The organism is Formosa algae, from assembly GCF_001439665.1.
GTDB classification, from domain to species: Bacteria; Bacteroidota; Bacteroidia; order Flavobacteriales; family Flavobacteriaceae; genus Formosa; species Formosa algae.
The window spans coordinates 1-115,343 of the sequence record NZ_LMAK01000063.1; the positions used below are offsets into that span (position 1 = coordinate 1).

A 115,343-nucleotide genomic window follows, 5' to 3' on the forward strand; every position below is an offset into this window, starting at 1 on the left:
AAATTATATAAAATATTACAAGTTTAAAATAGAGATTAAAATCGAAAATCACCTGAGATAAAAACAGTATGTATTTATGTTTTTAGGTGTATGGCTTTTGAAAATAAATTAGGCAGTTAAGACGTAATTCTGGAGCTCTTATACCTATCAATAATAAGTAATAGGATTTAAAGTGGCTGCAATATGCTATAATAATCTTAATTGGCATAAAAAAAGTGCAATACAAATTGATGAATTTTAGAATGTCTCTCATCAAAGTAATGTTAAATACGATTTCATTTTCATACATATTTTATAACTTTAATAACTGAAGCGGTTTAATAAGCTATTAAAGAATCGCTATTTAAAAAGGATAAAATGCATGAGAAATTATATAGTTATTGGAGGGTCTTCTGGAATTGGTGAACAAATTGTAAATGTACTCGAGGCGGAAGGTTCCAACGTTAATGCAACTTACCATACTCAGGCTGCTCAAGATCGGGAGCACGTAAAGTACATAAGTTTTGATGCCATAACAGATACTCTAGACTTAGATGATTTGCCAAGTGAAATTCATGGTTTAGCATATTGTCCCGGAAGTATTAATTTAAAACCGTTTCATCGTTTTAAAGAAGAAGATTTTGTAAACGATTTTAAACTTCAGGTTACAGGAGCAATTAAAGTGATACAAGATCTTTTGCCTAGATTAAAAGCAAGCGGAGATGCCTCTTTGGTATTGTTTTCTACAGTAGCTGTACAACAAGGTTTTAGTTTTCATTCGCAAGTCTCTATATCTAAAGGCGCTATCGAGGGATTAACCAGAGCTTTAGCTGCAGAATTAGCACCAACCATTAGGGTTAATGCGATTGCACCTTCTCTTACAGATACTAAATTGGCCGGTCGTTTATTAAGCACTCCAGAAAAAAAAGAGAATCAATCTAAAATGAATCCATTAAAAAAAGTAGGAGACCCTTTAGATATTGCTAAAACAGCTCAGTTTTTATTATCGCCAAATTCATCTTGGATTACAGGACAAATTCTTCATGTAGATGGAGGTGTTTCGGCCATAAAATAGTTGAATTTACCTCCAATTAATTTTAATAAATCGTTCGTTTTTAGTGAACGATTTTGGGGTGTGTTCTAGTATTTCTATACGTAAAGCATCTAGTAATACATCTTTAGAAAATGTGTGATGGGTTACTAAACTCACTTCTCTAATGGGTTTAGGTGCTGCAAAATGAATAACTTGTCCACCGTCATTTGTGTCTATGGCCATTTCTGGTACTAACGTAAATCCGCCGTAATGATCTACCATTTTTTTCAATGCTTCAATAGAGCCACTCTGGAATTGTATAGATTTATTGTTTTTATGTTGTCCGCATATATTCAGCACCTGATTTCTAAAACAATGTCCTTTTTCTAAAAGCCATATATTTTCCAATTGTTCTATTTCATGCACAGAAATACTGGACTTTTCTCCTTCAAAAAAATCTTTGTGTCCGTAAAATATAAAAGGCTCGTTGTATAGTTTTGTCTCTCTTATAAAAGGTTCGTTCAACGGCGTTACCAAAATACCAATATCTATTTCTTTTTTCTGAAGCGCGAGTATAATCTGGTCGCTTTCTAGTTCTTCAATTTTTAAAATGGTATGGGGATATTTTTTAGAGAATTCGCCAGAAATTAAAGGGATTAAATACGAAGAAATAGTTGGAATTACAGCCATACGGAATTCGCCTTCTAAATTGTCTAATTCAATATTTACCATATTTTTTAGTTCGCTTACTTCGCGTAAGATTTCTTTAGATTTTAAAATAAAGATTTCTCCTAAATCTGTCGGTTTTATGGGGAATTTACTCTTATCGAAAATTAAAAATCCGATTTCTTCCTCTAGTTTCTTCACCTGAATGGTTATTGTGGGTTGCGTTACAAAGCATTTTTCTGCAGCTGTAACAAAGTGTCTATAAGTGTCTAAGGCGATTACATACTGTAGTTGCTGTAAGGTCATTCTAGTGTCTGTATTAATTTTTACAATGCAAGTATATAAAGTATTAATTTGATTTATAAGTGCTTGTGATTGAATTTTACACCATCCTTATAAATAAAATTGATATAAAAATGATGAAAAAATTAGCAACGCTTTTTATGCTGTCTTTCGTTTGGATTGGGTTCTCTCAAACTAACGAAACAATAACAACAAATGGAGGAGTACCTGTTGGAGACAATCAAAACTCGAAAACTGTTGGCGAATATGGTCCAGTATTATTAGAAGATATTTATTTAGTTGAAAAATTAGCTGCTTTTGATAGAGAGCGTATACCAGAACGTGTGGTACACCCAAGAGGTGCTGGGGCTTCTGGATATTTTGAAGCGACTAAAGATATGTCTCCTTACACAAAAGCAGTATTGTTTTCTGATGCGGGAAAGAAAACAGATTTAGCAGTACGATTTTCTACTGTAATCCATGGTAAAGGATCGCCAGAAACAGCGAGAGATCCTAGAGGTTTTGCAGTAAAGTTTTATACAGAACAAGGGAATTATGATATAGTAGGTAACAATTTGCCAATTTTTTTTATTAGAGATGCTATTAAATTCCCTGATATGGTGCATTCTTTAAAACCTTCTCCTGTAACGAATAAACAAGATCCGAATCGTTTTTTCGATTTCTTCTCACATGTTCCAGAATCTACGCATATGATTACAAGATTGTACACCGATTTGGGGATTCCTAAAGGGTATCAATACATGAATGGTAGCAGTGTGCATGGTTATAAATGGATTAATGCAGCAGGAGAAGTAACTTATGTAAAATATTCGTGGGTGACTAAGCAAGGAGAACAAAATTTAACGGTTGAAGAAGCGTCAATTCAGCAAGGTAAAGACTGGCAACATGCAACCATGAGTTTGCGCAAAGATATAGCCGATAAAAACTTTCCGCAATGGGATTTGTATGTACAAATGATTAAACCAGAAGACATACATAGCTTCGATTTTTGGCCTTTAGATGCTACCAAAGATTGGCCAGCAGATCAGATTGAAAAGATTAAGATTGGGACAATGACCTTAAATCAGAATCCTGTGAATTATTTCGAGCAAGTAGAAAGTATTGCCTTTTCTCCAGGTGCTTTAATTCCGGGTGTAGAACCGTCTGAAGATAAATTGTTACAAGGTCGTTTATTCTCGTATTTCGATACGCAAAGACACCGTTTAGGTCCGAATTTTTTACAGTCAGAAATTAATAAGCCATTACAAGATCCTAAAAATTACAATTCAGATAGTTGGAGTAGTGCTGGAAATAAAAGATTTGATAATCCAGATGTAAACTATCAGCCAAGTAGTAAAGCGGCTTTAAAAGAAGATGCACAATACAAGCAGGTAGAAACTACACTTACTAATGTAACTATCACGCAAAAGAAGATTTCTAAAACAAATGATTTTGCTCAAGTAGGAGATTTTTATAGATCACTTACTAAAGTAGAACAAGATCATTTAATTAAAAACTTAGTTGGTGATTTGGGTCAGGTTACAGATAAAAATATTCAAAAAACCATGATTGGCTATTTCTATCAATCAGACAGAGATTACGGTATGCGTGTAGCAAAAGCCTTAGGTTTCTCTCAGAAAGATTTTATGAATTAATGCTTAAAAATATAAAAAAAGAGGATGTGTAACATGTCCTCTTTTTTAAACCTAATACACTATGAAATATATATTTATACTACTTATCCTTCTTGTTGGAACAACCAGTTACAGTCAGTCGGTTTTTGATGCGTCTAGAAGTGGCGATTTAGAAAATCTTAAGGCACTCTATGCTGCAAATCCTACAGTTGTCAATTCAGCCGATAGTAAAGGATTTACGCCTTTAATTTTAGCTGCATATAATAATCAAACAGCTATTGTAAGCTATTTATTAGAAAATGGTAGCGATGTAAATGCAAAAGATCTCTCAGGCAATACAGCTTTAATGGGTGTGTGTTTTAAAGGGAATCTAGCTATCGCCAAAATGCTTATCGATAATGGTGCTAATGTAAATCAGCAAAATTTTAATGAGGCTACAGCTTTAATTTATGCTAGTACGTTTGGCCATACAGCTATTGCTGAATATTTACTTAAAAATAAGGCAAATACAAGAATTACAGATAATAGAGGGAATACTGCATTAAAACATGCTGAAATGCAAGGAAATTCTGAAATCATTGCCCTTCTTAAATCATAATTGTTAATTATTTCAATGTTTTGAGTCATAAAACACTATATTTTAAATAAAAGATAAATTTATCCTTTGAAAAAAGCCCTTATGTAAGTAAAAAAGTAGGAAAATAGGCAGTATTTTTGCAAACTAAATCTGACAAATTAATTTAAAGCAAAAATAAATAATGAGAAAGCCCTTGTTGTTATCATCGCCTACTTTTCAATTTTTAATATGTGTTTTTGGTATAGTATTTAGCTCTCAAATGTTTGGTCAGAAGGAGATTAACGTTAAATATGTGTCTGGAGATTCATTTAAAATTGATGGTGTTTTAGATGAGCCTATGTGGCAAAATGCAATTCCTACAAGTAATTTTACCGAGTATTTTCCTACAGATAATAAGGAAACAGCCTATCAGACAGAAATAAGTATGCTTTATAACGAAGCGTATTTATATGTAGCGATTAAAGGATATGCTCCTGGAGAACAATATAAAACACCGTCTTATGAGCGTGATTATAGCATAAGTGGTGCAGATATTGTTAATTTAATGTTTGATACCTACAGCGACCGTACCAATGCCTTTTTATTTGGTATAAACCCATTTGGGGTATTGCGGGAAGGTATTATTTATGGTGGTGGTGTAGATGGGGATTTAGATTTAAATTGGCACACAAAATGGATTGGAGAATCTAAAATTTATGAGGGTTATTTTATTTCTGAAGTAAAAATCCCGATGTCGGCTTTTAAATTTAAAGAAGGTGTAGATAGATGGAAGTTCAATACAATGAGATCAGACACCCAATCTAACACCAAAAGTTCTTGGTCAAAAGTTCCGCAGAATCTGAATCAATTTAATCAAGGTTTTTTCGGCGATTTAATTTTTGAAAGACCACTAAAGCAAACCAAAAGTCCGATTTCTGTTATTCCTTATGTAACGCCTTCATTTAATAAAGATTATGTGAATAATGAAGAGTCTTTCGAGTTTAAAGCTGGTTTTGATGCTAAAATACCTGTTAAAAATAGTTTTATGTTAGACTTGACTGTGAATCCTGATTTCTCTAGTGAAGATGTTGCTGCAAGTCAGAATAATGTTACTCAATTTGAAATTAAACAAGATGAAACACGTCAGTTTTTTATAGATAATGGTGATTTATTTAATGGATTTGGAGACACAAATAATGCTCTTCCTTTTTATTCTAGACGTATTGGTGTAGATACCGATAATGACGGAAATACTGTTATTGTAGATGTTAATGCTGGAGCAAAATTTACTGGAAAAATAAATAATAAACTAAGAATTGGAGCTTTAGATGTGCAAACCGGAGGAGGTAAAGGCGACTATATTCCTGCAAATAATAATTTAATTGTTGCAGCAGAACATAAAATACTTAAAAAATCTAATGTGAGTGCATTTTTTGTAAACAGACAAGCAACTAATTACGACGATGTTTATGAAGGTGTGCCGGATTCTATAAGTAGAAAAACAAGATATAATCGTGTTGTTGGTTCAGATTTTAATTTCTTTTCTGAAGATAATACTATAGACGCTCTTGTATATGTGCATAAATCTTTTACTCCAGGGATATCTACTAATGCAATTTCTGCAGGAACAGATTTAAATGTTGAAAAAAGAAAATATTCTCTTGGTTTAACAACCCAGTATGTAGATGAAGGATTTCAGTCAGACCTTGGTTACACTAAACGTGTAGACATATTAAGAGCAAATCCTAATGCAAAATTTAGACTATATCCTGAAAATGGTACTATAAATACAATTGAATTTAGTGCGAGCAACAATTCATATTGGAGAGCTTCAGATGATTTATCTCCAAGGGAAATATATAATGCAGCATATGTAAAGTTTAATTTTACTAGTGGGGCCATGCTCTCTCTTACGGGAAACAATAGTTTTATTCGTTTAAGTAAGGCTTTTGATCCGGTAGGAACATCTGATGACGCTATTTCTTTGCCAATAGGCGATTATAATTATAATGATTTAGAATTAGGTTTTCAATCCGATAAAAGAAATGCTCTTTGGACAGAAGGTTCTGCGATGTATGGAGCTTTTTACAACGGTCATAAATTTACTGCAGATGTAACGTTTCAATACAGATTTCAGCCGTACTTTACATTAGAATTACAGGCACAATATGACGATATACAATTACCAGAACCCTACTCTACAGATCAATTATGGTATTTAGGGCCAACATTTAATTTTACATTCACTAAAAGTTTATTTTTCAAAACAGATATACAGTACAGTTCTCAAGCAGAAAGCTTTTTGTTGGTCTCTAGGTTGCAGTGGCGATATGCTCCGTTGTCTGATATATTTTTAACTTATAATGATGTGAAAACAACTTCGCCATACGAACCAGTACAAAAAGGAATTTATTTAAAAATTAATTATTGGTTCGATATTAATAGATAAGCCTCCTTACAATAATTACATTATAAATAGAAGACAAATAAAAATTTGTATATAGGTTATAAGGTTAACCATATCAAAATTAAAAACGAACATCACTGTTCGTTTTTTTTTGTTGTTTAAGTTTTAAAATAAATAAGATTTATTTTAAAAAATGTTGTCTATAACATGGCGTTTATTTGCTTTTGTTATTATAGGGTTAATCTTGTTTTTAATTTACAATTCGCTATAGAAACAGCGTAACAATATGTAGAATTCCTACGGTATTTGTAGGCTATAGTTAGGTTTGTTGAAGAAAAACCGTACATAATAGAAGGGAATTAAGATGTGGAATTAACAAAATTTATAAATTAATTTTAATAAAAGATTAACTTTACTTCATTATTTTGTTAATCTCGTTTTTTTTGTTAAAAACTTAAAAATTCGGTCTATAGACCTGTAATGATTTACTTAATTTAATGTGTAGCAGTTGCTGCATTGTAAATTCAACTACAATAGTAAATCGAAAGTTTATGCAAGAATATGGAGAATTAGCTTTGGCTCTAGTCGCAAAAAACAATATTGATATTGATTCGTCTGTTATTAATCAAGTACCGGAATCCAGTGCAAATATTATGCATTCTGAAGAGAAATCGGACGCTGTAATCTGGAAACAATTAAAGGAGGGGAATAAGTTGGCTTTGGGAGAACTATACGATAGATATGTAAACATATTATTTTCTTACGGTATGTATCATTCTAAAGATAGAGGCTATGTTATGGATTGTATTCACGATTTATTTGTAGACCTGTTTAAGTATAGAAATAACTTGTCTAAAACAGATAATGTAAAATATTATTTATTTAAGTCGCTTAAACGAAAAATCAATAAAAAATACAATAAAAAGAATGCTTCTGTGTCTTTAGACGAATTTGATTATGAGATTGATGCCATGACCAAAAAGCATTCAGATTCTTGCGAAAAAGATATCATAACTGAAGAGCATATTTCTGAACGTAATAAAAAGTTAAGAGATGCCATGAAAACGTTAAGTGATAAGCAACGCAAAGTTTTAGCACTTCGATTTGAGGAAGAAAAAACGTATGAAGAAATTTCTGAAATGATAGGCGTTTCTGTACAATCTGCAAGAACCTCAATTTACCGCGCAATTAAAGCTTTAAGAAAGTTGAATTTCTTTTTTCTATTCTAGAAATCAACCGCTTTTCCAATTAAAGTTAAAACTTTATGTCTATATAAAGTAAAAAAGTTACTATTAATAACAGAGGGAGTTTTTTAATATTACTAATACAGCATACAACACATTATGAAAGATAATGGATCTAATAAAGTCAAAATTTTACCTATAACTAATTTAGAGAAGGTGGCTTTAAAAAATAAAATATTTCATTCGGTCGATAAGCTCGATCAGAAAAAGAAACACAAAGGTTTAGCTATGGGGTTAGCGTTTTCGTTAGTGTTTTTGGCAGGGAGTTTTATTTATTTTTATAATGCGCCAACTACATCTATAACAGACATTGTAAATACAACAGAACAAATAGATTTTAGTAAATCTAACGAGGTTGTTTTAATCTTGGGTGATGGGGAAAACTTAAAAATAGGTGAAGACGAAAGTTCTATCAATTATTCAAATTCGGGGAGAACATTAACCATCGGAGACTCGAAAGAAATAGAACAAGAAACGTCTAGAAATAATAAAACATCGTACAATACGCTTATAATTCCTTACGGAAAACGTTCTAAAATTAATCTATCAGACGGAACTGTAGTATGGTTAAATTCAGGATCAAAACTTGTGTATCCTGTGGCATTTAATGGCGATAAAAGGGAGATTTATTTAGAGGGGGAAGCCATTTTTGATGTGGCTCACGATAAAAGTCATCCTTTTATAGTAAAGTCTAAAGACCAGGAAGTTGAGGTTTTAGGAACCGTTTTCGGTGTCACAAGCTACTCTGAAGAAGAAGCGGTTAATACTGTTTTAAAAAGTGGAAGTGTAATGATTAGTTATCACAACAATCCTAAAACGCAGAAATACTCAGATAAGATTAAAATTACACCGGGTACAAAAGCAACGTATAATAAAGCGACTCAAGGTATAGTTTCAGAAAAAGTAAATGTTAACAATTATTTTTCTTGGAGAGATGGAGTGTTGGTGTTTCAAAATAACGACTTAGAACATGTAACAAATAGAATTTCTAGATATTATAATATTGATATTGATATTAAAAATGAAGATTTAGCCAAAGAGAGTTTTTCTGGGTATTTAGATCTAAATGAAAATATAGAGAAGGTAATTCAAAATATAAGCGCAAGTACAAACATGAGTTATACAATTGAAAAAGATAAAATAATAATTAATTAATCCTAAATAGTTTTATGAAGTAAACAATTATTTGAATTAGTCTTAAAGGCCAGAAGATGCGCCAACATCCTCTGGCTTATTTTAAACACATTGCTGTAAAGTACAGCAACAATTAATAATCAAACCAAAAATATGAAAAAAAACTTAAACATAGGAATTCTAATGCTTATGAGAATATTTCTATTATTTATTAGTTTAGGACTCACAGCAGGTTACGCAAATCCGTTGCTGGGACAAACAAAAATCGATATTGATGTAAAAAGTATATCAATAGAAGAATTTTTTAAAGAAATTCAAGGCTCTAGTGATTACATTTTCTTTTATAAAGATGATGTTTTAAAGACCGGTAAAAAGGTCTCTTTAAAATTTACAGATGCTAATATTAATAAGGTGTTAGATAAAGCCTTTTCTAAAACCAACTTAAGCTATACTATAGAAGGAGAGCAAGTTGTAGTTAAAAACATGGGTAAAGAAGCAAACTTAGCGGTTGCAGAAGCTACTTTAAAAGTACAAGAACGAGAAGTTTCTGGTACGGTAACTGGTCCTGACGGACTGCCTTTGCCAGGAGTAAATATTCATATTAAAGGCACATCTGCAGGAACGCAAACCAATTTTGATGGGGAGTATACTTTAGCGGTTACAAACGAATCTGTTCTAGTTTTTTCTTTTATGGGAATGGTTTCACAGACTATTAAAGTTGGAGAAAAGCTTACCATTAATATTGTAATGGAAGAAGACGCTGCATCTTTAGAGGAAGTCGTTTTAGTAGGTTATGGCTCTCAAAAGAAAGAAGCTATCACTGGAGCTGTTGCTGTGGTTGATGGCGCAGAGTTAGAGCAGGCCCCAACATCTTCATTCGAGCAATCTCTACGTGGAAGTGTCGCTGGTATTCAGGCCTCTGCACTAGATGGTGCACCGGGTGCTAATACAGAAGTTAGAGTAAGAGGTATAGGATCTATAAACGCATCAAGCGAGCCTTTATATGTTATAGATGGTATTCCTGTTTCTGCCGGTAGCCAGTCTTTAAATGATAATGATGGTGCAAGTTCTAACGTCATGGCATCTATCAATCCAAATGATATTGAAAGTATAAGTATTCTAAAAGATGCTGCTTCTACAGCAATTTATGGCTCTAGAGGAGCTAACGGAGTTATTTTAATTAATACTAAGCAAGGTAAATCTGGTAAGGCAACCATACAATTAAAAACACTAACAGGTTTTAATTCTCAGGCTTCTAAAAATATTTTGAAACCATTAAATGCTGCACAATACAAAGAATTATATATTGAAGGTTATGTAAATCTAGGACTTACAACTGCTGAAGCACAAGCCCAAATGGATAATTTATATACACAACAAATAGATCCATCTACAGGAGAAGCAACAGATACCGATTGGTTAGATGCGATTACGCGTACAGGTATAACACAAAGTTACGATTTAAGTGTGCGAGGAGGTACAGATAAGGTGAAGTACTTTATGTCTGCCGGTTACATGGATCAAGAAAGTTATATTATAGGTTACGGTTTTAATAGATTTAGTACACGTGCTAATTTAGAGTATAAAGCAAGTGATTTTTTAACCATTTCAAACAACATATCTATTTCAGATATTACATCTAGTACAGCGCCAGATGCAGGATCTTGGAATAATCCGTTTAAATCTACTTTAGAGTTATCACCATTAATTCCTATTTACGATGAAGAAGGTGAATACAATGCAGAGCATGTGGCTTATTTCCCAATTGGGAGTAATCCTGTGGGGAGTTTAAGTGGAGATGATTTATGGGAGACAAAGACTAACAGAATTATTGATAATTTTGCAATATCGCTTAATCTTTTAGATAATTTAGTGTTTAGATCGCAATGGAATTTTGATATTCTTAGTATAAATGAGTCTACATATTATAACCGTCGCTATGGTTCTGGTTACGAAACCAATGGATATGCTTACGAAGGGAATGTGAGTCAAAAAACATGGGTAGGAACACAAACTTTAGACTATAATTTTTCTTTAGGTGAAAGTCATGACTTTAATGTTCTTGCGGGTTATGAAGCTCAGCAAACTATTAATGAATCATTTTCTGCTTCTGGAACAGATTTCCCAAACGACATTGTCAAAACATTAAGTACTGCGGCTTCAGAATTTGCAATTTCAGGAACAAAAAGTGAATATACGTTTAGTTCTATGTTTTTAAGAGCGAACTACGATTTCGACAATAAATACTTCTTATCTGCAAGTGTAAGAAATGATGGTTCTTCTCGATTTGGTGCAGATAATAGATATGGAACTTTTTATTCTGTAGGTGCAAGTTGGAACATTACAAAAGAAAATTTCTTAGACAATGCAACTTTTATCGATTTACTAAAATTAAGAAGTTCATACGGTTTAACGGGTAACGCTGCTATTGGTAACTTCGCTTCTTTAGGATTATATGGTTATGGAAACGATTATGATGGATCTCCAGGAGGAACACCTTCTCAGTTAGAAAATGCAGATTTAACCTGGGAAACACAAGAAAATTTCAACATTGGTTTAGACTTTGGATTATTTAAGAGAGTTAACGGTACGGTTGAATACTTTAAGAGAAAATCTTCAGATCTTATTTTAGATGTACCAATTTCTCCAACAACTGGTTTTACTGAATTGACACAAAATTTTGGGTCTATGAGTAATACTGGTTTAGAATTGACGCTAAACGTAAATATTATCGATAAAAAAGATTTAAGATGGAGTGTTGGTTTTAATGCCACCTTCTTGAAAAATGAAATTACACAACTAGATGATGATTATACAGATGGAGCGTTTAGAAGACAAGTTGGAGAAGATTTTCAATCTTATTATATGTACGGTTGGGCAGGTGTAAATCAGGAAACGGGAGATGTACAATATTATACAGATGCAACAGAAACGACTATAACAAATGATATAGGAGATGCAGAACGTTATTTAATAGGCAAGTCTGCAACACCAGATTTTTACGGTGGTTTTAATACATCTATATCTTATAAAGGGTTTAGTTTAAATGCCAATTTCATGTATTCTTCAGGAAATTATTTACATGATAGTAGAGCTGTAGGTTCTTTAGGAGATGGTCGATTAACACCAAGAAGTACCGCAACGTATTTATACGAGAATAGATGGGTTGAAGGAAAAACAGATGCTTTATTCCCGAAATTTCAATGGGGTGGGCAATCTGGTAGTAACCAAGCCAATGTTACAAGATGGCTTTACGATGGTAGTTACATTCGTTTAAAAGACTTAACGGTAGCCTATAGCTTGCCTTCTAAGGTGACATCTGTGCTACGTCTTAACACTGCAAGAGTGTATGCTAGAGGAACAAATATCTTGACATTTACAAAAGATAAAGATTTGTATATAGATCCTGAACAATCTATAAATGGACGTTATAATGGACTTACTCCAGCAATAAAAACCATATCGTTAGGATTAGATATTCAACTGTAAATTAAAAAAAGACTTATGAAAAATTATAATAAAATAATATTATTGATTATGATAGGACTTTTCTTATCATGTTCAGAATCATTTCTAGAAATCACACCTCAATCTTCAGTTTCTAGTGATGAAGCAATTACAAATTTGGAAGATCTTGAAGTGTCTGTTACGGGTGTTTACGACGAGATTTCAGGTGCATATTACTACGGTAGATACATGATAATGATACCAGATGTAATGGCCGATGATGTAAAACAAAACTTATCTGCCAACAGAATTGTAGATTTTGCAGAACACGTACAAAATGTAGACGATGCTCAAGCAAACGCATTATGGTCAGGTATGTATTTTGCTAATAATGCACTAAATAATATCATCAATTCAGATGTAGAAGTTACAGAATCTACTCAAGACGAAAAAGATCATATCATTGGTGAAGCTTACGCCTTAAGAGGTTTAGTGTATTTCGATTTGGTAAAACTTTTTGCACAACATTATACTTATACAGCAGATGCTAGTCATGCAGGAGTGCCAATTATATTGGATTTTGACCCTACGTTAGAGCCAACAAGAAATACGGTTAAAGAAGTTTACGACCAAGTTATTTCAGATATGACTATGGCTATATCGTTAATGGATGACACTTCTAGAAGTTCTAATTCTAATACACTTTCAGCAACATCTGTAAAAGCATTATTATCAAGAGTGTATTTATACAAAGAAGACTGGGCTAATGCAGAAGCTATGGCAACCGAAGTTATTAATTCAGGATACAGCCTAGTTAGCAATGCGAACTACCTAACAGTGTGGTCTGAAGATAATAGTACAGAATCTATATTTGAAATTGCAATGACCGAAACAGATAACGTTGGTGGGAATAGTATTGCAGGTTTATATCTTGCACCAGCAGTAGGTGGTTATGGCGATTATTTACCCTCTAACGATGTGGTGTCTTTGTATGAAGATGGCGATGCGAGGTTAGATGTATTTATAGACGATTTACTTTTAGCTGGAGATTATGCGCCATATAGAGTAAACAAATATCCAGAAGTTCTGGGTTACGATAATGTAAAAGTGATGCGTTTACCAGAATTGTATTTAATCAGAGCAGAAGCTAGAGCAGAACTTGGTACTGATATCTCTGGAGCTCAATCCGATTTAAATGTGGTACGTCAAAGAGCGCTTCCAACTGCTGAAGATGTGACGGCAACTGGAGAAGATCTTATGAATGAAATCATGCTTGAAAGACGATTAGAATTATGTTTTGAAGGACACAGACTTTGGGACTTAATGAGAAAAAAGGAAGATATAGTAAGAACCCAATGTACATCTAGCATTTGCGAGATTCCATACGGCGACGATACTAATATTTTACCAATACCTCAGGATGAAACAGATGTGAATCCTAATATAGAACAAAATCCAGGATACTAATTTAGTAGCCTACTGATACATACTCTTGTTGCACACATTATTAGACTCATGTTCTTTTCAATGTGTGTACAAGATTTATTTCGCACAAGTAATAGGTCTTAAACAGACAAATTAATTGTCTCTATTAACGTAATTTCAAACAGAAATAAATAAATACTTTGGAACAAAATCGTAGAAACTTAGTAAAACTATTGTCATTGAGTGCCTTTTTTCCAGGTCAAGTGGCAAGTGCGTTAACATCAATATTACAGTCTGTAGATGTTCACCCAAATCAGCTTACAGCAAATAATTTACTTACAGATCTTAAAGACGAGAAAATAGAAGCGCTTTATAAAAAAGCTTTGGTTATAGATGGTTTAATTATACCAAAAGGATGGAATGAAGATTCTTTTAAGGCTTTAAAGCAATCTGGATATTCAGGGTTTAGTACATCGTTACTTTCAGGTAGCTTAAAATCTGCTTTAAAAAATATTGGAGAATGGGACGAGCGTATTAAAAACAACTCCGATGTTCTAATAAAAGCCACGACTGCAGACGATTTTATTCGTGCTAAAAAAGAAAATAAAACAGCGGTATTATACGGATTTCAAAATGCCACGATGATGGAGAAATCTATCGATAATCTAGATACGTTATACAATGCTGGTACGCGATGGATTCAATTAACGTACAATCAAAGAAATTTGTTGGGAGATGGAAGTACAGAACGTACCGATTGCGGATTATCAGATTTTGGTATTGAAGCTGTAGAGCGTATGAATGAGCTTGGTATTATGATTGATTTATCGCACTGTGGATCTCAAACCACTTACGATGGTATTAAATTCAGTAAAACAGGTGCATGTTTTAATCATACCATGTGTGAAGCTTTACACAAAGGGCATCCGCGATCTAAAACAGACGATCAAATAAAGGCCATGGCCGATAAGGGTGGTATAATGGGTATAATTTGTTTGGGCTATATGATTGGTCCTGATTTAGGAACAAAAACAACCTTAGAAACTTATGTAGATCATATAGATCATGCAGTTAAAATTGCAGGGATAGATCATGTTGGTGTTGCAGCAGATTTTGCCATTCAAGGCCTTGAAGCTACAGGTGCAACTCGAGAAAATTGGTATGTACCAAGATTAACACGTTTTAAACCGTCTTATAATGTACAATGGCCACCATGGATTCCAGAATTAGATAAGCCAGACCGTTATTTACAAGTCGCAAAAGTCTTAGATAAAAGAGGATATAGCACCGGCGATATTGAAAAAATATTAGGACTGAATTGGTTGCGATACTTTAAAGAAACTTTAAAATCGTAATACCCATGTTTTAAATCGTACTACCTTTTCACTTAAACTACTCTAAACCTTTATGAAATATATCTGTTCTCTTTTATTTGTGTTATTAATCACTCAAAGTTGTAAGAAATCTTTAAATGAAAATAGTACAGCAGAAACAGTTGTTTACGACGTTGTATTTAGGGAGAGTTTAGCGGGGACTTATAAAAAGACTCAAACAGCAAAGGGGCAGTATTCATATTATTACACCTATACAGACAGAGGTCGTGGGCCGGAATATAACGAAGACATTACGCTCAATGCTAATAATTTTATTACCAATCAAACTGTAAAGGGCATCAATTACTCGAAAGTAGCAATAGATGAATCGTTTTCAAGTGCAGATGGTACGGCTAAAAGTGAGAATTTATTTGGAACGTCTACTGCTAGCTTTAACGGCGATCAATTGTATTTCCGTTTTGATGGTTCTCCAGCTATTTACGAAGTGCTTGCCCAATTGTTATTAAAATCTAAAACAGGCAAAATTGCACTTTACCCAAAAGGCGAAGCCGAACTCATTAAAAACATACCGTTAACCTTAGATAACGGAACCACTCTAGAGCTTTTAGTAATTAAGGGGTTAGATTTAAATGCAACTTACGTCTGGATGCAAGGCGATCAAATGGTTTGTAAAATTTCTGGTAACCTTCATATTGTTAGAAAGGATTTTAGTGACAGCCGACTTGAAATGAAAAAGCGTCAAGATGGTATTGAAGACGACAGTCTGATAGAAGTCGCAAAAGAACTAACGCATGAAGTAGATAAGGTTATCATTCAAAATGTAAATGTTTTTACAAAAAACGGTGAGTTACTTCCTAATCGGGATGTCGTTATAGAAAATAATACTATACAAGCCATTTATAAAACAGCTGAGCAGTCTGTAGATCAAGACGCGCTGTTAATTGATGGTACAGATAAAACCTTAATGCCAGGTATGTTTGATATGCATACGCATAACGATAAATTTAGAGGGTTACTTCATCTCGCAGGAGGTGTAACTTCGGTTAGAGATTTGGCAAATAATAAGCAACTTAAAACATTAGCAGATCAATTTGAAAATAATGAAATTATTGGTCCGCATATTGTAACCTATTGCGGTATTATAGATGGTCCTGGACCATTCGCGAATCAAAGAAATGTTGTAGAAACGTTAGAAGAGGGATTAGCAGAAATTCAAGATTACAAAAATTTAGGCTATCAGCAAATTAAATTATACAGCTCGATTAAGCCAGAATGGGTCACACCATTAACTAATAAAGCACATGACTTAGGTATGCGAGTAAGCGGGCATATTCCTGCTTTTATGGATGCGACTCAAGCAATAAACCAAGGGTATAACGAGATTCAGCATATTAATATGTTATTTCTTAATTTCCTTTCAGATACTATAGATACGCGTACGCCACTTCGGTTTACAATGCCAGCACAACATGGTGCAGATCTAGACTTAAAGTCAAAAAAATATACAGATTTTGTAACACTGCTGCGTGAAAAAAATATACTTATAGATCCTACTGCAGCTATTTTCGAAAATAAGTTTTTAGCTCAAGTTGGTCAGGTAAGTCCAACGTATAGCATGGTAGAAGATAGATTTCCTATTATCTATCAGCGTAGTTTTTATGCTGGAGGTCTACCTCAAGAAGGCGAGAAAATACAGCGTTATAATGCCAGTTTTAATAAAATGCTAGAGGTCATTGCAGACTTATATAATAAAGGAGTGCAAATTGTTCCGGGAACAGATGGCTTACCTGGGTTTTTATATCATCGTGAATTAGAACTGTATGTAAAAGCAGGTATACCGGTAAACGAAGTTCTAAAATTGGCGACTATAACATCTGCAGAAATTACTGGCGTTTCAGATTTATATGGTTCTATTGAGAAGGGTAAAAAAGCCGACCTAATCTTAATAGACGGTAATCCTTTGCAAGACATTAGTGATATACGTAAGGTAGAATGGACTATGACTGGGGGAAATTTGTTTTATGCTCAAGAATTGTATCAAGCTAAAGGGATAAAACACTTTAAATAATCTGTTTTTTCAAAAAAATAAAAATCAGCAATTAAATACTGTCTATAAAAGTATACACTGTTGCTTATTCATAATAGTAGTCTCAAACTAAATTAATTTCTAAGTTATGAAGTACATCTTCTTTGCGCTGTTTTCAAGCTGCATGCTTTCTGTGCATTCTCAAAAGTCAAGTTTTTTTAATAATAGTAGGACAATTCTTGGCATCCATAAGGAGCGCACAGCGTCTATGGGTATTGGAGATATCGATAAAGATGGCGATTTAGATATTGTTATTGCTAATGGAAGACATTGGCCAGGACAGAATCGTGTTTTTATAAATAACGGTCGCGGTATTTTTACAGTTTCTAAAGCTCTAGGTACAGAACAAGAAACCAGTTATTCTACAGAACTAGCCGATTTTGATGGCGATGGCGATTTAGATATCGCAGTTGGAAACGATATGGCGCCTAATTATATTTTTATAAACGACGGAAATGGCGATTTTACAAAAGGTGCTAGTTTTGGCGAAAAATACGGACATACAAGAAATATAGTTGTTGCAGATATAGACAGCGATGGTGATTTAGATATTTTAATTACCAACAGAGGAAGCCAAAATGAAATCTGTTTAAATAATGGAAAAGGCGAGTTTACTGAAGTTATTGGTTTTGGAAACCAAAAAGATTCTACTATAGATGTTGAGGTTGCAGATATGAACGGTGATGGGCATTTAGATTTAATTTTAGCAAACAGAGACGATCAGCCTAACTACGTGTATTTAAACGATGGGCATTTAAATTTCAATACAAAAATAGCATATGGTACGGGTAACGATGTTACGCGATCTGTAGCGGTTACAGATATAGATACAGATGGTTTCAAGGATATTATTACTGCAAATATAGGTGAGCCTAACGTGATTTATTTCGGAAGTAAAAAAGGAGCCTACGACCGTAAAGTGGTGTTCGATCCGAGTGCAGATAAATCGTATGCGTTGTCTATTGGCGACTTAAATGGAGATGGGAATACAGACATTGCCATAGGTAATGTAGGTGGTCCAAATACTGTGTTTATTAATTCTGGAGACGCTAAAACTTGGGAGAAAATAGAATTAAATAAGCAAGATTTTAGTACTTACGATATTCTGATGTACGATCTTAATGGTGATCATAAATTAGATATTATTGAAAGTAATTCAGACGAGTTAAACCTCTTTTATTTCAACAGATTCACACCTAAATTTCCTTGATTTCATGTGTGAAACCTCTCAATTAAAACAATAAAAAAATCCAAAATGATATATAATAAATCAAATTTTAAACTGAATAAAGCAAGTCATTTCTTAAAAATTGGTGTGTTGCTTTTAGTTACAGGATGTTCAACCGCTCCTTCAAAATGGGAGAATATTAATGAAGAAGGAACTTTTCTGGTGTATAGAAGGCAGTCTTTAATTGGGGAAGAATCGTATTCTATTACATCGACTAAAGACTCTATTTTAGTAAAATCTCTTCAGGGAGAAAATGAAAGAGGACGTATTACAGGTGTAGAAGCAGAGTTGCATTTAGATATGAATTTAGAACCTTCGTATTATCTAAACAGACGCTTAACGGACAAGGATACCATTGTTAATTTGGAAGTTAAAAAAACGACTGAAGGTATTTCGGTTTGGGAAAAAAACAGAGATTTTGTAGAGGCAAAAAATCAAGAATTTTTCCCTGTACATAGTAATATTCCTGCTGGTATAGAAATGATGTTATACCATTATTACTTTAAAAAAGGTGGTAAAGGCAGTCTTCCTATTTTACCAAGAGGAGAAATATCTATGAATTTTATTAAAAAAGATACAGCGCAAATTAAAGGCGAGAATGTCATTTTAGATCGCTATGTGGTAGAAGGTATAAACTGGGGAGGTAGAACCATTTGGGTAGATCAGTCTCAAAATTTAGTAGCTCTTGTAAAAGCCAATACCCAGATAAGAGAGTACATTAAAAAAGGTTATGAAGAAGCAAAACCTCTTTTTGTTCAAGGAAATGTTGAAGAACAAATGGCGGCTTTATCTAAATACACCACAGATTTAAAAGGCACTCAAGCGGAAGTGAAAGCTTTAGTAGGTGGAAATTTAGTAGATGGTTTAAGCGATGTGACTCAAGAAGACATGACGTTAATTATTACAGATGGACGCATTTCAAAAATTGGAAAACGATCTGAAGTAGCCATTCCAGAAGGTGCAGAAGTTATAGATGTTGCGGGTAAAACGTTAATTCCAGGCTTATGGGATATGCATGCACATTCTAATCAAGTGCAATGGGCACCAGCATATTTAGCCGGTGGAGTCACTACGATTCGTGATAATGGAAACGAGCTTGAGTTTGCAACATCATTTAGAGATGCTGTTGCTAAAGATGGTGCTCTAGGACCAGATATTTTATTAGCGGGAATGACGGATGGTGCCGGAATTCAAGGTAATGGAGTGGTAAGAGCACGAACAGAACAAGAGGCAAAAGAGGTTGCTAATATGTACTTTTCAAACGGATATAAACAAATAAAAATATACTCGTCTGTAAGTGAAGACTTAACTAAAGTTTTAGCAGAAGAAGGCCATAAACGCGGGATGACAATTACAGGTCATGTACCAAATGCAATTGGTAATGCTCGTGGCGCTATTGAAGCGGGAATGGATATGTTAAGTCACCGTTCTAGAATATTAACGGTTTTATTTCCAGGACAGGATGTAAAAGAATTAGGAAGTAATTATATTTTAAAGAATGACATTAGTCAAGATCAAATAGATGAAGCTACTGCGTTCCTTTTAGATCATAAAACAGTTTTAGATGTTACAATTGCTTTAGATGTTGCTAGAGCAATGCCAAAAGGAGATGTGCTTGAGAGTATAGAGCCTTTTTCAGATAGAATGGCTTACGAGTTGTTTGAAGGTAAACGATTTAGAAGTGGTTTGTCCCCAGCTCGTGCTAAAGATGCTAAAGCAGATTATATTAAAGCGATGGGTATTCTTGGGCAATTTCATAAGGCGGGAGTTCCAATTGTAGCCGGGACAGACAATATTGTACCGGTATTTGGCTTGTATTTAGAGATTGAAACGTATCAGAAATACGGAGATATGTCTCCTTTAGAAGCGCTAAAAACAGCTACAATTATTCCAGCAAAAGCTATGGGATTAGATAAGGAAACAGGAACTTTAGAGGTTGGTAAAGAAGGCGACATTGCCATCTTAGATAAAAACCCTTTAGAAAATATTAGTAACATTAGAACCGTAGAGGCTGTGGTAACTAACGGAAATTATTACAGAAGTAATCCGTTATGGGAAGCTGCAGATTTTATACCTAATAAGTAATTTACAGAATTAAAAAATACAAAGACATTAAACCCAAACAATGATGAGTAAAATATTAAATCTATTTTTTGTAGCCATGATAATGGTGAGTTGTGCAAAACAAGAATCTAAAGAAACACCAGAAGCAGATTATAACCCTGAAGCCAAGTTAGAAGCCTTAAATATTGTATTGCCAAGTCCGCCACAACCTGTAGCAAATTATGTAAACGGTGTTAGAACCGGTAACCTTATCTTTTTAGCAGGAAAAGGGCCTAAACATGTAGATGGTTCAGAAATTACAGGAAAATTAGGTCAGGATATAACTATAGATGAAGGTTATGCGGCTGCGCGATTAACTGCTATTAATCAATTGGCGGTACTAAAAACCATGCTAGGCGATTTAAGTAAAGTGAAGCGTGTTGTAAAAGTGTTAGGTTTGGTAAATTCAGATCCTAATTTTGTAGAACAGCCTAAAGTTATTAACGGGTTTTCAGATTTAATGGTAGATGTTTTTGGTGAAAGAGGGAAACATGCACGTGCTGCAATTGGAGTCGCTTCTTTACCGCGTGCACAGGCTGTAGAGATAGAATTGATAGTTGAGGTTTACGAATAAGATTTCAACATTACATCAAAACAAAAAGAATTTATAATGCTTAAAAATATAAAGAATTCGAGTCTAAAGTCAATATCGCTTTTAAAATGCGTTATGGTGTTATTAATGACGTGTGCGTTTACGCAATATAGTCATGCTCAGGAATTAAAATTAAAATATTTTGGTGGCGCGGGTTGGGAAATGTCTGACGGAAATGTAACTATTTTAGTCGATCCGTATATCTCTAGATTAAAATTAGGAGATAGCCCATCGAACAGTAAAGACGATACGCGAAAACCTTATTACCCTGAAGATGTGTATCAATCAGATACAGTAACTATAAATAAAGTCCTAAATAAAAAAGTAGATTATATTTTAGTGCATCACTCGCATTTAGATCATTTGGCCGATGTCCCTTATATTGCAAAAAAAACAGGTGCAATGGTTATTGCTACAGAAACCAGTTGTAAGATTTTAAAAGCATATGGCATTCCAGAGTCGCAGTTATTAAGAGTTAGAGGAGGAGAAGATTATCAATTTGATGCCTTTTCTGTACGTGTTATTCCATCGATTCATTCCGCTTTAAACGACAAGCATTATTACGACTCGCGAACGCATGACGAAGACATTGATTTACCATTAAAATTAGAAGATTTTATAGAAGGGAAATCTTTAATGTTTTTAGTTCGTTTTAAAGATCATAAGGTGCTTACTGCGGGATCTATGAATTTCTTAGAACGAGAAGTAGACGGATTAAAACCGGATGTAATATTGCCAGGTGTTAATTTTTCAAGACTAGAAATTTATAAATATACCGAGCGTTTAATGAAGTTAACTAATTACCCTAAAATCGTGATTCCAACGCATTGGGATAATTTTAGAGTGCCTTACGGATTTTCGCAAGACGATGCTATTGAGAAAAAAATTAAACCTTTTTTAGAAGAAATGAAGCAAGCGTCGCCAAATTCTAAAGTGATTGTACCTGTGCATTTAGAGACCATAACGATTAAATAAAATGAAGCTAGTATTTATTCAAACCGGAGGAACAATCGATAAAGATTATCCGCAAAAAACTAAAGGGTGGGCTTTTGAATTTGGCGAGCCCGCAACTACTCGGATTCTAGAAAAATTAAATCCGTCGTTTGAATATGAAATCATTACTGCCTTTCAGAAAGATAGTTTAGAGATAACTGATGAGGATCGATTGAATCTTGCTCAGTTAATTAATAGCCGCAGTGAACAAAAATTTATAATAACGCACGGCACAGATACCATGATAGAAACGGCTAAATGTCTTACGGAACACATAAAAGATAAATTAATTGTAATAACAGGAGCTATGCTTCCGGAGCGATTTTATAATTCTGATGCACCTATACAATTAGGGGCTGCAATTGCAGCAACTAGCTTATTAAAGACAGGAGTCTTTATTGCCATGCATGGTATTGTAAAGTCTAGTGCAACTATTAAAAGGAATTTAGATACCGGTCTGTATTATTAAAATGAAAAAATATCAATTGGAAAAGTTGATAATTAGATATAAACCACTCTGTTGCTTATTCTAGTGAATAAGGTCAGAAAACTTTCAATAGTATTGAATGTTGGTTTGTTTTGTTATGGGATATCATATTTAAAATATGATATCCCTTTTTTTATTCGTATTCAAAATATTTCAATTAAGTCTATTCAATTACGGAAAACCCGTAAGTGTAATCCTTTTCAAAGCTTTATCTTTGCCCCGAAATTTTAGAATAGATAGCATGGATAAAATCGGTTTAAAGAAGGGAGCGTGGATTAGAGTATTAATACTAATTCTTCCGTATTTAATCGTTGTAGGATTGTTTCAGTTTTTCGGAATGCTTTTGTCGGGTGTAGATGTTATGAATCCAGAATTTGAAAAAACAACTTTGCAGTATGTTGCTATAAAATGGTTCGATTTAATGGGGACGTTTTTATTGCTTTGGCTGTTTATGAAAAAATTAGATAATGAGCCCTTTATTAATCTTGGATTTCAAATAAAAAACAGACAAAAAGATATTCTAATTGGCTTAGGTGTTGGTTTAATAATTATGTCTTTTGGTTACGGGATTTTAGAGTTTTTTAAAGAAATATTTTTCGTAAAAATTAATTTCGATATTAAAGAAGCCTTAATTACAATATTGCTTTTTACGTTAGTTGCCATTGTTGAAGAAACACTTTTAAGAGGCTATATTTTAAGGAATTTAATGTATTCGTTTAATAATTATATAGCGCTAATGGTGTCTTCTGTATTATTTGCAGCCATGCATTTAGGAAATCCTAATATCGATCTCTTTGCATTGTTTAATTTGTTTTTAGCAGGTATTCTTTTAGGGTTGTCTTACATTCACACAAAGAACTTGTGGTTTCCTATAGCATTGCATTTAAGTTGGAATTTGTTTCAATCTTTTTTAGGTTTCAATGTTAGCGGATTAGACGCCTATTCAATATTAGAGTTCAAAATTATTGATCCTAATCAGTTTAACGGTGGTGCGTTTGGTTTTGAAGGGTCTTACTTATCAATCTTAGCCCAAATTATTACCATAGTTGGTATAGCAATTTATTTTGAAAAACATCCAACTAAAAAAATAGACTTATCCTAAGGTTTTAAGAAAATCATTACACTATAAAGCAATATAATTATAATAAATGCGATTTATATGGTAGTGTTTTTCAGGAGTTTTCCATATGTCGTAAAGCGTTGAATAAATGTATGAGTTTTCATTAAAATCGATAGACTTTATTACTTTTGCAAATTCAATAATTTCAGGGTTAAAAATGATGTTTTTTATATTAAAAAGTTAAAATTTAAAGTATAAGTGGGTACATTCAAACAAGGCAGATATTCAGGGTATTTAAGACCCATTTCGTATGCAATAGATTTGTGTATTATAAATGGATTGGCTTTGATGTTTTTCTTTAAGCATGTTAATGTTAATCCTGTGTTGTTTATAACAGTGATGTCTTCTTCATGGATTATCTTGTCTTTATATTCTAATTTTTATGAAGTATATCGATTTACCAGGGCGGTAACCATAATGTCTTTATTGGTAAAACAAGCGCTATTATTCACATTAATAATTTTTGCATACTTTGGTTATAGGCATAATTTAGATGTAGATAGTGGTATTGTATTAAAGTATGTAGGACTTGCGTTTTTACTTATTTGTATAGCAAAATTTACTATATATTATTTGCTACAGAAATACCGTGCTTCTTTTGGTGGGAATGTTAGAAATACTGTTATTATTGGTAAAAATAGACAGACTAATGCTCTGGAAACTTTCTTTAAAAACAATCCTGAGTATGGGTATTCCCTCAAAAAAATATTTAATCTTAGAGATAAAAGTCAGAACTCACTCGACGAATGTTTAAGATTTATTAAAGAAACTAAAATTGATGAAATTTACTGTTCTATTACCGAATTATCTAATAGTCAGATTTTGCAAGTTGTGAGTTTTGCAGATAATAACTTAAAAATCTTAAAGTTCTTACCAGACAATAAAGAAATTTATTCTAAAAAACTGAAATACGAATATTACGATTTTATTCCTATTTTGTCGCTACGTGATATTCCTTTACAAGAAGATGTTAATCAATTCTTTAAAAGGCTGTTCGATATTGTTTTTTCTGTTTTAATCATTGTATTTGTGCTTTCATGGTTAACTCCAGTTTTGGCTATTATTATTAAATTAGAATCTAAAGGACCTGTGTTTTTTAAGCAGTCTAGAAATGGTTTTAATTACAAAGAATTTAAGTGCTTTAAATTCCGTTCTATGATGCCTAATACAGATGCCCATCTAAACCAAGCTACAAAAGGTGATCTAAGAGTAACTAAAGTTGGAAAGTTTATTAGGAAAACAAGTATAGACGAATTGCCTCAGTTTTATAATGTGTTTTTCGGAGATATGTCTGTTGTTGGACCACGACCACATATGGTTAGCCATACACATATGTATGCCAAGCGAATTGATAAATTCATGGTGCGCCATTTTGTAAAACCTGGTATTACCGGTTTGGCGCAAGTAAGCGGATTTAGAGGTGAAGTAGAGACCGATAAAGACATTATAAATCGAGTGAAATACGACATCTTTTATGTTGAAAACTGGTCGATTCTTTTAGATCTTAAAATTGTGTTTCAAACCATGTTAAATGCTGTAAAAGGAGAAGATAAAGCGTACTAAATGAATGAGATGTCTAAACCTTTAGTTTCCGTAGTAACGCCTGTTTATAATGCAGAGAAGTTTATTGCACATACTATCCAAAGTGTCTTATCTCAAACATATTCTAATTGGGAACTTATTCTTGTAGATGATGGTTCTACAGATCAATCATTAGACATTATTTCAGACTTTCAAAAAGCACATAGTAATATTTTACTATTTAAAAATCCTGAAAATTCTGGCGCAGCCATTACTAGAAATAGAGGTATGGCAGAAGCTAAAGGAAAATATATAGCCTTTTTAGATGCAGATGATTATTGGTTTACTAATAAGCTTGAAATCCAAATCGGACTCATGGAAACTAGGCAGCTAGATGTTTGTTTTTCAAGTTATAATCTAATGGATGCTAACGGAAAAAATTTAGGTAAACAAGTAAAGGCTTTAAATGAATTAACATATAGTAAGCTTCTAAAATGTAACTATGTTGGTAATTTAACAGGAGTGTACAATGCTGAAAGTCTAGGGAAAATTTATACTAAAAACTTAAGAAAAAGACAAGATTGGTTATTGTGGTTAGCTGCTGTTAAGAGCACCAAACAGCCCGTTATTGGAATACAGGAACCATTAGCAAATTACAGATTACAACCAGATTCTATGTCGGCTAACAAACTTGGACTAATCAAATACAATTATTTGGTTTATAAAACGGGACTCAATTTTTCTACAGTAAAATCTGTCTATTGTATGGCTCTCTTTTTGTATGAATATCTTTTTGTGAAGTCTAAAAATACTATTGACTTACCAAAGACTTAAACTGTTTTAACTTACCACTTTTAGAGCGTTTTAAAGCGTCATGTTTTTCAAAAGTAATAATTAAACCATCTTCTAAATAGCGCTTCATTTCTGAAATAATAGCCTGTTGTTTAGTTTCAGAAATTTCAGATTTTCCAACAAAATCTATTTTAAATTCAGACCTGGTTTTTTGAGTTATAATAAACTCTTTTACATTACCATCATCTTCAATTATAGCTTTCGTGATATAATAAAAAGTAAGTCCGGCAGCACGCGTTCCGCTTGGTAAAATGGCCATGTCGTTGGTTCTGCCTACTAATTTTTCTAAAACCGGTTTTTGTAATGTACTTGTTTTAGATAGTATGCCAATGTCTCCTAAATTGTATCTTATAAATGGGTGTGCTGTGTTGTATAATGATGTAATGACCACACGGCCTTCTTCGCCATTAGGTACGGGTTGATTCTTCTCGTTCAAAATTTCCACAAACAAGGTGTCGCTGTTTACTTGCCAAACATCGTCTGGATTTTGAAAGGCGATTAAATCCAATTCAGAAGCGCCATATTCGTTAATCACTGGAACTCCAAACTGCTGTTCTAAAAGTTTTTTATCGTCCGGAAATAGCATTTCAGAAGTTACCACACAACATTTTAAAGTAGGGCAAATCGTTTTTAATATTAGGCCTTTATCTTTTAAATATTTGGCAAATTGTACAATAGCGCTGGTGTAACCATTAATGTAATCAAATGGTTTGCTTTTAAAAAGGTCTAAATAGTTTGCTAAAGCGGTATCGCTTAAATCGAAAATAGAGAACCGGTAACGATTACTTAATTTGTCTTTAAAGCGTTCTTTGTAATACCCTATTTTATCTAACGGAATACCGTAAAACCGAGCTTGTAACGAGCTGTTAAAATCTATACCATACCATCCAAATCTATTCTGAATTTCTGCCCAAGTTAAAGCGTGACAAAACTTATCTTTTGCAAAAACAAAAGGATCTCCAGACGAACCCGAAGTTTTATTTATATATACATTTTTTGGAGTAAATCCGTCGGATAAACGCAGGGCTAAAGGCTGCTGTAAATCGCGCTTAGTCATTACTGGAACTGTATTCCAATCGTTAATGTTAATGTGCTGCCCTAACTGCTTGTAAAAAGAATTGTGTGCTAAATGATGCGTTAAAATGTCTTGTTTTTTTTGAAGTAAATAAGACTCAAATTCAACTTCATTTTTATCCTGAATCGTATTTAAAACCTGTTTGGCTTTCGCGAGCGGAAATCCGTTAAGGTGTAAGGTAAAGTCGAATAGTTTCAAGCTAAAAAAGATTTTTTGTAAAGTAAATAAAAAATATTCGTGTAATCGTAGCATTAGTTTTATTTTTGCTCGAAACATCATAACGTATTATCATGACAATTTTAATTTTAGGGTCTGGCGGAAGAGAACACACTTTTGCTTGGAAAATTTCTCAAAGTCCATTATGTAATAAGCTTTTGGTAGCTCCAGGTAATTCTGGAACAGCTGCTATTGCAGAAAATGTTGCCATAAGTGTAACCGATTTTGAAGCGATTAAAACTCTAGTTTTAGAACATAATATAGATATGGTTGTTGTGGGGCCAGAAGATCCTTTAGTACAAGGCGTTCACGATTTCTTCCTAAATGATGAAAAGTTGAAACATGTTGCAGTAATTGGGCCAGAAAAAGCTGCAGCAGAATTAGAAGGAAGTAAAGAATTCGCTAAAGAATTTTTATTCAGACATAATATACCAACAGCTGCATACCAGAGTTTCAACAAATCTAATGTTGAAGACGGTTATGCATTTCTTGAAACTTTAACGGCACCGTATGTATTAAAAGCAGATGGTTTAGCTGCAGGAAAAGGGGTGTTAATTTTAAATGATTTAGATGAAGCTAAAGCAGAGTTAAAAGCGATGCTAGTCGATTCTAAATTTGGTGCAGCGAGTACTAAAGTAGTTATTGAAGAATTTTTAGATGGTATAGAATTAAGTTGTTTTGTGTTAACCGATGGTAAAAATTACAAAGTACTACCAACAGCAAAAGATTACAAACGTATTGGCGAAGGTGATACAGGTTTAAATACAGGTGGAATGGGAGCAGTGTCTCCAGTGCCATTTGCTACAGACGAATTTTTAGAAAAGATTGAAACACGTATTGTTAAGCCAACTATTGAAGGTTTACTTAAAGATAATTTACCATACAAAGGTTTTGTGTTTATCGGATTGATAAAAGTAGGAGACGATCCTATGGTTATCGAGTATAATGTAAGAATGGGAGATCCAGAAACCGAAGTGGTTTTACCAAGATTGAAAAACGATTTTGTTGAATTATTACAAGCGGTTGCTAATGGTACTTTAAACCAAATTGATTTAGAAATTGACGAGAGAGCAGCAACTACCGTAATGACAGTGTCTGGAGGTTACCCTGAAGCTTACGAGAAAGGAAAAGAAATTACGGGCTTAGAAGCTATTGAAGATTCTATTCCGTTTCATGCTGGAGCCGATTTAAAAGATGGCAAAGTCGTAACTACAGGAGGGCGCGTATTAGCGATGACCTCTTACGGAAATACGTACCAAGAGGCCATAAAAAAATCTTACCAGAATATAGAAAAACTACATTTTGATAAGATGTATTATCGTAAAGATATTGGATTCGATTTATAGAAATGAGTGAGAAGAAATACTTTTATCTTCTTCGTTGTTGTCGTTAAATCCTTTTAATTGAAGCATCCAGTACACAAAAAATCCCATACCGATTAATATAAAAATCCATGAGAATGTATTGGCTGCAAACCAATTTTCAAGTTCTAATGCTCTTAAAGCATCTAAAGGTGCGAATAATACGTTAACAAATAAATCCTGTATCGCGTAAAAAAAATCTTTCATAGTATGGTATATTTACAAAACAAAAATACAAAAAGAGTTAATGATTACAAGTATTTTTAGTAAATCTAAGCCAATAAACTTTATAGTGGTGTTCGCTATAACAGTTGGAACATTTTTTATTGCACATTTTAAATATGCTGGAGGTTCAGATTTACTGCAACATTATATAAAATATTTCTTTATTTTTTGTGCCAGTTTCTGCTCTATTTTAGTCTTAGATTTTTTAGTAAGTAAGAATAAATTAACGCAGAAAAGTAGTTACGAAATTTTGCTATATGCTTTATTTTTAATGACTTTGCCACAAACCATGCTAAATGAAAATATAGTATATGCTAACTTTTTTATTCTTTTAGCACTGCGTAGAATTCTAAGTTTACGATCACAGATCGATGTAAAAAAGAAACTGCTAGATGCTGCGTTTTGGATTGCTATTGCATCATTATTTTATTTTTGGTCTATACTTTTTATTTTCCTTATTTATGTGGCCTTATTGTTTCATTCTAATACAAACTTAAAAGAATGGATTATTCCTATATTGGGTGTAGCTGCTGTATTTGTGTTAGGGGTTTGCTATTCTATAATAGTGTATAACGATTTTTTTAAGGCTCTAGATTTATTGCCCGTAGTAAATTTAAACTTTAATAGTTATAACACATTGCAATACATTGTAGGCGTTACCTTATTAGTGTCTTTCGGAATTTGGTCTTCAGTGTTTTATATTAGGACTATTAAATCTAAAAAGAGCGATTTTAAACCCGCTTACAAAGTTGTCTTAGTTGCTGCGCTTATTGCATTTAGTCTTATGATTTTGTCGCCCAAAAAAGAAGGTGGTGAATTTTTATTTTCATTTGCACCTTTAGCCATCATTATCACTAATTATTTAGAGACTATTCAGGATAAATGGTTTAAAGAAATCTTTCTTGGACTCTTAATTTTTGTACCCTTCGGCTTGTTATTGTTGTAGTTTTTGTCCAAAACATAAATCGCCGGCATCCCCAAGACCAGGAACAATATAACCTTTTTCATTCAGTTTTTCATCTATAGTAGAAATCCATAAATGTGTGTTTTCATTAAAATGATTAGAGACATAGTCTACACCTTCTTCTGCACCAATAACACTTACTAGATGTATTTCTTTGGGTGTTCCAAATGGTTTTAGAGCTTCGTAGGTGGCAACCATGGATTGTCCAGTGGCTAACATCGGATCTGCTAGAATTAAAGTCTTGTTTTCTAGAGACGGACATGCTAAATATTCAACGACAATTTCAAAACTTTCAGGCGAAGATTTGTGATGTCTGTAGGCTGAAATAAAAGCATTTTCTGCCGCATCAAAATAATTTAAAAGTCCGTTGTGCAACGGAATTCCAGCACGTAAAATAGAGCAAATAACAATGTCGTTTTCAGGTAAGCTTATTTCCGTTGTATCTAAAGGCGTCTCAACCGTTTTTGTTTTAAAATGTAGAGATTTACTTAATTCGTAAGCTAAAATTTCTCCAATACGTTCAATATTTCGTCTAAAACGCATGTTGTCGGTTTGAATGGTTTTATCTCGTAATTCTGACATAAATACATTTAAAATGGTGTTTTCTTTAGATAAATTGTGAATCTGCATGGTTCTCTTTTATAGTGTCTGGTAAAGTTAATTAAATAGAAGTATATTTGTGCTTTAAAATAAAAATCATGTTTACAACTAAGGCAAATACCATATTTCAGGAAGTTATAAATACGTATCACGTAATAAATACGGTAGATCAAGAGTTTTCAAATCCGTATAGTAAAGCAGATGATTTATTGGGGCATTTATTATATAGAAAATGTTGGATTGATACGGTGCAATGGCATTACGAAGATATTATTCGCGATCCGCAAATAGATCCTGTTGCCGCGTTAACATTAAAACGTAAGATTGATGCTTCTAACCAAGATCGTACAGATATGGTGGAGTATATTGATAGTTATTTTTTAGAAGAATATAAAAATGTTACACCTAAAGTAGGCGCTACAATTAATACAGAAAGTCCAGCTTGGGGTGTAGACAGATTGTCTATTTTAGCATTAAAAGTATACCATATGGAAGAAGAAGCGACTCGTGAAGATGCTTCTGATGCTCATAAAGCTGCTTGCCAAACCAAGTTAGATATTCTTTTGGAACAACGTGTAGATTTGTCTACAGCAATTGATACGTTGTTGAATGATATTGCGTCTGGAGATAAATACATGAAAGTGTACAAGCAAATGAAAATGTACAACGACGACGAGCTTAATCCGGTATTACGTTCACAAAAATAAGTGACAAAATACACACAACATATATTGGTTATACGTCTCTCAGCAATGGGAGACGTTGCTATGTCTGTACCTGTTTTAAGAGCACTTACCACGCAATATCCAAATTTAAAAGTTACTGTTTTAACACGTCCGTTTTTTAAGCCTTTTTTTCGCGATCTAGATCAGGTTTCTGTTTTCGGAGCAGATTTAAAAGGCGAGCATAAAGGCGTTTTTGGTTTATATAAACTCTCGAAATCACTCAAGGTGTTAAGTGTCGATGCTGTAGCAGATATACATAATGTACTGAGAACTAAGATTCTTAAAATGTTCTTTTTAGGAACTGCGTTTGTTCAAATTGATAAAGGAAGAGCAGAAAAGAAAGCTTTAACCAAAGGGATAGTGTTTAAGCAGTTACCAACTACGGTTGAGCGCTATGCAGAAGTGTTTAAAAAATTAGGTTTCCCTGTAAATTTGTCTCAACCTACATTTCCTAAAGCAGTAGTGTTATCAGAAAAACTAAAAACAATTACTGGAAATCACGATGTAAAATGGATTGGGATTGCACCTTTTGCAGCTCATGAAAGTAAAATGTATCCTATCCATAAAATGGAAATTGTTATTGAAGCACTTTCAAAAGAATACAATGTGTTTTTATTTGGTGGTGGCGCTAAAGAAGTTGAAATTTTAAATGGGTTTCAATCTAAATTTAATAACGTCGTAAATTTGGCTGGACAATTAAATTTTAATGAAGAATTAGATATTATTTCTAATTTGGATGTCATGTTATCTATGGATTCTGGTAACGGACATATGGCGGCTATGTTAGGCAAAAAAGTAATCACAATTTGGGGTGTTACCCATCCGTTTGCTGGTTTTGCCCCATTTAATCAACCAGATGATTATGCGTTAACTGCCGATAGAGAGAAATTTCCACGTATACCAACTTCAATTTACGGAAACAAATTTCCTGAAGGGTATGAAAAGGCTTCTGGAACTATTGCTCCAGAAACCATTGTAAATAAAATTAAATCTGTAATTTAAACGTCGTCGTAATCTACAACTATAGTTGGTGTAGTTGGGTGAGCTTGACACGTTAATACGAGGCCTTCTGCCAATTCGTTTTCAGTTAAAATATTGTTTTGCGTCATGGTTGCAGAGCCTTCAGTAACTCGAGCAATACAACTACTACAAATTCCACCCTGACAAGAATAAGGCGCATCTATTTGTTTAGCAATAGCGGCTTCAAGAATAGATTGTTTTTGAGACATAACAAATTCTGTTTCTTCGTCGTCTACAATAATTTTTATGGCAGTAGACCCGTCACTAACAGCTACAGGATTTGTTTTTGATTCTGCTGCAACAGGAACCGAAAATAATTCGAAATGTATGTATGCTTCATCCACTCCAAAATCTTTTAAAACTTCTTTTGTTGTGGTAATCATACCTTCTGGACCACAAAGATAGAACGTATCTATTTTTTTGTGTTTATATGTGTTTTTCAGTAAGAAATTAATAGTGCTTTTTTCAATACGACCAAACATGGCATCTTCTTCTTGAGATTGGCTAAATATCATTTGTATAGAAAAACGATCTACATATTCGTGATGTAATGCTAATAATTCTTTGAAAAAGATGGTGTCTTTAGGTGTTTTGTTTCCGTAAATCAGAATAAAATGACTGTTAGGTTCTTCTTCTAAAATAGTTTTAGCAATACTCATAATAGGTGTTATACCACTACCCGCTGCAAACGCAGCAACCGTTCTAGTTTTAGAAGCATCTGCTTCAAAAACAAAACGGCCATTAGGTTCTGCGACCTCTAAAATATCTCCTTTTTTTAAGGTTGTATTGGCGTATTTAGAGAAGAAACCATTTTCTACTGCTTTAACGGCAACAGTTAACTCTCCACTTTTTGGAGATGAGCAAATAGAGTAGTCTCTGCGTACTTCTTTGCCGTCAATTTCTGTTTTTAATGTAATGTATTGTCCAGCTTTAAAGCTGAATTTATCTTTTAAAGATGAAGGAACGTCGAAGCTAATTGTTACTGCTGCTGCTGTTTCTTTATCTATATTTTGTATTGCAAGTTTATGGAATGCCATTGAAATTCTTTTTTACAAATTTAGTGAAGCTAAAAGGTTTATAAATATAATTAAGAAAAAAAATAATACATCAGATTCTTATGTATATAAAATTAATCCCTATATTTAACGGTATTATGGCAAAAAATAATTTATATAAAGGGAGTTTAAATACTATCATTCTAAAGTTGTTACAAGAAACAGATAGTATGTATGGTTATGAAATTACTCAGAAAGTTAAGGCTTTAACTCAGGGTGAATTATCTATTACCGAAGGTGCTTTGTATCCTGCATTGCATAAGTTAGAAGCTGATGGGTTTTTAGAGGTTGAGGTTGTGAAAGTAGATAACCGTTTGCGAAAATATTATAAGTTAACCGAGCGAGGAACAAAAGAAACAGCCGATAAATTATCGGAATTAGAACGCTATATAGAAACAATGAAAGTATTGGTGAATCCTAAATTTAGTTTAGAGTAATTATGAAGTTATCGACAAATGAAATAAGACAGATTGAAACATATCTTGATTCAAAAGGGATTATTTATGTGGATTTAAGATTTGAAATTTTGGATCATATAATACTGCAAATAGAAGAAGAAGTTAATGGTTCGGGGATTGAGTTCGAGTCTGCTTTTCTTCATGTTACAAAGCAATGGAATGCTCATTTTTATGAAACTAATAGTTTGCTGTTTGGGTTAATGTTTACTGCACCGAAACTGATTCTTGATAAAGCAAAAAAAATATATTTGAAGTATTTTATAATTTACACGTTATCATGCTTCCTTTTTCCTTTTCCTAATATAGAAGTTGAAATATCCGCATTATTAAAGTTTGTTATTATTGGGGTTGCACTTCTATTCTCAATTATTTCATTAGTTAATTTTAATAAAGTTAGAAAGTCTACTAGAAAGACTGTTTATAGTTTTATTGCAAGAACTCAAATATGGAGCGTTTTATTTTTTCCTGTAATCATATCCGTTGTTGGTCAAGGGTTAAATACATCAATATGGTTTTTGTTTAATATTTTCTTGATTTACTATAGTTCTATTGTGTTTTTAAAAAAGCATAAACAAATCGTAAAACAGTTTAATTAATATGACGTTGTCGGCAGAGCAAATAGAAAAATTATATCAATTCACAAGAAAACATTTTGTTGAATTTTACGATGTGCAAACAGAGTTAGTCGATCACTTGGCGAACGATATTGAAGAACAATGGGAAACGAATCCTGAGGACACTTTTGAAGCCGCTCTAGATATTTCCTTTAAAAAGTTTGGTGTTTTTGGTTTTCAAGAGGTGTTAGAAGCTAAGGCAAAAGCATTAAACAAATACTATTGGCGTGCCGTTTGGGATATTTATAAGTGCTTTTTTACACTTCCAAAATTGATGTTCACATTAGCTATGTGTTGCCTGTCATTTTTAATTTTAAAATACACGCCACATTTTGGTTATACTTTAGGTGCTATTGCTGTAGCTTTTTTTGCATTGTACTTGGGGCAAGTTATGCTATTAAATAAAGCTATTAAGCAGGAGCAAAAAAAAACTGGGCGTAAATGGATGTATCAAGAGTTGCTAGGGAACCTTGGTGGTTTGATCGGTTTAGCTGGTGCGTTTGTTCAGGGTTTAGCTAGGCTTCCTAAGTTTCGAGAAGGGTATCACGATTATAGTATAATGCTGATAAGCATAGGTGTTGTTGGGGTAGCACTTTTAAGTTACGTCACTTTATTTATATTACCCGAAAAAATTACAACCTACTTAAAAGAAGAATATAAAGCATATTATGTGTAACATTTAATATATTAGATCTACCTATATAAAAACCTAACCAACCATCTTAATTATGATTACACATTTTTTAAACCTGGAATGGAAGCAATTTACCAGGTCTGCAAGCTTCGGTAAGAGCTTAGGACTAAAAATATTGATGGGCTTTTTCGCTTTGTATTTTATTATCATATTCTTAGCATTAGGTGTAGGCATGTTTCCGATGCTTAAAAAGATATTTCCAGAAAGCGATCCTTTTGTAATGTTTAATAGCTTTATTTTCTATTGGATTTTAGGAGACTTAGTGATTCGTTTTTTCTTTCAAAAATTACCGGTAATGAACGTAAAACCTTTACTTACTTTGCCGCTAAAACGTAAGAAGGTGGTGAATTTTGTGTTGGGAAAATCGGCGTTATCCTTCTTTAATTTTTTACCACTATTTGCAATTGTGCCTTTTGGTGTTACACTTATTTTTAAAGATTATAATGTATCTGTGGTTTTAGTTTGGATGCTTACCATTGTAATTATAACACTTATAAATAACTATCTAAATTTTATTATTGAAAGCCTGTCTGCTAAAACAGAATTATCATTTCTACCCATTATACTTTTATCAGGAGGGCTTTTTGTTTTAAATCATTTCGAAATTATTAATATTTCAGAACTATTAGCTGTCGGAATCCAATCTATAGCTAGCAATCCGTTGTATTTAGTTGTTCCTGTTTTAATTTTGGTTGGATTATACATATTCAATTTTAAAATTCTTCGCGATAAACTCTTTTTAGATAGTTCATTAAAAACTAAAACGCAGGAAGTTCATGCGTCTAACTTAGAATGGACCAAGAAGTTTGGAGATATCGCGCCTTTTATGCAATTAGACTTAAAGTTACTTTGGCGAAATAAAAGGCCAAAATCTTCGGTTTGGATGTTGATTTTGGGGTTGTTATATGGGTTAGTGTTTTATCCAAATCCTGAATATCAAGATAAAGAATTTTTCTTTGCCTTTGTAGGGATATTTATAACAGGAATTTTTCTTATCAATTTTGGACAATTTATTCCGGCTTGGGATAGTGGCTACTATAAACTGTTGATGAGTCAAAATATTAAGTATAAGCAATATTTAAAATCTAAGTATACATTAATGACATTTAGTGTTATTATTTTGTTTGTATTAAGTATTCCTTATGTCTATTTTGGGTGGAAGATTTTGCTAGCACATTTTGCGGCAGCTATTTATAATATTGGTGTAAATACTCATGTTATTTTAATAGGTGGATCTTTTAATCGAAAAAAAATAAATCTAAATGAAAGAGCGGCTTTTAATTTTCAAGGTACAGGTGCAGTACAATGGATTATTGGGTTGCCATTATTAATTTTACCTATGGCAATTTTTGGAATTGCTAATTGGTTATTTAGTTTTGAAATAGGTATTACTGTGTTAATATTTTTAGGTGTCCTAGGAATAGTTTTACATGAAAAACTAATGAAATTTATAACAAAAAAATACTTAGCCTCTAAATATAAAATGATCGCAGCTTTCGATCAGGATAACTAAAATAGTATAGTATGATAACAACAACAAATCTTTCAAAAAAATATAACGGCAATCAAGTTTTAAACATAGCGCATTTAGAGATTCCTAAAGGTCAGAGTTTTGGTTTGGTAGGAAATAATGGTGCTGGAAAAACCACGTATTTTAGCTTATTACTCGATTTAATTCAGCCTACAACAGGCCATATTACAAGCAATGATATTCAGGTTGATTTAAGTGAAGATTGGAAACCCTTTACCTCGTCTTTTATAGACGAAAGTTTTTTAATTGGCTATTTAACAGCAGAAGAATATTTCTACTTTATTGGCGAACTTAGAGGTCAGAATAAAGCAGATGTAGATGCACTTGTAAATCAGTTTGAAGATTTCTTTCATGGCGAAATTTTAAAGCAAAAAAAATATCTTAGAGATTTAAGTAAAGGAAATCAGAAAAAAGCTGGGATTGTGGCTGCGCTTATCGGAAATCCAGAAGTTATTATCTTAGACGAGCCGTTTGCTAATTTAGATCCTACTACGCAAATTAGACTCAAAAAAATTATAAAAGATTTAGGCGAACAAAAAGGTGTTACCGTGTTGGTTTCAAGTCACGATTTATCTCATGTTACCGATGTTTGCGAACGCATAGTCGTTTTAGAAAAAGGAGAAGTTGTAAAAGATATTGTAACTAGTGGCGAAACGCTTAAGGAATTAGAATCGTATTTTGCTGGTACGTTAGAAGTTTAAATGTCAATCCATTTTTATAGGTTAATCAAAAAAGATGCTTATTTTTACGGCTTTGCATAATAATAGCAAGAGTTTATAGTTATTTATTTGATTAAATACCCCAGCGTTGAAAACATCTTTTAAGGTTATTTTTGTAGCATGTCTGTCTGCATTTCTATTGGTAAATTGTTCTAGAAAAAAGGACAAATTTATTAGTAGAAATTTTCATGCCATGGCTACAGAATATAATGTGCTGTATAATGGTAATATTGCTTTAGAAGAAGGACGTGATCGACTTAATGAAGATTATCAAGACGATTATTGGAATGTGCTTCAGGTAGAGCGTTTAGATTTTACTGAAGACGCTATGCTTCCGGGTCAATCTAAAAATGAAAGTTTTTCTAGAGCCGAAGAAAAAGCGGTAAAAGCCATACAAAAGCATTCCATGAATATTAAGGGGAAAGAGAAAAACCCTCAAATGGACGAGGCTTATTTATTACTCGGAAAAGCTAGATATTTCGATCAGCGATTTGTACCGGCATTAGAAGCTCTTAATTATATTCTCTACAAATATCCGTTAAGCGATAAAATTAATGTGGCTCGTGTATGGCGAGAAAAAACTAACATGCGCTTAGATAACGACGAGCTTGCCATAAAAAACTTAAAACGCTTATTAAAATTAGAGCATCTTAAAGGCCAGGAATTGGCAGATGCAACTTCTACTTTAGCCCAAGCCTATTTAAATATTAAAGTTGTAGATACTGCAATTGCTTATTTAGAAATAGCTGCAGAATCTACTGCAAAACACGAAGAGCGCGGCCGTTATTTATTTATTAAAGGCCAGTTGTATAATACTTTGGGTTATAAGGATAGTGCAAATATTACTTTTGATCGTGTTATAGATATGCACCGTAAAATCCCTAGAGATTATTATATCGGAGCCTATGTAGAAAAAGCTAAAAATTTCGATTATGAGAATGGTGATAAATTACTGTTTTCAGAAACTTTAGCTATGCTAGAAGAAGATCGAGAAAATCGGCCGTATTTGGGACGAATTTACCACCAAGTTGGCGAGTATTATTTGGCAACACATAACGATTCTTTAGGTATTGCTTACTATAATAAATCCTTAAGGACAGAGCGAAGAGATAAAGAGTTAAATGCAAGAAATTATAAAATTCTAGGCGATTTAAGTTTCAATGATGCCGAGTATAAAACGGCAGGTGCTTATTTTGATAGTACACTTACCAATCTCACCCTTAATTCTAAAAAATACAGAACGGTTAAGCGGGAACGCGATAACTTAGATGATGTTATTTATTATGAAGATATTTCTAAAGTAAACGACAGTATTTTACGTTTGGTAAATTTACCAGAATCTGAACGTTTAGCGTATTTCGAAGCCTATACAGAACATTTAAAAGAAGCTGCAGAAATAGAACGAGAACGCCAAGAGGCAGAAGCTAGAGCGCAAGAAATGTTAAACTCTAATAGTGGCTTTAATGTAAATACTAAAACCTCTGCTTTTCAAGATCGCGAAAGTGCTACACAAATAGCAAATACTTTTTATTTTTATAATACTACTACAGCAGCGTATGGTAAGAATGAGTTTATTAAAATTTGGGGGAATCGAGAAAATGAAGACAATTGGCGTTGGTCTAATATGAATTTCTCAGGCCCTACTGCAATAGCAGTCGCAACAGATGGAGATGGAATAAATTTTGATGCAGACATTTATCAGCCTCAATTTTATTTAGATCAAATTCCTTCAGACGAAAAAATAATAGATAGTATTGGTAAAGAACGTAACTATGCCTATTATCAATTAGGTGTAATTTATAAAGAAAAATTTAGCGATTACGAATTGTCTAAAGATAAGCTACAGTTACTGTTAAAGCGTAATCCGGAAGACCGATTAATTGTGCCTGCAAAATATAATTTATATAAAGATTACGAATTATTAGGGCAGTTGGGTGAGGCCGAAATTCTGAAATCAGATATTATTAACAATCATTCAGAGTCGCGCTATGCAGAACTCTTGCGTAATCCAGATCAGGCCGTAGCTCAAGATTCAAACAGTCCGGAAAGTGTTTACCAAAACACTCATAAGCTCTTTAATGCTCAGAAATACACTGAAGTTATTGCGTTATGTGAAGAGAATATTAAGGTTTTTGAAGGTGAAGATATTGTTGCTAAATTTGATTTATTAAAAGCAACAGCTATAGGTAGATTGTATGGTTATGATGAATATAGTAAAGCCTTAAACGATGTGGCGCTGTCTTATCCTAACTTACCGGAAGGACAACGTGCAGAAGAGTTAAGACGAAATGTGTTACCAAAAATAAGATATTCAGGATTTATAGATTACGAAAGCGGTAAGCGATTTAATGTGGTGTATCAATTCGATAATGCTTCAAAAGAAGATATAGACGCTTTTGTAGAGCAACTAAATACCCAACTCGAAAAAATTAGATATTACGATTTAACATCATCTAAAGACGTGTATTCCCCAACCACCACCTTTGTTATTGTTCACGGTTTTACTAATTTAGTGGTCGCAGAAGGTTTTAAGGATTTATTCAAGAAAAATGATAAGAATCGGATTACAAAACCTTACAATGTCATTTCATCTGAAAATTATCAAATCATTCAGATACATAAAAATTTAGACACATATTTTAGTGAAATTAAATAAATATTAAATCCCCCAAAATTAATTACTATGTTCAAGGATAGCAAAAAAGAAAAACAACAAAGCGTAGAGTCTTCAGGAAATCAAAATATTATAGCACAAGGCACCAAAATTGTAGGTGATGTTAGCAGCGAAGGCGGGTTTAGAATTGATGGTGAAATAGAAGGTAACTTAAAAACACCAGGAAAAGTTGTTGTAGGTAAAACCGGTTTTATTAACGGGACTTTAGAAGGAACAGACGCGTATTTTGAAGGTCGTTTTTCTGGAAAATTAGAATTATCGGGGACGTTAACTTTAAAATCTAGTGCAGACATTCAAGGCGATGTTATTGTGGCTAAATTAGCTGTAGATCCAGGTGCTAATTTTGATGTAACTTGTGTGATGAAAAGTGGCGTTAAAGCTATAAAGAATGATAGATCCAAAGAAAAAACAGCTTAATAAATACATTAGGTTTACAACTATGGCGCTCCAAATGGGCTTAACCATTTATTTGGGAAGCGTGTTGGGAGAATGGTTGGATGTGAAATTTGAAAATGAAGACCAACTCTATTTTAAAATAGTAACATTGGTCGCTGTTTTTATAGCCATGTTTTCAGTAATAAGGCAGGTGCTAAATATTACCAATAACGATAAAAAATGATTAAAAGAATACTCGTCTTTTTACTATCTATTCTTCTACTTTTTGCAATAGCATTTACCATTCATAACTATTTTATGACAGAAGTCATGTCTTTTAAGTTATGGCAAGTGTATCTTTATCACCTTATAGCAACACTCATTGTATATATAAGTATGGAAGCGGTATCAAGTACTCTTCCTAACCAAGCAGGTTATTCTTATTTGGTACTTATGTTTATAAAACTGGGTGTTTTTGTTTTGATATTTAAACATTCGGTATTTGAAAATGATCAGTTAACGCAAACAGAACGATTTGCTTTAGTTATACCCTTATTTATGTTTTTAACGGCAGAAGCTGTAGCAGTTGCAAAACTGCTAAACAACAAATAGTTGAAGTTTTTTTGTGGAAAATTGTAAATTCAGCACTAGAATTTAAACATATGTAAAAAAAGGGTTTGGGTTTTTAAATTATTGTTTACATTTGCACAAAATTTTAGAGAGCGTAATTCATTAGTTAGAAAAATATGATGGTAGCAAAAAAATCTATCAAGTTTATTGCAATTTTAGTTTTATTGATGACTACTGTCTCAACCTTCGCAAACGAGGGTGGAGAAGATAATCAACATCATGAAAAAGGGAATAAGGTAGATACTCCTGAAGAAATTAAAGAATATATTGCGCATCACTTAAAAGATTCTCACGATTTTCATTTATTTTCGAATAATGAAACAGGTACACATGTAAGCTTTCCTTTACCTGTAATAGTATGGTCTAGCGATGGATTGAGAATGTTTATGTCTTCAGAATTTCACCACGACGATAACGGTCATGTTATTGTTGAAAAAGATGGTGTTAAATTAACAAAAATTCACAGTAAAATATACGAGTTAGAAGCTGGTGCAGAGGCCGTTGCTTTTGATGAACATCACCATGCAGAAAACGCACACAAAGTATTAGATTTATCGATTACAAAAAGTGTATTTGGTATGTTAATCGCAGGAATCTTAATGTTCTTAGGATTTGGTGCTTTAGCTAAAGGATACAAAAAAGGACCAATCCCAACTGGAGTTGGAAGAGTATTAGAGCCTTTAGTATTGTATGTGCGCGACGAGATTGCACGTCCTAATATAGGAGAGAAAAAATACATGAAATTCATGCCGTTTTTATTAACTGTGTTTTTCTTTATCTGGATTTTAAACTTATTAGGTTTAACACCGCTAGGTTTTAACGTAACTGGACAAATTGCTGTTACAGCATGTTTAGCCATTTTTACTATGATTATTTATTTAACTAATGGTAGTAAAGATTTCTGGATGCATACATTATGGATGCCAGGTGTACCTTATATTTTAAGACCTATTTTAGCAGTTATAGAATTAATTGGTTTTGTAATTATTAAACCATTCTCTTTACTAGTGCGTTTATTTGCAAACATGACAGCAGGACACTTTGTTGTTATGAGCTTAATCGCCTTAGTAATATTAATGAAAGAAGCTTTTGGACCGGTAGCATCAACAGGTGTATCGTTAATACTAGCTTTATTTATTACGGTTATCGAAATATTGGTAGCCTTTTTACAAGCATTTATTTTCACGATGTTATCATCGTTATTTATAGGAATGGCAGTTGAAGAACATGACCATCATTAATAAGAATTTGTTTAATTAATATTTTAAAAATCAATTAGTATGTACAATTTAATTGGAGCAGGATTAATCGTAATCGGAGCTGGTTTAGGTCTTGGAAAAATTGGTGGTAGTGCAATGGAAGCAATTGCTCGTCAACCAGAAGCAGCTGGAAAAATCCAAACTGCGATGATCATTATTGGAGCATTATTAGAAGGTTTAGCATTCGGTGCTTTAATCTTAGGTAAATAATCCTAACAATAAACAAAGCAAGAACAGTATTCTGCAACGGTTGGTTGCAGAAGCTGTTTTTAAAAAATTAAACAAAACAGAAGTAAAACTTTTTATTTAATCACACATGGATACGTTATTAAACGATTTTTCACCAGGATTGTTCATCATGCAAACCATTATCCTTATAATCTTAATTGTATTATTAGGTAAATTTGCTTGGAAACCTATATTAGGGTCTTTAGCGACTAGAGAAGACGGAATTAAAGATGCTATTGAAGCTGCAGAAAAAGCAAAATTAGAATTGCAAAATCTTCAAGCTGATAATGCAAAATTATTAAATGAAGCTAGAGTAGAACGTGATGCGATGCTTAAAGAAGCACGCGAGATGAAAGATAAAATGATTCTTGATGCTAAAGATGAAGCTCAAGTTCAAGCTAATAACATGATTGAAGCTGCAAAGCACGCTATAGAAAGTGAAAAGAAAACTGCTATGGTAGAGATTAAAAATCACGTTGCAGAATTATCTTTAGAAATCGCTGAAAAAGTAGTGCGTGGAGAATTATCTAATAAAGACAAACAATTACAATTGGTTGATACTTTATTAGGTGAAAGTACTTTAAATTAAGAAGGACATGGCAGGATCAAGAGCAGCAATACGTTACGCAAAAGCAGTTTTAGAATTAGCAACAAGTAGTAATTCAGCAGAAGCTGTAAATACAGACATGACTTTAATTGCTAAAACTATTTCAGATAGTAAAGACTTAAGCGCTATGCTTCATAGTCCTGTAGTAAGATCTGCTATTAAAAAATCGGCGTTATTAGAAATATTTAATTTTATCACGCCTTTAACTGTTAATCTATTCGATACCTTAATTGAAAATAAAAGACTATCGGTTTTAGAAGATGTTGCTATAAAATACATGCAGTTGTTTGAACAGGCATCTGGTAAAGAAATAGCAATAGTAACAACAGTTGTACCTTTAACAAGCGATTTAGAAACTAAAGTTTTAGCAAAACTAAAATCGTTAACAGGAAAAGCTGTTGATATTAAAAATGTAATAGACGAAAGCATTATTGGTGGTTTTGTATTACGTGTTGGCGATATGCAGTACGATGCAAGTGTGGCAAACAAATTGAATAAAATAAAACAAGAATTTTCATTAAATTAATTTTATAAATTTTTTAATCGGAATGTTCCGGTTAGAGCTTATATCTAAATAAAATGGCAGAAGTAAAACCAGCTGAAGTAACAGCAATCCTAAAGCAACAACTACAAGGTTTTGAAGCGGGAGCAACCTTAAATGAAGTAGGAACAGTATTAACTGTTGGAGATGGTATTGCACGTGTTTACGGATTAGCTAATGCACAATACGGTGAATTAGTAGATTTCGGAGACGGTCTTGAAGGAATTGTATTAAACCTTGAAGAAGACAATGTAGGTGTAGTATTATTAGGACCTTCAAAATTTGTTAAAGAAGGAACAACAGTAAAACGTACCGAACGTATCGCATCTATTAAAGTAGGTGAAGGTATTGTTGGTCGTGTTGTAGATACTTTAGGAAACCCTATTGATGGTAAAGGACCTATCACTGGTGAAACTTACGAAATGCCTTTAGAGCGTAAAGCTCCTGGTGTTATCTTTAGAGAGCCAGTAACCGAGCCATTACAAACTGGTATTAAAGCTATTGATGCGATGATTCCTGTAGGTAGAGGGCAGCGTGAGTTGGTTATTGGAGATAGACAAACAGGTAAAACTGCAGTTTGTATTGATGCCATTTTAAATCAAAAAGAATTTTACGATGCAGGTGAGCCTGTATATTGTATATATGTAGCGGTTGGGCAAAAAGCATCAACAGTTGCTTTAATTGCTAAAACTCTTGAAGAAAAAGGAGCTTTAGCTTACACTACAATAGTAGCTGCAAATGCATCAGATCCTGCTGCAATGCAAGTATATGCACCATTTACAGGAGCATCTATTGGAGAGTATTTTAGAGATACTGGTAGACCAGCTTTAATTGTTTTTGATGATTTATCTAAACAGGCCGTTGCTTACCGTGAGGTATCTTTATTATTAAGACGTCCACCAGGACGTGAGGCATATCCTGGAGATGTATTTTACTTACACTCTCGTTTATTAGAGCGTTCTGCAAAAGTGATTAATAATGATGAAATTGCTAAAGACATGAACGACCTTCCAGATTCTATTAAAGGAATCGTAAAAGGTGGTGGTTCTTTAACAGCTTTACCAATTATTGAAACACAAGCGGGTGACGTTTCTGCATATATCCCAACAAACGTAATTTCTATTACAGATGGGCAAATTTTCTTAGATGGAGATTTATTTAACTCTGGTGTACGTCCAGCAATTAACGTAGGTATTTCTGTATCTCGTGTTGGTGGTAATGCTCAGATTAAATCTATGAAAAAAGTATCTGGTACTTTAAAATTAGACCAAGCACAATACCGTGAGTTAGAAGCTTTCGCTAAGTTTGGATCAGATTTAGATGCTGTAACTTTAAACGTAATTAACAAAGGTAAACGTAACGTAGAGATCTTAAAGCAAGGTCAAAACGATCCGTTTAAAGTAGAAGATCAGATTGCAATTATTTATGCAGGATCTAAAAACTTGTTAAAAGACGTTCCTGTTGACAAAGTAAAAGAATTTGAAAGTGATTATCTTGAGTTTTTAAAAGCGAAACATTCAGATGTATTAGCGACTTTAAAATCAGGAAAATTAACTGATGCTGTTACAGATACATTAGCTGCTGTAGCAAAAGAATTATCAGTAAAATATAAAGCTTAATTAGATTTTAGTATTGAGTAGTGAGGTTGTAAAGTACCACTTCACTACTGAATACTCAATACTTTATTCTAGTATAAAACATGGCAAATTTAAAAGAAATACGTAACAGAATAGCTTCAGTATCTTCAACGATGCAGATTACCAGTGCCATGAAAATGGTTTCTGCTGCAAAGTTAAAGAAAGCACAAGATGCTATTACTGCTATGCGTCCTTATTCAGACAAGCTTTCAGAACTTTTACAAACCTTAAGTGCAACTATAGATTCTGAAATCTCTAACGAGTATTCAGAACAAAGAGAAGTTAACAAAGTGCTTATTATAGCGGTTACTTCTAACAGAGGTTTGTGTGGTGCGTTTAACTCTAATATCATTAAAGAGGTAAACAACTTGGCCAAAACAAAGTACGCTGGGAAAGACGTATCTTACCTTGTAGTTGGTAAAAAAGCTAACGATGCATTTAAAAAGACCAATAAAATTGTAGGTAACAAAAGTGATATTTTCGATGATTTATCATTTGAAAATGTAGCTGAAATTGCTGAGTCTTTAATGCAAAAGTTCGTTGCTGGCGAGTATGACAGAATTGATATGGTTTACAATCAATTTAAAAATGCAGCAACTCAAATAGTAACTACAGAGCAATTCTTACCTATTTCACCTATTGAAGTAGAAAAAGATGTGAATACGGATTATATTTTTGAGCCAACAAAATTAGAAATCATTCAACAATTGATTCCTAAATCTTTAAAAAATCAGTTATTTAAAGGTCTTAGAGATTCTTTTGCAAGTGAGCATGGTGCACGTATGACGGCGATGCATAAAGCGACAGATAATGCAACAGAATTAAGAGATCAATTAAAATTAACATATAACAAAGCACGTCAAGCAGCAATTACTAACGAAATTTTAGAAATTGTTGGTGGTGCAGAAGCCCTAAATAATTAGTCACTCTAATTGATAAAAAAGGGTATCGATTTTAGATAATAGTCTAAACATTAATGTCACATATATACTATATAAAAGCCTTGCATATCGCGAGGCTTTTTTTATGCAGTAACTTTACTATCTTTAGTACTTACAAAATGTGTGATATGAAACTTTTTAAAGTCCTTTTTTTATATAGTATTATACTGTGCTCCATAAGTAATTGTGCTTCTCAGAAACTTGAGAAAGTTCCACCTGTAGGTATCAAAGAAATTTACACACAACATTGGAGCTCTGGAGTAAAATCAGGTGGTTCTGGAACTAATGTTTTTATTGTTTTAGATGCTGAGTTGCCACAACATATTAGTTTAGATAGTATTTATTTCAAAACATTACAATTGCCTTTAGCGCCAGATACGCGTAACCCATTGTTATTTGCCGGACGTAAAGTTTATCCAGCAGACAGTAAATACACATCTATAAAAGGTAATGCTGTAACAGATCAAAAAGTTTCCGAAAATATTCAAAAAGAACCTAAATTTACGCTTGAAGATAACCAATGCGTAATTCAGTATACAGTATCAGGAGACGTTAAGTATTTTATTTACGACCAGTTATACGCTAAACAATCACCTCCTATTCCTAATGCTAGGCCTAAACCGTAATAATCGGTTGGTTTCCTTTTTTAGTTCTTTTACTTTCAATACTTTTAGCCTCTTAGAATTCCATATATATTGAGCACTTTACAACGCCTTTTTAAACAGACATTTATTTACGGTTTAGCAACAGTGTTGCCACGTATGCTTAATTTCTTTTTGGTGCCTTTATATACGTCGCCAGGGGTTTTAAATTCGGTTGCCGAGTATGGTACAGTATCGGTTATTTTCTCTTGGTTTGTTATATTTAATGTGGTGCTTGCTTATGGTATGGAAACCGCTTTTTTTAGATTTTTTAATAAAGAGAAAAATCAGGACAACGTTATAGGAACATCTACTATTTCTTTAATTATTTCGTCGCTGGGTTTCTTTGCATTGGCGTTAGTATTTCAGAACCAGATTGCATATATCACAGAGATTAAAGTTGAATACATTAAACTCGTTATTTGGATTTTACTGCTAGATGCGCTCGTTATCATTCCATTTGCATGGTTGCGTGCCACTGAGAAATCCATGACTTATGCTGTTATTAAAATAGTAAATGTTGCGATAAATTTAGGACTGAATTTATTCTTCCTTTTGGCCTTAAAAGATTGGTCTTATCATATTGATTTTCTGGATAATATTTGCAAAGAAGATTATCAAATCAACTATATTTTTATCGCAAATTTAATCGCTAGTGCGGTGACATTACTTTTACTATTATCCTTTTATGTAAAGGTGAAATTTCGTTTTGATGCCGATTTATGGAAACGTATGATGCGATATGCATTCCCTGTTTTAATTGCTGGAATTGCTTTTTCTGTAAATGAAACATTCGATAGAATTTTACTTAGTAAATTATTACCTGAAGATATTGCAGATACTCAAGTTGGTATGTATTCGGCATGTTATAAACTCGCTTTGTTTATGACGCTGTTTGCCACGGCCTATCGATTAGGAATAGAACCGTTCTTTTTTAGTCATGCAAACACCAAAAATCCGCAAAAAAACTACGCCAAAATTTTAGAGTTTTTTGTCACTATAGGCTCTTTAATTTTATTGGGGGTTATAGTGTTTGCAGATGTGTTAAAAATTATAGTAATTAGAAGTGAAGCCTATTGGGAAGCCATGTCTGTTGTGCCCATTATATTATTAGCGTATTTGTTTTTAGGGATGTATCATAACCTTTCTGTGTGGTATAAAATTACAGATCGTACTAAATTTGGAGCATACATTTCTATTTTTGGAGCCGTGGTTACTTTAGTTTTAAACTTCTGGCTTATTCCAATTATTAGTTATAAAGGTTCAGCAATTGCTACCTTAGCGGCGTATGCTAGTATGGTATTGTTGTCCTATTATTTCGGGAGAAAGTATTATCCTATTCCGTATAATATCAAAAAAATTAGTGCTTATATATTAACATCAGTAATATTTTCTATCCTTTCATTTTATTTCTTTAGAGAGAATTATGTGGTTGGAATTGGATTACTCATTGTATTTGTTTTGATTATATATAAGTTTGAAAAACAAGACATAAAAAATTTATTAAAGAGATAATATGGTAGTAAGAATTATAAATAAATCGAACAATGCGTTGCCTCATTACGAAACAGAAGCCTCTGCAGGAATGGATGTACGTGCATTTACATCCGAACCAATAATATTAAAACCTTTAGAACGTACAATTGTTAAAACAGGGTTATTTATAGAATTACCTGTGGGTTTCGAAGCACAAGTACGACCAAGAAGCGGCCTCGCAGCCAAATATGGGATTACCGTTTTAAACGCTCCAGGAACTATCGATGCCGATTATAGAGGAGAAATTGGAGTGATACTAGTAAATTTATCAAACGAAAACTTTACTATTGAAAATGGCGAACGTATTGCGCAATTGGTGTTTGCAAAACATGAACAAGCACAATTTATAGAAGTTGAAACTCTTTCTGAAACAGACAGAGGTGAAGGTGGCTTTGGTAGTACAGGGAAAAAGTAATTCAATCTTATATTCCAAAGCTTAAAAATTTAAAACAAAACAAATAACAACTAAAATAAAAATCATGTCTGTAAGAGATGATTTGTTCAAAACTTATGAAAATTATTGTACCAATGGCTGGTCGCGGCTCGCGATTACGCCCACACACGTTAACCGTACCTAAACCTTTAATTCCTGTTGCAGGACAACCCATTGTACACCGTTTGGTAAAAGATATTGCCAAAGTAATCAATCAACCCATAGAAGAAGTCGCCTTTATTTTAGGAGACCCTGCTTTCTTTGGCGACGATGTCGTAGCTAGTTTAACCAAACTCGCCAACGATCTAGGTGCTAAAGCATCCATTTATCGTCAAGACCAACCTCTAGGTACAGGCCATGCCATCATGAGTGCTAAAGACTCTTTGTCTGGCCCAGCAGTTGTGGCGTATGCAGATACGTTAATTCGTGCCGATTTTAATTTAGATCCAGAGGCAGATGCTGTTATTTGGGTAAAGCAAGTAGAAAAACCAGAAGCATTTGGCGTAGTAAAATTAAACGAATGCGACGAAATTGTAGAGTTGGTAGAAAAGCCAGAAACCTTTGTGAGCGATTTAGCGGTAATAGGCATATACTATTTTAAAGATATTGCCGTTCTTAAAGACGAACTTCAGCATGTACTAGATCATAACATTATTAATGGTGGTGAATACCAGATTAACGATGGAATTAAAGGGATGATGGCTAAAGGAAAGGTGTTTAAAACAGGTCAAGTAGACGAGTGGATGGACTGCGGAAACAAAGCTGTAACTGTAGAAACTAATGGTAAAATGTTAGGATTCCTTAAAGCTGATGGTGAAGAGCAGTTGGTAGATGATAGTGTGGTATTAAACAATTCAAAAATCATTGAACCTTGTTTTATTGGTAAAGATGTCGTTTTAAATCATTCTACTGTTGGTCCAAATGTATCTATCGGGATAGGTTGTGTTTTAGAATATTCAACCGTTAAAAATACCATAATTAGTAATCATTCAACTATTAAAAATGCTAATTTAGATGATGCAATGATTGGAAATTATGTAGAATTCGATGGGAATTTTAAAACCATCAGTATTGGAGATTATTCCGTATTAAAATAACAGACAATTACAACATGAGCATGAGGTTTAAAACCCTTTTTAAACTTGGTATTATGGGACTATTTTTAGTGTCCACGATTTCTCATGCTCAAGTTGAAAATACAACTGCGCCTTTAGACGATTTAGGTGAAGTAGATGATCAGTTTCAAGAATTATTTTTTGAAGCCTTAAAACAAAAAGGGATCGAAAACTACAAGCGTTCTGTAGAGGCGCTCCAAAAATGTATTGCCATAGATAATACGCAATCTGTGCTTTACTTTGAAATGGGAAAAAATTACAACAAACTCAAAAATTTTGGAGAAGCCGAAGAAGCCTTAAAAAAAGCCGTAAAAATAGAACCTGGTAACGAGTGGTATTTAGACGAGCTTTATGATGTATACGCACAGCAAAACGAATATGATAAGGCTATAAAAACCTTGAAACAATTGGTGGAGTATCATCCAGATTACAGAGAAGATTTGGCTGCTTTATATGTACGTACTAAAGATTATGACGAAGCGATTAAAGTTTTAGATGAATTGGATCAAGAATTTGGTCTGTCTTTAAGTCGTGACTTTTTAAGAAATCAGATTTATGATGCTACGGGTCAGAAAAAAGAACAAATCGAAAATCTTGAAGAGCGCGTGGTTAATAATCCAGATCAGCAATCTAATTACCTGGCATTAATTTATCGCTATAGTGAAAGTGGAGATACTGAAAAGGCTTTCGAGACGGCTAAAAAACTCTTAGAAATTAATCCGGAATCTCAATTAGTACATTTGGCTTTGTATAAATTTTATTTAGATGATAATGAACCTGAAAAGGCCATAAAATCTATGGAAATTGCCATGAAAAGTCCGCAAATAAAAGCAGAAGCCAAAGTCTTGGTTCTTGCAGATTTTGTGAGATTTGTTGGCGAAAATCCAGAGTATGAAGATGAGCTTGTTGCGGTCTCGACTATGGTAGGCGATTCTAAAGATGGTAAAACGCTAGTAGAATTAGCGCAATATTATTTAACAAAAGGCGATAAGGAAAAAGCAATTACGTATTATACAGAGGCACTACAATTAGAAGGCGATAATTACGGTATTTCTAGAAATATAATTGTGCTTAATATCGATTTACAACATTTTGATATTGCTTATAAACAAGCAGCTGAAACATTAGTTAAATATCCTTCTCAACCTGAATTATATTTAATGGCGGGCTTATCTTTAAATAAATTAAATCGTTTTAAAGATGCTATCGAACAACTAAATATGGGTTTAGATTACATTATAGATAATAAAAAAATGGAGGGCGATTTTTATTACCAAATCGCACAATCTTACTTAGGGTTAAATCAACCCAAAGAAGCAAAACGCTTTACAGATAAAGCAAATAAAATTGAAATTTCAGAGTAATGAAACACCTACTTCGTATTATAATCGTATCCGTTTTAATGATCACTGTTGGTTGTAAATCGGCAAAGACTTTAACAAACACAGATGCGAATCTTACATTAAACACTAAACAATTAATAAAAGAAAACTCTAGACAAGCTGCTAACTTTAAAACCTTATCTGCTAAAGTTAAAGCCGTGTATTCTGAAGGTGATAATTCCAAATCTGTAGCCATAAATTTTCGCCTAGAAAAAGATAAAACCATTTGGTTAAATGGTCCATTTTCTGCTGCAAGATTGTTAATTACACCAGATAAAGTGAGTTTCTATAATAAATTAGATAATACTTTTTTTGAAGGCGATTATGCATTATTAAGTGATTTTTTAGGTACTACATTAGATTTTAATAAGGTTCAGAATTTGTTGTTAGGTGAAGCGCTTTTCAACTTAAAAGAATCAGCTTATGTGTCTTCTGTATATGATGATACGTATTTATTACAACCAGAAAATCAGAACGCTTTATTTGAATTGTTTTATATTATAAATCCAGCCTATTTTAAAATTGTGTCTCAGCAATTATCTCAGCCTAAAGATCAGCGTATATTACAAATAGATTATCTAAAATATCAAGAAGTAGATTCTGAAATAATTCCTGAGCAAATTAAAATAAATGCAGTTGAAGCTAGTAGCGAAACTATTATAGAATTGGAATTCAAATCTGTATCTTTGAATGAAAAATTAAATTTCCCTTTTAAAATTCCTTCAGGTTTTGAAGCTATAGAATTGAAATGATTAAAACACAGTTTACATATAAATTAGTTATTGTTTTTTTCTGTTTAATAAGCAGTATCTCTGTGTGTTCTCAAAGTAAAAAACAACAGGAGTTAGAAAACCGCCGTCAAGAATTGCGTAACGAAATTGAACAAATAAACAGTATGTTGTTCAAAAATAAATCGAAAGAGAAATCGCAGTTGTCTTTAATAGAAGATTTAAATCATAAAATAAATGTGCGTAGTAACTTAATTAAAGTGACTAACCAGCAGGCTAATTTATTAACTCGAGAGATTGGTGTAAACCAGCGAGAAATTACCCAACTTCGTCAAGATTTAGAGACTCTTAAAGCAGACTATGCAGAAATGATTGTACACTCGTATAAAAGTAGGAGTGAGCAAAGTCGTGTGATGTTTTTAATGTCGTCTTCCAATTTTCAGCAAGCCTATAAGCGTTTGCAATACATTACACAGTATACCAATTACCAAAAAGAACAAGCTGCAAATATTAAAATTAAAACCGAAGATTTAAAAGTTGCCAATACAAACTTGTTAAAACAAAAGGCAGACAAGCAGGAATTAATTAAAGAGAATAGTATTGCACAAGGGCAGTTGGAGCTAGAACGTAAGCAACAACGTAGTTTAATGGCATCTATACAGAAGGATTTAAAAACGTATTCCTCTCAAATCAGGGAAAAGCAACAAGAAGCAGATCGGATAGATCGTGAAATTGAAAAATTAATTCGCGAAGCCATTGCTTCATCTAATAAAAAAGCAGGTAAAAGTACAGGTTCAACTGGTTTTGCATTAACACCTGAAGCTAAAAATTTAGCGGCAAGTTTTGTTTCTAATAAAGGGAAATTGCCTTGGCCTGTAGAAAAAGGTGTGGTTAAATTGGGGTATGGCGATCAACCACATCCTATTGTAAAATCTGCAACAATACATAGTAATGGGGTACGTATAGCTACGAGTCCAGGAGCAGAAGTTAAAGCTGTGTTTAATGGCGAGGTGTACGCGATTATAGTTCAGAAAAAAGGAAATCCAACGGTACTCGTTCAGCATGGTAATTACTTTACCGCGTATAAGAATTTATCTAAAGTATACGTAAAAAAAGGTGATAAAGTAACTACTAGGCAGGCTATTGGACAAGTGTTTACAAATAGTGCAACAGGAGATACAACTTTAAGTTTTAGTATTTTTAAAGAAAGTACAACACAGAATCCAGCATCGTGGTTATATAGAATGTAACCTAAAAGATTTAATCTTCCTTTAAGAATAGAGCTTTTAATTCTGTCGCTTCATTTGGCTTCATTCTACCAGCTAATACTAAGCTTAATTGTTTGCGGCGTAAAGCAGCTTCGTAGCGTTCTTTTTCTAGTTTAGTTTCAGGAATAAGTTCTGGTACAGGAATTGGTCGTCCGCTTTCATTTACAGCAACAAACGTGTAAATGGCAATATTTGCCTTGGTTTTAAGCCCCGATTCGCGATCTTCTGTCCAAACATCTATATAAACCTCCATAGAGCTTTTAAAAGCTCTAGAAACCTTAGCTTCAACAATTACGACACTACCTAATGGTATGGCATGGTTAAAAGCTACATGGTTTACAGAAGCAGTAACAACAATTCGTCTTGAGTGTCTACGCGCAGCAATACTTGCAGCACGATCCATACGTGCTAGTAATTCCCCTCCAAACATGTTGTTTAAAGGATTTGTCTCGCTTGGTAACACAAGGTCTGTTAATGTTGTTTTAGTAGCTTCTGCTGTTTTTGGTTCCATAAATGTGTATTTGGGTTAAAGGTACAAAGTGAGTGATGACTTGCAAATTTAAATTTAACTTTACGATATAAAAAAAGCGTTATAAGAAAATCTCATAACGCTTTGTATAATTTAGATGTAAGTTATTCTAAAGTTTTTATGAGTACCCAGGCATCTGGATTATTGTTTTTTCTAATGTCATTCAGTGCTTTAAATGCATCTTCTCTGTTTTCATAACTATCGTAAACCACTTGGTGTAAACCATATTTATTTACGCCAATTTTTCTGGCATTAAAGCCTTGAGCTTTTAAGTTTGAAACAATTTTATCGCAATTTTCTTCTACACGAAACGCACCAGCAATAATGTGGTAAGATCCCACAGGCTTAGTGACAATTAAATTTACAGCAGGTAACGGATTTTCAATTACAAAAGTAGCTTCCTGAATTTTATGCTCTAATTGTGAGTTTGCAGATTCTTGTGCAATTTGGTTATGACTTTCAACCTCATTTACATAATATTTAGATCCTAAAAAACCACTAATGCCTAAAGCTAAAACAGCTACTGCGGCATAACGCAAGTATGGTCTAGATTTACGTTTTTCTGGTGTAATAGTAAGCGGAATTACCTTCTCGATAGATTCTACTTCACGCTTATATTCTTCTCTAGCAATTGCAGGAGATACCATTTGGCTTAATCCAAAAGCATCGGTTAAATAATTTAACTGATTAAAAGGTTCGAAAGTAATTTTTCCATCCTCATTTAATGCCAATTGTCCAATTTTTTCTAATGAAATAGACTCCTTTTCAACCAATTGTGACTTGATTGAAACTACACGTTTTTTGATTTTCTCTAATGCGATTTCAAAAGGAATTTTCTCAACATCGGCAATGTAATGCGCTAAAAGACCATCGTTTTGCTGAATTTGTTCATTAAAAGAAATGGCTTTTTTAGGTGGATAAAACGTGTTAGAGCTTGCATTAATTTTAGCTGAAACACGTTGTGTTAAAAACGCTCCAAACTCGGGAACGACAACACATTCGTATCTATATAATAAGTCGCTTATGTAGTTTTCTAATTGCATAAATGCAAAGTTAACTAAATATTAATGCGTTCAAAGTCGACCCTTAAATTTTTATTAACAGCACACAAAATAGTTTGTTGTGGGTTAAAAATCAATAGATTAATTTACGTAAATTGATAAAAATTGCTCTGTTTTAGTAGTAAACAGCTTTGAATAACTATGACTGAAGACGAAATTTTATATGTTTTAGCATTGCAACATGTCTCTAATGTGGGAGATTTAGGTGCCAAAAAATTAATTGCACATTGTGGCTCTGCAGAAGCGGTGCTTAAAGAGAAAAAACATGTGCTCGCTAAAATAGATGGTATTGGTAAAGTGAGACTTAACGATTTGGTGTCGGGAACACATTTAAAAGCCGCCGAAGAAGAATTGCTATTTATTAAAGCAAACAATATTGAGTGTTTGTATTTTGAAGATTCTAATTATCCTGAAAAATTAAAACATTGTATTGATGGACCTATTTTACTCTTTCAATCAGGAACAGTTAATTTACAATCGCAACGCATTATTAGTATAGTAGGTACACGTAAAATAACAACAGCAGGTATTGCTTTTTGTGAAAAATTAGTTGAAGAGTTAGCGTCTTTTAACCCTGTTATTGTATCTGGTTTTGCTTATGGTACAGATATTACTGCCCATAAATCTGCTATAAAAAATGGATTGCAAACAGTAGGATGTTTGGCACATGGATTAAACCAAATCTATCCTAAAGTGCACAAAAAACATGTTGCAGATGTTGATAAAAATGGTGGGTTTTTAACAGATTTTTGGAGCTCTTCTGTTTTTGATCGGAATAATTTTTTAAAACGAAACCGTATCATCGCGGGCTTAAGTTCTGCAACTATTGTGATAGAATCTGCTGTACGAGGCGGTAGTTTGGTAACAGCAGATATTGCAAATTCTTATAATAGAGACGTGTTTGCAGTACCTGGCAGACCAACAGATCACTTAAGTATAGGATGTAATAATTTAATAAAACAGCAAAAAGCGCAGTTGTTATCTACGCCTTTAGATATTGCTTATATGCTTAATTGGGAATTAGAAACCGAACAAAAAGTCATTCAAAAACAACTGTTTGTAGAATTAGATGCTCAAGAGCAAATCATTTTTGATTTCTTAAAAATACAAGACAAACAATTATTAGATGTTATTGCTCTAGGTTGTAATTTACCTACATTTAAAACAGCTAGTTTATTGTTGAATATGGAGTTAAAAGGGGTCATTCGTCCCTTACCAGGCAAGCTGTTTGAATTAATTTAGAACCTTACATGTTTATCTTTAAGACCCAAATGTCTTCAAAATAATCGAGTCGAGAGAGTTCGCGTTGTTTTAAATATACCACGTTTGGATCTTCGCTCATCTCTAAATAAATGTAGTCCCAATTGTTTATCGGGTTTTTATAAGATCTGGCGTTATGCCCTTTTTCTGATAAGAATTTCTTCCAGTTGGTAGCATTTTTTTCAACAGAAAACACGTTTGTAACAAGGTAATATCCCGGTTCTAAATTAGGAATAGTAATAGAATTAAGGTTTTCAATTTTCAGAATATCTTCATTCTGAGGCAGTGCATAAGTCTCGATATCTACCGTCATATAAAAATCTTCATTTTTGTTTTCTAAATAAATCGGACTAATTTCAGTCTCGAAAGCGACAAAGAACGCATAATAACGATCTGCTTTTGTTTTTAATTGGATAGTTAATTCTGAACTGTTGTTAGACAGAATGCTATTGTTTTCGTTGGGGATTGTAAGTTTAGCGAGATCGAAACCTAAAGTATTCATACTATTTGGCGTACGATCTTTAAAATATTTATCGTCTATTGTAATAGTGCTATTAAAAAAATTGTCTTTTGCTCTTAAGCTGCTAGATAGTGGAATAAATTTATTGGTTTGTTTGTTGTAAACCGATAAGATATCTGATTTAAATTTTTGATCACCTTCTAAAGCGCCTATAGCAAGCGAAGTTTTTATGTCGCCTATTTCGTCTGTTTTAAAGTTAGCAAAAGAGATGTTTACTTCGTCCTTATCAACTTCTATAAAGCCATTGTAAGTTGTAAAATATTTTGGCTTATCGTCTGGATTTTCATAGATAACATATAATAACCAGCCGCCTGAGCATCCGCCAGAAACATATCCTTCTGTTGCTTTAATGTTGGCAACGGTATAAGTTCCATTTACAGTATCTGTGTTTTGGAGTAACTCTGTGACATCTGCATAGCAGACATAGGGTTTAGAGTCGTTAAAAGTAGAATTTAAATAGCTATCGTAAACTTTTAATCCTTCAATATCATTGTATTCACCTTGCGGTATTTTAAAACGTATTTTGTTAACGTCTAGAGAACGCTCGTCATTGCCTTTATAGATAACTTGGTTGTTTATGGTTCGCGTAACACCTTTATCATATTTATAAATGGCACTCCAATAGAGTGCAGCATAAGCGATTTTTTCAGAATGCTTTGGAAGCGTTAAAACAGCCTGACTAGAACTAAATGTAGATTTATCTTCGTCTACATCTATATATTCCATTTTAATTTTATCGTTGTAAATAGATCTGTCATCGAAAGGGTCGACATCGTCTTCACTTAAAATATTGTTACCTATTAGAGCAGAGTTTCCTTTAAGGTATAATTGATTATTAACAGAAAAATGTAAACCTTCTTGTGCGTATACAAAATGCATACCCACAAAAAGGAATAGCAGTAAAGAGGAGGTTAAACGAAGCATATATTAGAATTAAGGGGGAATACAATATAAACTAAAAATACAAATGTATTATTGTGCTATCGTCGTTTAATACCCTATTTTTTCTCTAACACGTGCTAAAGTGCTATCTGCGACAGTTCTAGCTTTTTCTGCACCTATAGCTAAAGCTTTTTCTATTTCTTCAATATTGTTCATGTAATAGCTAAAACGTTCACGTTCGGTAGCGAATTTTTCAACAATAAGTTCAAAAAGTGCTTGTTTTGCGTGCCCATAACCATAATTACCTTGCTCATAATTAGCTTTCATGCTAGCAATTTGAGCTTCTGTTGCCAATAGGCTATAAATAGCAAAACAGTTACAAGTGCTCCAGTCTTTAGGTTCTTCTAAAGGCGTGCTATCGGTTTGTATGCTCATAACTTGTTTGCGTAATTTCTTATCGTCTTGGAAAATATTGATAAGGTTATCCTTACTCTTACTCATTTTAGAGCCGTCGGTTCCTGGGATAAGCATGCCGTTTTCTAGCATTTTTCCTTCTGGAAGTACGAAGGTTTCACCGCCCATTTTAGCATGGAAACGAGAGGCTACATCACGTGTCATTTCAATATGTTGAAGCTGATCTTTTCCAACAGGGATAATTTCAGCATCGTATAATAAAATATCGGCAGCCATTAGCATGGGATATGTAAATAATCCAGCATTAACATCTTCTAAACGGTCGGCTTTATCTTTAAAACCATGAGCTAATGTTAAACGCTGATAAGGAAAAAAACAGCTTAAATACCAACTTAACTCTGTAGTTTGAGGAATGTCACTTTGTCTGTAGAATACTACCTTTTCAATGTCTAAACCACACGCAAGCCAAGTTGCAGCCACACTATATGTATTGTGTCTTAAAGTCTCGGCATCTTTAATTTGAGTTAAAGAGTGCATGTCGGCGATAAATAAATACGAGTCGTTTGTGTCTGCTTCCGACATTCTTATTGCTGGAAGTATTGCTCCTAAAATGTTTCCTAAATGTGGAGTTCCTGTACTTTGAACACCAGTTAAAATTCTTGCCATGTTAATTGTAATTATTGAAAAACAAAGGTACTTTTTTTTAATAAAAAAAGATATGTTTATAATTAAAGACTTGTGGTATTAATTTAGAGGTGAATGCCTATGTTTACTCTATTTTTCGACAATAATTACATGGTTTTTACTAAAGTATTATTACTGCTAAATATGCATGAAACTTGCTGTTTGTTCTTTAAAACTCTAAAAATTAGTATTTCATAGGAATTAATTTGCATCTGGACTAAATTTTTTGTCCCAGCCACCGTACTTCTTAAATTTATGTGAAATTTTACCAATACAGCCTCTCCTCCTTATGTATCTGGTTAGTTTAAAAAGAACCTAATAATTATTTTGCTATGATAAAAATTACTTCTTTTATGCGTTTCCGCATAATTATTAAACAGTTATTACCTTTAATCTTCTTGTTTTTGAGCCTGTCTTTTTATGGACAAACGGTGACAGATGTGTTTCCAACTCGAGTAACCTACCAAACTAAAGTTACTGTTATTGGTACAGGGTTTGATAGTACTTCGCTTTCTAATTTGACTTGTTATGGAATGAGTATCCAAAATAAGACATTGGTAAGTTCAATAGAAATGACATTTACAATTGGAAAGAATAGTTATGATGATGATACTCAAGATTTAATAATAAATTCTGTAGATACCATGTTTGACATAGATTACGTTGGTTCTACATTGAAAATTTTAAAAAATGGTAATGAGTCTACTGTTACAAAAATCACGGAAATTTACACAAAACTTGAAGTGAATGGTAGCTCTCCAGTATTTTGGAGATCAACAGGTACAACAGATCCAGATAACAGTCATGATTTAATAGGTTTTAAGTTTAATGGTATTGTGTATTCTACAGGTGTAGATGATGATATGTTAACAACAAATTTGAGTTCGGAAATAGATATAACTTCAACTTCTGAATATGTAAAACAAGACTTTAGAGCATATTCAACGAATGGTATATCTGGAAACGTGCATAGCAGTAATTATATTGTTACTGGAGATTGGGTGGATGGAATAATTGGAGAAGGTTCAACAACAATTAACTCAAACGTTATTAAAGGTCTTACTGCTTATGATGTCATTACAGATGGAGTAAATGGTTTAGACTTAGGTACAGGAATAACGAATTTTAACCAAACAGCAAGTATAAAGTTTTTTAGTGGTAACGGGCAGCCTGGAGCTATAGGTGATGATATTCCAGATTTATTAATTTCTCAAATAGCCCAACCAGGAGGTACAGATGTTTATTATTATGCAGATGAAGAGGGAAATGTTGTAGGAAGGCCAATAAAATTACAAATAGTAGATCAAGGTTCTGGAGATGCATTATTAACAAATTGGGATTTAGATTTGTTTAATATGTATTCAGGCTCTTATGCAACTTCTACTCCAAAGCAATATGATTTAAATTCATATTACACTAGTTATTCTGAAACTAGACCTCTAAGAATGGTTGCTTTAAAATTAGAAGATTTTGGTATTTCAGGAGATTCTTCAAATAGCAATGCATACGTCGGTAATGTTAATAATATTAATATGATGGCAGGAGGGTCTTCAGACATGGCTTTTTTAGCCTACAATAAGAGCGCATTCGAAATTAAAGCGCCTGTTGCAGATGCTTTATTGCCTAGATACGTTTGTAGATTACCAAGTACAACAGATATTACGTTTTCAGTTTCTGCAGATGTAGATGGAGGAGGAACTGGTAGTTCTAGCGAAACTTTAACTTATGAATGGTCAAAATATAATGAAGATCTGTCGGTTTCAGGAACATCTTTAACTATAAATAATGTTAAAGAAGATGATTTAGCGACGTATAATGTTAGAGTATATAATGATTTTGGATCTATAATAGTGCCAGTTACTTTAGAGCAAGGCGGTACGCCTACCGCTTGGGATGGTACATCATGGAGTGTCCCATCGGCCTACAGTAGTGCTGGGATAACAATAAGCGATGAAGACAAAAGTTTAATTTTTTATGATGATTACAATAAAGCTTTAGATCTTGAAGGTTGTGATTGTACAGTTAAGGCAGGTACAAATGTGGTTATTCCTTCTGGACAAACATTAAAGCTTTATGATGATCTTATAGTAGAGCCTTATCAAGCGGCTTATACAGATTCTGATGGTAACACTATATCTGCAGTTTCAGCAGGATCTTTCACCTTAAAAAATAATGCAAGTTTGGTGCAAATAAAAGATACCGAAGGTAATATTAACGAGGGTGTTATTAATATAGAACGTTTAGCAGATAATTTACATGCCTCGGATTATGTGTATTGGTCGTCTCCAGTAGAAGATTTTTATGTAACGGGTATTCCAAATTCAAGAATATATAAATGGGATCCTACAGAAGCTAATGCAAAAGGAACGACTGGAGACTGGGTTTATGTCAGTTCTGAAATTATGGGAGCAGGAGAAGGCTATATCGTTCGTGTTCCTAGCGCATCATCTTTTACGACGAGTTTTAATGGTAGACCTAATAATGCAACAATAGATGTTGCTGTTAAAAAATCTACAGGAACTATGCCTGCTGAAGAAAGTAGACATTTTAATCTAATAGGTAACCCATATCCATCTTCAATAAATACTATTAAATTCTTAACAGATAACGAGATTATAGAAGGACACGTTAGTTTATGGATGCATAATTCTGAAATTTCTAATACAGAAACGAGTAGTTTTTATGAGGACTATGGCTATAATTATGGAGATCAATATGTGGTATATAATGCTACTGGTGCAACACCTGCCAATGCTTTTGATGGTAATATTGCTTCGGGTCAAGCCTTTTTTGTAAAAGTAGACGACTCTAAATCTAATGGCAATGTCACTTTTACAAACGATATGCGTTATGATGCAACAGAATCGAGTTACGATAATTCAGAATTTTTTAGATCTGCAGACGAAACTGAAACTACTTCTTTAGAAAAACAATTGGTTTGGTTAAGCTTAATAAATAGTGAAGATGTGTCGGTAAGCACATTAGTAGGATATTTAGACGGTGCAACTAATGAAAAAGACAGAATGTTCGATGCGTATATAAATGATGATGCATTTAAAATTTACTCATTAATTTCAGATCGTAAAATAGTAATTCAAGGACGTGCGCTACCATTTTTAAATGAAGATGAGGTGCCATTAGGTATAGATGTATCTACAGACGGAATTTATAAAATTGGTATAGATAATCTTGAAGGGTCTATTTTCTTAGATGAAAGTCAAGATATTTATTTAAGAGATACTTATTTAAATGTTGAACACAATTTGAAAGAATCGGCTTATAGTTTTACTGCAGTTGCAGGGGCTACTAAAGACCGTTTTGTATTAATTTATGAACCAACAAGTAGTGTTTTATCTGTAGATGATGAGGTGTTAAACAATACGTTTGTCTATATAAAACAAGGTACTCTATATGTGAAATCTGCAGAAAATATTGAGACCATTCAAGTTTACGATATAAGCGGGAAACAATTAATAAATTACACTCCTAAAACACAAACTAATCAATTAAACAGACCTTTTGCATTTTCAAAAGGGGGTTACATTATAGCAATCACATTAGATGAAGGGCATGTGGTTACTAAAAAATTAATTAATTAAGTCAACTGTTATATAAAGGTATTCTCAGTGCCTTTACTATTAAAATCATAAAAATTTTATTTGCTATTAATCAACCTTTAATTCCTAATAGGTTCTTTTAAAAAGAATCTATTAGGGGTTATCTTAAACATTCAATTCATGTCAAGAAAAATTACTCAAACTAGAATGATTAACCCGCTTAAATATTTGCTTTTAGCCTTCGTTTTTACGGCTTTTGCAAATCGTATTCAAGCCCAAACTGTTACCGAAGTCTATCCTTCAAGGGTAACAACCAAATCTCAAGTCACTTTGGTCGGATCTGGTTTTACATCAGCAACTACCATCAGTGTATCAGGTGTTTCTATTAGCGATAAAACGCTAGTCAGTGAAACAGAAATGACTTTCGAAATCTCTTATACAGGGACAAGCGATAAGTCTGCTGAATTAAATGTAGGTGGCACAGCTACTGGATTTAGTTTAGATTATGTGGCCCCAACTTCAAAAACGTTAAAAAACGGAACATCAAGTAATGTGACTAAAATTACAGAAATTTTTACCACCTATAATGGGTTTTGGAGATCGTCGGATTGGAAAGCAGATCCAACAAATCAAGATTTAAAGCCTAATTCTAGTCATGATTTATTAGCGTTTACTTATGATGGTGTAACCTATTCAACCGGAGTAGACGATGATTTACTTACTGCTAATAGAGTTACTTTCGACTCTCAATTATTTTACGCGTATAGCACAAATGGTGTCGATGGAATTACTCACGACGGTAACTATTTAGCTATGGGAGATCTTGTTGATGGGGAAGTTGGTGAAGGCACATCAATTACGTCTCCAGAAATTTTAAGTGCTTCTATTTATGAAGTGCTAATAGATGGAACTAATGGATTAGATATTGGTACAGGAGTAACAAACTTTAATCAATTATCAGATGTAGAATTTTACAGCAGTGGTGGGCAGTTAGGTGCTATAAACGATGCTGCACCAGACTTTTTAATTTCTCAAATCGCTCAAGCAGGTAGTACAGATATTTATTATTATGCAGATAATTCTGGAAATGTGGTTGGCCGACCTATTAAATTAACAATAGTTCAAGAAGAAGACACAGATGGCGATGCTTTATTAGCCAATTGGAGATTAGATTTATATTCTTTTGCCTCAGGAATTAATTATGGTTTAGCAGAACCAAAAGTGCGCGCTTTTTCTTCAAACGAAGAAAGACCATTGCGTATGGCTGCATTTAGATTTGAAGATTTTGGGATTACTGCAGATAATATTGCAGACATTAATAATATTAATATGGTTGCAGGTGGAACCGCAGATCTTGCTTTCCTAGCATACAACCGTGGATCTTTTGATATTAAAACACCAGTGTTCGATCAGTATCCGGTGTCTAGTTATGTGTGCGATATTCCATCAACTAAGAACATTACATTTGCTGCAACAGCAGAGGTTTCGGGTACAGCCACTGGTGCCGCAGAAGAAACATTAACTTACCAATGGTACAAATATAATACTGCTATTCCTGGAGCAACATCTAATACTTACACCATTACAGATGATATAGAGTTGGACGATATAGGAACCTATAAATTGTTAGTGTCTAATAGTTTTGGATCTGTAATAGTACCAGTATCTTTAATTCAAGGAGGAACACCTGTGTTTTGGGATGGAAGTAACTGGCAATTGCCACCTTCTTATATAGAAGCTGGGATTTCTGTAGATCCATTAGACAGAAGGTTTGTGTTTTCAGATGATTATAGTGAAGCCACAGATTTAGAAGGGTGTGATTGTATTGTGCCTTCAGGTAGTAATGCGACAATTCCTTCTGGGTCAGTTTTAAAATTGAGAAATAACGTTACTGTAGAGTCAGGTGCAAGCTTAACTATAGAAGATAGCGCAAGTTTAATTCAGGTAAATGAAGCAACAGATGACAATATGAATAGTGGAGATATTATCCTGAAACGTGAGGCTGCAGCAACAGACGATTTTATTGTTTGGTCTACTCCAGTTGAAAGTTTTAATATTGAAGATATATCCACGCCATATACTACAACATCTTATTCGTGGGATGTTAATAATGAATGGGCTGCTTTTAGTGGTATTATGGCAGATGCAACAGGTTATGCTGTGCAAGTTCCTGCCGAAAACGAAGCTGGGTTTACAGCTAATTTTATTGGAACACCACGTAATGGAACAACTACAACAGATGTTGTAAAATCTAGTGATGCTTCTATAGGAGCTGAATTAAAACACTGGAACCTTATCGGAAACCCATATCCATCTGCGTTGAGTGCCGATGAGTTTTTAGCCACTAACAATTTATTAATTGGAAGTATCCGTTTATGGGCTAATAATTTAGATATTTCAAATGTATCATCTCCATTAGTAAGTACTCAATACGAAAGTTTAAGCTATAACTATAACGAAGAATATATAAGTTATAATGCAACAGGAGCAAACCCACCACAGACTACAGAAGGATATATTTCTTCTGGGCAAGGGTTCTTTGTACAAGTAGATGATGCTGCTTCTGCAGGAGAAGTGGTATTTACAAATAATATGAGATATGATGATTCAGGACTAGCTTACGATAATTCACATTTCTTCAAAACAAACGTGCCAACACCTAATACAGATGGAAAACAATTAGTGTGGTTGAGTTTAATCGATGCGAGTAATGCCTCTGCAAGTGCACTAGTTGGGTATGTAAATGGAGCAACGTTAGGAAAAGATAAATTATATGATGCCTATTCTGATGTTAACACTTTTGATATTTATACTATGGTGGAAGATTCTAAAATGGTAATTCAAGGGCGTCCATTACCTTTTGATGATACAGAAGATATTTCAGTAGGTGTAAGTTTACCTTCAGCAGGTAGTTATAAAATTGCTATTGGTGATTTAAGCGGATCTGCTTTTATAGATGATGCTCAGGATATATACCTTGAAGATACAGTATTAGGAATGGAGCATGATTTAAGATCTTCTCCTTATGAATTTACAGGAGAGCAAGGTGAGTTTAATGATCGTTTTGTTATACATTTCGAAAAAACATTATCTGTAAGCGATAATGCTACATCTCAAACCTTCGTATATATCAATAATAATGTTTTAAATATTAAATCATTTAAAAATATCAAAGCAGTTAATGTGTATGATTTAACTGGAAAACAAGTTGTTTCATTTAAAACGAATAATCAAGGAAGTGAGTTTAGTGAAAGCTTTAAATTTTCTAGAGGTGTATATTTAACTTCAGTCGTTTTAGAAGGAGATATTGTAGTCACAAAAAAGGTGATAAATTAAAAACATAAATTTTAATTAATAGATAAAAAAAACCTCTGCTTGCAGAGGTTTTTTTATGCTATATAGCGAAAAATATTAACACGTTAAGACTTGTTAGAACCCTAACAGTCAAATTGGTGTTTGGTAAATACTTAATTCTATTTCTAAGTAAAAGAAAGAATTTGTGAATTAAGTAAAAAATATGATTTTAAGGTGAAAACACCATTTTTTATAGACTAAGCATGGTGCTTTTTAAATTTTAAATAAAATAAAAATACAACTTGAAATCGAAATTTGAAAAGTATTAAGTTTTTGATTTTTAGGCAATAACATCCATGAATAGCGTATAATATCGATGAAATGCAAGGTTGGGTTCGGTTACTGTGTAGTTTTTTTCTTAAAAAAAATTGATTTTAATTTTTTTTAAATCGTAAGTTAGTGGTAAAATAAGTTAATTATAGCCCCAATTTCTAATAATAAGCTCGTGAAAAATACTACTACTCCCGACTATTTTTTAATGTTTTTTAAAAAAATATTACCAATTTTAATATTATTTATATCAGCCTCTGTTTTCTCACAAACGGTAACCGATATTTATCCAACAAGGGTAACTTCTCAGACAAAAATCACGATTTATGGTACTGGTTTAACAGAAGCTGTTAGGTCTACTGTATCTATAGATAATATTGCTGTAGAAGATGTAACTTTAGTAAGTACTACTGAAATTTCTTTAACAGTTTCTAAAACAGGTACAGCCGATGTTTTAAATCAATCGTTACGAATTTCAGGTGTAACTTTAGCTGCAGGCGTAAATAGAAATATTGATTATATAGGTTACAAGAATAAAGCAAGTAATACTACAAATACAGCTGATAGTAAGTTTTTTGATAAAATAACTGAAATATTTACCAATTGGGATTATAATGGTAATGGGTATTGGCGATCAGGGTGGTATAGCGCAAGCGATCAGAATACTTGGCCAAATGATAGGCACGAACTTTTAGCGTTTACCTATAATGATGTGACGTATTCTACAGGTGTAGATGATGATTTATTAACGTCTAAAAGTATTACTTTTCAAGAACAAACGTTTCAAGCTTATTCTACTAACGGAGTTATAGGAGTAACAAATTCATCTAATTATATAGAAGTTGGAGATTTGGTAGACGGTGAAGTAGGTGAAGGTACAACGATTACTTCTCAAGACATTTTAGATTTAAAGATCTTAGAAATGATTACAGATGGTAAAAATGGATTGGATTTAGGAACGGGTGTTACCAATTTTAATAGCGATATAAGTATAGAGTTTAACAGTCCAGATGGAGAACCTAATGCTATTGGAGATATTGTTCCTGACTTAATTATTACTCAAATAGCTGCAGCTGGAGGATATGATATTTATTATTATCAAGATGAAAGAGGAAATGTTGTAGGAACACCTATAAGACTGTATATTCATGAAACCGCCAATAATCTTGCATATTGGCGCATGGACTTGTTTAGTGTAACTAATGGTGTGAGTTATGAGGATGCAGTACCAACTCAAAGAGGGCAAACCGCAGATAATACCAGGGCTTTAAAGTTGTTTGCGTTACATTTTGATGATTTTGATATTACAACAGATAACATAGAAGATGTTTATAAAATTAATTTAGCAGCTGGTGGAACTGCAGATATGGCTTTCTTAGCTTATAATGCATCTGCTTTTGTGTCAAGAGCACCAGTGGTAGATTCGTATATAAGTTCAAGATATGTATGTCGACTTCCTAGTACATCAGATATTGTTTTTGATATTACAGCAAATATAGGAGGAACAGCAACAGGTGATCCGATAGAAGATTTAAGTTATCAATGGTATAAAGATGATAGCGAAATTACTGGAGCTACTACAGACACTTATTCGGTAAGTAATGTAGAAACTGATGATTTAGGAGTTTATAAATTAGAAATATCTAACGGATATGGTACAGTAACCCCTACTATCACGCTCTCAGAAGGTTCGGTTCCAACATATTGGGATGGAACGTCTTGGAATCTTTCTCAAGAATATATAGATCAAAATATAACAGTTAATGATCAGGATAAAAGTTTAGTTTTCTCAGAAGATTATAATGAAAATGTAGATCTTATAGGTTGCGATTGTACAGTGTCTTCAGGTAATACAGTCGTTATTCCATCAGGTAATTCTATGGTATTGTACAATGAAATAAATGTAGAAGGTTCTGGTAGTTATACTTTAGAAAATAATGCAAGTTTAGTGCAGATTAATGATGCATATGGTAATATAAATTCAGGAGATATTACAATGAACCGTTTAGCCGATAATTTACATGATTTAGATTATGTGTATTGGTCTTCGCCAGTAGAAGGGTTTAATATATCTAGTATTTCAAACACAAGAGCATATAAATGGGATCCGACAGAACCTAATGCAAATGGAACAGTTGGAGATTGGATTTCAGTAACAAGTGAAGAAATGATTGCGGGAGTAGGTTATATTGCACGCGTGCCGAGTGCAACTTCGTTTACTACAAGTTTTGTTGGAACTCCCAATAATTCAGAAATAAGTGTTGCTGTAGAGAGATCTAGTGGCGGAAAGAGACCAAGTAGTGATGATCGAGATTTTAATTTGATAGGAAATCCATATCCTTCGGCAATAAATGCAGATGCGTTTTTAATAGAAAACACTAATATTGAAGGAAGTGTGAGTTTATGGATGCACAATACAGAATTATCAAATACACTGCCTAGTGATTTTTATGAAGATTTCACTTATAACTACAATGCAGACGATTATTTAGTATATAATGGTGTAGGCTCTGTGCCATCATCTGTAGATTTTGATGGAAATATTGCAGCAGGCCAAGCGTTTTTTGTTAAAGTTGATAATAACTCATCAAATACTGTCGAATTTGAAAATGATATGCGTTATGATACTTCAGAAAATGATTATGATAATTCAGACTTTTTCAGAACAACTACAGAGTCAGAATCTACTGAATCTGAAACAGAAAAACAATTGGTTTGGTTAAGTGTTGTAAACCAAGATAATCTATCTATGAGTACTCTAATAGGGTATGTAGATGGTGCGACTTATGAAAAAGACAGGCTTTATGATGCTTATGTGAACAGTAACGACTTTCAAATATATTCATTGATAGCAGATGAAAAATTGGTTATTCAAGGACGTCCATTGCCGTTTTTAGATTCGGATGAGGTACAATTAGGAATAGATGTAACAGAAAATGGAACATACACTATAGCTATAGATAATCTTGAAGGGAGTATATTTTTAGAAGATAATCAAGATATTTATTTAAAAGATACGTATTTGGATGTTGAACATGATTTAAGAGATACTCCATATAGTTTCACAGCGGTTGCAGGAGAAACTAAAGATCGATTTGTTTTAGTATACACTTCAAGTAACGAGAATCTTTTAGCGGTAGACGAAACGGTAATAGATAATACATTTGCCTATATAAATAATAGCACCTTATACGTTAAGTCTAGTAAAACTATAAGTAATGTTCAGGTTTTTGATATTACAGGAAAACAAGTTGTTAATTATAAATCGGCTAATCAAAGTAATGAGTTTAGTATGCCGTTCTCATACTCAAGAGGCGGATATATTGTTTCTATTACATTAGGTGAAGGACAAGTGGTAACCAAAAAATTAATCAATTAAAAACATATAAACTGAAGTCTTCTGTTTAACCTTTTCTTATTCTAAGGTTATCGGAAGACTGTAGTTTTAATCACTAAAACTATAAAATAGGTGTAGCTTATTTTAATCACAGAATGTGTACTTCTACTTTAATTCAATTATGTATTTTTGATCAGTATGAAAATATTTAAATATATATTCTGGATTTTATATAGAGTGTGGTTCTATATTTTAGTTGCTATACCAATTTTAGTACTTCTACCTTTTCTTTTAATTTCTATACTTAAAGAATCTTGGTATCCGTATTTCTTTAAAATGGCTAGACTGTGGTCTAAGTTTATTTTAATTGGTATGGGGTTTCAATGGCGAATCGAACGCGATGAGGTTCCAGATATACATAAGAGTTATATGTTTATAGCCAACCATACGTCTATGACAGACATTATGCTAATGTTGGTTACAGTAAAAAATCCATTTGTATTTGTTGGTAAAAAAGAATTGTCTAAAATGCCTTTGTTTGGTTTCTTTTATAAGCGTACTTGTATATTGGTAGATCGCGATAGCCTTAGAAGCAGACACGCCGTATTCGAGCAAGCAGAACGCCGTTTAAAATCGGGTTTAAGTATTTGTATTTTTCCAGAAGGTGGGGTGTCCGACGAGGATATTCTTTTAGATCAATTTAAAGATGGTGCTTTCCGTTTAGCTATTAATCATAACATTCCTGTAGTGCCTATTACATTCGCCGATAATAAAAAACGATTCTCATTCGATTTTTTTAGCGGAGGTCCAGGAAAAATGCGCGTACATATGCACACGTTTTTATCTACAAATGGGCTTACGCTTAAAGACGATTGTAAAGCGCTTAAAACACGATCTCGCGATATTATTTTAAATCAATTGCAAGAATTTAAAACGCAAAATAAATCCTTTCGCTAGTAATATTCTTAATTTTTATCTCAGCTAAGATTTAGAGAAATTTATTCCGCTTTAAAACTGATAATTAAACCCGGTGTATATACCAATAATATAGGGCTTAAAGCTACCTGACGTATTACTAAATGCGTTTAATTGATATTTAAAAGTAGGTTCTAAATTAAAGTTTAAGCGTTTGGTTAAGTTGTAATCCAAGCCAATTCCAAAGTTTGTACTAAAACTAAAGGTATTAATATTTGTCGCTTCACCTATGTATATTCTATTGCTATTGCCTTCGGAATATACACGATTGTCTTCTAAAATAAATGTACTAAAACCACCTATTAAGCTAACTCCTAAACGTTTATTAATAACATGGTATTCTAACTCTAAAGGGACTTCAAAATAACTTATATTTTGGTTTATTTCACTACTGCTATTGCTTGTGTTAAAAACGGAAGCATCTTGTGTGTACAGCGAAGAGTTGCTATAAAAAGATATGTTTTCAGCTCCGCTAGATGTTGATAGATTTTCAAGACCTTGAACGCTATTTGTGCTTATTGTAGAGGCGTTCTGATATGTTGCCACATCATTAATATTAAAGCTTAAGTTCAGATTATTAACACCCGATCTTATTTTTAGTTTATCATTTACAGCGTATCCTACACCAACACCGTAACTCGCATTTATTTGCCCAGATGTAGAATTATTTACCAGCTGAGCATCTAAATGAGATCCAGAGCCTAAGCTATTATAATAAACAGGAGCAACATTAGGCTTTATATCCCATTTTTTAGAGGTTTCATTTGTTTTGGGAGTTGTTTTAGTGTTTGCAATGGCTTCTTCAATACTTAAAGAGTCTAGTGTGTTGGTTTTGTCTAATAAAGGGTTTGAAGATTGTTTTGTGTTTTGAGAGTCAACTGTTGAATCTTCTTTTGTGTTTTCAACAATGGCTGGATTTTGATTTTTATTAGAATCTATATGCTCTAATGTGTTGTGGTTTTGTTTTGTTTTGTATGTTTTAATTGCACTTTTATCTGGTTTAGAAGTAGCTATTTTACTATTTATATTTTGTGACTCTGACTTTTTAGTAGTGTTGTAATGCGGTTCTGTGTTATTAACTAGACCAGAATGCTTATCGGTTTTTTTCTGAGTCTTTACCGTGTCGCTTCTTGTGTCTATATCTGTTATTGAAACCGCTGTCGACTCCGTTTCAGGAGGTGTTATGGTAGATTTGGGTGAGTTTACCGTCTTACTATTTGGGGAAAAAGGTAATGTAGGATTGGTAGAGCTAGAATTGAAAAAATTTAAAGTTAAAAACAACAATAGTAGTGCGGCAGCACCTGTGCCATACCACCAAATTGGAATGATGCGTTTGCGTTTCTTGTCTTCTTTTAATTGCGCTTCAATAGCGCTCCAAACTTTTGGGTCTGGTGCTTTATCAAGGTTTTTCAGTTGTTCTTGAAATAAACGGTCTATGTGTTTTTTATCACTCATGAGATTGATTGTGATTCAAGATTGGAATTGTCTTCTTCAATTTTCTTCTGTAAGAATAACCGAGCACGTGCTAAATTAGATTTAGACGTTCCGATAGTGATATTTAACATTTCAGAAATGTCTTTGTGAGAATAGCCGTCTAATACGTAAAGGTTAAAAACTAATCTATACCTGTTTGGTAGCGTTTGGATTACATTTAAAAGGTAATCTAACGACAGATTTTCATGGTCTTTAACCTCTACGGTTTCATCTATAATATCTTCATTTATAATATCAAAAACACCTTTTTCTCTATAGCGTTGTAAAGCAGTGTTAATGGTAATACGTTTTAACCAACCTTCAAAAGAACCCTTATTTTCAAACTGACCTATTTTACTAAATATGGTCAAAAAAGCATCCTGCAGATTGTCTTGAGCTTCTGCTGTGTTTCGCGAATACTTTAAGCAAATGGAATATAGTTTGCTAGAATACAGCGTATATAATTCACTTTGAGCTTTAAGTTTGTTTCGTTTGCAATTATGTATTAGCTGCTCTAAACTCAAAAGGGTTCTGGTTTAGAAAGATTAAATTTGGTCTACTATTTCTCTTTCAATTTCTAAAAATATATCTTCTCCATCTTCATCAGATCCTACCCAAAATTTAAAGAGATAGGTTCCTGCCACTTCAGGTACAAAAGTAAAAGAGGTTTCAACTTCCTCATTAATTTCTTCGCAATCTGTATCAGAACCTTCAGCAACGCTATTAATAACAGCAATAGTTCTTACTTCTGTTTGTACAGGATCTTCTAAGCCATCTTCGTCTTCTATATTTTCTGTGCTTTTATAATAAAATAATGAATTAAAAGCATGACAAGATGTTGGCTGAATGTAAGTAATTGAAATTTCATAGGTTTCACTAACCATCATGTCTTCAGGGACTGTAGCAGCTTCTGTGGGCAAGTATTCATAAGTATACCCAGAATAATAATCATCATCAGTATCACAAGACGCTAATGTTAATACGGTAACAAAAAGGAAAAGTAGTTTTTTCATGTGTAGTATGTTTTCTTATTAGATGTAAATAATTTATAAAGGTTGCGTTGAAAACCAAAAAAATCCCGAAATAAATCGGGATTTAAATTATATAAGATCGTTTTTAGAGCTTAATATATTGAAATTCAAATTGTTGAAATTAAATGTTTTTAAGTTGAAACATTATTCTTTCATAGCTTTAATAGCATCTTTAATTTTAACCTCAAGTTCTTCAAACAATTCTGGGTTATCTTTTATCATGACTTTTACAGCATCACGTCCTTGTCCTAATTTGGTGTCTTGGTAGCTAAACCATGATCCACTTTTCTTAACAATTTCTAATTCTACTGCTAAATCTAAAATTTCTCCTACTTTAGAAACACCTTGTCCGTACATAATGTCGAATTCTGCTATTTTAAATGGAGGAGCCACTTTGTTTTTAACCACTTTTACTTTGGTTTTGTTACCCATCACATTTCCATCAGAATCTTTAATCTGAGTAGATCTACGGATATCTAAACGTACAGAAGCATAAAATTTTAATGCATTACCACCCGTTGTTGTTTCTGGATTACCAAACATAACACCAATTTTTTCACGTAATTGGTTAATGAAAAACATGGTACAGTTGGTTTTGCTAATAGATCCTGTAAGTTTACGAAGTGCCTGAGACATTAAACGGGCGTGTAATCCCATTTTAGAATCTCCCATTTCACCTTCAATTTCACTTTTAGGTGTTAAAGCTGCAACCGAGTCAATAACTACAATATCTATAGCACCAGAACGTACTAAGTTTTCAGCTATTTCAAGAGCTTGTTCTCCGTGATCTGGCTGAGAAATAATTAAGTTATCTATATCTACACCTAATTTAGCAGCGTAAAATCTATCAAAAGCATGCTCTGCATCAATAAATGCAGCGATTCCACCAGCTTTTTGAGCTTCTGCAATTGCATGTAAAGTTAATGTGGTTTTACCAGAAGATTCTGGTCCGTATATTTCTATAACACGTCCTCTTGGGTATCCGCCTACACCTAAAGCTAAATCTAAACCTAAAGATCCACTTGGTATTGCTTCAACCTCAACGACAGCTTTGTCGCTCATTCTCATTACAGTACCTTTACCGTAAGTCTTGTCTAATTTATCTAAAGTAAGCTGTAACGCTTTTAGTTTTGCTTCTTTTTCCTTGCTCATTTAATTGTGTTTTTATTCTAAAAATAGGAGTTGCTAAAATACTATTTCTTTTGTTCATCTAACAATTTATCTAGTAACCTTTTTATTAGGTTGTGTACAGACAAATAAAATACGCAAAATTATTGATAATAAAAAGATAGGCCTTTGTTAATGGCAATAATTAACGTCTATTTTATATATGTTTTTCAGATAAACCTGTGCTTTTTAGATTAAAAATTTAGTGTTTTACCTAATTAATGTACATTTGTAGCATATTTTTTAACCTTAAAACATTAGTATAGCATGCAACTGTACAATAAATTAAGTGCTAAAGAACGTGCAGAGTTAATCGAAAAAGCAGGAAAAGATCGATTAACACTGTCTTTCTATCAGTACGCCAAAATTGAAAATCCTCATACATTTAGAGATCAGCTATTTATTGCTTGGGATGCGTTAGACGTTCTAGGAAGAATTTACGTCGCTCACGAAGGCATAAATGCACAATTATCTTTACCAGCAGATCGCTTCAATGCATTTAAAACCCATTTAGATTCTATTTCATTTTTAAAAGACATCAGATTAAATATTGCTGTAGAGCAAGATAATATGTCGTTTCTAAAATTGAAGGTAAAAGTACGTGACAAGATTGTTGCCGATGGTTTAAACGATAACACGTTTGATGTTACTAACAAAGGGAGACATGTAGATGCTGTTCAGTTTAACGAATTAATAGAAGACGAAAATACCATTTTGGTAGATATGCGTAATCATTACGAAAGTGAGATTGGGCATTTTAAAAATGCACGTCGTCCAGATGTCGATACGTTTAGAGAGTCGTTACCCATAATTGAAAATGATTTAAAAGCGCATAAAGACGATAAAAAACTGGTTATGTATTGTACTGGTGGAATACGTTGTGAAAAAGCAAGTGCTTACTTTAAGCATAAAGGTTTTAAAAATGTGTTTCAACTAGAAGGTGGTATTATTGAATATACCAGACAAGTCAACGAAAGTAAAATTGAAAATAATTTTTTAGGTAAAAACTTTGTGTTCGACGAGCGTCGTTCAGAACGTATTACAGACGATGTTATTGCGTGTTGTCACCAATGTGGAGAACCTGCAGATACACACGAAAACTGTGCAAATGATGCGTGCCACTTATTATTTATTCAATGTGAAAAATGTAAGGCAGAAATGGATGGGTGTTGCTCGACAACATGTAAAGAAATTCATAGTTTACCTTACGAAGAGCAAAAAGCATTACGTAAAGGACAAGGTAATAGTAACGACATCTTTAAAAAAGGACGCGCAGACCATTTGCCGTATAAAAAAGATCTCCGAAATATTTTTGAAACCCTGAATACAGATTCTATAAAAGGATAAGCTATGCAACATATTGAATTAATGGCGCCGGCAGGGAATTTTGAATCTTTGCAGGCCGCTCTAGATAATGGTGCAAACTCGGTATATTTTGGTGTAGAACAACTAAATATGCGAGCGCGTGCTACAGTGAATTTCACGTTAGAGGATCTTCCAGAGATTGCTAGACGCTGCGAGGAGAAAAACGTTAGAACGTATTTAACCTTAAATACTATTATTTACGATCATGATTTATCGATTGTAAAAACGCTTATAAAACAAGCTAAAGCTGCACAAATTACAGCTGTGATAGCGATGGATCAGGCCGTAATTGCTATGGCTAGAGAGCTTGGCATGGAAGTGCATATTTCTACACAAATTAACGTTACAAATATAGAAACGGTAAAATTTTATGCCTTGTTTGCAGATACTATGGTGTTAAGCCGGGAGTTGAGCTTACGTCAGGTTAAAAAAATTACCGAAGCCATAGAAAAGGAACAAATCAAAGGGCCTTCGGGAAATTTGGTTGAAATTGAAATTTTTGGTCACGGTGCCTTATGTATGGCGGTTTCAGGAAAATGTTATATGAGTTTACATTCGGCTAATTCGTCTGCCAATCGTGGAGCTTGTAAGCAAAATTGCCGAAAAAAGTATACGGTAATCGATCAGGAAACCGGTTTCGAAATGGAATTGGATAATGAGTATATCATGTCGCCTAAAGATTTGTGTACTATCGATTTCTTAGACGAAATTGTTGATGCAGGAATTAAAGTCTTAAAAATTGAAGGTCGTGGTCGTGCACCTGAGTATGTTGCAAAAGTGATCAAATGTTATCGCGATGCAATAGATAGTGTTGCAGCAGGAACATACGATAAAGAAAAAGTGATTGGCTGGATGCAGGAACTTGAAAAAGTGTATAATCGCGGATTCTGGAGTGGTTATTATTTAGGGCAGAAACTAGGGGAGTGGAGTAATGGTTCTGGATCGCATGCCACACAAAAGAAAGTGTATATTGGTAAAGGCACCCATTTTTATCCGAAAGCTCAAATTGGAGAGTTTAAAATAGAAGCCTTCGATGTTGCTGTAGGCGATACCATTTTAATTACAGGACCAACGACAGGAGCTCAAGAAATGAAAGTGGAAGAACTTATGGCTAACGATAAAAAATCGGATAAAGGCTCTAAAGGCGATTTAGTGACTATTCCATTACCATTTAGAGTGCGTCCCTCAGATAAACTTTATAAGATTGTTGAAAATAAAGTGGAAGTATAATGGTTATAATCACGCTACAACGTAATAAATGTATTGGTTGTAATTATTGTGTAGAAATGGCGCCACAACAATTTCAGATGTCTAAAAAAGACGGAAAAACGGTATTGCTACACGGGCAGGAAAAAAAGGGATTCTTTACATTGAAGAGTAATGATTATTCTATCTTAGAGGTTTGCGAAAATGCATCAAAAGCTTGTCCGGTGAATATTATTAGTGTTAAGAATAAATAATGAAGTGGGTTAGGTTTTTGGTGTAGATCGAATTAAAATTTCTTTTTTTCAAGTCTTTAGAATAATCATATCTTTACAAATCAAAGTGAGCCTAAGGTTTAACCTACTCATAATTGACTGAAGTTTTAAGAATTGAAATTTCATTTTACTAATTCTCTTCTGTTAGTCGCTGATTAGCAGAATCTATATATACATAATTTATGGCTTGTGAAAGTTGTTCAACAGGAAAAGACGGCCAACCTAAAGGCTGCAAAAGTAACGGAACATGTGGGACGGATAGTTGTAACAAACTAACGGTTTTCGATTGGTTAGCGAATATGTCGCTTCCAAATGGTGAAGCCCCTTTTAATTGGATTGAAGTGCGTTTTAAAAACGGACGAAAAGAGTATTATAAAAATACAGAAAATTTAACCTTAAGTATTGGTGATATTGTAGCGACTCAAGCTGCAAATGGTCACGATATTGGTATGGTTACGCTTACCGGAGAATTGGTAAGAGTGCAAATGAAACGTAAAAAGATTCCGCAAGATGGAGACATCTTAAAAATATACAGAAAAGCATCGCAACGCGATATTGATATTTGGTCTGAAGCTCGAGATAAAGAAGAGCCTATGAAGGTTAAAGCGAGACAATACGCAATTGATTTAAAACTTCATATGAAGATTTCGGATATCGAATATCAAGGAGATGCTAGTAAAGCCACGTTCTATTATACTGCAGAAGAACGTGTAGATTTTAGAGAATTAATTAAAGTATTTGCTCGCGAATTTAGAACGCGTATAGAGATGAAACAAGTTGGGTTCCGTCAGGAAGCAGCGCGTTTAGGAGGTATCGGGTCTTGTGGTCGTGAATTGTGTTGCTCTACTTGGTTAACAGATTTTAGATCGGTAAGTACCTCTGCTGCCAGATATCAGCAATTATCACTAAATCCGCAAAAATTAGCAGGACAATGTGGCAAGTTAAAATGTTGTTTAAATTACGAGTTAGATACCTATTTAGATGCATTAAAAGCATTCCCTAAAACAGAAGTAAAGCTTAAAACTCAAAAAGGAACTGCTGTATGTCAGAAAACCGATATTTTCAAAGGACATATGTGGTATGCTTATGAAGGGGAATGGATGAATTGGCACAAGATTACGACTGAACAAGCTCAGGAAATCATTGCATTAAATAAGAAAAACGAACCCGTTGGTAGTTTGGAAGAATATGCTGTAGATTTATTAGAAGATACTAAAGTTGAGTTTGAGAACGTTGTAGGTCAAGATAGTTTGACGCGTTTCGATCAGCCAAAGAAAACGAAAAGACGTAGAACAAACAGAAATTCAAATTCAAATAAATCAAACGATAATACAAATGCAAGTGGTGTAGAGACTAAGCCGGCAGTAAAAAGACAAGTTAGAAAGAAACCTGCAAGAGCAAGTCAGAATCCTACGGCAAAAGCAAAGCAAAACCCGAACGCAAAACAAAACACAAATACAAACGCTAAGCCTAAACCTAACCCTAATGCAAAAGCAAATCCAAATGCTACTGAGGGCGGAACTAAGCCAAAATCTAGGAATAGCAGAAATAGAAATAAGAGAAAGCCGCAGAACAAGCAGAATTCTCAAAATCCTAATCAAAACCCAAACACTAAGCCTGATCCTAATGCTAAGGCAAAACCGAATACAACATCAAAACCAAAACCGAATACCAATGCAAAACAGTAGTGCGATTTTAGTTTTATTAGGCTTATTTTTTGTAATGACATCTTGCGACTCAAACCAGATGTTCGATGCCTATAAATCGGTGCCAGGATCATGGAATAAAGAACAAGTGGTTGAGTTTAATTTTACTCCTCCAGATACTACAAATGCCTATAATTTATTTATAAATGTTAGAAATGATGATGCTTATAAATACAGCAATTTATTTTTAATTGTAGGTATGGAATTTCCTCATGGTAAAACCATTACAGACACTTTGGAGTATAAAATGGCAAAACCAAATGGCGAGTTTTTAGGCGAAGGTTTTAATAGTATAAAAGAAAATAAATTGTGGTATAAAGAAGGATTTATTTTAAACGAATCTGGAACGTATACAGTAAGTATTCAACAAGCCATGAGAGAAAGTGGCAAGGTAAATGGTGTAACAAACCTTGAGGGCATAACAGATGTTGGATTTAGAATAGAAAAACCATCAACACATTAATACAATTATGGCAAAAAAGAAACAACCGGTAAAAGAGCAAAGCAATGCTAAGTATGTTCGTTGGTTTTGGGCTCTTTTCCTAACTGGCGTTATCGCTTTTGTTTTGCTGTTTTTATCAGCTTCCGCATTTGGTGATTTACCAGATCACACGGTTTTAGAAAATCCTAAAACCAACCTCGCTACAGAAATTATTTCTTCAGACGGAAAAACGCTAGGGAAATTTTATTTTAACGATAACCGTACGCCAATAGGTTACGAATCTTTGTCTCAGAATTTAATTGATGCTTTAGTAGCTACCGAAGATATTCGTTTTTATGAGCATTCTGGAATCGATGGTCGTGGTACATTAAGAGCTTTTGCTAAAATGGGAAAAGGCGGTGGTGCCAGTACCATTTCGCAACAATTAGCAAAACTATTGTTTCATGGTGAAGGTTCTAAAAATATAGTCGAACGTATTGGCCAGAAAGTTAAAGAATGGATTATAGCTATTCGTTTAGAGCGTCAGTATACCAAAGAAGAAATTATAGCACAGTACTTTAATATCTACGATTTTGGAAATAACGGAGATGGGATTAAAAGTGCTTCAAACATTTATTTTGGTAAGCAGCCTAAAGATTTAAATTTAAAAGAATCTGCAATGCTTGTTGGGATGTTTAAGAATTCTTCTTTATACAATCCGAGATCTAACCCTGTAGGTGTAAAGAATCGTAGAAATGTAGTATTAGCACAAATGCAAAAATATGGCTACATCACAGAACGTGTAAAAGATTCGTTACAACAAACCGATTTAGATTTAAACTATACTCCAGAATCGCATAGAGAAGGTATAGCGACCTATTTTAGAGAGTATTTAAAGAAGTTTATGAAAGATTGGATTAATAAAAATCCAAAACCAGACGGTACCAAATACAATTTATATGGAGACGGTTTAAAGGTGTATACCACTATCGATTCGCGTATGCAGCAATATGCAGAAGAAGCGGTACAAAACCATATGATTGATTTACAAAAAGAATTTGATATTCAGAATACACCAGATCGTAATCCTACCACACCATTTTTAGGTTTAACCAAAGACGAAGTAGATGGGTTATTGAAGCGTTCTATGCGTCAGTCAGAACGTTGGAGAAAGATGAAACGAATGAAGAAATCTGATGAAGAGATTATCAAATCGTTTAATACCCCAATTCCTATGACGTTGTTTTCATGGCAAGGCGATATTGATACAATAATGAAGCCTTTAGATTCTATGCGTTATTACAAGAAGTTTTTACATCCAGGAATGATGTCTATGGATCCAGAAACAGGACATGTAAAAGCATGGGTTGGAGGGATGAACTATCGTCATTTTCAGTATGATCACGTGAAACAAGGAAAACGCCAAGTAGGATCTACATTTAAACCTTTTGTGTATGCAACAGCCATAGATCAATTACATTTATCGCCTTGCGACGAATTTCCAGATGTACCTTATACTATTGAAGAAGGCCGTTGGGGAAATTTAAAAGATTGGACTCCGGAGAATTCAGGTCTAACATATGGAGGGACACGAACACTTAAAAATGCTTTAGCCAACTCTGTGAATACCATTACAGCACGTTTAATGGATAAGGTTGGACCATCACATGTTATAGATATGGCACATAAATTAGGGGTGACTACCGAAATACCAGAAGTGCCTTCAATAGCTTTAGGAACGGTAGATTTAAGCGTATTCGAGATGGTGGCTGCATATGCTACATTTGCAAATCAAGGGGTGTATACAGAGCCGGTAATGGTTACTAGTGTAGAAGATAAAAACAATACCATTTTATACCAATTCACACCAAAAACCAAAGATGTTTTAAGTGAAGAAGTGGCTTATGTAACTGTAAAACTTTTAGAAGGTGTTACAGAAAGCGGTTCGGGAGCCCGATTAAGAACACAAGGTGCAGAAAAATGGAATGCTATGTATCGAGAAATTATGACGGGATATCCATACAAATTAACAAACCCCATTGCTGGTAAAACAGGAACAACACAAAACCAAAGTGATGGTTGGTTTATGGGTATGGTGCCTAACTTAGTAACAGGTGTTTGGGTAGGTGCAGAAGATAGAGCTGTGCATTTTAGATCTATTACATACGGACAAGGAGCATCTATGGCCTTACCAATTTGGGGGTCGTATATGTCTAAGTGTTATGCCGATGAAGATTTAAATATCTCTACGGAAGCTTTTAAAGAACCAGAAACATTAACAATTCGAGTAGATTGCGATGCCTCAGGAAATGCATCAGATTCAGATGCGCTTCAAAACCAAGGTACAGTAGACGATTTAGATTTCTAAATCATATTCTTAAAATAAATTAACGACCATTCTAGAGCAGTACAACACTGTTCTAGAATGGTTTTTTTATGTCTTATTTTTCCAACTACGGTTTTTCCGTAATGTAAAATCTTGTAATTAAGTTTTTTTCGATGAAATACAGGTTTTACATAAAATTAAAAAATGAAAAATCTTTTTTTTTTTTACGTTTGATAAGTTGAAGGAAATTTCTTGAGTTTGAAGTCTTTATTAATTTCTGAATACAAGATCGATATAGCTGGCGCCAGCTTATTTAAAAAACTTCAACCATAAAAATTTAAGGTTTTTTATGAGGCCAAACACTCGTATTAATCAAGCTATTTAAAAGTCTAAAAATTATGAAAAAAAATATATGCGGGCTGTTATTACTATTATGTTTTTCTACAGTATTTGCACAAAATACGGTTACAGAAGTAACTTATAAAACAGTTTTAAATTTTGCGAATTTATCTGAGAAGATGACTGATAAATACTCTAAATCTGAAATAAATACTATTGTAAATTCGCGTTCGGGTTACGATGCATTTAATTACACCTTATTATTTAATAATTATGAATCTTTATTTTGGTTAAATCCTATAGAGGTTGGTATGGAGTCTGAAGGAGGAAATAATAACCTCGTAACTCTGTACAATCGCGAGAAGGATTCTAAGTTCTATAAAAATTTAAAAGATAAGATCTGGTTGGAGAACTTTATGTCTAGTGGAGATGGCTTATTACTTTTAACGCTTAAAGAAGAAAAGGTAGAATGGGATATTACTACAGAAACAAAAAAAATAGGAAAACAAACTTGTTACAAAGCTAATTTAAACACAGGAAAAAAAGTGTACGGGTATAGCGACATGTCTCCAGATATTTCTGTTTGGTTTACTCCTGAAATTGCTGTACCCTTCGGACCCAAATCTTTTGGAAATTTACCAGGATTAATTTTAGAGGCTAGTATTGGACCTCGTACTTATTATGCTACATCAATTAAATATAATGTAGATAAAACCATAAATAAACTAACAGAAGGCAAACCAATAACTCGAGAAGCTTATCGTGCTAGTCGTGCTAAATTTTAATTTTTTTATTAATTATATCCATTAACTAACTTGGTGCATTGTAAAACCTACGTATTCTTTTGTATCTTTTTTTTGTTTATGGCTACGGCCTATACACAGCAAATTACATTAAGCGGAACAGTAAAAGATAGCTTACAAATGCCATTAGAATATGCCAATATTTTAGCTGTGCCAGATTCTACTTCTACTAAAGTGAACTTTTCTATTACCGATAATTCTGGTTTTTATAGGTTAAATTTAACACCTGGTGTTAGGTATACAATCACAGTTAGCCATCTGGGGCATGAGACACAATATGCTAAAGTGTTTTCTATAACTGAAAACAACAAGAAAAACTTTATAATGCCAATACAAACCAGTCAGTTAGATCAGGTAGATATAGCCTATACGCCACCTATTTCTATTAAAAGCGATACAATAAGTTACAGAACAGATTCATTTGTTACTGGAGAAGAGCGAAAATTACGAGATGTTTTAAAAAAATTACCAGGGATAGAGGTCGATCGTGATGGAAAAGTAACGGCTAATGGTAAACCTGTAAGTAAAGTATTGGTAGAAAATAAAACATTTTTTACAGGAGGAACTAAACTGGCTATAAATAATTTGCCTGCAGATGCTATAGATCGGATAGAATTGTTAGATAATTATACCGATGTGGCTATGCTTAAAAATTTACAGAATAGCGAAATTTTAGCCATGAACATAAAATTAAAAGAAAATAAAAAACAATTTTGGTTCGGAGATTTGGAAGCTGGAGGAGGTGTTAAAGACCGTTATGTCGTGCATCCCACTTTATTTTATTATAGTCCAGAATCTACTTTTAACTTTATAGGCGATGTAAATAACACAGGACATAAAAGTTTTACATTCCGTGATTATGTCGACTTTGAAGGTGGATATTCTAAATTAAATAAACAATCTGGTAGTTACTATACGCTTTCTAATGATGACTTCTCTACATACTTAAAAAATGAAGATTATAAAGCGCATACGAATCAATTTGGTGCATTGAATGTTAGACGAGCATTAACCCCGTTAACAGATCTTTCTGCTTATGTTATTGTAAACAATGCAACTTCTGAAAATCAAAGAAATACTACAAATACATATTTAAATAATGATACTCCATTTGTAGAAGATCGGATAACAATTAGCCAATTACAAACCTTTTTTACGATTGGTAAGATTACCTTGGATTATGATCCTAGTGCAAATGAAGATTTAGCCTTATCTACTGTATTTAAAATAGCTAACAGCACTAATACAGATTATATAAATACAAATAGTACTTACGATAATAATACCATTAACACAGAGTCTAATCTAAAACAGTTATTCTTAAATTTGGATTTGCGTTATACTAGAAAGTTTTCTAAAAATCATACTGCTACTTTAGAAATGGATTATAATTTTAGTTATGATAAACCGCTTACAGAGTGGCGCACGGATGAAGATATTTTAGAAGGATTAATTCCGCTAGAAACAGATACTGTTTATACTATTCTTCAAACTAAAAAGTTGAATATTCATGCTGCAAATGCTGTTGTAAAAGACTATTGGGTTTTAAATGAAAAAAACCACGTGTATACGACTTTAGGAACGCAATTAGCCTTTAGTAATTTGTATACTAACAATACCCAATTGTTAAGTAATGGAATGCTAAATAATTTTGATTCCGCCGGATTTGGTAACGATTTTACCTATCAATTTATCGATAATTTTATAGGGATGGAGTATAAGTTTCAGTTGGGAATTGCTACACTCAAACCCGGTATTTTTTATCATTTTTACTTCTGGAATACGCAACAATACGATTTGGCTACTACCCGAAATACAAATTTACTATTACCTCAATTTAATGCCGAAATAAAGTTTAGTAACGGTAATGCTTTAGATGTAGATTATAATTTAAATGCGCAATTTCAAACTGTAGAACAGTTAGCAAGTAGGTATGTATTAAGCAGTTTTAATAGTGTTTTTAAAGGTAACGAACAACTGGAACACGATTTATACCATCGCATTAGTTTTCGGCTTTCTAAATACAGTACTTTAAAAGGATTGAATTACTCTATAAGGGCAGCATACAATAAAAAAGAGAAGCAATTTAAACATGTAACTCAGCTAGATGGCATAGAGAGTGTAAATACTATTATACTTTTTGATAGACCAGAAGACAGTTGGAATATATTTGGTAATATTTCTAAGCGTATTAACCGATTAAGATTTAAATTAACTGGATATGCAAATTATAGTAATTTCTATCAGTTATTAAATTCCGAAATCAATAAGAATACGTCTAAAACAGTCATGGTAAAGACTGGTCTATCAACTCATTTTAAAACATGGCCAAATCTTGAGCTAGAATACTCAAAAAATATAAGCTTGTATAAAGCTATTGGGTTAAATACCACCTATAATACAGATGTTTTATCGGCTGCCGTAGAATACGATTTTTTAAACGCATTTATTTTTAAAATAGATTACGAATTAGAGATTTTTGAACATAAAGATCAAGCCGTTTACAACACCTTCGATAATGCTAATGCTTCCCTTTTTTATCAGAGAGAAAATAGTTCTTGGGGTTTTGAAATAGGTGCTCATAATATGTTTAATACCACGTTTAGGCAAGGAAATTCATTTTCAAACTATCTTATAAGTGATAGTAAAACATACATTATGCCTAGAATGTTGCTGTTTAAAGTACAATATAAATTGTAGGTGTTTCTTTAATATATTTTAAGCTCATCCTAAAATTGTGCAACACTGTTTTAGAATGGTTTTTTTATGTCTTATTTATCCAACTACGGTTTTTCCGTAATGTAAAACCTTGTTTTTAAGTGTTTTTCGATGAAATGCAGGTTTTTCATAAAATTAAAAAATAAAAAATCTTTTTTTTTTTTACGTTTGATAAGTTGAAGGAAATTTCTTGAGTTTGAAGTCTTAATAAATTTCTGAATACAAGATCGATCATAGCTGGCGCCAGCTTATTTAAAAAACTTCAACCATAAAACTTCAAGGCTTTTTATGAAGCCAAACATTCGTATTAATCAACCTGTTTAAAAGTATTACAGGTTTAAAATTTTAAAAATTATGAAAATATTAGTAAGTATATTATTTATTTCTTTTTTTGGAAGTAATGTTAGTATTGATAAGAATAAGGGGCTTGATATCTCTGGAGATGTGTGTAGGTGATGGGATTCCTGAAGTGACTTCAATTGTAGATTGTGAATCTGCTGATGCCATGATGGATGAATATTCAGATTACTGCAATTAATTTATATCAACCACGATCTTCTTATTAGATCGTGGTTTTAAACCTTTAATTATGAAATATAACATTACAATTTTTTTTCTAGTACTTTGTTGTCAAGGAGTTTTATCTCAGGTAAAAACGGGTGTAGTGTATTATGGCGAGATTCAGAGTTTATCTCTTGGGTCTCCAGTAGGAAAAGACTATAATGCGCTACTGGTATTTGATACTGATAGATCTCTTTATACTACTAGAAAAGACTCGTTAGAACAGTTAACTAACAGTATGAAACAAGAACATAAGTTTACCTTTACTGTAAGTACTAGCGAAGAGGGATTTCTATATTATAACGATTTAAAAAACAAAACACTTTTTGCTAGAGATTTAGGTTTCAGCTATGTTAAGGAGGGTATACCTAAGATAGTTTGGGATATTACAAGCAAAACTAAAGTAATAGGTGATTTTGAGTGTCAAATGGCAACCTGTACATTTAGAGGAAGAACATATACAGCTTGGTTTACTATGCAAGTGCCCTTGCCATATGGTCCTTGGAAATTACAAGGACTACCTGGGTTGATTTTAGAAGCTTACGATGCACATAAAGAAATTTTTTGGTACTTTAAAGAAATGCAATATCCATCGCGTTTTCAATATTTATTAAAGCCTATTAATAACCCCACTAATGAATGGATGACGTTTAATGCGTTTAAAAATAATTTGGAAGAAAAGCTGAATCAAGCAACATTAAATGGTAGAATACTATCAGAAAAAACAGGAGTTCCTATTCATGAAGATAAAAATCCAGGAAACATATTTATTGAAGTGTTTGGAACGTTTTAAACAAAAATTTATAGGTTTTAATGTATTACTGCTAATATTGGTACTTTGTGTATCTAAGACATCGTTGGCTCAAAACATTTCTATATCTGGTTTCGTAAAAAATGCTCAAGATAGTTTGCCAATAACAGGCACATCGGTAGTGTTAAAAGCTAATAATACATTTTTAGGATATGCTTATTCAGATGAGGCTGGTGCTTTTAATATTAATGTAGAAGCTATATATAAACAATTTGTATTAGAGGTTAGTGCTTTGGGTTTTAAAAGATATAAAGATTCGTTGATTGTTATGGACAATGAAAATGTGTCGCGAAACGTATATTTATCAGAAAAGATAGAAACACTATCCACTGTTGTACTAAAGTCTACAGAAAAAATTGAGGTTAATAGAGATACTATTTCTTATCGATTGTCGGCTTTTGAGTATGGTATTGAAAATTCTGTAGAAGATATGCTTAAAAATCTTCCAGGAATAGAGGTTGATGATAACGGTATAATTAGGGCTTTAGGTGAGCCTATTGATAAAATCTTGATAGAAGGCGACGATTTGGCCAATTCTAATTATAAGGTTATTTCACAGAATTTAGACCCTTCAGCATTGAAGTCTATAGAAATAATTCAGAATTATGAAGAAAATCCTGTTTTAAAGCAGTTTCTTAACTCTAGTGCCGTCGTTTTAAATTTAAAACTTAAGGAAGATAAGAAGTCAATGCTTTTCGGTAAAGCAGATGTTGGTTTAGGCTTAGAGAACCGGTATTCTGGGGACTTGAATTTGGCATTTATTAATCCTAATTTTAAATTATTAAACTTAGGATTTGTTAATAATATAGGAAGAACGGCAGGGGCTCAATTTAGTAATTACGAATTTAGTATAGGCGGTTTTAACGATTTTAAAAAATCATATAAACTAAATCAAAACCCAATGGTTTACCTACAAGGCTCAATTATGGATATTGACGAAAAATACTATGTAGAAAATCAAGCGCTTTCAAATAGTTTATTATTTAATAAAAAGTTTAGTAAAACCTTACACATAAAAAATACCTTATATACTTATCGCGATAATTTTAAAAAAGATTATAACATTGGTTATACCTATTTTGTTCCTCCCAATACTATTTCATATTCCGAGCATAATAACTTTGAAAATACAGATTTTAGTATAGGAAACGATTTTGAACTACAATCTAATCCTTCGGCTTCATCTAATCTTATTATTTCAGCCTCATTTGTTTATAAAAACAAAAACGATATGAATGACTTGGTTACCAATGGAAATCTTATCAATCAAACTTTAAAATCAAAGATAAATAATTTTGATGCTCAAGTACAGTATACTAAGAAATTAAATAATGGAGCCTTAGTTTTAGATGGTTTTTCAGGAGTTAAAAGTAACGACGAATTATTTACAATACACCCTAATGCCTTTGCGCAGGACAGTACAAATTCCGAACTAAATACAAATTACAAATCATCTCTCAAATATTGGGGAGCGGAATCGGCTTTTGTATTTAAATCGGGTAAAACCTCTCATTCATATACCATCGGTGTATTGCACACAAGTGAAAATATAAAAGGACAATCTTATGCAAATAAGTTAGTTGTAGATAGTTTGTCAGGATCAGATAATGCAAAAAAAATTGAACCAAAAGCTCAGGTTAAACTTAAATTACCAATGGGAGAACGTTTGGAGTTTAATGCTATAGCAGAAGGGAAAATAAGTTTTTATAAAAGGAATAACACGAGTAGTTCTCTTTTTTTGCCAAATGCTGATTTTAATATTCAGCTTAAAGAAGGAAAAACAGGGAATTATAGAGTGGGTTGGGAATACGTATCCAAATTAGAAACATTAGATTATTATGTCGATTTTTTTATCGTAAATAGTTACCGTTCTCTAAGTTTAGGAGCCAATCGGGTAGAGGCTATAACCAATAACCGTTATTATTTTAGGCATAGTTTTTCTGATGTTAAAAAGCGACTTTTTTTTAGTACTAGTCTATCTTATAAACACTTTAATTCGCAGTTTGTTCAGGAAGGTCTTTTAAATCAAGATTTTAATATATCACGAAGCGTTTATACTTCGGGGCAGAATTTTATCTTTTTCAATACAAGTGTTACTACCTACTCTAAACCTTTAAATATGTCATTAAAAGTAGGATATAATTACAGTCGTGTTATTAATCCTTCAGTGGTAAATAATACGTTTTTAGAAACTGTAAACAATACATCGGGCTTTGGGTTAACTGGGACAAGTTACTTTAGATCCTTTTTTAATTTTAAGTTTCAAATGAATTATACAGACAACAAAGGCTGGAATACAGAGACCGAGGTTAGGAATAGGAGATTTCAATTTATGTTTAATCCTATATTTAAAATTAATTCGGAATGGATTATCAATGCAAAGTTTAAAAATTATTTGGTCGATTCCATTTTTTACGATGCTAATTATATGGAAATAATATATGAACCTGAACTTAAAAAATGGAGTCTAGGGCTGTATGTTCAGAATATATTTAATAAGGAAACCTTCGAGTTTAATTATTTAAACAACTACACAAATACTAATATTTCCTATAAAACAGTCCCTAGGTATGCGTATGTCTATTGGAGGTTTAAATTTTAGCACTGACAATAAATAAGATAAAGAGTTTATCTTTAATTCTTAAACTAGAATACTCAAAAAATATAAGCTTGTATAAAGCTATTGGGTTAAATACGACCTATAACACTGATGTTTTATCAGCTGCCGTAGAATACGATTTTTTAAACGCATTTATTTTTAAAATGGATTACGAATTAGAGATTTTTGAACATAAAGATCAAGCCGTTTACAACACCTTCGATAATGCTAATGCTTCCCTTTTTTATCAGAGAGAAAATAGTTCTTGGGGTTTTGAAATAGGTGCTCATAATATGTTTAATACCACGTTTAGACAAGGAAATTCATTTTCAAACTATCTTATAAGTGATAGTAAAACATACATTATGCCTAGAATGTTGCTGTTTAAAGTACAATATAAATTGTAGGTGTTTCTTAAATTTTGCTTGCATATCTTAAATATGCACTTCAATATTTCGTATTTTTAAAAGGATACTAAATTCAAAATATCATGATTAAAAAAACAGTACAATCTGTAACAGATGCCCTTGAAGGCGTTAGCAATAACATGACGTTTATGCTTGGTGGTTTTGGTTTGTGTGGTATTCCGGAACAGGCCATTTCAGAATTAGTCAAGCGAGATATAAAAGGATTAACCTGCATTTCTAATAATGCGGGTGTAGACGATTTTGGTTTAGGACTTCTCTTGCAAAACAAGCAAATCAAAAAAATGGTGTCCTCTTACGTAGGCGAAAATGACGAGTTTGAACGGCAAATGTTAAGTGGCGAACTCGACGTAGAGTTAATTCCTCAAGGCACATTAGCAGAGCGTTGTCGTGCTGCTCAAGCAGGTTTTCCTGCCATTTATACACCTGCAGGTTATGGAACCGAAGTTGCTATGGGTAAAGAAACCCGAGAGTTTGATGGTAAAATGTATGTATTAGAACATGCGTTTAAAGCCGATTTTGCTTTTGTAAAAGCGTGGAAAGGAGATGAAGCAGGAAATCTAATATTTAAGGGGACAGCCAGAAATTTTAATCCAGTTATGTGTGGTGCAGCAAAAATTACAGTTGCTGAGGTTGAGGAATTAGTGCCTGTTGGTGAACTAGATCCGAATCAAATTCATGTACCAGGAATTTTTGTACAGCGTATTTTTCAAGGTAAGAATTATGAAAAACGTATAGAACAACGTACGGTTAGAATAAGATAATGGAGTAATTATGTTATGATTCTTTGTTGATAATTCATGAAGAGAGAGTCTGAATAAGCTATAACATTTTCAAATTAAATCATTTTTCAAATTAAACAATTATGTTAGACAAAATTGGAATAGCAAAAAGAATTGCACAAGAGGTAAAAGACGGATATTATGTAAACTTAGGCATAGGTATTCCAACTTTAGTAGCGAACTATGTGCGAGCGGATATTGAAGTCGAATTTCAGAGTGAAAATGGTGTTTTGGGTATGGGGCCCTTTCCGTTTGATGGTGAAGAAGATGCCGATATTATAAATGCTGGTAAACAAACCATCACAACGTTGGCAGGTGCTAGTTTTTTCGATTCGGCGACTAGTTTTGCTATGATTCGCGGACAACATGTCGATTTAACCATTCTAGGCGCCATGGAAGTTTCAGAACAAGGCGATATTGCCAATTGGAAAATTCCAGGTAAAATGGTAAAAGGTATGGGTGGAGCGATGGATCTGGTAGCTAGTGCTCAAAATATAATTGTGGCCATGATGCATACCAATAAAGTAGGAGAATCCAAATTATTAAAACGCTGTAGTTTGCCCCTTACTGGTGTAGGTTGTGTGAAAAAGATTGTAACCAATTTAGCAGTTTTAGAAATTACAGCTCATGGCTTTAAGTTATTAGAGCGTGCTCCAGGCGTATCTGTAAATGAGATCAGGAATGCTACAGCAGGGCAATTGATAGTGGACCGAGAAATCCCTGAAATGTCTCTTTAAATGTAGGAAGTATAGGTTTAGAATGTTTAAATGTTAAAATAAAGTGTATTTAATCGATTTTATATGTCTTTTAAACGATATTTGAAATAAAATTGACATATTTACATCACCCAAAAATACTATTACACATAGATCCCAAATCTACCAAAAACTAACCATTATGAATGTAGCCTCAAATCTACCTGAAGAACCTACCTACTCAGAAAGTAAAATCTATATGGTGTATGATAACACTGTAGATTTTATAAAAAATCTAATGTATTTAGTTAAAAAAGTGTTCATGTTATAATCCTTTTGGAATAGCTTGAATTAGTTTTTTTGTATAATCTTGGTGCGGATTGTTATACACAATATCCGCATCGTTTTTTTCTACGATTTCCCCTTTATTCATCACAATCAATTGATCCGACATATATTTTACAACCGCTAAATCGTGGGATATAAAAATATAAGTGAAACCAAATTTATCTTTCAATTCGTTTAAAAGGTTTAAAACCTGAGCTTGTACAGATATGTCTAAAGCTGAAACAGACTCGTCACACACTATTAATTTAGGTTGTAACGCTATGGTTCTTGCAATTCCGATACGTTGGCGTTGTCCTCCAGAAAATTCATGTGGGTAACGATTAAAATAGTCTTCAGAGAGTCCAACACGATTTAAAATCTCCAACACTTTAGCTTTGCGTTCTGCTTTGTTTTTATACAGTTTATGAACCGTCATAGGTTCCATAATGGCTTGTCCAACAGTTAACCTTGGATTTAAAGACGCATAAGGATCTTGAAAGATGATTTGAATGTCTTTTCTAAGCCTTCTCATAGCTTTTGTAGAGAGGTTTGTAATATCTGTTCCTTTGTATATAATGGTTCCTGCAGTAGCTTTATCTAATTGCAGAATAGCATTTCCTAAAGTAGATTTTCCACAACCTGATTCGCCAACCAAACCTAAAGTTTCACCTTCATAAATTTTAAAACTTACATTATTTACGGCTTTAAAAGGTTGCGATTTGCCAAACCATCCGGAATTAGAGATATATTCTTTTTCCAGATTTATAACTTCTAATAAAGGCGATTGGTTGTATAATGCTTGATGATGTTTAGCACGGTCTTCACTAGTTACAATAGTTTCTGTAAATGCATTGTTTAAATAATCCTGTATGGTAGGAAGTGTTTTTAAACGTACTTGTAAAGATGGTCTTGAATTTATTAAGGCTTTGGTGTAATTATGTTGGGGCATATTAAAAATGCTGGTTGCGGTGCCTTGTTCAACAATATCTCCTTTATACATTACAATAACGCGTTCAGCAATTTCAGAGATTAAAGCCAAATCATGAGTAATAAAAATAATACTCATATGTGTTTTGTCTTGAAGCTCTTTAAGTAACACTATAATTTCTTTTTGTACGGTTACGTCTAGTGCTGTAGTAGGCTCGTCTGCGATTAAAATGTCGGGTTCGCAAGCAATGGCCATAGCAATCATAACACGTTGCTTTTGTCCGCCAGAAATCTCATGCGGATACGATTTGTAAACCCGTTCTGGTTCTGGTAATTTTACTTGATCAAAAAGCTCTAAAACGCGTTGTTTTACTTCAATAGCAGATAAACCTGTATGCTGATTTAAAATTTCTTCGACTTGTATGCCGCAGCGCATAGACGGATTTAAAGAACTCATGGGTTCTTGAAAAATCATAGCTATTTTATTTCCTCTTATATGTTGAAATTGATTTTGATTGATCTGCGTAAGATCAATGTCTTTAAAATGAATAGTTCCTGAAACCGCAGAAATCTTTTTGGGTAATAAACCTAAAATAGCTAAAGAAGACACCGATTTTCCTGAGCCAGATTCGCCCACAATACCTAAAATTTCATTAGCATTTAAATGATAAGAAATGTTGTGAATAACTTCGTTGCCGTTGAAAGAAATGGCAAGATTTTTTATTTGTAATAAAGGTGCCTCTGTCATTTAAATATGAATAATTTCGTCGTCGGTTAAAATACTATCACCACGGAGTCTTAAGAAAATTTGTGCCACAGCAATCGTGTCTTTTTCACAATAAACTATGATGCGATCTACTTCGTTTTCTTCGTAATAGACGCGATACACTTCACTACCGTCAATATCATCTTTTGGAGAGGGAATACCTAATATATTGGTGAGTAATTTAAGCGAGGTATAGTTTTTATAATCGCCAAATTTCCATAATTCTAGAGTGTCCAAATGTGGCACTTCCCAAGGTTTTTTACCAAATAAATTTAACTTTGATGGTAACGTAATGTTATGTATAATCATACGTCGTGCGATATAAGGAAAATCGAACTCTTTACCGTTATGGGCACATAATAATTGTCTGGGATGATTGTAATGGGTTTCTAAAAGATTTTTAAAGTCTTTTAAAATAGTTATTTCATCGCCATAAAACGATGTTGCTCTAAATTGTCTGCCATCTCCTTTTAACATGAAATATCCAACAGAGATACATACAATTTTTCCAAATTCTGCCCAAATTCCTGCCCGTTCATAGAATGCTTCAGCAGATAATTCGTTACGCTGATATTTAGATTTTAAATCCCATAACTCTTTTTTGGCATCACTTAATTCAGAAAAATGCTGAGTTTCTGGAACGGTTTCAATGTCCAGAAACAAAATATCTTCAAGATTGAGTTTGCTAATCATTCATTTAACATATTATATCCTTCTTCAATATACGTAAAAATGTCTTTAGAAAAAGAACCTTCACCACCTTTAGGGCCTTTAGTATGTCCTAAACGCACAATAATAACATTGTCTTCAGGTTCTACAATTACGTATTGCCCTAAGTGGCCACGCATCATAAAAAAGTGTTTGTTGCCAATGGTTTTTAACCACCAACCGTAACCATATTGTGGACTGTCTTTAAATCTGGGTGTAATGGATTTTGCAATAAAGGCGGAATCTAAAAGTTGTTCGCCATTCCATTTGCCATAATCTTTATACAGCCGTCCAAATCGGGCAAAATCACGTGCATTACTAGCAATACAACAATAGGCTTTCTCTAAACCTTCTTGCTCGCTATCGAGTTGCCAAAGTGCATCGCTTTCAAAACCCATAGGTCTCCAAAACTCCTCGCTTAAGTATCCAGACATGGTTTGTCCGGTCGCTCTCTCAATAACCATACCTAGCAATTGGGTATTTCCGCTTAAGTATTTAAATGCTGTTCCAGGAGTTTCTACACCTTCCATATTTAGAATAACAGGCTCTAAATCTTCGTCAAAATAAGCACGTGTGGTAACCGAAAATGGCGAATAATAAGCTTCGTCCCAATTTAAACCTGATGCCATAGATGATAAATCGCCCACCGTTAGCGTAGCACTTAAACCATCTTTAAATTGCGGATAAAAATCGCTCACATTCTGATCTAAATTTCTGATTTTCCCTTCCATTATGGCTTTTCCGAGCATGGCAGAAATAATGCTTTTTGACATGGAGAAGGAATTGGTTTTAGAGGTTTTGCCAAATCCGTCGTAATAGGTCTCAAACCAAATACTATCGTTTTTAATAATTAAGTATGCAATGGTTCCGTTCGCAATATTTGTACGTTCTAAACTGTCTGTAATGGTGGCTTTATTGTAATCGTTATGAATGTTCCACGGTTGTGGTGTACTGTTTTTAATAACACGATTGTCAAATTCTTTATAATCTTCTAAAAAGGCTGTTTTATGACCTGTGCCGTAAGTAACACGTACGGCTTTTAAAATATAATCGTAATCGAAAATGTATAGTAAAATCACAAGTAAACCGCATAGAATGGCAATAAACTTAAAAAGTTTGATTAAGAATTTCATAACTAAATTTGTGTGAGACTAAAGATAAGAATTTAAAATAAGCTTTGTTGCGTCACCGGACTTTCATGGTTTAATAACCATTGTTTGCTGTGTAGTCCGCCAGCATAACCTGTAAGGCTTCCGTCTGTACCAATAACGCGATGGCATGGAACAACAATCCAAAGCGGATTTTTACCGTTGGCATTAGCAACAGCACGAATGGCTTTTACGTCTCCCAATTGTTTAGACAGTTCTAAATAAGAAAGTGTTTTACCGTAAGGAATTAAACGAAGCGCATTCCATACTTTTTTCTGAAAATCTGTACCTTTCGGATTTTGTTTAATTTTGAATATTGTTCGCGACCCATTAAAATATTCGTCTAGTTGAAGCGCACAATTTTGAAGTGATTTTGGAATAATTTCTGTTAGTGTTTCATCAGAATTAAGCACTGTTATTGATGAAACTCCATCTGTATCACCTTCAATTCTAGTACACCCTAAAGGAGAATTTATAATGCAGTAATCCATTAATTTTCTTCTGGAGTGTCACTAATTAATCCTAAGCGTTTGGCACGTACTTCCCAGCTTTTTCTTGCTAAAGCTTGTAAGTTTGCAACATGGTCACTTTCATCCATAATTTCAAGACCTAGAAGGGTTTCAATTACATCTTCCATAGTAACAATACCACTAACAGAACCGTATTCGTCTACCACTAAAGCCATATGGTTTTTACTTTCTACAAGTTGTTCAAAAAGTGTTGGAATGGCAATGTTACGCTCTATAATAATGATATCTCGTCTAATATCTTTTAGTGTTTTTGTGCCATTTCCAAGCGCCATTTCTTTAAAGACTTCATCTTTTAAGACTAATCCTGTAATATTGTCTGGATTATCTGTGTATAACGGAATTCTAGAAAAACGGACGTTAGAATTTTCTTTGAAAAACTCTTGTACAGTTGTCGAATCGTTAGCTGTTTTCATAACAGTTCTAGGCGTCATAATATGTTTAGCAAGAATGTCTTTAAAGGTTAGTAAATTTTTTAAAATTTTACTTTCAGATTCTTGAAACACACCTTCTTCTGTCGCCATATCTGCCATTGCATGAAAATCTTCTCTACTTAATACACTACCATGACCTTTACCACCAATAAGTTTTGTAGTAAGTTGTAACAGCCATAACAGGCCTGTGTATTTTAGAGGAAATATTAAAACTGTAAGTGCTTTAGAAGTGAAATTAGCTAACCCTTGCCAGTATTTTGCTCCAATAGTTTTAGGAATAATTTCTGAAACCACTAATATTAAAAGCGTCATGATTGCAGAAACTATTCCTACTGTATTAATACCAAAAACTTCGAATTTATACGGTAAGCTTTCGGCTTGAATACCAACCATCATTGCACCTAAAGTATGTGCAATTGTATTTAAGGTTAAAATAGCAATTAAAGGTTTGTCTACATCTTTCTTTAGGTTTTCTAAAGTTGTAGCGTAATCTTTACCCTCATTTTTTTTTACGTTAATAAACGTAGGTGTTACACTTAAGAACACAGCCTCGAGTATAGAACATAGAAATGAAAAAAAGATAGAAATTGTTGCCCAAAAGATGAGTGCTCCCATATTGTATTTTTTGAATTTTAGCTAAGTTACGAAATCAATTTAACAACATCCTTAGCAAAGTAACTTGCTATGATATCTGCACCTGCTCTTTTAATAGCAGTAACTTGTTCCATCATTACCGCATCGTGATTTAACCAACCGCGTTCAGAAGCTGCTTTTAGCATCGCATATTCTCCAGAAACTTGATATACAGCGATAGGCACATCGACTTCATTTTTAAGATCGCGCACTATGTCTAGATAGCATAAGCCTGGTTTAACCATTACAATATCTGCACCTTCTTCTATATCCATTTCTGTTTCACGAAGCGCTTCAAAACGATTTGCGTAATCCATCTGGTATGTTTTTTTGTCTTTTGGGACATCTACCACATTTACAGGAGCAGAATCTAGAGCGTCTCTAAAAGGGCCGTAAAATGCAGAAGCATATTTGGCGCTGTAGGCCATAATTCCGGTGTTTATAAAACCTTCGTCTTCTAATAATTCTCGCATTTCAAGAATACGACCATCCATCATGTCGCTTGGTGCTACAAAATCTGCTCCAGCTTGTGCATGGCTTAATGCCATTTCTGCTAAAACTTCAGAAGATTCGTCGTTAAGAATTAAACCGTTTTCTACAATACCATCGTGTCCGTAAGACGAAAACGGATCTAATGCCACATCGGTCATAACCAACATATCTGGACAAGTATTTTTTACCGTTTTAATGGCACGTTGCATTAATCCTTTTGGATTTAAAGCTTCAGTACCTTTATTATCCTTTAGTTTGTCGTCTATTTTAACAAATAGCAAAACAGATTTTAATCCTAATGTCCAAAGTTCCTTGACTTCTTTTTCAAGCATATCTAAACTAAGCCTGAAATAGTTGGGCATAGACGGAATTTCTTCCTTTACACCTTTTCCTTCTACAACAAAAATTGGTACTAAAAAATCGTTTGGTGAAATAATAGTTTCGCGAACTAATGAACGAATAGCTTCATTGGTTCTTAGTCTTCTGTTTCTTTTAATAGGATACATAATTATGATTTAATATTTAATTTGTCGTTAAATTCGTCGGCAGTTTCTATTACTTTTTGCGGTGCTTTAAAACGATAACCAACAAAAACTTGCAAATAAGGAATAGTATCTGTTACATAATATGAACGACTTGTACTATGATTTAAAAATAAGTAATTAAAATGTGCTCCGACAAAAAGATTAGTTAAATCGTACGAAAATGTACCTTTAAAACTAAGCTCTGTTAACAAGGTTGTAACGTTGCTGGAATTGGTTATAGAATAGTTTAATCCAATACCTGCAGAGGCACCAACCGAGATTAATAATTTTTCGTTGGGTACATAATTGTAGTAATAATTAGGCGAAAATGCTAAATCGAACGATTTGTAGTGTTTCTCTATAGTGCGATTTAAAATAGTTTCGTCATGTTTTAAGTTGAAATCTGTGTAAAAATAGGTGATACTTGGAATAAAACTACCAACACTTTTTAATTGTTTTTCGTTTTGAGAGGATAACGCTCTGTACGAAAAATTTGGATTTAAAATGTAAGACGTTGAGCCTCCAATTTTGAAAGATTCTGTTTCTGGTAAATAGATGCTTTGATTGGCGTTTTTAATATAAAACCCTTTTTCTTGGTATAGTTTAAGCGTTTGCATCCAATGTTGTTTGTAGTAACCTCTTAAGTTAAGCGTATATAATTTGGCTCCATCGTTATTGCGATTGGCGTTTAAAAACTTTGGAGCGTATGAGTAAGAAATGGCTAATTTTCTGAATAAAATACTACCTCCAATTCTGGATTCTTTATTGGCATTTAAATCTAATTTTATTCTGGAATCTCTATCGTTTATCGCTAAAGAATTGGACGTATTTATATAATATATTTTGGCATGAATTCGGTTTTTATAATGCCGAATATATGTGCTTTGTGTGTTAAAAATAGAATCGTTATCCGTGTTTTCGTTTTGAGCAAAGACAGACCATGTTGCTAGAAATAACAATAAGCTAATATGTATGTCTTTAAACATCATGTTAATAGTGAATTTTAAAAGGTTTTAAGTTGTATTACTACGGAATTAAGTTGTCATTAAAATTTTCTGCCCTTTGTACAAGCTTGTTAGAAGCTTTAAAACGATATCCAACAAATGCCTGAAAATATGGTATATTATCTTTTATATACGTAAAACTATCAGCATTATAATTCAAAATTAAATAATTATAATGTGCACCAAAATACAAGCTATCTATATCGTAAGTTATACTGCCATTAAAGTTGATTTCGGTTAAAAGAGACGTTAAATCTTCATTATCTAAAGCGTCTAATTTATTTTTACTGCTACTAAAGTTTAATCCCAAACCGGCAGAAGCTCCTAAAGAGATAAATACATTTTTAGTAGGAATATAATTGTATTGATAAGAAGGCGCAATGGCGATATTATACGACTTTATTTTGGTGTTAATTTCGCGATTTCCAAATTCGTCATCAAATAAAACGTTGTGTCTTGTGTAATAATACACTAAAGTTGGTATAAACGTACCTGCACTTTTTAATTGTTTTTCAGTTTGATTCGCAAGGGCTCTATATGAGAAATTTTCATTAAAAATATAAGAGGTAGCTCCTCCAATTTTAAACGATTTTGTATCTTGTAAATAGATGTGAGAATTGGAATCTTCTATATGCCCATCTAAATAAAATCCTTTTTGATTGTAAATGTCTAATGTCTGCATCCAGTGTTTACCCAAATACGTTCTGATGTTTAAATTGAAGAGTTTAGAGTCTTTATCGTTTGGATTTTCGGCTAAAGAATTTGGAGAAAACGAGTACGACGCAGATAGAGATCTAAAAGCTACTGCAGCACCAATTTTATCTTGTTTATTTGGATACAAATTAAATCCGACATCTTCACCTTCTCGGCCACTAATAACTAGAGAGTTGGATGTTTTTATATAAAAAGCCTTAGCTGTTATTCTGTTTTTATAAATGTAAATATAATCGTTTGCTTTTTTACCATAAACAACTGCAGAGGTATCTATTGCTGTATTTAATGCTGTGCTTTGAGCAAAAGCTAAATACGAGAATAAGAGCAATGCAAATGATAAAAAACATGATTTTAGATCCATGGTTTGGGGTTTTGTAGTGTTTGAACTAATAGTTCTTCTTGGCTACCCGATTCAATTTTATGGTCGTACACCCATTGTACATGTGGTGGTAAACTCATTAAAATACTTTCTATTCGGCCATTTGTTTTGAGTCCGAAAAGAGTGCCTTTATCGTGTACTAAATTAAATTCGACATAACGACCGCGACGAATTTCTTGCCAAGTGCGTTGTGTTTCTGTAAACGATAAGTCTTTTCGTTTTTCGGCTATAGGGATGTAGCTTTCTATAAAGCTATTTCCAACTTCGGTAACAAAGTTGTACCAAGCTTCCATAGACATGTCGTCTGTTTTTTTACAATAGTCGAAAAATAAACCACCAATACCTCGCGCTTCGTTTCTGTGTGCATTCCAAAAGTAGGTGTCGCATTTTGCTTTATATGTCGCATAAAAGTCCGGATGGTGTTTATCGCAGGCTGTTTTACAAACGGTATGAAAATGTTTGGCATCATCTTCAAAAAGATAATACGGTGTTAAATCTTGTCCGCCACCAAACCATTGGTCTACAATATCACCATCTTTATTATACATTTCAAAATAGCGCCAATTAGCATGAACGGTAGGCACCATTGGGTTTTTAGGGTGAAGTACTAAACTCAATCCGCAGGCAAAGAAATTGGCATCTTTAACACCAAAATAGTTTTGCATACTTTCGGGTAATTCGCCATGAACCCCAGATATATTTACACCACCTTTTTCAAAAACATTTCCGTTTTCAATAACGCGCGTTCTTCCGCCTCCACCTTCAGGGCGTTTCCAAATATCTTCTTTAAAGGTTGCTTTTCCATCCACTTCTTCTAAAGCTGAAGTTATGGTGTTTTGCAAATCTTGAATGTATTGGTAAAATTTATCTTTCATGTTGTAGTTCATATAACTCCATGTCTATGGTTGGTGCGTTTGGTGGCGCGTATTCGTTTTTTAAGGTCTTTTTCCAGATAAACCCACAATTGGTAGCGACTTTTATGCTTGCAATATTTGTTTTATGGGATACAATTTGCAGTGTTTTTAAACCTAAAGAGGTAAATGCATAATTAGAAAATTTAGTAATTGCAGAAGACATTATGCCTTTGTTTTCTTTCTGTTTGTCAATGCAATATGCAAATTCACCTATTCCTTTTTGCCAATCAATATCCTTTAAAATAATAAGCGCGAAGATGGCATTTGTTGTTACATCTTTTAATAAAAATGTATATTCGAGCTTATGCTTCATTTTTTGTTGTTGAGCAGCAATATATTCTTCTGAAGCTTCAACTTTTAAATTTTTAGCAAGCGTATATGGTAAATAAGGCACAAAACGTTTTACATTATCCATCATAAATTTATGAAGCATAGAAGCGTCAGTTTGCTCTAATTCTGAAATGTAAAACGAATTGTTACTCATTGTTATTCATTGTTATTTGTATTCTTTAACCGCATCTATAAAGGCTTTGGCATTATCTAACGGAATGTTAGGTAAAATACCGTGACCTAAATTTACGATGTATTTGTCTTTACCAAATTCGTTAATCATTTGGTGAACCATCTTTTTAATCTCTGAAGGAGGAGATAATAATCTTGATGGATCGAAATTTCCTTGTAATGTTATGTTTCCTCCAGTTAAATATCTAGCATTTTGTGCAGAGCAAGTCCAATCTATACCTAGTGCAGCAGCGTTACTTTTGGCCATATCGCCAAGAGCAAACCAACACCCTTTACCAAAAGCAATAACGGGAGCATCATCTTTTAAAGCTTCAATAATTTGATCGATATATTGCCAAGAGAATTCTTTGTAATCTGTTGGAGAAAGCATGCCGCCCCAAGAATCGAAAATCTGAACAGCATCTACGCCAGCTACAACTTTAGCTTTTAAATATGCTATAGTAGTATCTGTTATTTTTTGAAGTAATTGATGTGCTGCAATTGGATTTGTAAAACAAAACTCTTTGGCTTTGTCGAAATTTTTACTGCCTTGCCCTTGTACTACATAACATAAAATAGTCCATGGAGAACCTGCAAAACCAATTAGCGGAATTTCGTCATTAAGCAATTCTTTAGTTGCTTTAATGGCTTGCATCACGTAATCTAACTCTACATGTACATCGGGTACAATAACATTATCTACACCTTTTTGGTCGCGAACGGGATTTGGTAAATACGGACCAAAATTTGGTTTCATTTCTACATCAATGTTCATGGCTTGCGGAATGACTAAAATGTCGCTAAATAAAATCGCAGCATCCATACCATATCTACGGATAGGTTGTATTGTAATTTCACTTGCTAATTCTGGTGTGCGACAACGTGTAAAGAAATCGTATTTTTCGCGGATTGCAATAAATTCTGGAAGGTAGCGTCCGGCTTGACGCATCATCCAAACTGGAGGACGTTCAACCGTTTCTCCTTTTAAAGCTCTTAAGTATAAATCGTTTTTAATCATTATTTCTTTGAGTGTTTAACTACAGTTTGTAGCATGTTTTCTATAGTAGGACTTGAAGGTATTACTATATTTTTAATGTCTTTTGGCAGGGCTTCTGCCGTTGTTTTTCCAATACAAAATAGCATTTCGTTGCTAATAGTATTTGTTGTTAAATAGCTTGAAACACCACTCGGGCTGTAAAATAAAATGGCATCAAATTCACCATCAATTTTTTTTGGCGCTGCTAATGTATTGTAAACTATAATTTCTTTTAATTTAATATTGTGTTCTTGTAAGGTGTTTGGTATGGCATCGTGCCTTAAATTTCCGCAGAAAAAAGTGAACGTATCATTTTTATGGTACTTTACAATGTAATTGGCTAAATCTGATCCATAGAGTTTCATTTTAGTTACATTTTGTCCGTTTTCTTCTAGAAATGCCATTGTTTTTTCGCCAACACAGAAACAATTTTTTATTACAACTTTATTATCAATAACTGCTTTTGCTGCATTTTGACTTGTAATTATGGCGTTCTCTACAATCATTTCAGAATCAAAATCAACGAAATGAATAGAAATCGCATTGTATTCTGTGATTTGAATATTTCCCTTTGTAAGCAACGCCTTGTGTTCCTTATAAAGCGTTTTAGTTGATAAAATAGATTTTAGTGGCATTTTTAATGTTTATGACAAATTTTAGAGATATCGTCATTCAGTCCAAAAACAACTAAAATGTCTCCGTCTTGAATAACTGTATCTGCACCTGGTATTCCTATAACTTCTTTTATAAACGTGGTATTTCCTATCAAATTTACTTTCTCTTTTTTACGAAGAATAGTAATAATGTTTAATTTTTGTTTTGATCTGAAATCTAAATCTGAAATAGATTTACCAACAAATTCTATTGGTGTTTTTATTTCTGAAATAGAATATTTTTCGTCAATTTTAAAGCTATCAATTATATTTTTAAGATTGATTTTGTTTGTTAATTTTAATGCAGCTTCTTGCTCTGGATGCACAATAGATGTTATGCCCATGGCTTGTAACACCGTATCGTGAATGGGAGAAAGCGAACGGCTAATAACCTTTGCCGTTGTTAGTTTTTTTAAAATGGCTGTGGTTATAATGGCGGCACCTTCGTTTTCACCAATGGCAACAACAGCAATGTCTGTTTGTTTTATAGGAAGCGATTGATAGGCTAATTCGTTAGTAGAATCTAAGCAAATACTATGTGCAATTTTATCTTTTACAATATTTACTTTTTCCATTTGCTTGTCTATACCAACAACTTCGTTGCCTGTTTCAGTAAGGCTTAAAGCGAGTGACATTCCGAAATTTCCGAGACCAAAAATGATGATTTTCATAATATCTTAGTTTATTAAAATATTTTCTTGTGGGTATTGATAAAATTTTTGTTCTACTTGGCCCAACATTCCAAAGAGCAAGTTTAACAGTCCAATTCGTCCAACAAACATTACGGCAATAATAACATATTTGCTAGGGTCGCTTAAAGTGGGTGTGAGGTTTAAACTTAACCCTACGGTACTATAAGCAGAAAAACACTCGAAAGCAATGGCTAATAAGTCTTTTTCTGGTTCAAAAAATAAGAGTAATAATATAGCTGTTCCTATAGTTATTAATGAAATACAAATTATAGAAAACGCACGGTTTACAGTGCTGCTAGAAATTTCTCTAGTATTAATTTCTATACGTTTTTTTCCTCTTGCAGTTGCTAAAATATTTAATGTTGCAATGGCAAATGTACTGGTTTTTATACCACCTCCAGTAGATCCTGGAGAGGCTCCAATCCACATTAAAAAGATTACAAATAATAGCGATGGCGTTGCAACATGTGTATAATCTACAGTGTTAAAACCAGCAGTTCTTGGTGTTACAGAAGAGAACATGGCAGTTGTTATTTTTCCAAAAAGCGAATCGTGATCTTGTAAGCTAAAATTAGCTTCAGCAAAATAGAAAAATATAAATCCAACAACTAATAAAATACTTGTAGTTACAATAGTAATTTTAGAATTTAAAGTAAACACTCTAACTGTAGTAGTCACTTTATTTTTCTTTCTAAACAGATTCAAAAATCTACGTTTTAAATAGGTGTAAGAGTTAAATATAAAACTGTATCCAATTCCTCCAATGATAATAAGTAGCATAAGTACCCATTGTAAGGAGTAATCATATCGTAACGTTGGCTGATAAAAACTAGACGACGATGTCGAGAACCCGGCATTACAAAATGCTGAAATTGAATGAAAAATAGAAAAGAATACTTTATCCTCTATAGTACTTATGGAGTCTATAGACGAATAAATAAAAACGGCTCCTAACAATTCAATCCCTAAAGTGAATCCAACAATTTGAGCTGCAATTCTAAATACATCTTGTAAATTTTCTGTAGAGGTATAATCTTTCATATACATGCTTTCTCTAAACGATGAGCTCTCTTTAAAGAAATAGGCGAAAAACGATGTAAAAGTTAGTATCCCTAAACCTCCAATTTGTATTAAAAATATTAACACGGTTTGTCCTAGTTGAGTAAAATCTTTTCCTGTATCTAAAACAGCAAGACCTGTAACACAAATGGCACTTGTAGAGGTAAATAAAGCATCTATAAACGATATGCCATTTACCGTAACATTAGGCAGCATAAGTAATAGAGCACCTATTAATGTGAGTATAAAAAAGCTCCCAACGAATAAAATGGCAGGATTAAAATATATTTTATAAATGTATTTTATAAAAAAGGTCAGGCGCATTAACAGGTAAAAGAACAAACCAAGTTCAAAAATAACCTTTGGTCGCATAAGTTGTTCTATAGGTGGTAAATGCTGATTGAGATAAAATACAGTTGACGCAGCTATAAGTGTGGTAATTAAAATACCAATGTTAAACCTAATTGTTTTTTTTATCGGGTCGCCTTTAGCATATAAAACAAGTTTAATAAAATTAAATGTTGTTAAAAGAAGCGTTATGCCAGAATAGATAGGGATTCTAAAAGGTTTGTATTCCTCGTTTATACTAAATCCAAAATCGAAAATTAAAAAAAATAAAATGAGAATATCTGTAAAACGATATAAGTTTTGCAACATTTTAATCTTCATTATTTTTTAGGTTTTTTATGAATTCATTTCTTTTTTAATTGAATCCATGAGTTCTTTTCCGCCATTTTCAATGAGTTCTAAGGCACAACGTTTACCAAAGTTTTTATAGTTTGCGAGGGTATCGGTCTTGTTTATGCTTAGTTTTTTACTACCATCTAAGGCTAGTAAAACACCTTTAAATGTAATGGTATCATTAATTATAGTTGCAATACCACCAATTGGAGCGGTACAACCAGCTTCTAATATACGTAAAAAATCACGTTCTACATGTGTGCAAATGTCTGTAGGTGTGTCGTTTAATTTGCGTACGGCTTCAGTAACATCTTTATCTTTTTCTAAAGAGACCACAACCATTGCACCTTGTGCAGGAGCAGGGACCATCCAATCTAGCTCAATAAATTGCTCTGGTAAAACATTAATACGTTCTAATCCCGCTTTGGCGAATACAGCCGCATTCCAGTTGCTATCTTTTAATTTTTGAAGACGTGTAATTACATTTCCTCTTAAGTCTTCAACCTGATGATTTGGATATCTGTTTAGCCATTGTGCTTTACGCCTTAAGCTTCCCGTTGCTATAGTGCCTGCAGTATCTAAAAAATTGAGATCCTTATACACTAAAATATCATTTACGTTAGCACGTTCTAAAACGGCAGATTGAATAATGCCTTTTGGTAAAAGCGTAGGGACATCTTTCATAGAATGTACAGCAATATCTACTGTGCCATTTAACATCGCGACATCTAAGGTTTTGGTGAAAATACCAGTAATACCTAATTCGTAAAGGGGTTTGTCTAAAATAAGATCTCCGGTAGATTTAACGGCAACAATTTCTGTTGAATAGCCTAAATCTTCTAAACGTTTTTTAACGGTGTTTGCTTGCCAAAGAGCCAACTGACTGTCTCTTGTGCCAATGCGAATAGTTTTATGCATTTGTTGATGTTTCTAGCTGAAACACTTTTTTAATAAGTTCAAGACTTTCGTTAGTAGAAAAATCTTCGTCTTTTAAGTGATGTGCGAAATGATTCGTTATTTTCTGAATAATATTATTGCTTATTAACTCGGCTTGAGCTTCGTTAAAATCAGATATTTTTTTACGCTGAACGTCTAATTCTGCAGATTTAAAATCTAATAATTTATTCTTTAAAGCTTTTATGGTAGGTGCAAATTTTCTAGTTTCTAACCACACGTTAAATTCTTTTTTAACGTCTTCAATAATGGTTTCGGCAACTGGAATATAAGCTTTACGTTTCTCTAAAGTGGCATCTGTTATTTGCGATAAATAATCTAAATGTATTAATGTTACGCCTTCTAAATCTGTTACATTTTCATGCACATTTTTAGGGATAGATAAATCTAAAATTAAAAGCGGTTTTTTGGTTTGAATCAGGTGTTTATCAACTGTAGGATTTTGTGCTCCAGTAGCGACAACTAAGACATCAGAATTGTTTATTTCTTCTTGTAAATTGGCGTAATCTTTAACTAACAAATTAAATTTTCCAGCAATACGTTCTGCTTTATCTTTTGTTCTGTTTATTAGCGTAATTTGTTCATTTTTAGTGTGCTTCACTAAGTTTTCACAAGTATTTCTTCCTATTTTTCCAGTTCCAAAAAGCAAGATGTTTTTGTTAGAAATATCTGCAACGTTATTTAAAATGTAATGTACAGAAGCAAAAGAGACCGAAGTCGCTCCCGAAGAAATTTCTGTTTCGTTTTTAATACGCTTACTTGCTTGAGTAACCATGGTAATTAAGCGCTCTAAAAAGGTGTCTAGTAAGCCTAGTTTTTTAGATAATTTAGCACTTGTTTTTAACTGACTAATAATTTCAAAATCACCAAGAATTTGACTGTCTAATCCAGAACCAACTCGAAACATATGCGAGATGGCTTCTTTAGTTTTATATACATATGCCACTTTCTGAAACTCGTCTACGGTACCTTTAGTGTTGTCGCATAATAATTTTATAAGTTGAAATGGGTGCTCTGCAAAACCATAAATTTCCGTTCTATTGCATGTAGACGTCACTATCAAACTTTCTATACCTGTAGCCTTAGCTTGGTTTAGAAGGTTTAATTTTGCTGTGTCATCAAGACTAAAGTGTCCTCTAATTTCAGCGTCTGCCTTTTTATAACTTAATCCGATGGCATAAAAATAAGTGCCTCGAGATCCGTGATTTTGATTCATTAAATATGTTGGTTGCAAATTTTGAACAAATGTATATAGTGTAAATGTAAAAAAGTAACGCTCAAAGAACTTTTAGTGTCGTTTCGGGTTTTTTCAGTAATTTTTTCAATCTAATCTAATAAATATCATACTTTTGCTAGTATAACAACGTTTTCGTTATACTTTGTTTAGAAGCAATCTAAATACAAATAAATTAGTTTTTTAAGAAAATGGGAGATAAAAATATCGCTATAGGTACTTTTAATGAAACCTTTATAGATCAAGGTTTTTTAGTGTTAACCTATCAAAATGAGGGGCTTGAAGTAGAGACTGTAGAAAAATCTATAGACAGTAGTTTTATACAATTTCATTTCTGTTTAAAGGGATCTTCTGCGTTTAAATTTAATAAAGGAAGTTATACATTAAACATAAATGAAGAGAATTCGCTGTTACTTTATAACCCGCAACAAGACTTGCCAATTCATCTAGAAGTGAATCCAAACTCGTGGTTGGTTACCATTTTAATATCTATAAAAGAGTTTCATGGTTTGTTTTCTCAAGAAGCCGATTACATTACGTTTTTAAGTCACGATAATAAAGATAAGAAGTATTATAAAGATGGTAAAATTTCACCATCTATGGCTATAGTGCTTACCCAAATGATTCATTATAACTTAAACGAGTCTATTAAAAATCTGTATTTTAAAGGTAAGGCTTACGAGTTGCTAAGTCTGTATTTTAACAGAAGTGAAGATGCTAATACTGAACAGTGTCCGTTTTTGGTTGATGAAACCAATGTCATAAAAATTAGAAAAGCCAAAGACATTATTATTTCTAGAATGGCAGAGCCTCCAAGTTTGCAAGAATTGGCAGACGAGATTGGGTTGAGTCTTAAAAAACTTAAAGAAGGCTTTAAACAAATTTATGGCGACTCTGTATTTAGCTTTTTATTTGATTATAAGATGGAAGAAGCTAGAAAGTTATTAGAAACCGGAGGTTTAAATGTTAACGAAGTAGGTTTAAAAGTTGGTTATAGTACATCAAGTCATTTTATTTCTGCTTTTAAAAAAAAATATGGTACAACTCCCAAAAAGTATTTACAATCTATAAATTAAGGTGTTATGAGGTGTTTTCTTGTGTTTTTATTATCGTGGTTTACTGGTTTTGGAGCTCCCAAAGATCAGGTTTTAGTATTTTCTAAAACAGAAGGCTATAGGCATAAAGCTATAGAAATTGGTGTACAAACTTTACAAGAATTAGGAGCGACTAACAATTTTGAAGTTACACATACCGAAGATGCCACAATTTTTAATGCTGAAGACTTAAAAGCATATAAAGTAGTCATCTTTTTAAATACTACAGGTGATGTTTTAAATAACGAGCAACAGCAACAATTTAAAATGTTTATTAATAAAGGCGGAAGCTTTTTAGGAGTTCACGCTGCATCAGATACCGAGTTTCAATGGCCTTGGTATGGTAAGTTAGTTGGGGCTTATTTTTTAGATCATCCAAAATCATGCGAAGCCACTTTAAGTGTTGTCGATGCAAAACACGAGTCTACAAAACATTTTCAAGGTCCTTTAAAGCGATTTGATGAATGGTATAATTTTAAATCTATTAATCCAGATATAATTCCACTATTATTGTTAGACGAATCTTCTTATGAAGGAGGAAAGAATGGCGATTTTCATCCCATTTCTTGGTATCATGAATTTGATGGTGGACGCTCTTTTTATACAGGAATGGGACATACTTTTGAAGCTTATGCCGATTCAGATTTTAGATCACATCTTTTAGGAGGTGTTCTTTATTGTTTAAACAGATAAATTATTCTATTTTAGATAATTAAAAGCATTTTGTTATGACGTATTTATCTCCAGAAATAGCAGCGTGGTCTAAGCAAGCGGACACGAAATCTTTAGTAAGACCAGGTGTTTCTTGCGGCATTTTTCAAGATTGTAATGCCAATGAAAAACAGAATTTAGATCAGTATACTCTAAAAACACAGAAAATCCCTAAAGATAAAATTTGATTAATACTATAAATTTTAATCAATTTGATTTAATTCTTAATAAGATAATACTATGATTTAGGTATCGTAGGATCATAATTTCTATTGTACTTTTGTAATATGAAGAAAGGAATTTTACTTGTTAATTTGGGGTCTCCAGAGAGTCCTACTCCACAAGATGTTAAAACATATTTGGGGGAATTTTTAATGGATGAACGTGTTATCGATCTTCCGTACATTGCAAGAGCTGCACTTGTAAAAGGGATTATACTTAAAACAAGGCCTAAAGCTTCTGCTGCTGCCTATAAAAAAATATGGTGGGAAGAAGGCTCTCCACTAATTGTTATTTCAGAGCGCTTACAAGCTAAAGTTCAAAAGGAAATAGAATATCCTGTGGCATTAGCTATGCGTTATGGTTCGATGACGATTGAAAAAGGACTTAAGCAATTGGTAGATCAAGGTGTAGATGAGGTGTTTCTTATTCCGCTATATCCTCAATTTGCCATGGCTACTACAGAGACTATTTTAGTGTTGGCAGAAGAGATTAGACAAGCTCATTTTCCTAATATTAAAATAGATCATTTACCCGCGTTTTATAATAGACCGGATTATATAGAAGTTTTAAGTAATTCAATAAAACATCATCTTGAAAGCAAAACCTACGATCATGTTTTGTTTTCTTATCACGGTGTTCCAGAGCGCCATATTAGAAAAAGTGATGTTACAAAATCGCATTGTAAATTAGATGGCTCATGCTGTAAAACCCCATCTAAAGCACATGAGTTTTGTTACAGACACCAGTGTTTAGAAGTTACCCGCTTGGTAGGAGAAAAACTTAATTTAAAACCAGACACTTTTTCTACGTCGTTTCAATCTCGATTAGGGTTCGACCCGTGGTTACAACCATATACAGATAGAACTATTGAAAGAATGGGTCTAGAAGGGACTAAAAATATTGCTATAGTTACACCTGCTTTTGTAAGTGACTGTTTAGAAACTTTAGAAGAAATAGCTATGGAAGGTCAGGAACTTTTTCATGAAGTTGGCGGAAAAGAATTCACAACAGTACCTTGTTTAAATGAAGAAAATGCTTGGTCTGAATTATTAGCCAAATGGATTAATAATTGGGCAGATACAACGGCTACAACATAAAATATGACAAAAAAGACAGCGGTAGATTTAGGTACAGAACCTATAAGTAAGCTTATAATTAGGCAATCTGTACCAGCATCTATCGGGATCTTAGTCATGTCTCTAAACATACTTGTAGATACTATTTTTGTTGGTAATTGGATTGGCTCTATAGCTATTGCAGCCATAAATATAGTGTTACCGGTATCTTTTTTTATAGCAGCTCTAGGCATGTCTATTGGCATTGGTGGAGCTTCTATTATTTCTAGAGCTTTAGGTGCTAAAAATAAAGAGAAAGCGTTATCTACTTTCGGAAATCAGATAACCTTAACAATACTACTCATCTCAGTTTTTGTCTTTGTAGGGCTCTTTTTCAAAGACAATATTATACTCGCTTTTGGAGGTAAAGGCGATATATTCGATCCTGCTAAAATTTACTATACCATAGTTTTATACGGTGTGCCTTTTCTGGGGTTATCTATGGTGGGGAATAATGTTATACGTGCAGAAGGGAATCCTAAATTTGCAATGTATGCCATGATGGTGCCTGCTATTGGTAACCTTATATTCGATTATATTTTTATTAATCTTTTAGATTATGGTATGGCCGGCGCGGCTTGGGCAACTACAGGATCTAATATTCTAGGCTTTTGTTATGCTTTCTGGTATTTCTTCTTAAATAAAAAAACAGTTCTAAACATAAATTGGTCGCATTTACGCATTAAGTGGAAAGTAATTTCCGAAATTGGTTCTCTTGGTTTTGTAACACTTGCACGTCAAGCTGTAGTGAGTGTAACCTATTTGTTTATGAATAACATTTTATTCGATATTGGCGGTGAAGTCTCAGTGACATCTTATGCTATTGTTGGGCGTATGCTTATGTTTGCGTTGTTTCCTGTGTTAGGTGTTACCCAAGGATTTTTACCCATTGCAGGTTATAATTATGGGGCAGAACAATACGATAGGGTGCGCTTATCTATTAATACGGCCATAAAATATGCCGCTATTTTAGCAACAATTGTATTTGTATTGCTTATGGTATTTCCGGAAAGTATTACCAAGATGTTTACCCAAGATCCAGAAGTAGTGAAAGAAACACCTTATGCTATGCGTTGGGTGTTTGCAGCAACACCTATTATAGCCTTACAATTAATTGGTGCAGCTTATTTTCAGGCAATCGGAAAGGCAAAACCTGCATTACTTTTAACTTTAACGCGACAAGGATTCTTTTTTATTCCGTTAATTTTAATTTTACCGAATTTTTATGGCGAATTAGGCGTGTGGATGTCATTTCCTATTTCAGATATATTGTCTACTATTGTCACAGGATATTTCTTGAATAAAGAAATTAAATCAGACTTAATTAAAAAGACTACAACTACAAATTAAACTATGTGTTATGGAATATTATAATTATATAAAATCGCTTCATCTAATTTTTGTCATCACATGGTTTGCTGGGCTTTTTTATATTCCTAGATTGTTTGTATACCAAATAGAATCTTTTCATAAACCATCTCCGGATAAAGAAATTCTAGGAGCACAGTTAAAGTTAATGACTAAGCGTTTATGGACTATAATTACATGGCCTTCTGCTATTTTAGCAACAGTATTTGCTGTTTGGTTACTTATTCTTATGCCAGATTGGTTACAAGAACCTTGGATGCATGTTAAACTCGGATTTGTTGTTTTACTTATAATATATCATTTAAAAACGCATCAATATTTTAAGCAATTGCAACGTGACGACGTAAGAAAAACATCAAGTTTTATGCGACTGTGGAATGAAGGTGCCACTTTTATTCTTTTTGCTGTAGTATTTTTGGTAATTTTAAAAAGTAGCTTTAATTGGATTTTTGGTGTGATTGGAATTTTTGTCCTCGGCGTACTAATTATGCTAGGATTTAAAGTTTATAAACGTATACGTGCTAAAAACCCAAACGCTTAAAACAATGGCTTGATTATTGTTGCGTTTAGCGTACGGTAATATCTTATGAAACTTAAAAAAATATCTTTACGGCTTCGCATTTTTGTAGCAATGCTTTTTGTAGTGGTTTTGGCCTCTATTTTAATTGTTGGTGTTGCAATCTATCAATATGGAGAAGAGGCCATTGACTATCATCAGCAGCGACTAGAGCGTAAGGAGAAAAACATAAAATCTCACATTAACTTTGTAATTAAACAGACCTCTTACGAAGTAAAATCAGAAAAGATCCCTTATATTTTTAAGGAAAAAATCTACGAAATTGCGAATATTCATAATTTACAAATTAATATTTACGATTTAGACGGCTCTATTTTAACTTCGTCTCGTGCGGGTTTTTCTCAAGATTCTTCGGTGCATTGCATCAATACAGATATTTTAAATACCCTTTCTAATACAGCAAAACATACATTTGTTGAAAAGCGTAGTGAGAATAATATTATTTATCAATCGTCTTATTCATACATTACAGATCAGAAATTTAAACCTTTAGCAATTCTAAATTTACCTTATTTAGAAGACGATGATTTTTTAGCTAAAGAATTAGATGAGTTTTTGGAACGTATTAGCTATGCGTATTTGTTTATGTTATGTTTGGCGGCGGCCATTGCATTTTTTTTAGCGAATTATATTACTAAGTCCATAAAAACGATAAGCGATAAAATTAATACTACAACCTTAGAGAAACGTAATGCACGCATTGATGTTGAAGATGCTAGTGTAGAAATTTCAACTTTGGTAAGATCGTATAATAGTATGATTGACCAGTTGGAAGATAGTGCACATAAGCTCGCTAAGAGTGAACGGGAACAGGCTTGGAGAGAAATGGCTAAGCAAGTGGCGCACGAGATAAAAAATCCGTTAACGCCAATGCGACTAAGTGTTCAAAATTTTCAACGTAAGTTTAGTCCCGACGATCCAGAGATTCATCATAAAGTAGAAGAATATTCAGAAACCTTAATTCAGCAAATAGATACCATGAGTTCTATTGCTTCTGCGTTTTCGAATTTTGCGAATATGCCGGCACAACAAAACGAGACGATTAATGTTGTAAATACAGTGCGACTCTCTTTAGATATTTTTAATAAAGATTATATTGTATTTCTTGCCGAAAGAGAAGAGGTTATAACCACATTTGATAAAACACAACTGATAAGGATTGTAACAAATTTGGTTAAAAATGCCATTCAAGCTATTCCGGAGAATCGTATTCCTAAAATTGTAGTGCATGTGTCCTTGCAAGATGAGGTGGTTAAAATTACGGTTTCAGATAACGGAATTGGAATAGAAGAAAAAAATGAAACTAAAGTGTTCGAGCCTAAATTTACAACAAAATCAAGTGGCACCGGTCTTGGTTTAGCAATGGTGAAAAATATAGTTGAATCTTATAATGGTAACATTACTTTTATGACACAACTAGACAAAGGCACTACATTTATTGTTACCTTTCCTAAAACATAAATTATGATTTTTAATATTTTATCTGAATTTCAAGACGGTATTACTACAATTACCATTAACAGACCCACAAAACTAAATGCTTTAAATAAAGCGACAATTAAAGAATTGCACCGTGCTTTTAAAGCTGCTGATGAAGACAATGAGACACGTGTTATTATAGTAACTGGAAAAGGTGAAAAAGCGTTTGTTGCAGGTGCAGATATTAGTGAGTTTGCAGGCTTTGATAAAGAAAAAGGCGCTAAACTTTCTGCTAAAGGACATGAATTGCTATTTGATTTTGTTCAGAATTTATCTACGCCCGTTATCGCAGCGGTAAATGGGTTTGCTTTAGGTGGTGGTTTGGAATTAGCCATGGCTTGTCATTTTAGAGTCGCTAGCGAAAATGCCAAAATGGGATTGCCAGAAGTGTCTTTAGGAGTTATTCCTGGTTATGGTGGTACGCAACGTTTACCTCAATTAATTGGTAAAGGACGTGCCATGGAAATGATTATGACAGGAGGGATGATTAATGCAGAACAAGCTTTAAGTTATGGCTTAGTAAATCATGTTGTGGCTCAGGACGAGTTATTAACTTTCTGTGACGACATTGCTAATAAAATTAAAAAGAATTCGCCTAAAGCTATTGCTGAAGCTGTAAAATCTATTAATGCCGGATTTAAAACAGGAGTTAATGGTTTTAAAAAGGAAATTAAAGGATTTGGTAAATGTTTTGGAACCGAAGATTTTAAAGAAGGTACAACAGCATTTTTAGAAAAGCGAAAAGCAAATTTTACAGGCAAGTAAGTACAAAAAAAGTGGACTAAAAGTCCACTTAGGTTAGTTTAGAATAATATGTAATTGGTATTTTAGATGCTAAAATATTCTACGTAGTCTCTACCGTTAGCGCTAGTTACAACTTTGTAGTTACCCTTGCGTACTTTAGCTAAGCTGTATACACGTTCTATTTTTGGAGTGTTTAAAATCTCTTCTGTGTAAATTAAATTGTATCCGGTAGTAATCAGACTATCGTCATGATAAATATTAATTTCTACACGCTCTTTATCTAAATCTAATTTAGAAAAGTATAAACAGTTGTCTTTAACCTTTAATACAGGTTTAAAGATTGTTTTTTCATTGTCTTTTTCAAATGTAACCTCTTCAAAAGTTACTTTAAAAGGGATAATCTTGATTTGAAAATCTTTTTCGTGTTCAAAAAAATACGCTCCGCTAGGTAAAGCTGTTAAATCGAATTTATTTTTAAAAAGACCTTCTTGCTCAATAATTTTTTTATAAAGTACAGATCCATTCATGTCTTTTATGAATAGCTGCTGTCCTGCTTTTACATGATCTAGAGTTAACGTAATTTCCATGCTTTCTCTTTCTGCTGTTAAACTAGAAAGGTTGCTGGCGAAACCTGTTGCGATGCTAGTAATCATAACTAACATGCAAATACTGTGTGTGATTACTTTTTTCATAATTAAGTTTTGTTTTTGATTATTTAACTTGTTCAAATATAGTGTGTTACTAGGCTTGTCAAAACATCTATATTGGCTACTTTATATACTGGATTAACCGTTAAATTAGAGTTATT

The 115,343-nt window shown here is 33.2% G+C and carries 101 protein-coding genes; 71 read left to right on the forward strand and 30 right to left on the reverse strand.

Annotated features, from left to right (window positions below):
• Positions 1-361 precede the first annotated feature (361 nt).
• Entirely contained in the window at positions 362-1,054 is a 693-nt protein-coding gene (locus tag AST99_RS13360; protein ID WP_057782452.1) for an SDR family NAD(P)-dependent oxidoreductase, read from the forward strand.
• A 6-nt stretch (positions 1,055-1,060) separates the two neighbouring features.
• Here AST99_RS13360 and AST99_RS13365 read toward each other — a convergent pair whose 3' ends face one another.
• Positions 1,061-1,984 (reverse strand): hydrogen peroxide-inducible genes activator, encoded by a 924-nt coding sequence (locus tag AST99_RS13365; protein WP_057782454.1) that lies wholly within the window; start codon positions 1,982-1,984, stop codon positions 1,061-1,063.
• 110 nt (positions 1,985-2,094) lie between these two features.
• Here AST99_RS13365 and AST99_RS13370 point away from each other — a divergent pair, with 110 nt between their 5' ends.
• The 17 genes from AST99_RS13370 to AST99_RS13450 all read left to right on the forward strand — a co-directional run bounded on the left by AST99_RS13370 (position 2,095) and on the right by AST99_RS13450 (position 26,105).
• Positions 2,095-3,615 (forward strand): catalase, encoded by a 1,521-nt coding sequence (locus tag AST99_RS13370; protein ID WP_083495690.1) that lies wholly within the window; start codon positions 2,095-2,097, stop codon positions 3,613-3,615.
• Between the two features lie 61 nt (positions 3,616-3,676).
• Positions 3,677-4,192, forward strand: coding sequence for an ankyrin repeat domain-containing protein (locus AST99_RS13375; RefSeq protein WP_057782455.1), 516 nt, complete (start codon positions 3,677-3,679; stop codon positions 4,190-4,192).
• A 160-nt stretch (positions 4,193-4,352) separates the two neighbouring features.
• Positions 4,353-6,599: a carbohydrate binding family 9 domain-containing protein gene (locus AST99_RS13380; RefSeq protein ID WP_157486392.1), complete on the forward strand. Its 2,247-nt coding sequence runs from the start codon at positions 4,353-4,355 to the stop codon at positions 6,597-6,599.
• A 509-nt stretch (positions 6,600-7,108) separates the two neighbouring features.
• Positions 7,109-7,786, forward strand: a complete 678-nt coding sequence (locus AST99_RS13385; protein ID WP_057782458.1) for an RNA polymerase sigma factor — start codon at positions 7,109-7,111, stop codon at positions 7,784-7,786.
• A 114-nt stretch (positions 7,787-7,900) separates the two neighbouring features.
• Positions 7,901-8,956 (forward strand): FecR family protein, encoded by a 1,056-nt coding sequence (locus AST99_RS13390; protein WP_057782460.1) that lies wholly within the window; start codon positions 7,901-7,903, stop codon positions 8,954-8,956.
• Between the two features lie 132 nt (positions 8,957-9,088).
• On the forward strand, positions 9,089-12,424 hold the full coding sequence (locus tag AST99_RS13395; protein ID WP_057782462.1) for a TonB-dependent receptor: 3,336 nt from the start codon (positions 9,089-9,091) through the stop codon (positions 12,422-12,424).
• 48 nt (positions 12,425-12,472) lie between these two features.
• Positions 12,473-13,849 (forward strand): RagB/SusD family nutrient uptake outer membrane protein, encoded by a 1,377-nt coding sequence (locus AST99_RS13400; RefSeq protein ID WP_057782464.1) that lies wholly within the window; start codon positions 12,473-12,475, stop codon positions 13,847-13,849.
• Positions 13,850-14,046: 197 nt separating this feature from the next.
• Positions 14,047-15,162, forward strand: a complete 1,116-nt coding sequence (locus AST99_RS13405; RefSeq protein WP_057782466.1) for a dipeptidase — start codon at positions 14,047-14,049, stop codon at positions 15,160-15,162.
• A 52-nt stretch (positions 15,163-15,214) separates the two neighbouring features.
• On the forward strand, positions 15,215-17,209 hold the full coding sequence (locus tag AST99_RS13410) for an amidohydrolase family protein (RefSeq protein WP_057782468.1): 1,995 nt from the start codon (positions 15,215-15,217) through the stop codon (positions 17,207-17,209).
• Positions 17,210-17,315: 106 nt separating this feature from the next.
• On the forward strand, positions 17,316-18,437 hold the full coding sequence (locus tag AST99_RS13415; RefSeq protein ID WP_057782470.1) for an FG-GAP repeat domain-containing protein: 1,122 nt from the start codon (positions 17,316-17,318) through the stop codon (positions 18,435-18,437).
• Between the two features lie 45 nt (positions 18,438-18,482).
• Positions 18,483-20,540, forward strand: a complete 2,058-nt coding sequence (locus AST99_RS13420; RefSeq protein ID WP_057782472.1) for an amidohydrolase family protein — start codon at positions 18,483-18,485, stop codon at positions 20,538-20,540.
• 43 nt (positions 20,541-20,583) lie between these two features.
• The gene (locus tag AST99_RS13425; RefSeq protein ID WP_057782647.1) at positions 20,584-21,132 is read left to right on the forward strand and encodes a RidA family protein; all 549 of its coding nucleotides are present in this window, start codon (positions 20,584-20,586) and stop codon (positions 21,130-21,132) included.
• Between the two features lie 36 nt (positions 21,133-21,168).
• The gene (locus AST99_RS13430; RefSeq protein WP_083495693.1) at positions 21,169-22,125 is read left to right on the forward strand and encodes an MBL fold metallo-hydrolase; all 957 of its coding nucleotides are present in this window, start codon (positions 21,169-21,171) and stop codon (positions 22,123-22,125) included.
• Between the two features lies 1 nt (position 22,126).
• Positions 22,127-22,612, forward strand: a complete 486-nt coding sequence (locus AST99_RS13435; protein WP_057782476.1) for an asparaginase domain-containing protein — start codon at positions 22,127-22,129, stop codon at positions 22,610-22,612.
• A gap of 259 nt (positions 22,613-22,871) precedes the next feature.
• Complete coding sequence (locus AST99_RS13440) at positions 22,872-23,732, forward strand: CPBP family intramembrane glutamic endopeptidase (RefSeq protein ID WP_057782478.1); 861 nt, start codon at positions 22,872-22,874, stop codon at positions 23,730-23,732.
• Positions 23,733-23,948: 216 nt separating this feature from the next.
• Entirely contained in the window at positions 23,949-25,313 is a 1,365-nt protein-coding gene (locus AST99_RS13445; RefSeq protein WP_057782480.1) for an undecaprenyl-phosphate glucose phosphotransferase, read from the forward strand.
• Positions 25,314-26,105 (forward strand): glycosyltransferase family 2 protein, encoded by a 792-nt coding sequence (locus tag AST99_RS13450; RefSeq protein WP_232301628.1) that lies wholly within the window; start codon positions 25,314-25,316, stop codon positions 26,103-26,105.
• On the opposite strand, the gene AST99_RS13455 is transcribed toward AST99_RS13450, so the two are convergent.
• Entirely contained in the window at positions 26,083-27,396 is a 1,314-nt protein-coding gene (locus tag AST99_RS13455; protein ID WP_057782652.1) for a phenylacetate--CoA ligase family protein, read from the reverse strand. The two genes, AST99_RS13450 and AST99_RS13455, sit on opposite strands and share 23 nt — an antisense overlap.
• A gap of 92 nt (positions 27,397-27,488) precedes the next feature.
• Between AST99_RS13455 and purD the strand changes: the two genes are divergently transcribed.
• Complete coding sequence (gene purD / locus AST99_RS13460) at positions 27,489-28,760, forward strand: phosphoribosylamine--glycine ligase (RefSeq protein ID WP_057782482.1); 1,272 nt, start codon at positions 27,489-27,491, stop codon at positions 28,758-28,760.
• Here purD and AST99_RS13465 read toward each other — a convergent pair.
• Positions 28,755-28,982, reverse strand: a complete 228-nt coding sequence (locus tag AST99_RS13465; protein ID WP_057782484.1) for a DUF6341 family protein — start codon at positions 28,980-28,982, stop codon at positions 28,755-28,757. The two genes, purD and AST99_RS13465, sit on opposite strands and share 6 nt — an antisense overlap.
• 40 nt (positions 28,983-29,022) lie before the next feature.
• Between AST99_RS13465 and AST99_RS13470 the strand changes: the two genes are divergently transcribed.
• The gene (locus AST99_RS13470; protein ID WP_057782486.1) at positions 29,023-29,946 is read left to right on the forward strand and encodes a DUF6427 family protein; all 924 of its coding nucleotides are present in this window, start codon (positions 29,023-29,025) and stop codon (positions 29,944-29,946) included.
• Here AST99_RS13470 and upp read toward each other — a convergent pair.
• On the reverse strand, positions 29,935-30,594 hold the full coding sequence (gene upp / locus AST99_RS13475) for a uracil phosphoribosyltransferase (RefSeq protein ID WP_057782488.1): 660 nt from the start codon (positions 30,592-30,594) through the stop codon (positions 29,935-29,937). The genes AST99_RS13470 and upp overlap by 12 nt on opposite strands.
• 68 nt (positions 30,595-30,662) lie before the next feature.
• Here upp and AST99_RS13480 point away from each other — a divergent pair, with 68 nt between their 5' ends.
• The gene (locus tag AST99_RS13480) at positions 30,663-31,271 is read left to right on the forward strand and encodes a DUF4254 domain-containing protein (protein ID WP_057782490.1); all 609 of its coding nucleotides are present in this window, start codon (positions 30,663-30,665) and stop codon (positions 31,269-31,271) included.
• Between the two features lie 45 nt (positions 31,272-31,316).
• Positions 31,317-32,291: a glycosyltransferase family 9 protein gene (locus tag AST99_RS13485; RefSeq protein ID WP_057782493.1), complete on the forward strand. Its 975-nt coding sequence runs from the start codon at positions 31,317-31,319 to the stop codon at positions 32,289-32,291.
• Here AST99_RS13485 and AST99_RS13490 read toward each other — a convergent pair.
• Positions 32,288-33,346: a ferredoxin--NADP reductase gene (locus AST99_RS13490; protein ID WP_057782495.1), complete on the reverse strand. Its 1,059-nt coding sequence runs from the start codon at positions 33,344-33,346 to the stop codon at positions 32,288-32,290. The genes AST99_RS13485 and AST99_RS13490 overlap by 4 nt on opposite strands.
• Positions 33,347-33,462: 116 nt before the next feature.
• Here AST99_RS13490 and AST99_RS13495 point away from each other — a divergent pair, with 116 nt between their 5' ends.
• From AST99_RS13495 to AST99_RS13600, 22 genes are all read left to right on the forward strand, one after another.
• The gene (locus tag AST99_RS13495) at positions 33,463-33,801 is read left to right on the forward strand and encodes a PadR family transcriptional regulator (protein ID WP_057782497.1); all 339 of its coding nucleotides are present in this window, start codon (positions 33,463-33,465) and stop codon (positions 33,799-33,801) included.
• Positions 33,802-33,803: 2 nt separating this feature from the next.
• Positions 33,804-34,418 (forward strand): hypothetical protein, encoded by a 615-nt coding sequence (locus AST99_RS13500; protein ID WP_057782499.1) that lies wholly within the window; start codon positions 33,804-33,806, stop codon positions 34,416-34,418.
• Position 34,419: 1 nt separating this feature from the next.
• The gene (locus AST99_RS13505) at positions 34,420-35,112 is read left to right on the forward strand and encodes a hypothetical protein (RefSeq protein ID WP_057782501.1); all 693 of its coding nucleotides are present in this window, start codon (positions 34,420-34,422) and stop codon (positions 35,110-35,112) included.
• Positions 35,113-35,164: 52 nt separating this feature from the next.
• Positions 35,165-36,643: a DUF5687 family protein gene (locus tag AST99_RS13510; RefSeq protein WP_057782503.1), complete on the forward strand. Its 1,479-nt coding sequence runs from the start codon at positions 35,165-35,167 to the stop codon at positions 36,641-36,643.
• A gap of 11 nt (positions 36,644-36,654) precedes the next feature.
• Positions 36,655-37,362 (forward strand): ABC transporter ATP-binding protein, encoded by a 708-nt coding sequence (locus tag AST99_RS13515; protein ID WP_057782505.1) that lies wholly within the window; start codon positions 36,655-36,657, stop codon positions 37,360-37,362.
• 106 nt (positions 37,363-37,468) lie between these two features.
• Positions 37,469-40,036, forward strand: coding sequence for a type IX secretion system periplasmic lipoprotein PorW/SprE (porW, locus tag AST99_RS13520; protein WP_057782507.1), 2,568 nt, complete (start codon positions 37,469-37,471; stop codon positions 40,034-40,036).
• 27 nt (positions 40,037-40,063) lie between these two features.
• Positions 40,064-40,471, forward strand: a complete 408-nt coding sequence (locus tag AST99_RS13525) for a bactofilin family protein (RefSeq protein WP_057782509.1) — start codon at positions 40,064-40,066, stop codon at positions 40,469-40,471.
• On the forward strand, positions 40,443-40,673 hold the full coding sequence (locus tag AST99_RS13530) for an AtpZ/AtpI family protein (RefSeq protein ID WP_057782511.1): 231 nt from the start codon (positions 40,443-40,445) through the stop codon (positions 40,671-40,673). The genes AST99_RS13525 and AST99_RS13530 overlap by 29 nt, the downstream gene beginning before the upstream one ends.
• Positions 40,670-41,041, forward strand: coding sequence for a DUF6168 family protein (locus tag AST99_RS13535; protein WP_146035135.1), 372 nt, complete (start codon positions 40,670-40,672; stop codon positions 41,039-41,041). Before AST99_RS13530 ends, AST99_RS13535 begins: the two co-directional genes overlap by 4 nt.
• A 134-nt stretch (positions 41,042-41,175) precedes the next feature.
• Positions 41,176-42,300 (forward strand): F0F1 ATP synthase subunit A, encoded by a 1,125-nt coding sequence (gene atpB, locus AST99_RS13540; RefSeq protein ID WP_057782515.1) that lies wholly within the window; start codon positions 41,176-41,178, stop codon positions 42,298-42,300.
• Between the two features lie 39 nt (positions 42,301-42,339).
• Complete coding sequence (atpE, locus tag AST99_RS13545) at positions 42,340-42,528, forward strand: ATP synthase F0 subunit C (protein ID WP_057782517.1); 189 nt, start codon at positions 42,340-42,342, stop codon at positions 42,526-42,528.
• A 106-nt stretch (positions 42,529-42,634) separates the two neighbouring features.
• The gene (locus tag AST99_RS13550) at positions 42,635-43,135 is read left to right on the forward strand and encodes a F0F1 ATP synthase subunit B (protein WP_057782519.1); all 501 of its coding nucleotides are present in this window, start codon (positions 42,635-42,637) and stop codon (positions 43,133-43,135) included.
• A 7-nt stretch (positions 43,136-43,142) separates the two neighbouring features.
• Positions 43,143-43,679 carry an ATP synthase F1 subunit delta gene (gene atpH, locus AST99_RS13555; RefSeq protein ID WP_057782521.1) on the forward strand — a complete coding sequence of 179 codons (537 nt, stop codon included), beginning with the start codon at positions 43,143-43,145 and terminating at the stop codon, positions 43,677-43,679.
• Positions 43,680-43,732: 53 nt separating this feature from the next.
• Positions 43,733-45,313: a F0F1 ATP synthase subunit alpha gene (atpA, locus tag AST99_RS13560; protein WP_057782524.1), complete on the forward strand. Its 1,581-nt coding sequence runs from the start codon at positions 43,733-43,735 to the stop codon at positions 45,311-45,313.
• A gap of 80 nt (positions 45,314-45,393) precedes the next feature.
• The gene (gene atpG / locus AST99_RS13565; RefSeq protein ID WP_057782526.1) at positions 45,394-46,254 is read left to right on the forward strand and encodes an ATP synthase F1 subunit gamma; all 861 of its coding nucleotides are present in this window, start codon (positions 45,394-45,396) and stop codon (positions 46,252-46,254) included.
• Positions 46,255-46,400: 146 nt separating this feature from the next.
• Positions 46,401-46,898, forward strand: coding sequence for a hypothetical protein (locus AST99_RS13570; protein WP_157486393.1), 498 nt, complete (start codon positions 46,401-46,403; stop codon positions 46,896-46,898).
• 69 nt (positions 46,899-46,967) lie between these two features.
• Complete coding sequence (locus AST99_RS13575) at positions 46,968-48,428, forward strand: lipopolysaccharide biosynthesis protein (RefSeq protein WP_057782531.1); 1,461 nt, start codon at positions 46,968-46,970, stop codon at positions 48,426-48,428.
• A 1-nt stretch (position 48,429) separates the two neighbouring features.
• Positions 48,430-48,864 (forward strand): dUTP diphosphatase, encoded by a 435-nt coding sequence (gene dut, locus AST99_RS13580; protein WP_057782533.1) that lies wholly within the window; start codon positions 48,430-48,432, stop codon positions 48,862-48,864.
• Between the two features lie 95 nt (positions 48,865-48,959).
• Complete coding sequence (locus AST99_RS13585; protein ID WP_057782536.1) at positions 48,960-49,979, forward strand: sugar phosphate nucleotidyltransferase; 1,020 nt, start codon at positions 48,960-48,962, stop codon at positions 49,977-49,979.
• A 53-nt stretch (positions 49,980-50,032) separates the two neighbouring features.
• Positions 50,033-51,361, forward strand: a complete 1,329-nt coding sequence (locus AST99_RS13590; RefSeq protein WP_232301629.1) for a tetratricopeptide repeat protein — start codon at positions 50,033-50,035, stop codon at positions 51,359-51,361.
• Complete coding sequence (gene lolB1, locus AST99_RS13595) at positions 51,361-52,131, forward strand: lipoprotein insertase outer membrane protein LolB1 (RefSeq protein WP_057782539.1); 771 nt, start codon at positions 51,361-51,363, stop codon at positions 52,129-52,131. The genes AST99_RS13590 and lolB1 overlap by 1 nt, the downstream gene beginning before the upstream one ends.
• Entirely contained in the window at positions 52,128-53,357 is a 1,230-nt protein-coding gene (locus tag AST99_RS13600; RefSeq protein ID WP_057782541.1) for a murein hydrolase activator EnvC family protein, read from the forward strand. The genes lolB1 and AST99_RS13600 overlap by 4 nt, the downstream gene beginning before the upstream one ends.
• A 10-nt stretch (positions 53,358-53,367) precedes the next feature.
• Here AST99_RS13600 and AST99_RS13605 read toward each other — a convergent pair whose 3' ends face one another.
• Both AST99_RS13605 and AST99_RS13610 read right to left on the reverse strand, forming a co-directional pair.
• On the reverse strand, positions 53,368-53,886 hold the full coding sequence (locus AST99_RS13605) for an acyl-CoA thioesterase (RefSeq protein ID WP_057782543.1): 519 nt from the start codon (positions 53,884-53,886) through the stop codon (positions 53,368-53,370).
• Positions 53,887-54,008: 122 nt separating this feature from the next.
• Positions 54,009-54,947 carry an HU domain-containing protein gene (locus AST99_RS13610; protein WP_057782545.1) on the reverse strand — a complete coding sequence of 313 codons (939 nt, stop codon included), beginning with the start codon at positions 54,945-54,947 and terminating at the stop codon, positions 54,009-54,011.
• A gap of 159 nt (positions 54,948-55,106) precedes the next feature.
• On the opposite strand from AST99_RS13610, the gene dprA reads away from it, so the two are divergent.
• Positions 55,107-56,207, forward strand: coding sequence for a DNA-processing protein DprA (gene dprA / locus AST99_RS13615; RefSeq protein WP_057782547.1), 1,101 nt, complete (start codon positions 55,107-55,109; stop codon positions 56,205-56,207).
• 4 nt (positions 56,208-56,211) lie between these two features.
• Here dprA and AST99_RS13620 read toward each other — a convergent pair whose 3' ends face one another.
• A complete protein-coding gene (locus tag AST99_RS13620; protein ID WP_057782550.1) occupies positions 56,212-57,669 on the reverse strand; it encodes a hypothetical protein in 1,458 nt (485 codons plus the stop codon).
• A gap of 66 nt (positions 57,670-57,735) precedes the next feature.
• Positions 57,736-58,707, reverse strand: coding sequence for a tryptophan--tRNA ligase (trpS, locus tag AST99_RS13625; protein ID WP_057782552.1), 972 nt, complete (start codon positions 58,705-58,707; stop codon positions 57,736-57,738).
• A 350-nt stretch (positions 58,708-59,057) separates the two neighbouring features.
• On the opposite strand from trpS, the gene AST99_RS13630 reads away from it, so the two are divergent.
• From AST99_RS13630 to AST99_RS13645, 4 genes are all read left to right on the forward strand, one after another.
• Entirely contained in the window at positions 59,058-62,324 is a 3,267-nt protein-coding gene (locus tag AST99_RS13630) for a T9SS type A sorting domain-containing protein (protein WP_057782554.1), read from the forward strand.
• Positions 62,325-62,462: 138 nt separating this feature from the next.
• Complete coding sequence (locus AST99_RS13635) at positions 62,463-65,618, forward strand: T9SS type A sorting domain-containing protein (protein ID WP_057782557.1); 3,156 nt, start codon at positions 62,463-62,465, stop codon at positions 65,616-65,618.
• 463 nt (positions 65,619-66,081) lie between these two features.
• On the forward strand, positions 66,082-69,285 hold the full coding sequence (locus AST99_RS13640) for a T9SS type A sorting domain-containing protein (RefSeq protein WP_157486395.1): 3,204 nt from the start codon (positions 66,082-66,084) through the stop codon (positions 69,283-69,285).
• A gap of 156 nt (positions 69,286-69,441) precedes the next feature.
• A complete protein-coding gene (locus tag AST99_RS13645) occupies positions 69,442-70,200 on the forward strand; it encodes a lysophospholipid acyltransferase family protein (RefSeq protein ID WP_057782561.1) in 759 nt (252 codons plus the stop codon).
• A 51-nt stretch (positions 70,201-70,251) separates the two neighbouring features.
• On the opposite strand, the gene AST99_RS13650 is transcribed toward AST99_RS13645, so the two are convergent.
• The 4 genes from AST99_RS13650 to recA form a co-directional block, all read right to left on the reverse strand.
• Positions 70,252-71,673, reverse strand: coding sequence for a hypothetical protein (locus AST99_RS13650; protein ID WP_057782563.1), 1,422 nt, complete (start codon positions 71,671-71,673; stop codon positions 70,252-70,254).
• Positions 71,670-72,215 carry an RNA polymerase sigma factor gene (locus tag AST99_RS13655; protein WP_057782565.1) on the reverse strand — a complete coding sequence of 182 codons (546 nt, stop codon included), beginning with the start codon at positions 72,213-72,215 and terminating at the stop codon, positions 71,670-71,672. The genes AST99_RS13650 and AST99_RS13655 overlap by 4 nt, the downstream gene beginning before the upstream one ends.
• Positions 72,216-72,236: 21 nt before the next feature.
• Positions 72,237-72,704: a membrane lipoprotein lipid attachment site-containing protein gene (locus AST99_RS13660; protein ID WP_057782567.1), complete on the reverse strand. Its 468-nt coding sequence runs from the start codon at positions 72,702-72,704 to the stop codon at positions 72,237-72,239.
• 162 nt (positions 72,705-72,866) lie between these two features.
• On the reverse strand, positions 72,867-73,874 hold the full coding sequence (gene recA, locus AST99_RS13665; protein ID WP_057782569.1) for a recombinase RecA: 1,008 nt from the start codon (positions 73,872-73,874) through the stop codon (positions 72,867-72,869).
• 282 nt (positions 73,875-74,156) lie between these two features.
• On the opposite strand from recA, the gene trhO reads away from it, so the two are divergent.
• The 14 genes from trhO (at position 74,157) to AST99_RS18965 (ending at position 91,249) form a co-directional block, all read left to right on the forward strand.
• Entirely contained in the window at positions 74,157-75,236 is a 1,080-nt protein-coding gene (gene trhO, locus AST99_RS13670) for an oxygen-dependent tRNA uridine(34) hydroxylase TrhO (RefSeq protein ID WP_057782571.1), read from the forward strand.
• A 3-nt stretch (positions 75,237-75,239) separates the two neighbouring features.
• Positions 75,240-76,484 carry a peptidase U32 family protein gene (locus tag AST99_RS13675; RefSeq protein WP_057782572.1) on the forward strand — a complete coding sequence of 415 codons (1,245 nt, stop codon included), beginning with the start codon at positions 75,240-75,242 and terminating at the stop codon, positions 76,482-76,484.
• The gene (locus AST99_RS13680) at positions 76,484-76,714 is read left to right on the forward strand and encodes a ferredoxin (RefSeq protein WP_057782574.1); all 231 of its coding nucleotides are present in this window, start codon (positions 76,484-76,486) and stop codon (positions 76,712-76,714) included. The genes AST99_RS13675 and AST99_RS13680 overlap by 1 nt, the downstream gene beginning before the upstream one ends.
• A gap of 200 nt (positions 76,715-76,914) precedes the next feature.
• Positions 76,915-78,420: a regulatory iron-sulfur-containing complex subunit RicT gene (locus AST99_RS13685; protein ID WP_057782576.1), complete on the forward strand. Its 1,506-nt coding sequence runs from the start codon at positions 76,915-76,917 to the stop codon at positions 78,418-78,420.
• On the forward strand, positions 78,407-78,901 hold the full coding sequence (locus AST99_RS13690; RefSeq protein WP_057782578.1) for a gliding motility lipoprotein GldH: 495 nt from the start codon (positions 78,407-78,409) through the stop codon (positions 78,899-78,901). Before AST99_RS13685 ends, AST99_RS13690 begins: the two co-directional genes overlap by 14 nt.
• Before the next feature lie 7 nt (positions 78,902-78,908).
• Positions 78,909-81,227, forward strand: coding sequence for a penicillin-binding protein 1A (locus AST99_RS13695; RefSeq protein ID WP_057782580.1), 2,319 nt, complete (start codon positions 78,909-78,911; stop codon positions 81,225-81,227).
• Positions 81,228-81,583: 356 nt separating this feature from the next.
• Positions 81,584-82,309, forward strand: a complete 726-nt coding sequence (locus tag AST99_RS13700; protein ID WP_057782582.1) for a GLPGLI family protein — start codon at positions 81,584-81,586, stop codon at positions 82,307-82,309.
• A 78-nt stretch (positions 82,310-82,387) separates the two neighbouring features.
• On the forward strand, positions 82,388-85,027 hold the full coding sequence (locus AST99_RS13705) for a TonB-dependent receptor (RefSeq protein ID WP_057782584.1): 2,640 nt from the start codon (positions 82,388-82,390) through the stop codon (positions 85,025-85,027).
• Between the two features lie 607 nt (positions 85,028-85,634).
• On the forward strand, positions 85,635-86,399 hold the full coding sequence (locus AST99_RS13710) for a GLPGLI family protein (RefSeq protein ID WP_057782586.1): 765 nt from the start codon (positions 85,635-85,637) through the stop codon (positions 86,397-86,399).
• The gene (locus AST99_RS13715) at positions 86,347-89,019 is read left to right on the forward strand and encodes a hypothetical protein (RefSeq protein ID WP_157486397.1); all 2,673 of its coding nucleotides are present in this window, start codon (positions 86,347-86,349) and stop codon (positions 89,017-89,019) included. Before AST99_RS13710 ends, AST99_RS13715 begins: the two co-directional genes overlap by 53 nt.
• Before the next feature lie 68 nt (positions 89,020-89,087).
• On the forward strand, positions 89,088-89,423 hold the full coding sequence (locus AST99_RS13720; RefSeq protein ID WP_057782590.1) for a hypothetical protein: 336 nt from the start codon (positions 89,088-89,090) through the stop codon (positions 89,421-89,423).
• Between the two features lie 83 nt (positions 89,424-89,506).
• Positions 89,507-90,205, forward strand: a complete 699-nt coding sequence (locus AST99_RS13725) for a CoA transferase subunit A (RefSeq protein WP_057782592.1) — start codon at positions 89,507-89,509, stop codon at positions 90,203-90,205.
• A gap of 101 nt (positions 90,206-90,306) precedes the next feature.
• Positions 90,307-90,960, forward strand: coding sequence for a 3-oxoacid CoA-transferase subunit B (locus AST99_RS13730; protein ID WP_057782593.1), 654 nt, complete (start codon positions 90,307-90,309; stop codon positions 90,958-90,960).
• Between the two features lie 160 nt (positions 90,961-91,120).
• Positions 91,121-91,249: a hypothetical protein gene (locus tag AST99_RS18965; RefSeq protein ID WP_262487297.1), complete on the forward strand. Its 129-nt coding sequence runs from the start codon at positions 91,121-91,123 to the stop codon at positions 91,247-91,249.
• On the opposite strand, the gene AST99_RS13735 is transcribed toward AST99_RS18965, so the two are convergent.
• From AST99_RS13735 to hemA, 16 genes are read right to left on the reverse strand one after another with little or no spacing between them, the layout of a single operon-like run.
• Positions 91,244-92,920: an ABC transporter ATP-binding protein gene (locus AST99_RS13735; protein ID WP_057782596.1), complete on the reverse strand. Its 1,677-nt coding sequence runs from the start codon at positions 92,918-92,920 to the stop codon at positions 91,244-91,246. The two genes, AST99_RS18965 and AST99_RS13735, sit on opposite strands and share 6 nt — an antisense overlap.
• Positions 92,921-93,631 (reverse strand): 3'-5' exonuclease, encoded by a 711-nt coding sequence (locus tag AST99_RS13740; protein WP_057782598.1) that lies wholly within the window; start codon positions 93,629-93,631, stop codon positions 92,921-92,923.
• Positions 93,628-94,779, reverse strand: coding sequence for a serine hydrolase domain-containing protein (locus AST99_RS13745; RefSeq protein WP_057782600.1), 1,152 nt, complete (start codon positions 94,777-94,779; stop codon positions 93,628-93,630). Before AST99_RS13745 ends, AST99_RS13740 begins: the two co-directional genes overlap by 4 nt.
• A 32-nt stretch (positions 94,780-94,811) precedes the next feature.
• Entirely contained in the window at positions 94,812-95,285 is a 474-nt protein-coding gene (locus AST99_RS13750; RefSeq protein WP_057782602.1) for a methylated-DNA--[protein]-cysteine S-methyltransferase, read from the reverse strand.
• Positions 95,285-96,370, reverse strand: a complete 1,086-nt coding sequence (locus AST99_RS13755; RefSeq protein ID WP_057782604.1) for a CNNM domain-containing protein — start codon at positions 96,368-96,370, stop codon at positions 95,285-95,287. The genes AST99_RS13750 and AST99_RS13755 overlap by 1 nt, the downstream gene beginning before the upstream one ends.
• Positions 96,371-96,396: 26 nt before the next feature.
• Positions 96,397-97,386: a porphobilinogen synthase gene (hemB, locus tag AST99_RS13760; protein WP_057782605.1), complete on the reverse strand. Its 990-nt coding sequence runs from the start codon at positions 97,384-97,386 to the stop codon at positions 96,397-96,399.
• 2 nt (positions 97,387-97,388) lie between these two features.
• Entirely contained in the window at positions 97,389-98,393 is a 1,005-nt protein-coding gene (locus AST99_RS13765) for a DUF4421 family protein (protein WP_083495695.1), read from the reverse strand.
• A 37-nt stretch (positions 98,394-98,430) separates the two neighbouring features.
• On the reverse strand, positions 98,431-99,483 hold the full coding sequence (locus tag AST99_RS13770) for a DUF4421 family protein (protein ID WP_057782609.1): 1,053 nt from the start codon (positions 99,481-99,483) through the stop codon (positions 98,431-98,433).
• Positions 99,474-100,376 carry an oxygen-dependent coproporphyrinogen oxidase gene (gene hemF / locus AST99_RS13775; protein ID WP_057782611.1) on the reverse strand — a complete coding sequence of 301 codons (903 nt, stop codon included), beginning with the start codon at positions 100,374-100,376 and terminating at the stop codon, positions 99,474-99,476. Before hemF ends, AST99_RS13770 begins: the two co-directional genes overlap by 10 nt.
• Complete coding sequence (locus AST99_RS13780; protein ID WP_057782613.1) at positions 100,366-100,899, reverse strand: GNAT family N-acetyltransferase; 534 nt, start codon at positions 100,897-100,899, stop codon at positions 100,366-100,368. The genes hemF and AST99_RS13780 overlap by 11 nt, the downstream gene beginning before the upstream one ends.
• Before the next feature lie 12 nt (positions 100,900-100,911).
• Positions 100,912-101,934 (reverse strand): uroporphyrinogen decarboxylase, encoded by a 1,023-nt coding sequence (gene hemE / locus AST99_RS13785; protein WP_057782615.1) that lies wholly within the window; start codon positions 101,932-101,934, stop codon positions 100,912-100,914.
• Positions 101,934-102,587: a uroporphyrinogen-III synthase gene (locus AST99_RS13790; RefSeq protein WP_057782617.1), complete on the reverse strand. Its 654-nt coding sequence runs from the start codon at positions 102,585-102,587 to the stop codon at positions 101,934-101,936. Before AST99_RS13790 ends, hemE begins: the two co-directional genes overlap by 1 nt.
• A 2-nt stretch (positions 102,588-102,589) precedes the next feature.
• A complete protein-coding gene (locus tag AST99_RS13795) occupies positions 102,590-103,276 on the reverse strand; it encodes a potassium channel family protein (RefSeq protein ID WP_057782620.1) in 687 nt (228 codons plus the stop codon).
• Positions 103,277-103,282: 6 nt separating this feature from the next.
• Positions 103,283-105,025 (reverse strand): TrkH family potassium uptake protein, encoded by a 1,743-nt coding sequence (locus AST99_RS13800; RefSeq protein WP_057782622.1) that lies wholly within the window; start codon positions 105,023-105,025, stop codon positions 103,283-103,285.
• Positions 105,026-105,040: 15 nt separating this feature from the next.
• The gene (gene hemC / locus AST99_RS13805) at positions 105,041-105,955 is read right to left on the reverse strand and encodes a hydroxymethylbilane synthase (protein ID WP_057782624.1); all 915 of its coding nucleotides are present in this window, start codon (positions 105,953-105,955) and stop codon (positions 105,041-105,043) included.
• The gene (gene hemA, locus AST99_RS13810; RefSeq protein WP_057782626.1) at positions 105,948-107,207 is read right to left on the reverse strand and encodes a glutamyl-tRNA reductase; all 1,260 of its coding nucleotides are present in this window, start codon (positions 107,205-107,207) and stop codon (positions 105,948-105,950) included. Before hemA ends, hemC begins: the two co-directional genes overlap by 8 nt.
• Positions 107,208-107,416: 209 nt before the next feature.
• Between hemA and AST99_RS13815 the strand changes: the two genes are divergently transcribed.
• The 8 genes from AST99_RS13815 to AST99_RS13845 all read left to right on the forward strand — a co-directional run bounded on the left by AST99_RS13815 (position 107,417) and on the right by AST99_RS13845 (position 114,556).
• On the forward strand, positions 107,417-108,301 hold the full coding sequence (locus AST99_RS13815; protein ID WP_057782628.1) for a helix-turn-helix transcriptional regulator: 885 nt from the start codon (positions 107,417-107,419) through the stop codon (positions 108,299-108,301).
• Between the two features lie 6 nt (positions 108,302-108,307).
• Complete coding sequence (locus AST99_RS13820) at positions 108,308-109,012, forward strand: ThuA domain-containing protein (protein WP_057782630.1); 705 nt, start codon at positions 108,308-108,310, stop codon at positions 109,010-109,012.
• 35 nt (positions 109,013-109,047) lie between these two features.
• Positions 109,048-109,218, forward strand: coding sequence for a hypothetical protein (locus AST99_RS18795; protein ID WP_198151524.1), 171 nt, complete (start codon positions 109,048-109,050; stop codon positions 109,216-109,218).
• A 99-nt stretch (positions 109,219-109,317) separates the two neighbouring features.
• The gene (gene hemH, locus AST99_RS13825; RefSeq protein ID WP_057782632.1) at positions 109,318-110,349 is read left to right on the forward strand and encodes a ferrochelatase; all 1,032 of its coding nucleotides are present in this window, start codon (positions 109,318-109,320) and stop codon (positions 110,347-110,349) included.
• Positions 110,350-110,352: 3 nt separating this feature from the next.
• Positions 110,353-111,717: an MATE family efflux transporter gene (locus AST99_RS13830; RefSeq protein ID WP_057782634.1), complete on the forward strand. Its 1,365-nt coding sequence runs from the start codon at positions 110,353-110,355 to the stop codon at positions 111,715-111,717.
• Between the two features lie 10 nt (positions 111,718-111,727).
• Entirely contained in the window at positions 111,728-112,276 is a 549-nt protein-coding gene (locus AST99_RS13835; RefSeq protein WP_057782636.1) for a CopD family protein, read from the forward strand.
• 45 nt (positions 112,277-112,321) lie between these two features.
• Positions 112,322-113,773 carry an ATP-binding protein gene (locus AST99_RS13840; protein WP_057782638.1) on the forward strand — a complete coding sequence of 484 codons (1,452 nt, stop codon included), beginning with the start codon at positions 112,322-112,324 and terminating at the stop codon, positions 113,771-113,773.
• A gap of 3 nt (positions 113,774-113,776) precedes the next feature.
• Positions 113,777-114,556: an enoyl-CoA hydratase/isomerase family protein gene (locus tag AST99_RS13845; RefSeq protein WP_057782640.1), complete on the forward strand. Its 780-nt coding sequence runs from the start codon at positions 113,777-113,779 to the stop codon at positions 114,554-114,556.
• A 62-nt stretch (positions 114,557-114,618) separates the two neighbouring features.
• On the opposite strand, the gene AST99_RS13850 is transcribed toward AST99_RS13845, so the two are convergent.
• The gene (locus AST99_RS13850) at positions 114,619-115,227 is read right to left on the reverse strand and encodes a hypothetical protein (protein WP_146035131.1); all 609 of its coding nucleotides are present in this window, start codon (positions 115,225-115,227) and stop codon (positions 114,619-114,621) included.
• Between the last annotated feature and the right edge of the window lie 116 nt (positions 115,228-115,343).

Coding starts and splice junctions, on each gene's coding strand:
- AST99_RS13795 (WP_057782620.1), bottom strand. CDS start 103,276: ATGAAAATCATCATTTTTGGTCTCGGAAATTTCGGAATGTCACTCGCT.
- atpA (WP_057782524.1), top strand. CDS start 43,733: ATGGCAGAAGTAAAACCAGCTGAAGTAACAGCAATCCTAAAGCAACAA.
- AST99_RS13690 (WP_057782578.1), top strand. CDS start 78,407: ATGCAAAACAGTAGTGCGATTTTAGTTTTATTAGGCTTATTTTTTGTA.
- AST99_RS13525 (WP_057782509.1), top strand. CDS start 40,064: ATGTTCAAGGATAGCAAAAAAGAAAAACAACAAAGCGTAGAGTCTTCA.
- purD (WP_057782482.1), top strand. CDS start 27,489: ATGACAATTTTAATTTTAGGGTCTGGCGGAAGAGAACACACTTTTGCT.
- AST99_RS13820 (WP_057782630.1), top strand. CDS start 108,308: ATGAGGTGTTTTCTTGTGTTTTTATTATCGTGGTTTACTGGTTTTGGA.
- recA (WP_057782569.1), bottom strand. CDS start 73,874: ATGAGCAAGGAAAAAGAAGCAAAACTAAAAGCGTTACAGCTTACTTTA.
- AST99_RS13815 (WP_057782628.1), top strand. CDS start 107,417: ATGGGAGATAAAAATATCGCTATAGGTACTTTTAATGAAACCTTTATA.
- hemH (WP_057782632.1), top strand. CDS start 109,318: ATGAAGAAAGGAATTTTACTTGTTAATTTGGGGTCTCCAGAGAGTCCT.
- AST99_RS13435 (WP_057782476.1), top strand. CDS start 22,127: ATGAAGCTAGTATTTATTCAAACCGGAGGAACAATCGATAAAGATTAT.
- upp (WP_057782488.1), bottom strand. CDS start 30,594: ATGCAGATTCACAATTTATCTAAAGAAAACACCATTTTAAATGTATTT.
- AST99_RS13695 (WP_057782580.1), top strand. CDS start 78,909: ATGGCAAAAAAGAAACAACCGGTAAAAGAGCAAAGCAATGCTAAGTAT.
- AST99_RS13710 (WP_057782586.1), top strand. CDS start 85,635: ATGAAATATAACATTACAATTTTTTTTCTAGTACTTTGTTGTCAAGGA.
- AST99_RS13610 (WP_057782545.1), bottom strand. CDS start 54,947: ATGCAATTAGAAAACTACATAAGCGACTTATTATATAGATACGAATGT.
- AST99_RS13770 (WP_057782609.1), bottom strand. CDS start 99,483: ATGGATCTAAAATCATGTTTTTTATCATTTGCATTGCTCTTATTCTCG.
- AST99_RS13645 (WP_057782561.1), top strand. CDS start 69,442: ATGAAAATATTTAAATATATATTCTGGATTTTATATAGAGTGTGGTTC.
- AST99_RS13535 (WP_146035135.1), top strand. CDS start 40,670: ATGATTAAAAGAATACTCGTCTTTTTACTATCTATTCTTCTACTTTTT.
- AST99_RS13600 (WP_057782541.1), top strand. CDS start 52,128: ATGATTAAAACACAGTTTACATATAAATTAGTTATTGTTTTTTTCTGT.
- AST99_RS13510 (WP_057782503.1), top strand. CDS start 35,165: ATGATTACACATTTTTTAAACCTGGAATGGAAGCAATTTACCAGGTCT.
- AST99_RS13605 (WP_057782543.1), bottom strand. CDS start 53,886: ATGGAACCAAAAACAGCAGAAGCTACTAAAACAACATTAACAGACCTT.
- AST99_RS18795 (WP_198151524.1), top strand. CDS start 109,048: ATGACGTATTTATCTCCAGAAATAGCAGCGTGGTCTAAGCAAGCGGAC.
- AST99_RS13430 (WP_083495693.1), top strand. CDS start 21,169: ATGCTTAAAAATATAAAGAATTCGAGTCTAAAGTCAATATCGCTTTTA.
- AST99_RS13630 (WP_057782554.1), top strand. CDS start 59,058: ATGATAAAAATTACTTCTTTTATGCGTTTCCGCATAATTATTAAACAG.
- AST99_RS13415 (WP_057782470.1), top strand. CDS start 17,316: ATGAAGTACATCTTCTTTGCGCTGTTTTCAAGCTGCATGCTTTCTGTG.
- atpH (WP_057782521.1), top strand. CDS start 43,143: ATGGCAGGATCAAGAGCAGCAATACGTTACGCAAAAGCAGTTTTAGAA.
- AST99_RS13745 (WP_057782600.1), bottom strand. CDS start 94,779: ATGAAATTCTTAATCAAACTTTTTAAGTTTATTGCCATTCTATGCGGT.
- AST99_RS13485 (WP_057782493.1), top strand. CDS start 31,317: ATGGGAGACGTTGCTATGTCTGTACCTGTTTTAAGAGCACTTACCACG.
- AST99_RS13700 (WP_057782582.1), top strand. CDS start 81,584: ATGAAAAAAAATATATGCGGGCTGTTATTACTATTATGTTTTTCTACA.
- AST99_RS13715 (WP_157486397.1), top strand. CDS start 86,347: ATGAAGATAAAAATCCAGGAAACATATTTATTGAAGTGTTTGGAACGT.
- AST99_RS13500 (WP_057782499.1), top strand. CDS start 33,804: ATGAAGTTATCGACAAATGAAATAAGACAGATTGAAACATATCTTGAT.
- AST99_RS13365 (WP_057782454.1), bottom strand. CDS start 1,984: ATGACCTTACAGCAACTACAGTATGTAATCGCCTTAGACACTTATAGA.
- dut (WP_057782533.1), top strand. CDS start 48,430: ATGGTAGTAAGAATTATAAATAAATCGAACAATGCGTTGCCTCATTAC.
- atpB (WP_057782515.1), top strand. CDS start 41,176: ATGATGGTAGCAAAAAAATCTATCAAGTTTATTGCAATTTTAGTTTTA.
- dprA (WP_057782547.1), top strand. CDS start 55,107: ATGACTGAAGACGAAATTTTATATGTTTTAGCATTGCAACATGTCTCT.
- AST99_RS13380 (WP_157486392.1), top strand. CDS start 4,353: ATGAGAAAGCCCTTGTTGTTATCATCGCCTACTTTTCAATTTTTAATA.
- AST99_RS13750 (WP_057782602.1), bottom strand. CDS start 95,285: ATGGATTACTGCATTATAAATTCTCCTTTAGGGTGTACTAGAATTGAA.
- AST99_RS13840 (WP_057782638.1), top strand. CDS start 112,322: ATGAAACTTAAAAAAATATCTTTACGGCTTCGCATTTTTGTAGCAATG.
- lolB1 (WP_057782539.1), top strand. CDS start 51,361: ATGAAACACCTACTTCGTATTATAATCGTATCCGTTTTAATGATCACT.
- AST99_RS13440 (WP_057782478.1), top strand. CDS start 22,872: ATGGATAAAATCGGTTTAAAGAAGGGAGCGTGGATTAGAGTATTAATA.
- trhO (WP_057782571.1), top strand. CDS start 74,157: ATGCAACTGTACAATAAATTAAGTGCTAAAGAACGTGCAGAGTTAATC.
- hemE (WP_057782615.1), bottom strand. CDS start 101,934: ATGATTAAAAACGATTTATACTTAAGAGCTTTAAAAGGAGAAACGGTT.
- AST99_RS13420 (WP_057782472.1), top strand. CDS start 18,483: ATGATATATAATAAATCAAATTTTAAACTGAATAAAGCAAGTCATTTC.
- AST99_RS13395 (WP_057782462.1), top strand. CDS start 9,089: ATGAAAAAAAACTTAAACATAGGAATTCTAATGCTTATGAGAATATTT.
- AST99_RS13470 (WP_057782486.1), top strand. CDS start 29,023: ATGATTACAAGTATTTTTAGTAAATCTAAGCCAATAAACTTTATAGTG.
- AST99_RS13705 (WP_057782584.1), top strand. CDS start 82,388: ATGGCTACGGCCTATACACAGCAAATTACATTAAGCGGAACAGTAAAA.
- AST99_RS13410 (WP_057782468.1), top strand. CDS start 15,215: ATGAAATATATCTGTTCTCTTTTATTTGTGTTATTAATCACTCAAAGT.
- AST99_RS13375 (WP_057782455.1), top strand. CDS start 3,677: ATGAAATATATATTTATACTACTTATCCTTCTTGTTGGAACAACCAGT.
- AST99_RS13685 (WP_057782576.1), top strand. CDS start 76,915: ATGGCTTGTGAAAGTTGTTCAACAGGAAAAGACGGCCAACCTAAAGGC.
- AST99_RS13650 (WP_057782563.1), bottom strand. CDS start 71,673: ATGAGTGATAAAAAACACATAGACCGTTTATTTCAAGAACAACTGAAA.
- AST99_RS13495 (WP_057782497.1), top strand. CDS start 33,463: ATGGCAAAAAATAATTTATATAAAGGGAGTTTAAATACTATCATTCTA.
- AST99_RS13450 (WP_232301628.1), top strand. CDS start 25,314: ATGAATGAGATGTCTAAACCTTTAGTTTCCGTAGTAACGCCTGTTTAT.
- hemF (WP_057782611.1), bottom strand. CDS start 100,376: ATGAAAGATAAATTTTACCAATACATTCAAGATTTGCAAAACACCATA.
- AST99_RS18965 (WP_262487297.1), top strand. CDS start 91,121: ATGAATGTAGCCTCAAATCTACCTGAAGAACCTACCTACTCAGAAAGT.
- AST99_RS13550 (WP_057782519.1), top strand. CDS start 42,635: ATGGATACGTTATTAAACGATTTTTCACCAGGATTGTTCATCATGCAA.
- AST99_RS13570 (WP_157486393.1), top strand. CDS start 46,401: ATGAAACTTTTTAAAGTCCTTTTTTTATATAGTATTATACTGTGCTCC.
- AST99_RS13780 (WP_057782613.1), bottom strand. CDS start 100,899: ATGAGTAACAATTCGTTTTACATTTCAGAATTAGAGCAAACTGACGCT.
- atpG (WP_057782526.1), top strand. CDS start 45,394: ATGGCAAATTTAAAAGAAATACGTAACAGAATAGCTTCAGTATCTTCA.
- AST99_RS13370 (WP_083495690.1), top strand. CDS start 2,095: ATGATGAAAAAATTAGCAACGCTTTTTATGCTGTCTTTCGTTTGGATT.
- AST99_RS13675 (WP_057782572.1), top strand. CDS start 75,240: ATGCAACATATTGAATTAATGGCGCCGGCAGGGAATTTTGAATCTTTG.
- AST99_RS13740 (WP_057782598.1), bottom strand. CDS start 93,631: ATGATTAGCAAACTCAATCTTGAAGATATTTTGTTTCTGGACATTGAA.
- AST99_RS13390 (WP_057782460.1), top strand. CDS start 7,901: ATGAAAGATAATGGATCTAATAAAGTCAAAATTTTACCTATAACTAAT.
- trpS (WP_057782552.1), bottom strand. CDS start 58,707: ATGGCAAGAATTTTAACTGGTGTTCAAAGTACAGGAACTCCACATTTA.
- hemC (WP_057782624.1), bottom strand. CDS start 105,955: ATGCATAAAACTATTCGCATTGGCACAAGAGACAGTCAGTTGGCTCTT.
- AST99_RS13845 (WP_057782640.1), top strand. CDS start 113,777: ATGATTTTTAATATTTTATCTGAATTTCAAGACGGTATTACTACAATT.
- AST99_RS13490 (WP_057782495.1), bottom strand. CDS start 33,346: ATGGCATTCCATAAACTTGCAATACAAAATATAGATAAAGAAACAGCA.
- AST99_RS13635 (WP_057782557.1), top strand. CDS start 62,463: ATGTCAAGAAAAATTACTCAAACTAGAATGATTAACCCGCTTAAATAT.
- atpE (WP_057782517.1), top strand. CDS start 42,340: ATGTACAATTTAATTGGAGCAGGATTAATCGTAATCGGAGCTGGTTTA.
- AST99_RS13360 (WP_057782452.1), top strand. CDS start 362: ATGAGAAATTATATAGTTATTGGAGGGTCTTCTGGAATTGGTGAACAA.
- AST99_RS13620 (WP_057782550.1), bottom strand. CDS start 57,669: ATGCTTCGTTTAACCTCCTCTTTACTGCTATTCCTTTTTGTGGGTATG.
- AST99_RS13530 (WP_057782511.1), top strand. CDS start 40,443: ATGATAGATCCAAAGAAAAAACAGCTTAATAAATACATTAGGTTTACA.
- AST99_RS13835 (WP_057782636.1), top strand. CDS start 111,728: ATGGAATATTATAATTATATAAAATCGCTTCATCTAATTTTTGTCATC.
- AST99_RS13730 (WP_057782593.1), top strand. CDS start 90,307: ATGTTAGACAAAATTGGAATAGCAAAAAGAATTGCACAAGAGGTAAAA.
- AST99_RS13725 (WP_057782592.1), top strand. CDS start 89,507: ATGATTAAAAAAACAGTACAATCTGTAACAGATGCCCTTGAAGGCGTT.
- hemB (WP_057782605.1), bottom strand. CDS start 97,386: ATGTATCCTATTAAAAGAAACAGAAGACTAAGAACCAATGAAGCTATT.
- AST99_RS13505 (WP_057782501.1), top strand. CDS start 34,420: ATGACGTTGTCGGCAGAGCAAATAGAAAAATTATATCAATTCACAAGA.
- AST99_RS13385 (WP_057782458.1), top strand. CDS start 7,109: ATGCAAGAATATGGAGAATTAGCTTTGGCTCTAGTCGCAAAAAACAAT.
- AST99_RS13660 (WP_057782567.1), bottom strand. CDS start 72,704: ATGAAAAAACTACTTTTCCTTTTTGTTACCGTATTAACATTAGCGTCT.
- AST99_RS13830 (WP_057782634.1), top strand. CDS start 110,353: ATGACAAAAAAGACAGCGGTAGATTTAGGTACAGAACCTATAAGTAAG.
- AST99_RS13515 (WP_057782505.1), top strand. CDS start 36,655: ATGATAACAACAACAAATCTTTCAAAAAAATATAACGGCAATCAAGTT.
- AST99_RS13480 (WP_057782490.1), top strand. CDS start 30,663: ATGTTTACAACTAAGGCAAATACCATATTTCAGGAAGTTATAAATACG.
- AST99_RS13465 (WP_057782484.1), bottom strand. CDS start 28,982: ATGAAAGATTTTTTTTACGCGATACAGGATTTATTTGTTAACGTATTA.
- AST99_RS13755 (WP_057782604.1), bottom strand. CDS start 96,370: ATGGGAGCACTCATCTTTTGGGCAACAATTTCTATCTTTTTTTCATTT.
- AST99_RS13680 (WP_057782574.1), top strand. CDS start 76,484: ATGGTTATAATCACGCTACAACGTAATAAATGTATTGGTTGTAATTAT.
- AST99_RS13765 (WP_083495695.1), bottom strand. CDS start 98,393: ATGATGTTTAAAGACATACATATTAGCTTATTGTTATTTCTAGCAACA.
- AST99_RS13585 (WP_057782536.1), top strand. CDS start 48,960: ATGAAAATTATTGTACCAATGGCTGGTCGCGGCTCGCGATTACGCCCA.
- AST99_RS13425 (WP_057782647.1), top strand. CDS start 20,584: ATGAGTAAAATATTAAATCTATTTTTTGTAGCCATGATAATGGTGAGT.
- AST99_RS13850 (WP_146035131.1), bottom strand. CDS start 115,227: ATGAAAAAAGTAATCACACACAGTATTTGCATGTTAGTTATGATTACT.
- AST99_RS13590 (WP_232301629.1), top strand. CDS start 50,033: ATGGGACTATTTTTAGTGTCCACGATTTCTCATGCTCAAGTTGAAAAT.
- AST99_RS13800 (WP_057782622.1), bottom strand. CDS start 105,025: ATGAAGATTAAAATGTTGCAAAACTTATATCGTTTTACAGATATTCTC.
- AST99_RS13735 (WP_057782596.1), bottom strand. CDS start 92,920: ATGACAGAGGCACCTTTATTACAAATAAAAAATCTTGCCATTTCTTTC.
- AST99_RS13790 (WP_057782617.1), bottom strand. CDS start 102,587: ATGCCACTAAAATCTATTTTATCAACTAAAACGCTTTATAAGGAACAC.
- hemA (WP_057782626.1), bottom strand. CDS start 107,207: ATGAATCAAAATCACGGATCTCGAGGCACTTATTTTTATGCCATCGGA.
- AST99_RS13400 (WP_057782464.1), top strand. CDS start 12,473: ATGATAGGACTTTTCTTATCATGTTCAGAATCATTTCTAGAAATCACA.